Origin of the sequence: Actinocorallia herbida, assembly GCF_003751225.1 — a bacterium.
In the GTDB taxonomy this organism is placed as follows: Bacteria; Actinomycetota; Actinomycetes; order Streptosporangiales; family Streptosporangiaceae; genus Actinocorallia; species Actinocorallia herbida.
The window spans coordinates 5,102,036-5,216,431 of record NZ_RJKE01000001.1 but is presented as its reverse complement, the minus strand read 5'-3'; the positions used below and the strand labels follow the sequence as shown (position 1 = coordinate 5,216,431).

Annotated in this window: 95 protein-coding genes and 3 pseudogenes (2 of these 98 only partly in view); 47 read left to right on the top strand and 51 right to left on the bottom strand. The window is 72.2% G+C overall.

All coding sequences use genetic code 11. From position 1 onward, the window contains the following. From EDD29_RS23720 to EDD29_RS23705, 4 genes are all read left to right on the top strand, one after another. Positions 1-8,475 carry the 3' portion of a non-ribosomal peptide synthetase gene (locus tag EDD29_RS23720; protein WP_123666523.1) on the top strand. It extends 7,155 nt beyond the left edge of the window, so 8,475 of the gene's 15,630 nt are visible here — the last part of the coding sequence; its start codon lies beyond the left edge, outside the window; the stop codon is at positions 8,473-8,475. Beyond that, a complete protein-coding gene (locus EDD29_RS23715; RefSeq protein ID WP_170201535.1) occupies positions 8,472-12,275 on the top strand; it encodes a non-ribosomal peptide synthetase in 3,804 nt (1,267 codons plus the stop codon). Before EDD29_RS23720 ends, EDD29_RS23715 begins: the two co-directional genes overlap by 4 nt. 5 nt (positions 12,276-12,280) lie before the next feature. Next, on the top strand, positions 12,281-13,303 hold the full coding sequence (locus tag EDD29_RS23710; protein ID WP_246053435.1) for an ABC transporter substrate-binding protein: 1,023 nt from the start codon (positions 12,281-12,283) through the stop codon (positions 13,301-13,303). A gap of 62 nt (positions 13,304-13,365) precedes the next feature. After that, on the top strand, positions 13,366-14,298 hold the full coding sequence (locus EDD29_RS23705; protein ID WP_123666520.1) for a TauD/TfdA family dioxygenase: 933 nt from the start codon (positions 13,366-13,368) through the stop codon (positions 14,296-14,298). A 64-nt stretch (positions 14,299-14,362) separates the two neighbouring features. Here the strand turns inward: EDD29_RS23705 and EDD29_RS23700 are convergent, their stop codons facing one another. Further along, entirely contained in the window at positions 14,363-14,542 is a 180-nt protein-coding gene (locus EDD29_RS23700; protein WP_123666519.1) for a hypothetical protein, read from the bottom strand. Between the two features lie 614 nt (positions 14,543-15,156). On the opposite strand from EDD29_RS23700, the gene EDD29_RS23695 reads away from it, so the two are divergent. Next, the gene (locus tag EDD29_RS23695) at positions 15,157-15,816 is read left to right on the top strand and encodes a tetratricopeptide repeat protein (RefSeq protein WP_148086064.1); all 660 of its coding nucleotides are present in this window, start codon (positions 15,157-15,159) and stop codon (positions 15,814-15,816) included. Here the strand turns inward: EDD29_RS23695 and EDD29_RS23690 are convergent. Continuing rightward, positions 15,813-17,579: an ABC transporter ATP-binding protein gene (locus tag EDD29_RS23690; RefSeq protein WP_123666517.1), complete on the bottom strand. Its 1,767-nt coding sequence runs from the start codon at positions 17,577-17,579 to the stop codon at positions 15,813-15,815. The genes EDD29_RS23695 and EDD29_RS23690 overlap by 4 nt on opposite strands. Further along, the gene (locus tag EDD29_RS23685) at positions 17,576-19,255 is read right to left on the bottom strand and encodes an ABC transporter ATP-binding protein (RefSeq protein ID WP_170201534.1); all 1,680 of its coding nucleotides are present in this window, start codon (positions 19,253-19,255) and stop codon (positions 17,576-17,578) included. Before EDD29_RS23685 ends, EDD29_RS23690 begins: the two co-directional genes overlap by 4 nt. A 101-nt stretch (positions 19,256-19,356) precedes the next feature. Between EDD29_RS23685 and EDD29_RS23680 the strand changes: the two genes are divergently transcribed. The 5 genes from EDD29_RS23680 to EDD29_RS23665 all read left to right on the top strand — a co-directional run bounded on the left by EDD29_RS23680 (position 19,357) and on the right by EDD29_RS23665 (position 23,364). Further along, positions 19,357-20,409, top strand: a complete 1,053-nt coding sequence (locus EDD29_RS23680) for a FecCD family ABC transporter permease (protein ID WP_211359863.1) — start codon at positions 19,357-19,359, stop codon at positions 20,407-20,409. Beyond that, positions 20,406-21,476 (top strand): FecCD family ABC transporter permease, encoded by a 1,071-nt coding sequence (locus EDD29_RS23675; protein ID WP_246052965.1) that lies wholly within the window; start codon positions 20,406-20,408, stop codon positions 21,474-21,476. Before EDD29_RS23680 ends, EDD29_RS23675 begins: the two co-directional genes overlap by 4 nt. An 11-nt stretch (positions 21,477-21,487) precedes the next feature. Next, entirely contained in the window at positions 21,488-22,321 is an 834-nt protein-coding gene (locus tag EDD29_RS23670) for an ABC transporter ATP-binding protein (protein WP_211360330.1), read from the top strand. A gap of 103 nt (positions 22,322-22,424) precedes the next feature. Then, complete coding sequence (locus tag EDD29_RS45620) at positions 22,425-22,562, top strand: hypothetical protein (protein ID WP_170201533.1); 138 nt, start codon at positions 22,425-22,427, stop codon at positions 22,560-22,562. A gap of 73 nt (positions 22,563-22,635) precedes the next feature. Continuing rightward, the gene (locus EDD29_RS23665; RefSeq protein ID WP_123666514.1) at positions 22,636-23,364 is read left to right on the top strand and encodes a response regulator transcription factor; all 729 of its coding nucleotides are present in this window, start codon (positions 22,636-22,638) and stop codon (positions 23,362-23,364) included. Here the strand turns inward: EDD29_RS23665 and EDD29_RS45615 are convergent. Further along, positions 23,342-23,482, bottom strand: a complete 141-nt coding sequence (locus EDD29_RS45615; protein ID WP_170201532.1) for a hypothetical protein — start codon at positions 23,480-23,482, stop codon at positions 23,342-23,344. The genes EDD29_RS23665 and EDD29_RS45615 overlap by 23 nt on opposite strands. A gap of 44 nt (positions 23,483-23,526) precedes the next feature. Beyond that, a complete protein-coding gene (locus tag EDD29_RS23660) occupies positions 23,527-24,450 on the bottom strand; it encodes a M56 family metallopeptidase (RefSeq protein WP_123666513.1) in 924 nt (307 codons plus the stop codon). Between the two features lie 47 nt (positions 24,451-24,497). On the opposite strand from EDD29_RS23660, the gene EDD29_RS23655 reads away from it, so the two are divergent. Beyond that, entirely contained in the window at positions 24,498-24,887 is a 390-nt protein-coding gene (locus tag EDD29_RS23655; RefSeq protein ID WP_281280927.1) for a BlaI/MecI/CopY family transcriptional regulator, read from the top strand. 954 nt (positions 24,888-25,841) lie between these two features. On the opposite strand, the gene EDD29_RS23650 is transcribed toward EDD29_RS23655, so the two are convergent. From EDD29_RS23650 to EDD29_RS47080, 10 genes are all read right to left on the bottom strand, one after another. Continuing rightward, positions 25,842-26,654 (bottom strand): hypothetical protein, encoded by an 813-nt coding sequence (locus EDD29_RS23650; RefSeq protein WP_123666511.1) that lies wholly within the window; start codon positions 26,652-26,654, stop codon positions 25,842-25,844. A 313-nt stretch (positions 26,655-26,967) separates the two neighbouring features. Next, positions 26,968-28,848, bottom strand: a complete 1,881-nt coding sequence (locus EDD29_RS23645) for a sulfatase-like hydrolase/transferase (RefSeq protein ID WP_246052963.1) — start codon at positions 28,846-28,848, stop codon at positions 26,968-26,970. A 99-nt stretch (positions 28,849-28,947) separates the two neighbouring features. Beyond that, positions 28,948-29,958: an Lrp/AsnC family transcriptional regulator gene (locus tag EDD29_RS23640; RefSeq protein WP_123666510.1), complete on the bottom strand. Its 1,011-nt coding sequence runs from the start codon at positions 29,956-29,958 to the stop codon at positions 28,948-28,950. Further along, positions 29,955-31,553 carry an MFS transporter gene (locus tag EDD29_RS23635; protein ID WP_123666509.1) on the bottom strand — a complete coding sequence of 533 codons (1,599 nt, stop codon included), beginning with the start codon at positions 31,551-31,553 and terminating at the stop codon, positions 29,955-29,957. The genes EDD29_RS23640 and EDD29_RS23635 overlap by 4 nt, the downstream gene beginning before the upstream one ends. Before the next feature lie 203 nt (positions 31,554-31,756). Beyond that, complete coding sequence (locus EDD29_RS46415) at positions 31,757-33,304, bottom strand: sugar ABC transporter ATP-binding protein (RefSeq protein WP_211359862.1); 1,548 nt, start codon at positions 33,302-33,304, stop codon at positions 31,757-31,759. Continuing rightward, positions 33,289-34,440 carry a sugar ABC transporter substrate-binding protein gene (locus EDD29_RS46410; protein ID WP_211359861.1) on the bottom strand — a complete coding sequence of 384 codons (1,152 nt, stop codon included), beginning with the start codon at positions 34,438-34,440 and terminating at the stop codon, positions 33,289-33,291. The genes EDD29_RS46415 and EDD29_RS46410 overlap by 16 nt, the downstream gene beginning before the upstream one ends. Positions 34,441-34,467: 27 nt before the next feature. Then, entirely contained in the window at positions 34,468-35,457 is a 990-nt protein-coding gene (locus EDD29_RS23625) for an ABC transporter permease (protein WP_123666508.1), read from the bottom strand. A gap of 273 nt (positions 35,458-35,730) precedes the next feature. Further along, positions 35,731-36,870: an FAD-dependent monooxygenase gene (locus EDD29_RS23620; protein ID WP_123666507.1), complete on the bottom strand. Its 1,140-nt coding sequence runs from the start codon at positions 36,868-36,870 to the stop codon at positions 35,731-35,733. A 693-nt stretch (positions 36,871-37,563) separates the two neighbouring features. Then, positions 37,564-38,115: a DUF1697 domain-containing protein gene (locus EDD29_RS23615; protein ID WP_123666506.1), complete on the bottom strand. Its 552-nt coding sequence runs from the start codon at positions 38,113-38,115 to the stop codon at positions 37,564-37,566. Between the two features lie 165 nt (positions 38,116-38,280). Then, positions 38,281-38,457 (bottom strand): hypothetical protein, encoded by a 177-nt coding sequence (locus EDD29_RS47080; RefSeq protein WP_246052961.1) that lies wholly within the window; start codon positions 38,455-38,457, stop codon positions 38,281-38,283. On the opposite strand from EDD29_RS47080, the pseudogene EDD29_RS23605 reads away from it, so the two are divergent. Together EDD29_RS23605 and erm are read left to right on the top strand one after the other, a co-directional pair. Further along, a pseudogene (locus EDD29_RS23605) lies at positions 38,395-38,613 on the top strand (MmyB family transcriptional regulator); the annotation flags it as partial. The gene EDD29_RS47080 and the pseudogene EDD29_RS23605 overlap by 63 nt on opposite strands. A 415-nt stretch (positions 38,614-39,028) precedes the next feature. Then, complete coding sequence (gene erm, locus EDD29_RS23600; protein ID WP_425454984.1) at positions 39,029-39,742, top strand: 23S ribosomal RNA methyltransferase Erm; 714 nt, start codon at positions 39,029-39,031, stop codon at positions 39,740-39,742. Positions 39,743-39,935: 193 nt separating this feature from the next. Here erm and EDD29_RS23595 read toward each other — a convergent pair whose 3' ends face one another. The 5 genes from EDD29_RS23595 to EDD29_RS23575 all read right to left on the bottom strand — a co-directional run bounded on the left by EDD29_RS23595 (position 39,936) and on the right by EDD29_RS23575 (position 45,307). Next, a complete protein-coding gene (locus tag EDD29_RS23595) occupies positions 39,936-41,744 on the bottom strand; it encodes a bifunctional sugar phosphate isomerase/epimerase/4-hydroxyphenylpyruvate dioxygenase family protein (RefSeq protein ID WP_123666504.1) in 1,809 nt (602 codons plus the stop codon). Between the two features lie 60 nt (positions 41,745-41,804). After that, positions 41,805-42,467 carry a TetR/AcrR family transcriptional regulator gene (locus EDD29_RS23590; protein WP_123666503.1) on the bottom strand — a complete coding sequence of 221 codons (663 nt, stop codon included), beginning with the start codon at positions 42,465-42,467 and terminating at the stop codon, positions 41,805-41,807. Positions 42,468-42,523: 56 nt separating this feature from the next. After that, on the bottom strand, positions 42,524-43,315 hold the full coding sequence (locus EDD29_RS23585; RefSeq protein ID WP_246052956.1) for a citryl-CoA lyase: 792 nt from the start codon (positions 43,313-43,315) through the stop codon (positions 42,524-42,526). Then, on the bottom strand, positions 43,312-44,469 hold the full coding sequence (locus EDD29_RS23580) for a CaiB/BaiF CoA transferase family protein (RefSeq protein ID WP_123666502.1): 1,158 nt from the start codon (positions 44,467-44,469) through the stop codon (positions 43,312-43,314). Before EDD29_RS23580 ends, EDD29_RS23585 begins: the two co-directional genes overlap by 4 nt. Positions 44,470-44,542: 73 nt before the next feature. Beyond that, positions 44,543-45,307 (bottom strand): IclR family transcriptional regulator, encoded by a 765-nt coding sequence (locus EDD29_RS23575; RefSeq protein ID WP_211359860.1) that lies wholly within the window; start codon positions 45,305-45,307, stop codon positions 44,543-44,545. Between the two features lie 320 nt (positions 45,308-45,627). Between EDD29_RS23575 and EDD29_RS23570 the strand changes: the two genes are divergently transcribed. The 8 genes from EDD29_RS23570 to EDD29_RS23535 all read left to right on the top strand — a co-directional run bounded on the left by EDD29_RS23570 (position 45,628) and on the right by EDD29_RS23535 (position 55,345). Next, positions 45,628-47,106 carry an aldehyde dehydrogenase family protein gene (locus tag EDD29_RS23570; RefSeq protein ID WP_123666500.1) on the top strand — a complete coding sequence of 493 codons (1,479 nt, stop codon included), beginning with the start codon at positions 45,628-45,630 and terminating at the stop codon, positions 47,104-47,106. After that, positions 47,106-48,086 (top strand): zinc-dependent alcohol dehydrogenase, encoded by a 981-nt coding sequence (locus EDD29_RS23565; RefSeq protein ID WP_123666499.1) that lies wholly within the window; start codon positions 47,106-47,108, stop codon positions 48,084-48,086. Before EDD29_RS23570 ends, EDD29_RS23565 begins: the two co-directional genes overlap by 1 nt. Further along, positions 48,083-49,837 carry a thiamine pyrophosphate-binding protein gene (locus EDD29_RS23560; RefSeq protein WP_123666498.1) on the top strand — a complete coding sequence of 585 codons (1,755 nt, stop codon included), beginning with the start codon at positions 48,083-48,085 and terminating at the stop codon, positions 49,835-49,837. The genes EDD29_RS23565 and EDD29_RS23560 overlap by 4 nt, the downstream gene beginning before the upstream one ends. A gap of 40 nt (positions 49,838-49,877) precedes the next feature. After that, a complete protein-coding gene (locus EDD29_RS23555; protein WP_123666497.1) occupies positions 49,878-51,020 on the top strand; it encodes an ABC transporter substrate-binding protein in 1,143 nt (380 codons plus the stop codon). A gap of 62 nt (positions 51,021-51,082) precedes the next feature. Continuing rightward, on the top strand, positions 51,083-51,952 hold the full coding sequence (locus EDD29_RS23550) for a branched-chain amino acid ABC transporter permease (protein ID WP_123666496.1): 870 nt from the start codon (positions 51,083-51,085) through the stop codon (positions 51,950-51,952). Beyond that, positions 51,949-53,766 (top strand): branched-chain amino acid ABC transporter ATP-binding protein/permease, encoded by a 1,818-nt coding sequence (locus EDD29_RS23545; protein ID WP_123666495.1) that lies wholly within the window; start codon positions 51,949-51,951, stop codon positions 53,764-53,766. Before EDD29_RS23550 ends, EDD29_RS23545 begins: the two co-directional genes overlap by 4 nt. Further along, on the top strand, positions 53,766-54,485 hold the full coding sequence (locus EDD29_RS23540; RefSeq protein ID WP_123666494.1) for an ABC transporter ATP-binding protein: 720 nt from the start codon (positions 53,766-53,768) through the stop codon (positions 54,483-54,485). Before EDD29_RS23545 ends, EDD29_RS23540 begins: the two co-directional genes overlap by 1 nt. Beyond that, the gene (locus tag EDD29_RS23535) at positions 54,482-55,345 is read left to right on the top strand and encodes a DMT family transporter (protein ID WP_170201530.1); all 864 of its coding nucleotides are present in this window, start codon (positions 54,482-54,484) and stop codon (positions 55,343-55,345) included. Before EDD29_RS23540 ends, EDD29_RS23535 begins: the two co-directional genes overlap by 4 nt. A 58-nt stretch (positions 55,346-55,403) precedes the next feature. On the opposite strand, the gene EDD29_RS23530 is transcribed toward EDD29_RS23535, so the two are convergent. Continuing rightward, on the bottom strand, positions 55,404-56,387 hold the full coding sequence (locus EDD29_RS23530; protein WP_211359859.1) for a ThuA domain-containing protein: 984 nt from the start codon (positions 56,385-56,387) through the stop codon (positions 55,404-55,406). A 245-nt stretch (positions 56,388-56,632) separates the two neighbouring features. Between EDD29_RS23530 and EDD29_RS23525 the strand changes: the two genes are divergently transcribed. The 6 genes from EDD29_RS23525 to pqqE are packed head-to-tail and all read left to right on the top strand — an operon-like array spanning position 56,633 to position 61,850. Continuing rightward, positions 56,633-58,786 (top strand): outer membrane protein assembly factor BamB family protein, encoded by a 2,154-nt coding sequence (locus tag EDD29_RS23525; RefSeq protein ID WP_123666492.1) that lies wholly within the window; start codon positions 56,633-56,635, stop codon positions 58,784-58,786. Positions 58,787-58,802: 16 nt separating this feature from the next. Beyond that, positions 58,803-58,934: a pyrroloquinoline quinone precursor peptide PqqA gene (gene pqqA, locus EDD29_RS23520; RefSeq protein WP_123666491.1), complete on the top strand. Its 132-nt coding sequence runs from the start codon at positions 58,803-58,805 to the stop codon at positions 58,932-58,934. A 1-nt stretch (position 58,935) separates the two neighbouring features. Further along, on the top strand, positions 58,936-59,817 hold the full coding sequence (gene pqqB / locus EDD29_RS23515; protein ID WP_123666490.1) for a pyrroloquinoline quinone biosynthesis protein PqqB: 882 nt from the start codon (positions 58,936-58,938) through the stop codon (positions 59,815-59,817). Continuing rightward, positions 59,814-60,500: a pyrroloquinoline-quinone synthase PqqC gene (pqqC, locus tag EDD29_RS23510; protein WP_123666489.1), complete on the top strand. Its 687-nt coding sequence runs from the start codon at positions 59,814-59,816 to the stop codon at positions 60,498-60,500. The genes pqqB and pqqC overlap by 4 nt, the downstream gene beginning before the upstream one ends. Continuing rightward, positions 60,490-60,750: a pyrroloquinoline quinone biosynthesis peptide chaperone PqqD gene (gene pqqD / locus EDD29_RS23505; RefSeq protein WP_123666488.1), complete on the top strand. Its 261-nt coding sequence runs from the start codon at positions 60,490-60,492 to the stop codon at positions 60,748-60,750. The genes pqqC and pqqD overlap by 11 nt, the downstream gene beginning before the upstream one ends. Further along, the gene (pqqE, locus tag EDD29_RS23500; protein ID WP_123666487.1) at positions 60,738-61,850 is read left to right on the top strand and encodes a pyrroloquinoline quinone biosynthesis protein PqqE; all 1,113 of its coding nucleotides are present in this window, start codon (positions 60,738-60,740) and stop codon (positions 61,848-61,850) included. The genes pqqD and pqqE overlap by 13 nt, the downstream gene beginning before the upstream one ends. Positions 61,851-62,001: 151 nt before the next feature. Here the strand turns inward: pqqE and EDD29_RS23495 are convergent, their stop codons facing one another. The 5 genes from EDD29_RS23495 to EDD29_RS23475 all read right to left on the bottom strand — a co-directional run bounded on the left by EDD29_RS23495 (position 62,002) and on the right by EDD29_RS23475 (position 66,065). Then, a complete protein-coding gene (locus tag EDD29_RS23495; protein WP_148086063.1) occupies positions 62,002-62,550 on the bottom strand; it encodes a hypothetical protein in 549 nt (182 codons plus the stop codon). 280 nt (positions 62,551-62,830) lie between these two features. Next, complete coding sequence (locus tag EDD29_RS23490) at positions 62,831-63,223, bottom strand: hypothetical protein (RefSeq protein WP_211359858.1); 393 nt, start codon at positions 63,221-63,223, stop codon at positions 62,831-62,833. 192 nt (positions 63,224-63,415) lie between these two features. Continuing rightward, entirely contained in the window at positions 63,416-64,075 is a 660-nt protein-coding gene (locus EDD29_RS23485) for a response regulator (protein WP_123666485.1), read from the bottom strand. Continuing rightward, positions 64,072-65,235, bottom strand: coding sequence for a sensor histidine kinase (locus EDD29_RS23480; protein ID WP_123666484.1), 1,164 nt, complete (start codon positions 65,233-65,235; stop codon positions 64,072-64,074). The genes EDD29_RS23485 and EDD29_RS23480 overlap by 4 nt, the downstream gene beginning before the upstream one ends. After that, entirely contained in the window at positions 65,232-66,065 is an 834-nt protein-coding gene (locus EDD29_RS23475) for a CPBP family intramembrane glutamic endopeptidase (RefSeq protein WP_123666483.1), read from the bottom strand. The genes EDD29_RS23480 and EDD29_RS23475 overlap by 4 nt, the downstream gene beginning before the upstream one ends. Before the next feature lie 325 nt (positions 66,066-66,390). Here EDD29_RS23475 and EDD29_RS23470 point away from each other — a divergent pair, with 325 nt between their 5' ends. After that, positions 66,391-66,672, top strand: coding sequence for a DUF3099 domain-containing protein (locus tag EDD29_RS23470; RefSeq protein WP_281280926.1), 282 nt, complete (start codon positions 66,391-66,393; stop codon positions 66,670-66,672). Between the two features lie 58 nt (positions 66,673-66,730). On the opposite strand, the gene EDD29_RS23465 is transcribed toward EDD29_RS23470, so the two are convergent. Continuing rightward, the gene (locus EDD29_RS23465; protein ID WP_123666481.1) at positions 66,731-67,924 is read right to left on the bottom strand and encodes a cytochrome P450 family protein; all 1,194 of its coding nucleotides are present in this window, start codon (positions 67,922-67,924) and stop codon (positions 66,731-66,733) included. A gap of 262 nt (positions 67,925-68,186) precedes the next feature. On the opposite strand from EDD29_RS23465, the gene EDD29_RS23460 reads away from it, so the two are divergent. After that, a complete protein-coding gene (locus tag EDD29_RS23460; RefSeq protein ID WP_123666480.1) occupies positions 68,187-69,362 on the top strand; it encodes a hypothetical protein in 1,176 nt (391 codons plus the stop codon). A gap of 141 nt (positions 69,363-69,503) precedes the next feature. Here EDD29_RS23460 and EDD29_RS23455 read toward each other — a convergent pair whose 3' ends face one another. Next, a complete protein-coding gene (locus tag EDD29_RS23455) occupies positions 69,504-70,331 on the bottom strand; it encodes a hypothetical protein (protein WP_123666479.1) in 828 nt (275 codons plus the stop codon). Positions 70,332-70,470: 139 nt separating this feature from the next. On the opposite strand from EDD29_RS23455, the gene EDD29_RS23450 reads away from it, so the two are divergent. Beyond that, entirely contained in the window at positions 70,471-70,815 is a 345-nt protein-coding gene (locus EDD29_RS23450) for a hypothetical protein (RefSeq protein ID WP_123666478.1), read from the top strand. 531 nt (positions 70,816-71,346) lie between these two features. On the opposite strand, the gene EDD29_RS23445 is transcribed toward EDD29_RS23450, so the two are convergent. Then, a complete protein-coding gene (locus EDD29_RS23445) occupies positions 71,347-71,703 on the bottom strand; it encodes a DUF2255 family protein (RefSeq protein ID WP_123666477.1) in 357 nt (118 codons plus the stop codon). After that, positions 71,700-72,578 (bottom strand): helix-turn-helix domain-containing protein, encoded by an 879-nt coding sequence (locus EDD29_RS23440; RefSeq protein WP_123666476.1) that lies wholly within the window; start codon positions 72,576-72,578, stop codon positions 71,700-71,702. Before EDD29_RS23440 ends, EDD29_RS23445 begins: the two co-directional genes overlap by 4 nt. Positions 72,579-72,766: 188 nt before the next feature. Here EDD29_RS23440 and EDD29_RS23435 point away from each other — a divergent pair, with 188 nt between their 5' ends. Beyond that, complete coding sequence (locus EDD29_RS23435) at positions 72,767-73,690, top strand: alpha/beta hydrolase (RefSeq protein WP_123666475.1); 924 nt, start codon at positions 72,767-72,769, stop codon at positions 73,688-73,690. Between the two features lie 61 nt (positions 73,691-73,751). On the opposite strand, the gene EDD29_RS23430 is transcribed toward EDD29_RS23435, so the two are convergent. Both EDD29_RS23430 and EDD29_RS23425 read right to left on the bottom strand, forming a co-directional pair. Further along, positions 73,752-74,354 (bottom strand): DUF6461 domain-containing protein, encoded by a 603-nt coding sequence (locus EDD29_RS23430; RefSeq protein ID WP_123666474.1) that lies wholly within the window; start codon positions 74,352-74,354, stop codon positions 73,752-73,754. A 152-nt stretch (positions 74,355-74,506) separates the two neighbouring features. Next, the gene (locus tag EDD29_RS23425; RefSeq protein WP_123666473.1) at positions 74,507-76,081 is read right to left on the bottom strand and encodes an acyl-CoA carboxylase subunit beta; all 1,575 of its coding nucleotides are present in this window, start codon (positions 76,079-76,081) and stop codon (positions 74,507-74,509) included. A gap of 280 nt (positions 76,082-76,361) precedes the next feature. Between EDD29_RS23425 and EDD29_RS23420 the strand changes: the two genes are divergently transcribed. The 4 genes from EDD29_RS23420 (at position 76,362) to EDD29_RS23405 (ending at position 79,614) form a co-directional block, all read left to right on the top strand. Beyond that, positions 76,362-77,108 carry a hypothetical protein gene (locus EDD29_RS23420; RefSeq protein ID WP_123666472.1) on the top strand — a complete coding sequence of 249 codons (747 nt, stop codon included), beginning with the start codon at positions 76,362-76,364 and terminating at the stop codon, positions 77,106-77,108. Between the two features lie 299 nt (positions 77,109-77,407). Beyond that, positions 77,408-78,451, top strand: a complete 1,044-nt coding sequence (locus EDD29_RS23415) for a DUF2776 family protein (protein WP_211359857.1) — start codon at positions 77,408-77,410, stop codon at positions 78,449-78,451. A 165-nt stretch (positions 78,452-78,616) separates the two neighbouring features. Next, the gene (locus EDD29_RS23410) at positions 78,617-79,042 is read left to right on the top strand and encodes a DUF4259 domain-containing protein (RefSeq protein ID WP_170201529.1); all 426 of its coding nucleotides are present in this window, start codon (positions 78,617-78,619) and stop codon (positions 79,040-79,042) included. Continuing rightward, positions 79,039-79,614: a hypothetical protein gene (locus EDD29_RS23405; protein ID WP_123666469.1), complete on the top strand. Its 576-nt coding sequence runs from the start codon at positions 79,039-79,041 to the stop codon at positions 79,612-79,614. Before EDD29_RS23410 ends, EDD29_RS23405 begins: the two co-directional genes overlap by 4 nt. A 273-nt stretch (positions 79,615-79,887) precedes the next feature. Here the strand turns inward: EDD29_RS23405 and EDD29_RS23400 are convergent, their stop codons facing one another. Further along, the gene (locus tag EDD29_RS23400; protein WP_123666468.1) at positions 79,888-80,160 is read right to left on the bottom strand and encodes a hypothetical protein; all 273 of its coding nucleotides are present in this window, start codon (positions 80,158-80,160) and stop codon (positions 79,888-79,890) included. Positions 80,161-80,416: 256 nt separating this feature from the next. On the opposite strand from EDD29_RS23400, the gene EDD29_RS23395 reads away from it, so the two are divergent. Then, a complete protein-coding gene (locus EDD29_RS23395) occupies positions 80,417-81,724 on the top strand; it encodes a UDP-glucose dehydrogenase family protein (RefSeq protein WP_123666467.1) in 1,308 nt (435 codons plus the stop codon). 423 nt (positions 81,725-82,147) lie between these two features. Here EDD29_RS23395 and EDD29_RS45610 read toward each other — a convergent pair whose 3' ends face one another. Next, a complete protein-coding gene (locus tag EDD29_RS45610; protein WP_170201528.1) occupies positions 82,148-82,285 on the bottom strand; it encodes a hypothetical protein in 138 nt (45 codons plus the stop codon). A gap of 289 nt (positions 82,286-82,574) precedes the next feature. Here EDD29_RS45610 and EDD29_RS23390 point away from each other — a divergent pair, with 289 nt between their 5' ends. After that, positions 82,575-83,249 (top strand): PCRF domain-containing protein, encoded by a 675-nt coding sequence (locus EDD29_RS23390; RefSeq protein WP_123666466.1) that lies wholly within the window; start codon positions 82,575-82,577, stop codon positions 83,247-83,249. 326 nt (positions 83,250-83,575) lie between these two features. Beyond that, positions 83,576-84,265 carry a hypothetical protein gene (locus tag EDD29_RS23385; protein ID WP_123666465.1) on the top strand — a complete coding sequence of 230 codons (690 nt, stop codon included), beginning with the start codon at positions 83,576-83,578 and terminating at the stop codon, positions 84,263-84,265. 2 nt (positions 84,266-84,267) lie between these two features. Here the strand turns inward: EDD29_RS23385 and EDD29_RS45605 are convergent, their stop codons facing one another. From EDD29_RS45605 to EDD29_RS23365, 4 genes are all read right to left on the bottom strand, one after another. Beyond that, complete coding sequence (locus EDD29_RS45605) at positions 84,268-84,516, bottom strand: hypothetical protein (protein ID WP_170201527.1); 249 nt, start codon at positions 84,514-84,516, stop codon at positions 84,268-84,270. A 176-nt stretch (positions 84,517-84,692) separates the two neighbouring features. Continuing rightward, on the bottom strand, positions 84,693-85,367 hold the full coding sequence (locus EDD29_RS23375) for a hypothetical protein (protein WP_123666464.1): 675 nt from the start codon (positions 85,365-85,367) through the stop codon (positions 84,693-84,695). A 107-nt stretch (positions 85,368-85,474) separates the two neighbouring features. Further along, on the bottom strand, positions 85,475-86,014 hold the full coding sequence (locus EDD29_RS23370; RefSeq protein WP_123666463.1) for a TetR/AcrR family transcriptional regulator: 540 nt from the start codon (positions 86,012-86,014) through the stop codon (positions 85,475-85,477). Positions 86,015-86,155: 141 nt separating this feature from the next. Further along, positions 86,156-86,668 (bottom strand): MarR family winged helix-turn-helix transcriptional regulator, encoded by a 513-nt coding sequence (locus EDD29_RS23365; RefSeq protein ID WP_246052954.1) that lies wholly within the window; start codon positions 86,666-86,668, stop codon positions 86,156-86,158. Between the two features lie 99 nt (positions 86,669-86,767). Between EDD29_RS23365 and EDD29_RS23360 the strand changes: the two genes are divergently transcribed. After that, entirely contained in the window at positions 86,768-89,038 is a 2,271-nt protein-coding gene (locus tag EDD29_RS23360; protein ID WP_123666461.1) for an LLM class flavin-dependent oxidoreductase, read from the top strand. A gap of 232 nt (positions 89,039-89,270) precedes the next feature. After that, complete coding sequence (locus tag EDD29_RS23355; protein WP_123666460.1) at positions 89,271-90,242, top strand: tetratricopeptide repeat protein; 972 nt, start codon at positions 89,271-89,273, stop codon at positions 90,240-90,242. Here the strand turns inward: EDD29_RS23355 and EDD29_RS45600 are convergent. The 7 genes from EDD29_RS45600 to EDD29_RS23325 form a co-directional block, all read right to left on the bottom strand. Next, positions 90,239-90,394 carry a hypothetical protein gene (locus EDD29_RS45600; RefSeq protein WP_170201526.1) on the bottom strand — a complete coding sequence of 52 codons (156 nt, stop codon included), beginning with the start codon at positions 90,392-90,394 and terminating at the stop codon, positions 90,239-90,241. The two genes, EDD29_RS23355 and EDD29_RS45600, sit on opposite strands and share 4 nt — an antisense overlap. 8 nt (positions 90,395-90,402) lie before the next feature. Beyond that, the gene (locus tag EDD29_RS23350) at positions 90,403-90,798 is read right to left on the bottom strand and encodes a DUF6069 family protein (RefSeq protein WP_123666459.1); all 396 of its coding nucleotides are present in this window, start codon (positions 90,796-90,798) and stop codon (positions 90,403-90,405) included. A 176-nt stretch (positions 90,799-90,974) separates the two neighbouring features. Continuing rightward, a complete protein-coding gene (locus EDD29_RS23345) occupies positions 90,975-92,111 on the bottom strand; it encodes an alpha/beta hydrolase (protein WP_246052953.1) in 1,137 nt (378 codons plus the stop codon). Between the two features lie 400 nt (positions 92,112-92,511). After that, on the bottom strand, positions 92,512-93,342 hold the full coding sequence (locus EDD29_RS23340; protein WP_123666457.1) for an SAM-dependent methyltransferase: 831 nt from the start codon (positions 93,340-93,342) through the stop codon (positions 92,512-92,514). A gap of 327 nt (positions 93,343-93,669) precedes the next feature. After that, positions 93,670-94,548 carry a GNAT family N-acetyltransferase gene (locus tag EDD29_RS23335; RefSeq protein ID WP_211359856.1) on the bottom strand — a complete coding sequence of 293 codons (879 nt, stop codon included), beginning with the start codon at positions 94,546-94,548 and terminating at the stop codon, positions 93,670-93,672. 61 nt (positions 94,549-94,609) lie between these two features. Further along, a complete protein-coding gene (locus EDD29_RS23330; RefSeq protein ID WP_123670638.1) occupies positions 94,610-94,945 on the bottom strand; it encodes a hypothetical protein in 336 nt (111 codons plus the stop codon). Positions 94,946-95,028: 83 nt separating this feature from the next. Then, positions 95,029-95,844, bottom strand: coding sequence for a short-chain dehydrogenase/reductase (locus EDD29_RS23325; protein WP_123666456.1), 816 nt, complete (start codon positions 95,842-95,844; stop codon positions 95,029-95,031). A gap of 162 nt (positions 95,845-96,006) precedes the next feature. Here EDD29_RS23325 and EDD29_RS23320 point away from each other — a divergent pair, with 162 nt between their 5' ends. Both EDD29_RS23320 and EDD29_RS23315 read left to right on the top strand, forming a co-directional pair. After that, positions 96,007-96,579: a hypothetical protein gene (locus tag EDD29_RS23320; protein ID WP_123666455.1), complete on the top strand. Its 573-nt coding sequence runs from the start codon at positions 96,007-96,009 to the stop codon at positions 96,577-96,579. Beyond that, positions 96,572-96,898 carry a transcriptional regulator gene (locus tag EDD29_RS23315; protein ID WP_246052952.1) on the top strand — a complete coding sequence of 109 codons (327 nt, stop codon included), beginning with the start codon at positions 96,572-96,574 and terminating at the stop codon, positions 96,896-96,898. Before EDD29_RS23320 ends, EDD29_RS23315 begins: the two co-directional genes overlap by 8 nt. A gap of 29 nt (positions 96,899-96,927) precedes the next feature. Here the strand turns inward: EDD29_RS23315 and EDD29_RS23310 are convergent, their stop codons facing one another. Continuing rightward, on the bottom strand, positions 96,928-98,139 hold the full coding sequence (locus EDD29_RS23310; RefSeq protein ID WP_123666453.1) for a cytochrome P450: 1,212 nt from the start codon (positions 98,137-98,139) through the stop codon (positions 96,928-96,930). A gap of 174 nt (positions 98,140-98,313) precedes the next feature. Here EDD29_RS23310 and EDD29_RS23305 point away from each other — a divergent pair, with 174 nt between their 5' ends. Further along, positions 98,314-99,099 carry a VOC family protein gene (locus EDD29_RS23305; RefSeq protein ID WP_170201525.1) on the top strand — a complete coding sequence of 262 codons (786 nt, stop codon included), beginning with the start codon at positions 98,314-98,316 and terminating at the stop codon, positions 99,097-99,099. Between the two features lie 35 nt (positions 99,100-99,134). Here EDD29_RS23305 and EDD29_RS23300 read toward each other — a convergent pair whose 3' ends face one another. Continuing rightward, a complete protein-coding gene (locus EDD29_RS23300) occupies positions 99,135-99,911 on the bottom strand; it encodes a thioesterase family protein (RefSeq protein WP_123666451.1) in 777 nt (258 codons plus the stop codon). Positions 99,912-100,083: 172 nt separating this feature from the next. Further along, positions 100,084-100,434 (bottom strand): annotated as a pseudogene (locus tag EDD29_RS48160) (ATP-binding protein); the annotation flags it as partial. A gap of 114 nt (positions 100,435-100,548) precedes the next feature. On the opposite strand from EDD29_RS48160, the pseudogene EDD29_RS48155 reads away from it, so the two are divergent. The 4 genes and pseudogenes from EDD29_RS48155 to EDD29_RS23275 all read left to right on the top strand — a co-directional run. Continuing rightward, positions 100,549-101,148 (top strand): annotated as a pseudogene (locus tag EDD29_RS48155) (Scr1 family TA system antitoxin-like transcriptional regulator); the annotation flags it as partial. A gap of 220 nt (positions 101,149-101,368) precedes the next feature. Then, the gene (locus EDD29_RS23285; RefSeq protein WP_123666449.1) at positions 101,369-101,560 is read left to right on the top strand and encodes a DUF397 domain-containing protein; all 192 of its coding nucleotides are present in this window, start codon (positions 101,369-101,371) and stop codon (positions 101,558-101,560) included. Positions 101,561-101,685: 125 nt separating this feature from the next. Next, complete coding sequence (locus EDD29_RS23280) at positions 101,686-104,307, top strand: ATP/GTP-binding protein (protein ID WP_123666448.1); 2,622 nt, start codon at positions 101,686-101,688, stop codon at positions 104,305-104,307. 5 nt (positions 104,308-104,312) lie between these two features. Then, positions 104,313-105,236 carry a phosphotransferase gene (locus EDD29_RS23275; protein WP_170201524.1) on the top strand — a complete coding sequence of 308 codons (924 nt, stop codon included), beginning with the start codon at positions 104,313-104,315 and terminating at the stop codon, positions 105,234-105,236. A gap of 9 nt (positions 105,237-105,245) precedes the next feature. Here the strand turns inward: EDD29_RS23275 and EDD29_RS23270 are convergent, their stop codons facing one another. From EDD29_RS23270 to EDD29_RS23260, 3 genes are all read right to left on the bottom strand, one after another. Continuing rightward, complete coding sequence (locus EDD29_RS23270) at positions 105,246-106,697, bottom strand: T3SS effector HopA1 family protein (protein ID WP_123666446.1); 1,452 nt, start codon at positions 106,695-106,697, stop codon at positions 105,246-105,248. 72 nt (positions 106,698-106,769) lie between these two features. Next, complete coding sequence (locus tag EDD29_RS23265; RefSeq protein ID WP_123666445.1) at positions 106,770-108,257, bottom strand: T3SS effector HopA1 family protein; 1,488 nt, start codon at positions 108,255-108,257, stop codon at positions 106,770-106,772. A 33-nt stretch (positions 108,258-108,290) separates the two neighbouring features. Beyond that, positions 108,291-114,396, bottom strand: partial view of a Tc toxin subunit A-related protein gene (locus tag EDD29_RS23260; protein ID WP_148086061.1) — the 3' end only. 6,734 nt of this gene lie beyond the right edge of the window; only the last 6,106 of its 12,840 coding nucleotides appear in the window; its start codon lies off the right edge, out of view; it ends in the stop codon at positions 108,291-108,293.

The following is a 114,396-nucleotide window of genomic DNA, read 5'->3' as shown; positions in this document are numbered from 1 at the left end:
GGCCGCACCGACGACCAGGTGAAGATCCGCGGCTTCCGGATCGAGCCGGGCGAGGTCGAAGCGGCCCTCGTCGCGCTGCCCGGGGTCGCCCAGGCCGTCGTCCTCGTGCGCGCGGACGACGGGACCGACCGGCTGACCGGCTACGTCACACCGGCCGAAGGCACCACGCTCGACGCCGCCGCGCTGCGTGCGGCGCTGCGCGACAGGCTGCCCGGCCACCTCGTGCCCGAGGCCGTCGTCGTGCTCGACGCCTTCCCCGTCTCCCCGCACGGCAAGCTCGACCGGCGCGCCCTGCCCGCCCCCGCGCGCGAGGCGGCCGCGGGGCGAAAGCCCGGCACCGAGACCGAGCGGCTCGTCGCCCGCCTGTTCGCCGACGTCCTGGGCGTCGCCGAGGTCGGCGCCGACGACTCCTTCTTCGCCCTCGGCGGGCACTCACTGCTCGCCACCCGCCTCATCTCCCGGGTCCGGGCCGAGCGCGGCGGCGCGGTGTCGATCCGCGCGGTCTTCGACGCGCCGACCGTCGCCGGGCTCGCCGCGCACCTCGACGCGTCGGCGGCCGACACGGCACGCCCCGCCCTGGTCCGGGCCGCCCGCCCGGCCGCGCTGCCGCCGTCGGCCGCGCAGCGAAGGCTCTGGTTCCTAGACCGCCTCGAAGGGCCGTCCTCTACCTACAACCTGCCCTTCGCGATGCGCCTGACGGGCCCGCTGGACACCGCCGCTCTGCGCGGTGCCTTCACCGAGGTGACCGCCCGGCACGAAAGCCTGCGGACGGTCTTCCCCGATGCGGGGGGAGTGCCCGTCCAGCTCGTCCGGACCGACGCGGAGGTGCCCTTCGCCATCGCCGACGCCACCGAGGAGGGGCTGTCCGAAGCGGTGCGGGCCTTCTGCGCCGCGCCCTTCGCGCTGGAGACCGACCTCCCGATCCGGGTGCTGCTCCTGCGCCTGGCCGCCGCGGACCATGTCCTGGCGTTCGTCGTCCACCACATCGCGGGCGACGAGGGCTCGACCGGACCGCTGCTGCGCGACCTCTCCGCCGCTTACGCCGCGCGTCTTTCCGGCGGCGGCACGCGGCCCGCCGGCCTGCCCGTCCAGTACGCCGACTACACGCTCTGGCAGGAGGCGCTGCTGGGCACGCCCGAGCGGCCCGCGCCGCTCGCCGAGCGCCAGCTCGCGCACTGGAAGGCGGCGCTCGCCGACCTGCCCGAGGCGATCGAGCTGCCCGCCGACCGGCCCCGCCCGATCGTCCCCGCCGCGGGCGGCGGGCGCGTGCGCGCCGAGATCCCGGCCGGGACGCTCGCGGCGCTGCGCCCGCTGCTCGCCGAGACCGGCGCGAGCGAGCTGATGCTCGTGCACGCCGCGGTCGCGGTGCTGCTGCACAAGCTGGGCGCGGGCACCGACATCCCGCTCGGCGCCCTGGTGTCCGGCAGGTCCGAGCCCGCGCTGGAGCCGCTCGTCGGCTTCTTCGTCAACACGGTGGTGCTGCGGATCGACCTCTCCGGCGACCCGACGCCGCGCGAGGTGCTGCGCCGCGTCCGCGCTGCGGCCCTGGACGCCTACGCGCACGCCGACGTGCCCTTCGACGCCGTCGTGGAGGCGGTGAACCCGCCGCGCGCGGCGGGCCGCCACCCGCTGTTCCAGACGCTGGTGGACTACTGGAACCCGGCGGGCGACGACCCCGGCCTCACCGGGCTCGACGTCGCCCCGCTGGCGCCGCCCGCGCCCGCGACCGCCAAGTTCGACCTCGGCCTCAGCTTCACCGCCGACCGGGAGACCGGCGCCCTCCTCGGCTCCGCCGAGTACGACGCCGACCTCTTCGACGAGGCGACCGTCGCCGGGCTGCTCGACCGGCTCGCCCGCGTCCTCGCCGGGATGGCCGCGCTGCCCGATCGCCCGCTGTCCGCCCTGGACACGCTCTCCGACGACGAGCGCCACACCCTCCTCGACGTCTGGGGCGGCACCGACCTGCCCGCCTCCGGGACCATCCCCGAGCTGTGGAACGGCCAGGTGCGCGCCGCGTACTCCGCGACGGCCCTGGTCGGCCAGGACGGAGCGGTCTCCTTCGGCGCGGCCGACGTGCGCGCCGACCGGCTCGCCGGCCACCTCGCCGCCCTCGGCGCGGGCCCGGAGGAACGGGTGGCCGTCGCGCTGCCCCGCTCCGCCGCCGCGGTCACCGCGATGCTCGCGGTCTGGAAGACCGGGGCCGCCACGGTCCCGCTCGACCCGTCCCACCCGGCCGAGCGCCTCGCCGCGATCCTCGCCGAGGCGAGGCCGCGCCTCGTCCTCACCACCCGCGCGCTGGCCGGCTCCTTCGCGCCGGGCACCGCCCTGGTCTTCGCCGACGAACCGGCCTCCTGGACCGGCGGCGCGACCCCGGCGGGCCCCGTCGGATCGGACGCGGCGGCCTACGTCGTGTTCACCTCCGGCTCCACCGGACGGCCCAAGGGCGTCGTCGCCGCGCACGGCGGCGTCGCCAACCTCGTGGCGGCCCACCGCTCAGCGGTGATGGACCCGGCCACGGGCGCCGCGGGCCGCCGGCTGCGGGTGCTGAACCTGCTGTCGTTCGCCTTCGACGGGTCGGTCGACCCCCTGGCGTGGCTGCTGGCCGGGCACGAGATGCACGTCCTGCCCGACGCCCTCATGGGAGACGCCGCGGGCATCGTCGGCTACGTCCGGGAGCACCGGATCGACTTCCTCGACGTGCCGCCCTCCCTGCTCGACCCGCTGCTGGCCGAAGGACTCCTCACCGGGGAGCACCGGCCGTCGGTCGTGGCGACGGGCGCGGAGGCCGTCGGACCCGCCCTGTGGCGGGACCTCGCGGCGGTCGACGGCGTGACGGCGCTGAACTTCTACGGCCCGACCGAGTGCACGGTCGACGCGACGTGGACGCCGATCCTGCCGGGCGAGGCACCGCACATCGGCGGCCCGGTCGCGGGACTGTCCGTCCGCGTCCTGGACGCCGGGCTCGCGCCGGTGCCCGCGGGGGTCCCGGGCGAGCTGTACGTGTCGGGCGCCGGCCTGGCCCGCGGGTACCTGGACCGGCCGGGGGAGACGGCGGCCCGGTTCGTCGCCGACCCCTTCGGCACGGGCGGACGCCTGTACCGGACCGGCGACCTCGTCCGCTGGACCGCCGCCGGGACCCTGGAATTCCTCGGCCGCGGCGACGACCAGGTGAAGATCCGCGGCTTCCGGATCGAACCCGGTGAGGTCGAAGCCGCTCTCACCGCGCTGCCCGAGGTGGCGCAGGCCGCGGTCGTCGCCCGCACGGATGGCGCGGTGACCCGCCTCGTCGGCTACGTGACCCCGGCGGCGGGCGCGGCCGTCGATCCGGCGGACGTCCGCGCGCGGCTCCGCACGACCCTCCCCGGGCACCTCGTGCCCGCCGCGGTCGTCGTGCTCGGCGCCTTCCCGCGCTCCCCGCACGGCAAACTCGACCGGGCCGCGCTGCCCGTCCCGGAGTTCACCGGCGGCGGCGCGGTCGTCCGGACCGCCTCCGAGCGGCTCGTCGCGCGGCTGTTCGGCGCGGTCCTCGACGTCACGGGCGCGGGCCCCGACGACTCGTTCTTCGACCTCGGCGGTCACTCGCTCCTCGCCACCAGGCTCCTGGCGCTGCTGCGGGCCGAGACCGGGAGGTCCCTGCCCGTCCGCACGGTGTTCGACGATCCGACGGTCGCGGGTCTCGCCGCCGCGCTCGACCGGGCGGCCCCGGAGGACACGGGGGCGGTGCTCGCGTCCCGCCCGCGTCCCGCCCGGCTGCCGCTGTCCCCGGCGCAGGCCAGGCTGTGGTTCCTGCACCGGCTGGAAGGGCCGTCCGGCACCTACAACGTGCCGTTCGCGGCGCGGCTGCGCGGCCCGCTCGACACCGCCGCGCTCACCGCGGCGCTCGCCGACGTCGTGGCCCGCCACGAGACCCTGCGCACGGTCTTCCCCGACGACGACGGCACCCCGTACCAGCGCATCCTGCCCCCGGGTCCGGTGGCCGTGCCCGTCCTCGAGGCCGCCGAGGCCGACCTGGACGGGCTCGTCGCCGAGATCGCGGCCCGGCCGTTCGACCTGGAGCACGCCCCGCCGCTGCGGGCCGGACTCCTGCGGCGCGCCGCCGACGACCACGTGCTGGTCCTCGTCGTCCACCACATCGCGGGCGACGACTGGTCCACCGGGCCCCTGCTGGCCGACCTGTCGGCCGCCTACCGGGCCCGGTCCGCGGGCGCCGCCCCCGGCTGGGACCCGCTGCCCGTCCAGTACGCCGACTACACGCTCTGGCAGGACGAGGTCCTGGGCCGCGCCGACGACCCGGGCAGCGCGCTCGCCGGGCACCTCGCCCACTGGAAGGCGGCCCTGGCCGGGCTCCCCGAGGAGCTGGCCCTGCCCACCGACCGGACGAAGCGCGGCGGCCCCGGCGGGCTCGTCTCCTTCCCGGTCCCCGCCGTGACCGTCGCGGGGCTGCGCGCTCTGGCCAGGTCGGCGGGGGCGAGCGAGTTCATGGTCGTCCAGGCCGCCGTGGGCACGCTGCTGCACCGGCTCGGCGCGGGCACCGACCTCCCGCTCGGCGCCCTGTCTGCGGGCCGGGACGACGCGGCGCTGCACGATCTCGTCGGCTTCTTCGTCAACACCGTCGTGCTGCGCACCGACGTGTCCGGCGATCCGACCGCGCGCGCACTGCTCGGCCGGGTCCGGGAGACGGCGCTCGACGCCTACGCGCACGCCGCCGCCCCGTTCGACCGGGTCGTGGAGGCGGTCAACCCGCCGCGCGCGGCGGGCCGCCACCCGCTGTTCCAGGCGATGGTGGACTTCCGCACCGACGGCCCCCGCCACCCCGGCCTGCCCGGCATCGACGTCGAGGTCCTGTCCGGCGGCGGCACGGAGGCCGGCGCGAAGTTCGACCTCGCGGTCAACTTCGGTCCGCTGCCCGACGGGTCCTACGACGGGACGATCGAGTACGACTCCGGTCTTTTCGACAAGGAGAGCGTCGAAGTCCTCGCCGCGAGGCTCGGCAGGATCCTCACCGCCTTCGCCGAGGACCCCGACACCCGGCTGTCCCGGATCGACGTGCTCGACCCGGCCGAGCGGCGCCGGCTCGTCACCGAATGGAACGCCACCGCCGCGCCCGTTCCCGAGGTGACGGTGCCCGGCCTGTTCGCCGCGCAGGCCGCCCGCACGCCCGGCGCCCCCGCCGTCGTCGACGGCGACCGGGTCCTGTCCTACGCCGACCTGGACCGGCGTGCCGACGAGGTGGCCGCCGCCCTGCTCACGCTGGGGACCGGGGCCGAGGACATCGTGGGCGTCCACCTCGACCGCTCGGCCGACCTCGTCGCGGTCCTGCTCGGGATCCAGCGGACGGGCGCCGCGTTCGTCCCGCTGGAGCCCGCCTGGCCCGACCGGCGCTACGCCGACGTGCACGCCACGGCCCGGCTCCGCGCGGTCGTCAGCCTGACCGGCGACGGCCTGCCCGAAGGCGTTCCCGTCCTGCGCACCGGCGACATCGGCCCGGCCGACCGCCCCGTCGTGCCCGCGCCCCTGCACGGGGACGGGCTCGCGTACGTCATCTACACCTCGGGCTCCACCGGGACGCCGAAGGGCGCGATGATCTGCCACCGGGCGATCGCGGCCCGGCTGCTGTGGCAGGAGACGATGCTCGGGTTCGGCCCCGGCGACGCCGCCCTGTTCAAGGCGCCGCTCGGTTTCGACATCTCCGTCAACGAGATCTTCCTGCCGCTGGTCACCGGCGCGACCGTGGTCGTCGCCGAGCCCGGTGGGGAACGCGACGTGGAGTACCTGCTGGACCTCATCGTCCGGCACCGGGTGAGCTTCACCTACCTCGTCGCCTCGATGCTGGACATGCTGCTCCAGCTCGACGGGATCACCGCCGCCGTGCCGACCCTCAAGCACGTGTGGTGCGGCGGCGAGGCCCTCACGCCCGACCTCTTCGCGCGGTTCCGGCGGACCCTCGACGCCGTCATGTACCACGGGTACGGCCCGGCGGAGGCGACGATCGGCGTCAGCCACCAGTTCTACCGCGACGGCGAGGAACGTCACGGCATCAGCATCGGGCGGCCCAACCCGAACACCCGCATCCACGTGCTGGACGCGGCGCTCGAGCCGGTGCCGGTCGGCGTCCAGGGCGAGCTGTACACGGGCGGCCTGCCGCTCGGCCGCGGCTACGTCGGCGATCCCGGGCAGACCGCGGCGAAGTTCGTCGCCGACCCGTGGACGCCCGGCGCCCGCCTCTACCGGACCGGAGACCTGGCCCGCTGGGCGCCCGATGGGACCCTGGAGTTCCTCGGACGGGCCGACCACCAGGTGAAGATCCGCGGCATGCGGGTCGAGCTCCAGGAGATCGAGGCCGCGCTAGGCGAGCACCCGGCGGTCCGCCAAGCGGTCGTGGTCGTGCACCGCAACGCCGCGGGGGCCGACCGGCTCATCGGCCACACCGTCACCCGCGCGGGCTCGGCCTTCGACGCCGCGGAGCTGCGGGCCTGGGCGCTCGCCCGGCTGCCCGAGCACATGGTCCCCGACGTGTTCACCCACCTGCCGGTGTTCCCGCTGATGCCGTCGGGCAAGGTGGACCGCAGGGCGCTGCCCGAGCCGGAGACCGAGACGACGTCGCGAGCGGCCGGCACGCAGACCGAGGAACTGGTCTGCGGAATCGTCGCCGACCTGCTCGCGCTGGAGACGGCAGGACCGGACGACGCGTTCTTCGCCCTCGGCGGCGACAGCATCGTCTCGATCAGGCTGGTCTCCCGGCTGCGCGCGGCGGGCCTCACCGCCTCCCCGCGCGACGTGTTCGAGCACCGCACCCTCGGCGACCTCGCCGCGGCCCTGGAGGCCCGGCCCCGGCGCGACAAGACGCCGGCGCCGACCGCGCACGCCGCCACCGGCCCCGTGCCCCTCACCCCGCTCATGCGGGAGGTCCTGGCCCGCGACGGCCTGCGCCCCCGCTTCACCCAGACGACGGTGCTGGAGGCGCCGGACGTTCTCGACCCGTCCGCCCTCGCCAGTGCACTGGGCACACTGCTCGCCCGGCACGACGTGCTGAGGGCGGTGGTGACGCCCGACGGCGACGGCTGGAGCCTGCGCATCCCCGTGAACGAGGCGGACCCGGCCGGGTCCGCCGGTGGCAGGGCAAATGACGGCTCCGGGGCCGGGGCGGGACCGGCCGTGACCGCCGATGCCACGCTGACGGCCTGCGCCGCGACCGATGATCCCGGACCCGCCGAGCCGGGAGGCCGGTCCGGTGGTCCGGCGGCCCTGCTGCGGCGGGTCGAAGCCGGGCCGTGGGGCGCCCCCGAGGCGCAGGCGCTGGTGGTGCGGGAGATGGCCGGCGCCGCCGAGCGGCTGGATCCAGGCCGCGGGGTGCTGCTCCAGGCCGTCTGGTTCGACGGCGGCGGCCACGGCGGCAGGCTCGGCCTCGTCGTCCACCACCTCGCGGTCGACGCGGTGTCGTGGGGCGTGCTCGTGCCAGACCTCGCCGCCGCCTACGCCGCGGCCCTGGCCGGGACCGAGGCGGATCTCGGCCCTGCCGGGACCCCGTTCCGGCACTGGGCGCTCGGCCTCGTCGAAGCCGCCGCGCAGCCCGCCCGAGTCGCCGAACTGCCGGTGTGGAAGGCCATGACCGAAGCCGAAGGGGCCCCGCTGGGTGCCCGCCCGCTCGATCCCGCCGTGGACGTGGGGGAGACCCTCGACACCGTGCGCGTCGCGGTCCCGGTGGAGACCGCCCGCGCGGTCCTCGCCGAGGTGCCCGAGGCGTTCTACGCGGGGATCGACGACGTGCTGCTGGCCGCCGTCGGCGTCGCGGTCGCCGCGCGCACCGGCCACTCGTCCGTACGGGTTTCCCTGGAGGGGCACGGGCGTGAGGAGGAGGCCGTCGCCGGGGCCGAGGTGTCCCGGACCGTCGGCTGGTTCACCTCCAAGTACCCGGTGGCCCTCGACCTCGGCGGCATCGACGCCCAGGACGTCCTCGCGGGAGGCCCCGATGCGGGCCGCGCCGTCAAGGCCGTCAAGGAGAGCCTGCGGTCGGTGCCCGACCGGGGCCTCGGCTACGGGCTGCTGCGCCACCTGAACCCGGTGACCGCGCCCGAACTCGCCGACGCCCCCGAGCCGCCGATCCTGTTCAACTACCTCGGCAGGTTCGGCGGCGGGGCGCCGGACGGACCGTGGACCGAGGCCGCGGAGTTCGCGGCGCTCACGGGTGTCGACGACCCGGCGGCCCCGGCCGCCGCGGCCCTGGAGGTGACGGTCCTGGCCGAGGACACCGCGGCCGGACCCGTCCTACGGGCCTCGTGGACCTACCCGTCCGGGCTGTTCGCCCGGTGGGAGGTCGAGGCGCTCGCCGAGGACTGGACCGCCGCGCTCGACGGCCTCGCCGCGCACGTCTCCGGCGACGGCCCCGTCGGCGGCCACACCCCCTCCGACATGGCCCTGGTCTCCCTCGACCAGGACCTCCTCGACTCCTTCGACGAAAGGTGGCGCACCTCGTGAGCAGGTCCAACGTCGAGGAGGTCCTGCCCCTCGCCCCGCTCCAGGAGGGCCTGCTCTTCCACGCCCTCGCCGACGCCTCCGACCCCTACACCGTCCAGACCGTCCTCGACCTCGCGGGCCCGCTCGACCGCGCCCGGCTGCGCCGCGCGGCCGACGCCCTGATCGCGCGGCACGCGGGCCTGCGCGCCGCGTTCGTGGCAGGGCCGACCGGCGCGGTCCAGGTGGTGCTGCGCCGCGCCGCCGCCCCCTGGGACGAGTGCGACGACCCGGCAGAGGCGGCGGAGCGGATCGCGGCCGAGCGGGCCCGCCCGTTCACCATGGACGAGCCGCCGCTGATCCGTTTCCTGCTGGCGAGGACGGGCGACGGCACCCACCGGCTGGCGATCACCAGCCACCACATCCTGCTGGACGGGTGGTCCGGCCCGCTGCTGCTGCGCGACCTGTTCGCGCTGTACGCGGGGGAGAACCCGCCCCGCCCCCGCCCGCACCGCGACCACCTGGCCTGGCTGAAGTCCCGCGACCGGGCCGCCTCCCTGGACGCCTGGCGGGTCGCGCTCGACGGGCTCGCCGAGCCGACCCTGCTCGTCCCCGGAGCGGACGGCGTGGACCGGCCGCCCGGCAGCGCGGCCGAGGCGGTGCCGGTTCCCCTGGACCCGCGGACCGCCGCGGCCGTGGGCGAGCTGGCACGCGCCCGGGGCGTCACCGTCGCGACGGTCGTCCAGGCGGCCTGGGCGCTCGCGCTCACCCGGCTGACCGGCCGCGCCGACGTGGTGTTCGGCACGACGGTATCGGGCCGCCCAGCCGACCTGCCGGGAGCCGACACCATGCTCGGCCTGTTCATCAACACGGTGCCGGTGCGCATCGCGCTCGACCCGTGGGAGAGCGCCGCCGACCTCCTCGACCGGGTCCGCCGGGAACAGGCGGCCACCGTCGAGCACCAGTACCTCGGACTCGCCGACGTCCAGGCCCTCACCGGCCTGGACCGGCTGTTCGACACGCTGCTCGTCATCGAGTCCTACCCGGTCGACGAGGCCGAGATCGCCCGCGTCCGCTCTCTGGCGGGCGTCGCGGTGACCGCCGTGGACACCCGAGACGCCACCCACTACCCGCTCAGCGTCGTCGCCGTCCCCGGCGACGTCCTCACCCTCGCCCTGGAGCACCGGCCCGACCTCCTCCCGCCCGAGCGCGCAGCGGAGACCGCGGCGGTCCTGGCCGACGTGCTCGCGGAGATGACCGCGGACCCCTCGGCCCCGGTCGGCGGCATCGCCCGGCCGCAGTGGCCCGCGCTGCCCGACGCGCGGCCCGCGGGCGCGGACCGGACGGCGCCGGAGCTGTGGCGGCGCAGGGTCGCGGCCGGTCCCGAGGCGCGGGCGCTGTCCGGGACCTCGGCCACTTTGACCTTCGCGGAGGCCGACGCGCGGGCGGAGCGGCTGGCGCGGAACCTGGCCGCGCGCGGCGCGGGCCCGGAGACACGCGTCGCGGTGGCGATGCCCCGGACGCCCGACGCGCTCGTGGCGATGCTCGCGGTGTGGAAGGCGGGGGCCGTCGCGGTGCCCGTCGATCCGGCCCAGCCGGCGGGACGCGTCGGGTACGTCCTCGCCGAGGCGCGACCCGCACTCGTCCTCACCACGCGGAGCCTGGCCGAAGGCCCGCTCGCCGGTGTGCTGGGCCTGCTTCCCGCGGTGCGGGTGGACGACCCGGCCTCCTGGACGGCGGTCGGGATCCCGGCCGGGCCCGCCGGGCCGCAGGCCGCCGCCTACGTCATGTTCACGTCCGGCTCGACCGGGCGGCCCAAAGGCGTCGTAGTGCCGCACAGCGCTCTGGCGAACCTCGCGGAGGCGCACCGGGCCGCACTCGTCGAGCCCCTGGAGGCACGGCTCGGCCGGCCGCCCCGGGTGCTGCACCTGACGTCCTTCGCGTTCGACGCGTCCCTCGACCCGCTGGCCTGGCTGCTGGCCGGGGCCGAGGTCCGCGTCCTGCCGGACGCGCTCATGGGCGACGCGGCGGGCATCACCGCCGAAGCCGCCGCGCACGGGATCGACTTCCTGGAGACCACACCGTCCGTCGCGGACCTGCTGCTGGCCGAAGGCCTCCTGGACGGCCCGTCCCGGCCGTCGGCCGTCGCCGTCGGCGCGGAGCCCGTCCCGCCCGACCTCTGGCGACGCCTGAGCGCGCTGGACGGCGGCGCGGTGAACCTCTACGGGCCGACCGAGGCCACGGTCGACGCGACCTGGACCCCGATCCACGCGGACGCCGCGCCGCACCTCGGCGGGCCGGTCGCGGGCGTCGCGGTGCGTGTCCTCGACGGCTTCCTGCGCCCCGTGCCCGACGGGGTGCCGGGCGAGCTCTACATCGCGGGCGCCGGGCTGGCCCGCGGCTACCTGGACCGTCCGGGGGAGACCGCCGCGCGCTTCGTCGCCGATCCGGCGGGCTCCGGAGCGCGCCTGTACCGCACCGGAGACGTCGTGCGGCGGACCCCGGACGGCGTCCTGGAATACCTGGGCCGCGCCGACGACCAGGTGAAGATCCGCGGCCACCGGGTGGAGCCTGGCGAGGCGCGGGCCGCGCTCGCCGCGCTGCCCGGAATCGGCCGCGCCGCGGTCGTGGCGCGCACCGACGGCGGAATCACCCGCCTCGTCGGCTACTTCACCGCGATGCCCGGGGAGGCACCGGACCCGGAAAGCCTTCTCGCCGCCTTGCGGACGCGCCTGCCCGACCACCTCGTCCCGTCCGCGCTCGTCCCGCTGGACGCGCTGCCGGTGACGCCGAACGGCAAGCTCGACCGCGCGGCCCTGCCCGCGCCCGAGTTCGCCGCAGCCCCGGCCCGCGAACCGCGAAGCCCGACGGAGAAGGCGCTCTGCGCGATCTTCGCCGACCTGCTCGGGCTGCCCTCCGTAGGCCCGGACGACGGTTTCTTCGCGCTCGGCGGCCACTCGCTCCTCGCGGCCCGCCTCGCCGCCCGGGTCCGCCGCGAGCTCGGCGCGGCCCTGCCCGTCCGTGCGGTGTTCCACGCCCCCACCCCGGCCGCGCTCGCCGCGGTCGTCGACGGGCAGGTTCCGGCGGATCCGGCCGCGGCGCTGGACACGGTGCTTCCGCTGCAGCACGGCAAGGGCGTACCGCTGTTCTGCGTCCACCCGGCGCTCGGCCTCGGCTGGCCGTACGCGGGCCTGCTCCCGCACCTCGGCCCCGACCGGCCCGTCTACGCGCTCCAGGCGGCCGAGGCCGTCGGCCCGCAGACCCTGCACGGCGTCGCCGCCCGCTATGCCGAGGCGATCGCCGCCGAGGTCCCGTCCGGCCCGGTGCATCTGCTCGGCTGGTCGCTCGGCGCACCCATCGCCCACGCCGTCGCCCGAGCACTCGCCCGCGCCGGACGCGACGTGCCCGTCCTGATCCTCCTCGACGGCTACCCAGGGCTCGGCGAGCCCGAACACACCGACCCCGGGGACTTCGCCACCGAACTGCGCGGCAGGCTCGGCGGCCTCCTCACGGGACTCACCGACGAGCGGGTGCGCGCCGTGGCGGACGGCCTCCTGGCCACCGCCGCGATCGACACCTCGCAGGTCGAGGGCGTCTTCCCCGGCACCGCGGTGCTGATCCAGGCGCTCCCCGACGACCCCGCGCACCCCGTGGACGCGGAGGCGTGGTCCCCCCACGTCACCGGGGACCCGCGCATCCACCGCGTGGACTTCTCCCACGCGGACCTCCTGACCCCGGCGGCGCTGCACGCCGTCGGCCCCCTGGTCGCCGCCGCGCTGCGGTCCGGCGACCCCCTCTCCCCTGAGACGAAAGGCACCACGTGAGCACCATGACCGGCCGCCCCGGCGGCTCCCGACTGACCCGCAGATCCTTCCTCCTCACGCTGTCGGCCGCGGCCCTCACCGCGGCCTGCGGCGGCGGGGAGGACACCCCCGGCGCGGCGCCGTCGAACGCGTCCGCCGGATTCCCGGTCACCATCCCGGGCAAGGAGGGCCAGACGGTCCTCAAGGCCGCGCCGAGCCGGGTCGTCACCGTCGGCTTCATGCGCGACATCGACGAGGCGGTCTCCCTGGGCGTCGTGCCCGTCGCGGTCACCCCCGCGACGAACTTCCCGTCGGGCCTGCCGCCGTGGGTCGAGGCGAAGCTGGGCGGCAAGGCCCCCGAGCAGCTCAGCTACGAGGACAGCCTCCCGTTCGAGAAGATCGCGTCGCTCGCCCCGGATTTGATCCTCGCGACCGACAGCTACAGCCTCTCCGACGACTTCGCCGACCTCACCGCGATCGCTCCGACGCTCTCCTACGAGCAGGACGTCTCCGCCGACAGCTGGCAGACCCGCGTCGCCCGCGTCGGCCAGGCCCTCGGCAAGAGCGACGCCGCCGCCCAGCTCGTCAAGGACGTCAGCGGGAAGATCACCAAGATCAAGGAGGACAACAAGGCCCTGTTCGCGGGCAAGACCTTCACCTTCAGCCTCCTGAACGCCGAAGGCGCCCTCGCCACCGTCACCACCCCCGACGACGCGTCGGCGAAGTTCCTCTCCGAGCTGGGCCTCACCCTGTCGGACAAGGTGACGAGCCTGCCGCAGTCCGGCCCGGCCGGGCGCGCGGTCGTCTCGCAGGAGCGCACCGACGTGCTCGACGCCGACATCGTGCTGTTCTCCTTCCGCAGCGACGAGGAGCGCAAGAAGGTCGAGGGCGACAAGCTCTTCCAGGGCCTGTCCGCGATCAAGCGCGGCGCCTACGTCCCGCTCGACGTCGGCACCGCCCTGTCCATGGCGTTCCCCTCGACGCTCAGCATCCCCTACGCGCTCGACAAGATCGCGCCTCAGCTCGTGGCCGCCGCCGGCAAGGCCTGACCGCACCCGAACACCGCCGCCCGCCCCGCACGACGGGGCGGGCGGCCCGGAGGATTCGACCCATGACCTTCACCACCACGCTTCCCCTGGTCATAGAGGGGACAGGGCCCGTCACCGAGCCGCTGCGCGAGCACCGCGCGAAGCTGCGGGCCGACCTCGTCGAGCACGGCGCGCTGCTGCTGCGCGGCTTCGACGTCGGCGGCGCCGACGGCCTGGAGGCCGCCGTCCGCACCCTGTCGGGCGAGCCGCTCACCTACACCGAGCAGTCCTCGCCGCGCAGCGTCATCAAGGGCAACGTCTACACCTCGACCTCGTACCCGCAGCAGGCCGAGATCCCGCTGCACACCGAGATGTCCTACCAGGCCGTCTGGCCGCTCACCCTCTTCTTCCACTGCGTCGAGCCGCCGCACACCCAGGGCGCGACGCCGCTGTCGGACGTCCGCCGCGTCTACGATCTGATCGACCCGGACGTCCGCGCGGAGTTCGAGGCCCGCCGCTGGCGCGTCGTGCGCACCTACGGCGACGACGTCGGCCTGCGCTGGCGCACCGCGTTCGGCGCGGAGACCCGCGCCGAGGTCGAGGCGCAGTGCGCCCGCGGCGGCCTCACCGCCGAGTGGATCGGCGACGATGGCCTGCGCACCACGGCCGTCCGCGACGCCGTCCACCGCCACCCGGTGACGGGCGCCCCGGTGTGGTTCAACCACATCGTCATCTTCCACGAGAGCAGCCTGGACCCCGACCTCCGCGAGGCCCTCCACGACGCCTACGGCCCCGACGGCTTCCCCAACAACACCTTCTACGGCGACGGCGCCCCCATCCCCGACGACGTCGTCGCCCACCTGCGCCAGTGCTACCGCACCGCCTCCACCCGCTTCGACTACCACCGCGACGACCTCCTCGTCGTCGACAACATGTCCGTGGCCCACGGCCGCGAGCCCTTCACCGGCCCGCGCAAGATCGCCGTGGCCATGGCGGAACCCTCAGGGGAGGGCTGAGCCGGGCCCCGCGTCCGTCCCATGCATGCGCGGACGGACGCGGGGCCCGCTCTGCGGCCCGGCGTCAGGTGCCCGGTGGCTCTTGGAGGACGGCGTAGACCCATTTGCCGGTCGCGGTGCTCTCCAGGCCGTGCGTCACGGAGAGGGACATCACGAGGGGAAGGCCCCAGCCGCCGAAGTCGTGGTCGTCGGGGAGGGCGTCGAGGGCGGCCAGGGTGAGGGAGGCGGGGCGGGCGTCGGGCATGGGTTCATAGTGTGCGCCTTGGCGGTGTCTGGACGGATGCGCGGTGGTCGGACCGATGTTCGGTCCGCGCCGTTCCGGGCCGCGAGCGGGCCGTGAAATCCGTTCAAACCCGAGAAGACGGATAGTGAGAGTCTTGGTACCGTCCGCGCTGGAATTAAGGGATCTGGCTCAAGCCGTCCAGGCCGTCATGAAGGAACGCGGGTGGACACGGACCCGGCTGGGTGAAGCCCTGGGGCGCACGCCGTCGTGGGCGTCGCTGGTGGCCAGTGGGAAGAACGATATGGGGTTCGGCCGCCTTTCCCGGATGCTCGGGCACGTAGGCTACGAACTGGTCATAGGACGCAAACCGGATGAGGCCGAAGTGGAGCGACGCGCGTTCCTCGCGAGCATGGCGACCGTGACCTTTGTCCCTGATGCCAACGGGAACCCCTATCGCGATCCCGATTATGTCGGCCTCATCTCCGATCGGCTCCAGGGATCCTTCTGGGGCTCTGGTGGGCTCACTTCGAGCAGTGACGCAGTGAGGCATCTTCGCCGCCTCCATGGGGCCGTTGCCGGAACGAAGGACATGCGACTCATGAGGGCTGCGTCCTCACTCGCGCGACATGCGGCCTTTGTTCAATTACGACGCGCGGAAGATGCCGGAGGCCCAGAAGGCCGCGCACCTGTCCGTCGTTTACGCTCAGGCCTGTGGCGACCACGAAGGGCAGGCCAACGCGCTCAACTGCCTGTCGACGTTCTACGGCTATGCGCAAGACGGAGAGCGCGCGAGGGTGTACGCCGGTCGTGCGCTGACGGTTCCCGAGCTTTCCCGGGAGCAGGAGGCGCGCGCCTACAGTCGGCTGGGCAGGTCGCTGGGACTGCTCAACGAGAAGCGCCAGGCGATGACCCATCTCGACAAGGCCCGCGAAGTCGGTGAGGATCTGCCGGAGTTCCGGCGGGCCGATCTCGTCGGGAGCGTGGGCGTGGCGCTGTACGAGCAGGGAGACTTCGCCGCGGCGCGGAGTGCACTCGACGAATCCGTCCGCCTGGCGTCGTCCTCTTCGCCGTTCGTCTGGGCCAACTATCTCGCGCGGCTGGTGCAGACGGCTCTGAGGGCGTCCGAACCGGATCTGGCCGTGGAACTCATGGAGACGTTGGGGCGCATCGCTCCGCTGGTCTCCTCCGCGCGTTTGGACACCTATCTCGCCGAGATAGCCGAGCTCTCGCATCCCTTCAGGGGCATGCCCGAGATCGAGCTGATGCGCGAACGGCTGCGAGTCCTCCTCACCTAGGCCGGGTGGACCCGGTGCGCCGCCCATGCTTCCCACAGGCGCGCGTAGCGGCCACCGAAAGCGACGAGTTCGTCGTGGGTGCCGCGTTCGATGATCTCGCCGGAGTCGAGGACGAGGATCAGGTCGGCGTTGCGGGCCTGGGTGAGGCGGTGGGCGACGGTGACCGAGGTGCGGCCGGACAGGACGCGGGCGGCGGCGGTCTCCAGGGCGCGCGAGCCGCTGCTGCCCGCCTCGGCGGTGGCCTCGTCGAGGATCGCGATGGCGGGGTCGGCGAGGACGAGCCGGGCCAGGGCGAGGTGCTGGGCTCGGGCGGCGTCGACGCCGTGGGAGCCTTCGCCGACCTCGGTGTCCAGCCCGCCGGGAAGGGCCTTGGCCCAGGCCGAGAGCCCGGCGGTCTCCAGGGCCGCCCAGAGCTCCTCGTCGGTGGCGTCGGGCGCGGCGAGGCGGAGGTCTTCGGCGAGGGTCCCGGCGAAGACGTGGACCTCCTGGGTGACGAGCGCGACGGTCGCCCGGAGCCGGACCGGGTCGAGATCCGTGGTGGCCGCGCCACCGAGCAGGACGGTTCCGGAGCCGGGCCGGTGCACCCCGGCGATGAGCTTGGCGAGGGTGGTCTTGCCGCCGCCGCTCGCGCCGACGAGCGCCACCGAGCCGCCTTCCGGGATGGTGAAGGAGACGTCCCGGAGCACATCGTGGCCTTCGACGTAGGCGTAGCGCAGCCCGTGGACCTCGATCGACCCTCCGGCGGATTCCGCCGGGAGGTCCGCGGGCTCGCCGCCGGGCAGATCCGTGACGCCGACGAGCCGGGCGAGGCTCGCGGTGGCCGACTGGAGCACGTCCAGCAGGAACAGCACCGAGTTGACGGGGTTGAAGAGGCCCGCGAAGTAAAGCGCCGCGGCGAGGGCCGCGCCGACCTTCACCGCGCCCGAGTCCACGAGGGCGAAGCCGGTCACCAGCACGGCGGACAGGCCGAGGAGTTCGGCGGCGTTGAGCCTGCCGAAGAACCGGGTCTGGAGCAGGGTCACGGTGACGACCGCGCCGATGCTCCGGTCGATCCGCGCGCCGACGAGTCCGACGTGCGCGTCGGCGACGCCGAAGGCCCGGACGGTTCCGGCACCGCTGAGGGAGTCCAGAAGCTGCTGCTGCTCCCCGCCCGCCGCCGCCCTGCGCTCGGCGTAGATCGGGGCGGAGCGCCGCAGGTACCAGCCTGCGGTGAGCGCCTGGATGGGCACGGCGAGGAGGGCGGCGAGCGCGAACCGCCAGTCGAGCGCGGTCAGGCCGAGGAAGGTCAGCGCGAGGACCAGGGCGGACTGGGCGAAGTCGGGCACCGCGGTGCGCACGGCCTCGCCGACCATGGCGATGTCCTCGGTGATCCGCGAGGTGAGGTCACCGGACCCGCCCTGCTCGATCCGTTCCAGCGGCAGCGCGAGCGCCCGTGCGACGAAGTCCTCGCGGATCGCGGCGAGGACCTGCTCGCCGAGCCGGGCGACCGCCCACAGCCCGGCGAACGCGAGCACGCCCTGCCCGATCGCGGCTGCGGCGAGCAGCGCGACGGGTCCGGCCATCGCGTCCGCGGCGCCGGCGAGGGCGAGGTCGGTGATCCGGCCGAGCACCGGCGCGACGACGAGGCTGAGGGCGGCGGCGCCGACCAGGCAGACCGCCGCGAGGAGCACCGGGCCGCGGTGCGGGCGGAGCAGGCCGAGGACGACGGCGCGGGTCCGGGCGCCGTCGGCGATCGGGAGGAGCACCGGGGATGCCTGACTCATGTGAGGACCAGTTCGCGGTAGTCGGGTCGGGTGTCGAGGAGCTCGCCGTGCGGTGCCGAGGCCGCCACCGTGCCGCCGCGGAGAAGGACGACGCGATCGGCCGCGGCGAGGAGCGCGGGGCTCGACGTGATGAGGATCGTGGTGCGGCCCGCGCGCAGGGACCTGAGCCCGTCGCCGATGCCGGCCTCGGTGACGGTGTCGACCGCGTTCGTCGGGTCGTGGAGGACGAGCACGGGAGGGTCGGCGTGCAGGGCGCGGGCGAGCGCGACGCGCTGGCGCTGCCCGCCGGACAGGGAGCCGCCGCGCTCTGAGACACGGGTGGCGAGGCCGTCGGGCAGCGCGGAGGCCACTTCGTCGGCGCGGGCGGCCCGGACCGCGGCGGTCGGGTCGCCGCCGCGTCCGGCGTCGATGTTGGCGGCGACGGTGCCCTCGAACAGAGCGGCCTCGTGCGGGACGGCGAGGATCGCGCTGCGCAGGGCCTCTGGTGCGAGGTCGGCGAGTGGGACGCCGTCGAGGAGGATCCGGCCCTTCTCGGGGTCGGTCTCGCGGCCGAGGTAGCGGACGAGCGAGCTCGCCGCCTCCGGGTCGTTGCAGTACACCGCGACGGTCTCGCCCGCCGCGACGGTGAACTCCGCCCCGTGCAGCCCGCCGCCCGCGAGCCCGCGCACACCGATCTCGCCCCTGACCGGCGAGGCCGGAACGCCGTGGCCTTCCGGCGTGGCGTGTGCGGCGTGCAGGACACCGGCGATCCGCCCGGCGGACGCGCGGCCCGCGGCGAGCGCCGCGGTGATGTCCCCGAACACGCTGAGCGGCCCGACGAGGAACTGGGCGAGACCCACGGCGGACGCCAACTCGCCGACGCTGATCGTTCCCTGGGCGGCCATCCGTCCGCCCACGAGGGCGATGAGCGCGAGGAACAGTCCGTTGATCGCGACGACGGCGCCGGAGTAGACGGCCTCGACGCGGGTCGTGGCGAGGCTGGCGCCGAGGGAGTCGCGGCTGACGGCCCGGTACCTGGCCAGGCCCGCGCGCTCGGCGCCCAGCCCCTTGAGCACGCGCACTCCGCGCACGAGGTCGACCGCGACGGCCGCGGCCCACGCCGCGCGCTCCTGCTGCTCGACGGTCCGCCGCTCCAGGGGCGCACTCAGCCGGTTCACCAGGAACAGAAGCGGCGGTGTCCCCAGCAGGATGAGCAGTCCCAGCGGAACCGACGCCAGGAGGAGCCAGACCGCCGCCACGAGCATCCCGGCGATGGCGGCGACGAGGTGCGGGATGCGGAAGTTCATCATCGTCGTGCGCCGGACGTCGGCGGTGGCGATGCTGACCAGCGCGCCCGGCAGCAGGTCGGCGCGCGCGGTGCCGCGGGGGTGCAGGGCCCGCGCGGTGACGGCGAGGCGCAGGCCGCGGTCGGCGCGCACGCCCGCCTGGGTGCCGACGCGCATGCCGAACCGCCACGCCAGCGACAGGACGGTGAAGTCGACGGCCAGGACGGCGAGCCAGAACAGCAGTGCGCCGACGTCGCCGGTGTAGGTCGCCTTGTCGATGACGACGCCGATCAGCACGGGGACGAGCGCCTCGCCGCCCTGGTGCGCGGCGAACAGGGCCGAGGCGGCGAGGATGCGCCACCGCTGCCCGCCCATCGACCGCCTGAGGACCGCGGAGCCCGAAGCACTCACGCGGGACACCATCGGGTCACGCTCTGCCTCCCGAAGCGTTCCTGAACTATTGTTAGCCTAACCTTAGTTGCTACAGGACTGTAGAAGAAAGCGGGTGGGCAGTGGCAGGTGGTACCACGGTGCTCGACGCCCGCGCGGACTCCGCGCCTCCTCGCTCCTCGCGTACCGCACTGCTCGCCTCGGGCCTGCTCGTCGGGGCTCTGCTCCTTGTCGTGCTGTGCGCGGTGAGCCTCGCCGTAGGCGCCCGCGACATCCCGTTGCACACCGTGTGGGAGGCGCTGCAGCGCGACGACGGGAGCGAGGCCGCCCACATCGTGCGGGAACTCCGGCTGCCGCGGACGGTCCTGGCCGTCATCGTCGGCGCCGCCCTCGGCCTCGGCGGCGCGCTGATGCAGGCGCTCACCCGCAACCCGCTCGCCGATCCCGGCCTGCTCGGCGTCGAGATGGGCGCGGCGATGGCCGTCGTCGTCGCGATCTCCCTGCTCGGCATCACCCAGGCGTGGGTCTACGTCTGGTTCGCGCTCGCGGGCTCGGCCGTCACCTCTGTCGTGGTGTACGTGCTCGGCGCCAGCGGCCGGGCCGTCAACCCCGAGCGGATGGTCCTGGCGGGCTCGGCCGTCACCGCGGCGCTGAGCGCGTTCGTCGCGGCGCTGCTGCTGGTCGACGGCCAGGCCTTCGACCGGTACCGCTTCTGGGTCGTCGGCTCGCTCGCCAGGCGGGAGCTCTCGCTGGTGTGGGAGGTGGGCCCGCTCCTCGCCGTCGGCGCCTTCATCGCGTTCTCGCTCGGTCGGGGTCTCAACGCACTGGCGCTCGGTGAGGAGACCGGCAAGGCCCTCGGGGTCCGGTCCGGCACCGTCCGCTGGGCGGGGGCGCTCGCGATCACCCTGCTGTGCGGCGGCGCCACCGCCATCGCCGGGCCCATCGGGTTCATCGGGCTCGCCGTGCCGCACATGGCCCGGCTGGTCACCGGCCCCGACAACCGCTGGGTGCTGCCGTACTCCGCGGTGCTCGCCGCGGCCCTCATCGTCGCCGCCGACACCGTCGGCCGCATCGTCGCCGCACCCACGGAAGTGGAGGTCGGGATCGTCATGGCGTTCCTCGGCGCGCCCGTCTTCATCGCGCTCTGCCGCCGCCGCAGGATCGCGCAGCTGTGACCGGCCGCACGGTGCACGACACCGATCTCCGCATCCCGGGCTGGACCTTCCGCGCGGCCTCGGGAAGGGTCTCGGCCAGGGTCGCCCCGCGCTCGTTCGCCACGGGCTGCGTGCTGCTCGCCGCCTTGCTCGCGGCCTCCGTCGTCGCGCTCATGACCGGCGACTATCCGGCGACGCCCGGCGAGATAGTGCGGACGCTGGTGGGGGACGGGCCGCCCGGCCTCGAGGTCGTCCTCGGACGGTTCCGGCTGCCCCGGCTGCTCGTCGCGATCGGCGTCGGGATCGGCCTCGGGGCCGCGGGGGCGATCTTCCAGAGCCTCGCGCGCAACCCGCTCGGGAGTCCGGAGGTCATCGGCTTCACCACCGGCGCGAGCACCGGGGCGCTCCTGGTGCTCCTGGTGCTCCCGGCCACCGCGCTCGGTGCTCCGGCGGGCGCGGTCCTGGGCGGCCTGGTGACCGCGGCCATCGTCTACTCCCTGGCCTTCAAACGCGGAGTGCAGGGCGACCGCCTCGTCCTCGTCGGCATCGGCGTGAACGCGGTGCTCTTCGCCGCCAACGGGTTCCTGATGAGCCGTGCCTCCCTTGAGGAGGCGCAGGACGCCCGTGTGTGGCTCATCGGCAGCGTCAACGGCCGCAGCTGGGAGTCCGTCGGGCCGCTGTGGGCGATGCTGCCGGTGCTCCTCGCCGCGGCGCTGGCGTTGAGCCGCAAGACCGCGGTCATGGAGATGGGCGACGAGGCGGCCATCGCGCTCGGCGTCCCGGTCGAACGCGTCAGGCTGGGCCTCGTGGTGTGCGGCGTCGGGCTCACCGGCGCGGCCGTCGCCGCGGCCGGCCCGGTCGTGTTCGTGGCGCTCGCCGCGCCGCAGATCGCGCGGCGGCTCGCCAGGTGCGGCGCGCCGCCGCTGCTGCTGGCGGCGCTCACCGGCGCGCTGCTGATGGTCCTGGCCGACCTCGCGGCCCAGCGCCTTTTCGCGCCGACCCAGCTGCCCGTCGGCGTCGCCACCGGCGCGGTCGGCGGGATCTATCTCATGTGGTTGCTCAGCCGGGAATGGCGCAAGGGAGGATGACCGTGACGACGATGAAGGAAGCCGCGCCCATCACGGCCCGGCTGCGGGCCGACGGCGTGACGCTCGCCTATGACGAGCGGGTCGTGGCCCGGGAACTGGGCCTGGACATCCCCGACGGGTCGTTCACCGTGATCATCGGGCCGAACGCGTGCGGTAAGTCCACCCTGCTCAAGGCGCTCGCCCGCATCACCCGCCCGGCGGCGGGCTCGGTGCTGCTCGACGGCGCCGCGATCACGTCGATGCCCACCCGCAAGGTCGCCCGGCAGGTCGGGCTGCTGCCGCAGAGCTCGACGGCGCCGACCGGCATCCTCGTCGCCGACCTCGTCGCGCGCGGCCGCTACCCGCACCAGCGGATGCTGCGCCAGTGGTCGGTGGAGGACGAGCGCTGCACGCGGGAGGCGATGAGCCGGACCGGCGTGGACGGCCTCGCCGACCGCCACGTGGACGAGCTGTCCGGCGGGCAGCGCCAGCGGGTGTGGCTGGCGATGGTCCTCGCCCAGCGGACCCCGATCGTGCTGCTGGACGAGCCGACGACGTTCCTCGACGTCGCGCACCAGATCGAGGTGCTCGACCTGTGCGCCGATCTGCACGAGGAGGGCGGCAGCACGCTCGTCCTCGTGCTGCACGACATCAACCAGGCCTGCCGCTACGCCACGAATCTCGTGGTGATGAGCGACGGCGCCGTCGTGGCCCAGGGCGTCCCGGACGAGATCCTCACCGAGGACCTCGTCCGGGAGGTGTTCGGGCTGCCCTGCCGGGTGATCCCCGACCCCGAGACCGGCACCCCGATGGTCGTCCCGCGGGCCCGGGCGGGCCGGGCGGGCCGGGCGGCCCAGGTGAGGTGACCGCCCCCGACCAGGCGAAGCGCCCCGCCGGATCGGCGTTGGCCGGGCGCTAACCTTCCGCCGACTAGCTTGAGCGGGATCCCGACCGAACAGGATTTCGCGCATGCCCGTGCTCGCCGTCAACCCGCTCGACGCCCATGCGATGGTCGCCTCCTTCGGCGCCGGGGGAGTCGGGGCGATCCTCATGGTGCTGTCCGCGGCCCCGGTCGCGCTGGAGCTGCGCCGTGCGCGCCGGGCCTGATCACGGTGGTCGGCCCCCTGTCGGATGACCGGCCGCGCGTCTGCGCGCCGGGACACCGGAATAACATGAGGTCATGGCGCGGCTACTCGTAGTGGAGGACGACGAGACCATCGGTGAGGTGCTCGAGTCCAGGCTCCGGGCCCAGGACCATGCCGTGGTGTGGGAGCGGACGGGTCGGGGCGCGCTGCGTGCGGCCGGAGCCGACTTCTTCGATCTGGTGCTGTTGGACCTTGGTCTGCCGGACGTCGACGGTGTCGAGGTGTGTCGTCGGCTGCGCGGGATTCAGCCGGGTTGTGTGCTGGTCATGCTGACGGCGCGGCAGGACGAGATGGACGTCGTGCTCGGTCTGGAGGCGGGGGCGGACGATTACCTGACCAAGCCGTTCGGGTTCGCCGCCCTGCTCGCGCGGATCCGCGCGCACCTGCGGCGCGGGGTGCCGGATCCGCCGGCGTCCGCGCGGATCTCCGTCGGCGACCTCGTGGTGGACACCGCGGCCCGCCGCTGCACGGTCCTCGGCCGCGAACTCGACCTGCGGCCCAAGGAGTTCGATCTGCTGGCCCGGCTGGCCGTCGACGCGGGCACGGCGCTGACCAGGGAGCAGCTCATGGACGACGTGTGGGACGTGAACTGGCACGGTTCCACCAAGACCCTGGACGTCCATGTGGCGGCGCTGCGCGGCAAGCTCGCGGCGGCCGCCGAGCGATGGGACGCCGTACTGCCCGGGATCGTCACCCTGCGCGGTCACGGCTACCGGCTGGAGGGCCCGGGGGACCGGCCCGTCACAGCTCCCGCAGGATCGTGACCGAGGGCCTGCGGGCCGGCCGCACGGTCGCCGCCGAGACGGCGGCCAGGTAGGGCCAGGGCACCGCCAGTGCGGCCGGTGCCTGCTCGGGATCGACGGTGAGGCCGCCGTGTCCCACCGGACGCCGAGGTCCTCAGCAGCCGTTGACGGTCCGATGCCGCCTCACCGAACCTGCGTCCCCGCCTGGAACGCCGAGTCCAGTAGCTGGTGGAGATCAATGGCGGCCTCGCCCGTCCAGACGATCGAACTCGCCGCGAACGCGAGTGGGAACAGCCCTGCCCAGGGCGGTAGCGGCCGGCGGTCGGGGGAGAGCAGGGACCTGACGCGGCGGGGCACCGCCCCCGGGCGCGCCAGGTAGAGACCGGCGGCGGGCGCCGTCGCGTGCGAGGCCAGAGCCGCGGTCGCGATGGCGTTCGCCACGGTTCGGCGGCTGCCGATCTCGGCCGCGGCCCGCTCGTCGGCATCGCGCTCCACGAGGTAGCCGACACGGCGCGCGACCCACAGCAGCGCGGGATGGACGGCCCCGGCGAGGTCGGCGAGCAGTACCAGCCGGTGGTGCCCGGCCTCCAGATGCGCCTGCTCGTGCGCCAGCAGTGCCGCGTACTGGGTGTCGGTGAGCCTGTCGCGCATTCCGCTGGTGACCACGATCCGGCCTGGGCTGCCCGGCACCGCGAAGGCGTCGGGCGAAGGCTCCTCCAGGAGGACGATGTGCTGCTCGTCCGGGAGCGCCGCGAGCGTTCGTGCGACGGAGCGCCCGTAACGGTGCCGGTGCCAGGTCCGCCAGGCCGCGATGGCACACCCTGGGAGCAGTGCCACCGAAAGCCATGAGACCCACGGGACATGCGCGGTGTCGGCGAGGACGGTGTCGTGCGACCAGCCGAACCGGGCGCCGACAGAGGGAAGCTCCGCGAGGGCCTTCGCGGCGAAGAGCACAAGGTTGATCACCGAAGAGAACGCGGCTCCCACGGCCGACCAGGCGAGCACCGCGGCCCCGGTTCCGGGCCGTAGCCTTCCCGAGACCAGGACGCCACCGGTCACCACGAGCACCGGAGCGATCAGCACAGACCAGGCGAAATGATCGAACACGCAGCCAGTGTGCCATCATGCCGGGGATGCGCCGATAGAGTGTAAAGGTGAGTAGCCTCTCGTCACCCGGCCCTGACCAGGGAAGTGGTCGGCGACCGTCGGGCCAGCTCGAACGACAGATCATGACGATGCTCACCGAGGCGGACCGCGGTCTCACGCCGCGAGAGGTGCGCGACCGCCTACCGGAACTCGCCTACAGCACCGTCGTCACCATCCTCACCCGCCTGCACGAAAAGGGCGTCGTCGCCCGCCGCCGCGACGGCCGCGCCTACCGGTACGTGGCGACCTCCGACACGGCGGGCCTCGTAGCCGGCCGCATGAACCGCCTCCTGTCCGACGAATCCGACCACGCCTCGGTCCTCCGGCGCTTCGTCGGCTCCCTCGACCGCCAGGACGAACAACTCCTCCGCGACCTCCTCCGCGAATCCGAAGACTGACCCCCGGGCGCTGCTCCCCGCGCCGTCATGCGGGGGAGGTCGCACTGGTTCTGGGCTCATTCGCCATGAGGCGGTGCGCCCCTCCGCGAACAGATCAATCGGCGAAGCCGTTGAAGGTCCCTTCCAGGGCGTCGGCGAGGTGATGTCGCGTTCGCCGGAAGCGGCAGATGATGGAGAGGCTGCCGCGGCCCGTTCTTCGCGAGAGTGGAGCAGGCCGGTCGTGGACGGATGCGCATGAGGATGCCGGGTGGAACGCATGCGTTGCTGTTTCTCGGGAGGCGGGTGAGGGGGTCGGCGGCGGAGTCTCTTGGGGAGACTCCGCCGCTTTGGTCGCAGGGCCCGGGTTCAGGGCATCGTGCCGTTGGACCCGGGCCCTGCCGGGATGCCGGTGCGCTACAGGCGCGTACCGGTGGTCAGTGCCGCGAAAGCCGCACCGCCGCCCACCCGGGCGATGCCGACGCCGGCACGAACCAGCCAGACCGTCTGCCGGATCCAGGTGACACCCGCTCGCATCTTGCTCAACCCCCCATGTGAGAACCCCTACAAGGCGACGCGACGCAGCGCTTCATCGATCCGCCATGACTGCTTCTCGGTCCCCGCACTGGTCGCGTCGCCACTAAGGGAAGCAGATTTTATGCTTGCTCGAACCGACATTGCCCAGATGTCATATGCGAGTTGTCAGTGCCCTTCCTGCATAGAGATTCCCACCTCGCTTACGAAAGAAGGTGCTTCAGTATGAATCGACCGGTTTCCCGCCTGGTTCGTGCGGAGGAAGCCCGGCGAATCGGCGAGTCGGCGCGGAAGAAGAGGGAGGTCTTTCAGGTAGCGAATGGCGGCTTGGGGGATCGGGTCCGAGGGGCTTCGAATGATGATTCGCCGCACCATCGGTCGGCGCTCGCCGTTTCGTCGGGGTCCGCGCGCCGAGCCGCCTGCCGGGCGGTCCTCGGGGGGGGGTCAGAAGGCCCGGGTGTTCGGGGTGGTGGGGAGGACTTCCAGGGAGGGGGCGGTGAGGAGGGCGTCGATGAGTGAGGCGGGGCCTGCGACGTGGGTGGAGTCGAGGTCGATTTCGGTGGCTACGCACCAGGACCGGTCGCGGGGCCAGCAGAAGTTGGGGGACTGCTCGAAGAGGAAGCCGCCGGCGTCGGTGGAGCCGATGAGGGAAGCGGCTCGGAGGGGGCCGGTGAGCAGGAGGAACTCGCGGCCCGGCATGTGGACGAGGGGGGCGTCCGAGGCGTTGGCGAGGTAGTCGGCGGGCGGGGTGGGGCGGGACGGCTCTGGTGGTCTGCGGGCGAGACCGATGGCGGTCATGACCGTGCTCTGGGACGGGTCCAGCCATCCGTAGCCGTTCCAGACGCAGAACCAGCACTCGTCGGGGGTGCTCGTGTGATCGGCCAGGATGGCGCAGAGGGTCGCCAATTCGGGTTCGGGGAGGCTCCCGTCGCGGGGGACCCCGGTGAAGGGGCGAGGTGCGGAGCGCGCGCGGCGCCGCTTCGACGAGGGGCGCGGGCCGGCGCCGCGGAGGGGCTTCGACAAGCTGCCGAACTGCGTCTCCGGGGTCAGGTCGTGGCCTGACCAGCGGGCGACCTCGCTCCACCGGACGCGTCTGCCGGAACCTTCGGCCGGGTGAAGGATACGGGCATAGGCCGCATACCCTCGGGGCAGGAGTGACGCGACGGTGTACTCCGCGTGGTCGAGCGCTTCCACGAGCCAGTCGGCGGCCCGCACGTCCTGGGCGATGACGGGGAACCGGTGACCGGGATCCGACATCCATGCTCCTCTCCCGGCGGGATCCGCGGCGCGACGTGCGAGAACACGCGCCGCGGCACTCCGCACGGTAGCACTGACCCGCCCGGCCGCCTGTCCGAATTAATGGCCTGCGCGGAGCGGGCCCGGCAGGAGACACATGAGTCGCGGTGACCGCACCCACGATCCGGGCGTCGGCCGGGTGGGCGGCGAGTGCCGCCGCGCCCTTGGGGGCAAGGCCCGCGCGGTTCACGGAGACCGCGGTGGGGAGCCTGCCGAACGGGCCGTCGGGGGCGTGGTGGTTCGGCACGCCCCCGACTGGCTCGGGGCCGGGTGGTCAGGCGGTGCCGGGGCCGGTGTAGAGGTTGAGGGTCGGTGTGTAGGTGCCGGACAGGAGGTGGGCCAGGTAGCGGGACGATCTGGACAGGTATTCGTCGGGGCTCTCGGCGGCCGTTCTCACCGCCGGGAGGGCGGGCTCCGCCGCGTCCCCCAGGTAGGTGAGGGCGTTGACGGCCTGGAGGCGCACTCTGGGGTCCGGGTGGGTGGCGAGGGTTTCGGTGAGGGAGGCGACGGCGGTGTCCGGGTCTCCGGCGTTCGCGAGGGCCTCCGCCAGGACGACGCGGACCTGCGGTGAGGTCTCCGCCCGCAGTCGCTCGTCGAGTGCGCGCCGGGCGGGCCGGGCTTCGGCCGCGAGGACGAGCAGGCCGGTGGCGGCCCAGTAGCGGATCGCCTCGTTGCCGTCGTCGAGCAGTTCGGTGAAGCGGCGGAGGTTCCCGCGCTTCCGGCTGATCGCCAGGTCCGCGACCGCCCGGACCTTGCGCAGCGGGTAGGCGCCCGGCGCGCGGCTCGCGTCGTAACCCTCCAGCGGGGAGCCCTCGGGGATGAAGCCGTTGTCGTTGACGCGCTCGATGTGCTCGTCGAGGGCCTTGGCGAGGCGGCGCAGCCGTGCCCTGTGCCGAGGTTCCGCGGCGAGGTTCCGCACCTCGTCGGGGTCGGCGTGCAGGTCGTAGAGCTCCTCGGCGGGCTTGGCGCGCCAGAAGCGTTCCTGGACCTCGGTGAGCGCCCCGTCCAGGTGGGCCTGCTCCCAGACCTGGTAGCCGCGCTGCTGCCACGCGTAGGCCTGGTGCTGCCCGACGATCCGGTGCGGCGCGTAGTTGCGGATGTAGCGGTAGCGCTCGTCGCGCACGGTCCTGACCATGTCGTACCGCTCGTCCATGCGGTTGCGCATGCCGAACGCGTACTCCGGACGGCGGCGCGAGGTCAGCGTCGTGCCGTGCAGGTGCCGGGGCACCGGCAGACCGGCGAGGGTGAGGACGGTGGGCGGGAGATCGATCGAGCTGACGGGGGCCGTGACGACGGAGCCGGCGCGGGCGGGTGCCAGGTGTGCCCACTTCTTCGGGTACCGCACGATGAGGCCGGTCCGCAGCCCGCTGTCGTAGCAGTATCGCTTGCTGCGGGGCAGCACTCCGCCGTTGTCGGAGTAGTAGAAGACGATGGTGTCCTCGGCGAGTCCGGCGGTCTCGAGTTCGGTGAGACGGGCGGCCACCTGGGCGTCCATCTTCTCCATCAGGTCGTAGTAGCGGGCGCGGTCCGCGCGGAGTTCCGGGAGGTCGGGCAGGTAGGCGGGGAGCCGGACGGCCGCGGGGTCGGTCGTTCCGGCCGGGGCGTTGAAGATCGCCGACTCGTGGGTGGTCATGAAGTTGAAGACGGCGAAGAACGGTGCGTCCGTCGGCCGGTTGCGCCAGTGCGCCGAGCCGCTGGAGGCGTCCCAGGTCCGGGCCAGGTCGATCGGGGCGTTGTAGTCGGTCTTGCTGTTGTTGGTGCAGTAGTAACCGGCCTCCCGGAGGTATTCGGGGAAGCCGCGCAGGAAGTTCGGAATGTTGCCGCCGGCCCGCATGTGCTCGCCGGGTCCGCAGCTTTCGGCGTGCATGCCGGTGATGATCGAGAAGCGCGTCGGCGCGCACACGGGCGCGCTGGAGAAGGAGTTCTCGTATCGCACTCCCTCGCGGGCCAGCGCGTCGATCGCGGGAGTCCGCGCCAGCTTGTCGCCGTAGGCGCCGATGTAGGGATTGTTGTCCTCGCTGACCAGCCACAGGATGTTCGGCCGCCCGGTCGGCGCCGCCTGCGCGGCGGTTCCGGTGGGCAGGCCTGCCGCGAGCAGTCCACCGGCGCCCGCGGCCAGCACGCCCCGCCGGGACGGCCCATCATAGATAGTCACTTAAACCTCCCAAAATTATATGAAATAGCGGAAGGGTATCGACGGTGGATGATCATGTCCAGTTCGCACGCCCCGGCCGACTCCGCGCGCCCGGGGGGTTCAGGGGCGGTCGTAGGTGAGGAACTTGAGGCGGCGCAGAGTGATCGTGGTCTCGGCGGTCTGGATGCCGGGGAGGGGGGCGAGGCGGTCGGTGAGGTAGCGGTAGAGGTCGGGGGTGGTGCGGGTGAGGAGGGAGACGGCCACGTTGGTGCGGCCGGTGACCGCGGCGGCGAAGCGGACTTCGGGATGGGTGGCGAGTGCGGCGCCGACCTCGGCGAGGGCGCGCGGGGAGACCGTCAGCCAGCACATGGCCTCGACGGCCTGGCCGAGATACTCGCGGTCGTACTGGACGGCGAAGTACAGGACGCCGGAGGAGCGCAGTCGGTCGAGGTGGCGTTTGACGACGGTCTCGGACTGCCCGGTGACGGTCTGGAGCTCCGTCAGCGGGGTGCGGCCGTCGGTGCGCAGCGCCGTGAGCATGGCCTCGTCGACGAGATCGAGGACGAAGGGTCCGGAAAGGGCGGCGGGCGACGGTGTGCGGAGGGCGGCCTCCTCGGCCGGGTCGAGGGCGCTCACCTTGCGCAGCCAGCCGGACGGCCCGCCGTAGTAGGAACTGAGGATGCAGTGCGCGGAGACCGAGGTGATGCGGGGGGTGCGCTGGAGCTGTCGGAGCAGGAGCTCGTCCCGGTCCCGGTGGCTGCGCGGCTTCATCGCGCACATGATCTCGGTGCCGCCCGACGCCAGGTCGATGAACTCGGTGTCGGGCCGCTGGGCGAGGGCGGCGCCGAGTTTCTCGGCGATGTCGGGGGTGCAGCCCAGCCGCAGGATCCAGTTGTCGCGGCCGAGCCTGCCGTCGTCGGTCATGCCGATGACGCGGAGCCCGGCCATGGCGCGCAGCCGCCGGAACCGGCGGGCGATCGTCTGGTCGGACACGTCCAGGACGCGGGCGATGCGGCTGAACGGGGCACGCCCGTCGAGTTCGAGGGCTTGCAGCAGCTTGAGGTCGAGCGCGTCGAGCTCCCGGGACGCGAGGTCCCGGGAGCCCGGTCCCGACGGGGTACGCGCCGTCATCGGAGGGCGTCTCCGGCCGTCACGGGCGTGGCGCGGTCCTCCTGCGGCGCGCCACCGGTGTGCGCGGCGGGCCTGCGCGTTCGCAGCAGGACGCAGGAGGCCACGGCGGCCAGCGCGAGCGAGACCGCCGAGACGTTCAGGCACAGCCGCATGCCGTCGAGGAACGCCTCGCCGACCGCGCCCAGCGCCCGCCCGGTGTGCGCGCCGAGGTCGAGCCCGGCGACCGCGCCCAGACCTTCGGCGCCGGCGGTCTGCGTGATCTGACGGGCCTGTCCGCCGGTCACGCCCGCTTCGGCGAGCCGCGAGGGCAGCGTCTCGGTGACGCGCATGGTCAGCAGCGCGCCGAGCAGCGCGGGTCCGAGCGCGCCGCCGACCTGCCGGAAGGCGTTGTTGCCCGCGGCGGCCATCCCGGCCCGGTGGTGCGGGACCGCGGCGACGGCGGTGCCGGTGATGCAGGGGAACGCCAGGCCGAGGCCCAGGCCGAGCAGGCACAGCCGCCAGGCGACGGACGGGAAGGAGGTGTCGGCGCTCAGGAAGGTCAGGCTCCACATCGCCACGGCGGCGATGAGCAGCCCGGCGGTGATGAGCGACCGGGGTGAGAACCGCCGCATGAGGTGCCCCATGGCGAAGCCGAGCGCCATGCACACGACGTTGACCAGCACCATGCGGGCGCTGGACTCCAGGGTGCTGAGCCGCTGGACGACACCGAAGTAGAGGCTGAGGACGAAGAAGAAGCCGATGAGACCGAGGAAGCTGATCAAGGCCGCGACGGTGGAGGCGACGAACGCCGGCACGCGGAACAGCGACGGCTCGAGCATGGGCGAGGAGCTGCGCCGCTCCACGATCACGAAGGCCGCACCGCTCACGACGGCGAGGATGAGCGCCGCGACGGTCCTGGGGTGGGTGAACGACGAGGCGCCACCCTCGATGACACCGTAGATCAGCGCGGTGATCGCCACGGCGGCCGTCGCCTGCCCGGCCCAGTCGAGCTTCCGGCCGCCGGCCGCCCGGGACTCCTCCAGGAGCCGCGCCGCGAGCACCATGGTCACCAGCGCGACGGGGATCGGGAGGACGAAGATGTACCGCCAGGAGAAGTGTTCGAGGATCACTCCGGCGATCAGCGGGGGCACGGCCATGGCGGCCATCATGCAGGTGGTCCACAGGCCGATGTACTTACCGCGTTCCCGGTGGTTCGGGACCGCCTGGCTGATGAGCGCGAGCGTCACCGGCAGCAGCGCCGCGGCTCCCGCGCCCGCGAGAGCCTGACCGGCCCAGAGCATCTGGACGGATCGGGCGCACAGGGCGAGGAGGGCTCCGGCGGCGCACAGCGCCAGGCCGACCTGATAGACCTTCTTCCGGCCGTGGACGTCGCCGAAGACGCCGGCGGTGAGGATCAGGGCGGCGACCGGCAGCACGAACGCGTCGGAGACCCAGGTGAGCTCCGCGGTCGTGGCGTGCAGCGCCCGCTGGATCGCCGGAAGGCTCACCACGACGGTGACGACCGGCAGATAGGCGACGAACACGCCGGCGCACGCGAGCGCGATCGTGGCCGCCCGGGTGCGGGCCGTCCCGGGGTTCGGGCTGGGCGAGGTCACGGAGTTCCTTTCGGAGTGGCAGGTCACGCTCTGCGTGCCGATACCCCACCCTCAGCGATTTCCGCCCCTTGGGCCAGTCAGAACCCCCTCCGGCGCAAAAAACCGACATCTATGGCGCGATACCCAGGAAATCCATCACTCCCTTTCGCGCGCGACACCCCGGAGTCCGGGACTCCAGAAGACTCCCGGACTCCTGAACGGCTCTAGCCGCCCGCCACCGGCGGCCTGCGCGGGCCGAAGGTCGATTCCACGATCTCGGCGGCGCCGGGCGGCCCGTTGAGCTCATCGACGATGACGCCGCCGTCGAAGATCAGCACCCTGTCGCACAGCAGTGCCAGCTCCGCCGGGTCGGCCGAGGCGACGAGCACGGCGCACCCTTCGGCCGCCGCCCGGTGGATCGCGACCGCGATGTCCTGCCGGGCGCCGACGTCGACGGCGTGCGTGGGCTCGTGGACCAGGAGCAGCCGCGGCTTCCCGGCCAGCCACTTGGCGAGCTGCACCTTCTGCTGGTTGCCGCCGCTGAGGCTGCCGACGGGCAGGCCGGGGTGCGGCGGCCGGACACCGAGGAGCTCGATCATCTCCAGGGCCTCTCGCCGCTGCCAGTCGTGCCCGGTCCACCAGGGCCTGCGGTCGCCGACGCGCGGGAGCGTGAGGTTCTCCAGCACCGACAGCTCCAGCGCCAGGCCTTCGGTCTCGCGCCGTTCCGGGACGAGCGCGACACCCGCCCGGAGGAGTTCCCGGTGCCGGGACCGGCCGAGGGGGATCCGCCGGCCGCCTATCCGCAGTTCGCCGTGTGCCTGACGGGCTCCGGCCAGCAGGTAGGGGACCTCCTCGAAGCCGGAGCCGATGACCCCGGTGACGCCGACGACCTCGCCTGCGGCCACGGAGATCGACAGGTCGCCGAGCCCGCCGCCCGCCTTGACGTGGGCGGTGACGCCGCCGTCCCGTCCGGCCCGGTCCGCGCGGCCGCCGGGCAGCGGGCGCAGCTCGTATCCGAGCATCGCCCGTACCAGATCGGCCTCGGTGAGCCCCGACGTGTCCAGGCCCGCCTCCACGACGCGCCCGTCCCGCAGGACGGTCACCCGGTCGGCCTGCTCGATGACCTCCTCGATCCGGTGGTTGATCATCAGCGCGGACGCGCCGAGGGCCAGTACCGTCCGGACGAGGTCGTAGAAGTGGGCGAGGGAGTCGCGGGTGAGGGCCCGGGTGGACTCGTCGAAGACGATGAGCCCGCCCCCGTCGGGGAGGTCCTGCAGGGCGCGGGCGATGGCGACGGTCGCCCGGTCCTGTTCGCTGAGCCCGCCGGCCTTGGCGTCAAGGTCGACGCGGCAGCCGAGCCGGTCCAGCGCGGCGGCCGCCGACGCCCGTTCCCGTGACCAGAGGATCCGGCGGGACCAGCGGGACGCGCCGAACCTCCCGAGCCGCATGTTCTCCACGACCGAGTGGTCGTCGAGGAGACCGAGGCTCTGGTGGACGACCGACACGCCTCGCGCCCGCGCGGCCAGCGGGCTGACGGGCAGCGTCAGCGGCTCGCCGTCAACGGTGATCTCACCGCCGGGGTCGGGCGCGTGGTAGCCGGTCAGCACCTTCACCAGCGTGGACTTCCCGCACCCGTTCTGCCCGACGAGCCCGTGCAGTTCCCCGGCGCGGACGTCCAGGACGATGTCGTCGAGCGCGCGGTGGGATCCGAACGTCTTGGAGATGCCGCGCACCCGCAGCCTCGGGTGCGCGGTGCTCAGTTCCCGGCCCACAGCGCCTTGAACTCTTCCTCGTAGGAGGGGGTGCCGAACCACTCGCCGGAGGACTGCGCCTCGGCGGTCAGCCGGATGCCGTCGATGTTGGCCGACGTGAACAGCCGGACCGGCGTCCGGTACTCCTGTGGCTTCTCGCCGAGCATCATCCGCATCGCCTGGTCGAGCGAAGCCCAGCCCTGGTAGGGGAAGTCGAGGGCGAGAGCGGCCTTGACGGGACCGTCGCCCTTGAGGACGCCGAGGCCGGAGATGGTCGCGCCGGACACGGCGACCTTCATCGCGGAGCTCCGGCCCGCCTGCTGGACGGCGTCGAGGGACGGCTGGAGGAAGTCCTCGAACTCCACCTGCAGGTAGGTCGCGTTCGGGTTCTGCAGGAGCGCCGCGCTGGTCGTCGGGGTGATCCGCTGGAAGTTCGCGGCGGACACCTCGTTGATCGTCACCTTGCAGCCGGCGCAGACCTCCTCGTACTTCGGCATCGCGTAGTCCTTGACGTAGGAGATGGCCGACGGGGAGTCCTGCAGCATCGAGATGACGACCTGCGCCTTGCCGCCGGAGTCCGCGGCGATCCACTCGGCGAGGACCTCCTGCTGGGTGACGGCGCCCGGAAGGTAGGCGACCTTCGTGGTGTCCCCGGTGCCCTCGGGCCTGATCTGGTCGGTGATGAGGACCGGGACGTTCGCGGCGACGGCCTTGTCCAGGGAGTTCTGCGCCATCCCGTAGGGGAAGGAGTCGCCGATGATCGCGCCGGCCCGGGCGCCGACCGCCTGGTCGACGCAGGCGGAGATCTGTGACGGGTTCGCGCCGCCGTTGCAGACCTGCACCTTCATGCCGACGAGCGCGGCCGCCTCGCTGAGGTTCTGCGCGGTGACGGAGAACGCCGGGACCTGCTGGCTGAGCGGGACATAGTAGATCGTCTTGCCCTTGAGGGAAGACGTGTCGATCTTCGCGTCGGGGACGGAGAACTCCCCAGTCGTCTTCATCGCGGTCTCGACCGCGGCGGACGTGGCGCCGCCGGCACCGCCGGAGGTGTCGGTGCCGGACTCGCCGTCCGAGCCGCACGCCGCCGTCGCTCCCGCCAGAAGGAGGGCGCTCAGCGCCGCACCGATCCGCCGGCCGTACCCGTGAGCCTGTTCCATGGCCGATCTGCCTTTCGTGCTGCGTTTTCAGCGGCGGCGCGCGAGCACCGTCGAGAGGGAGACGGCGACGACGAGGACGCCGCCGTAGAACACGTCCGAGACCCATCCGGGGACGCCCATCAGCTGGAGGCCGAGGATGCCGGTGGCCAGGAAATAGATGCCGATGAAGGTGCCGACGGGGTTGAAGCGCCCAGGCTGGATGACCGCGGTGCCCAGGAAGGTCGCGGCGAACGTCGGCAGCAGGTAGGTGGCCGAGACGGTCGGGTTGAATCCGCCCAGGCCCGCGACCGCGATGACGCCGCCGAGCCCGCACAGCAGGCCGGACGCGACGAACGAGCCGAAACGCACCCGGTTCACGCCGATGCCCGCGAGCCGGGCGACCTCGCGGTTGGCGCCGACGAACCGCAGGTGCCTGCCGAGCGGCGTCCAGCCGAGGACGTAGGTGAACACGGAGACGAGGACGAGGCCGTAGAAGAACGAGACGGGAAGGCCGGCGACCTTCGTCAGGGCGAGCTCGGCGAACTCCGGGTCCAGGCCGCTCACCTGGTTCATGTCGGACATCCACAGGGCGAGGCCGCCGACGAGGGTGCCCATGCCGAGCGTCACCACGATGGTGTTCACGCCGACGAAGACGACGAGCGCCCCGTTCACGGCCCCGACCAGGACGGTCGCGGCGATCGCGACCAGGCAGGAGAGCCAGATGTGCCAGCCGTGCAGCACCGTCAGGACGGGGACGATCGTGGCGGCGAGGCCGAGCAGCGGAGCCACCGACAGGTCGACGAACTCGCCGACGATGATCGTGCACAGCAGCGCCATGGTGAGGAAGACCAGGGGCTGCTGCGAGCCGAAGATCGTCTGGAACGTGGGGACGGTGAGGAACAGCTCGGGTTTGAGCAGCCCGTAAAGGATGCACAGCGCGAACCACACCCCGATCACCGCGAAGCGGGACGGAATCCCGCGGGTCGGTGCGGTGGAGGACCGGGCCGCGGGCGCGGTCTCGGTGAGCGGATCAGCCATGGCGCGACCGCCGGAGCGCCCGGGGCCGGCGCGCGGGGCGGCGCGGGGACCGCGAGGGGATTGCCATCAACAGCCTTTCATCGGTCCGCGCGGGCCGCTCGGCCGGGCGCGAAGGCCGCGGCACGGCGAAGCGCCGCGGAAGGGGTGGAGGATGGGCCGTTCGCCCGGCCGGGCCGTCGGAGGGAGGGTGTTCCTCCGGCAGGCCCCTCTGGGGGACTCCGGTGCGAAGGCCTGCTGGTCGACGCGCCACCGCTGTCGCGGTGACGGGCGAAATCAGATGGGCTTGACCATTTCGCGCAGGACGTGCTCGGTGGCGGCGACGTGGTCGAATCCGGCCATGGAGGAGGGGTCCATCTCCCACTTGCCGATGTTCACGCAGGTCTCCACGACGAGCTTGCAGCGCTCGTAGCGGCGTTCGGTGTAGGCCGCGAACGCCTTCTCGTGGTCGCCCTGGCCGGCGGCGAGGCACTCGGCCAGCACGATGCCGTCCTCGATCGCCTGGGCGGCGCCCTGGCCGAGGTGCGGGGTGACGGCGTGGACGGCGTCGCCGATGAGGACGATCCGGCCGCGGTGCCAGGGCGCCGGGGCGATCAGCCACTCCTCCGGCCGGAACACGACCTGGGAGGCGTCGTCGCAGAAGTTGTCGCGGACCCAGCCGGTCAGGCCGCCGAAGCCTTCCAAGTGCTCGCGCAGCAGGTCGCCCAGCTCCGACGACTCCAGCCAGGTGCCTTCGGTGAAGTCGGTGTTGTAGAAGAAGTAGGCGAGGTCCTGCCCGATCGGGACGAAGCCGGCCATGCCGTTCGGGCCGGTCTGGAGGATGATCCGGTCGATCTCGGGCAGGCGGGGGACGTTGACGCGGTAGGCGCCCTGGCCGAGGAAGGTCGGCTTCATCTCGCCGAGGACGTAGGGGCGGACCTTGGAGTAGACGCCGTCGGCGCCCACCACGTGGTCGACCGTGTTCTCGGTGCCGTCGTCGTAGGTCACCGCGACGCCGTCGGGGCCGTCGACGAGCTCGGTGAAGGTCTTGCTGTACTCGATGGTGACGCCGACCTCGGCGGCCTTGTCCGTCAGGATCCGGTGCAGCTGGGGGCGGGTGATGCCGTTGAGGGGCGGCAGGTCGGAGCCCTCAACCCGGGCGCCCGGCATGTCGCGCAGGAAGTTCCCCTCGACGTCGACGACCTTGCCCCAGGCCGGTGCCGGGTAGCCGGCCTCCATGCACGGCAGGGCGCAGCCGATCGCGTCGAGCGCGCGGAGCGCGTTCATGGGCTGGATGATGCCGACGCCGAACACCGACGAGTGGAGGTCCTCCTGGATCTCCACCACGTTGACCTCGTAGCCGACGTTCCGCAGCGCGATGGCCGTGGAGAGCCCACCGATGCCGCCGCCGACGATGAGGACGCTGCCTCGACTCACTTTCGATCACCCACGTCTCGTCAGACGGCCCCGCCGAACACGGAGCCGTTGTATGACGTGAATGTAAACAGACCATACCCACGGGTGTGTAGTGGGTCACAGTGCAATCTAAAACTGCACTGATCCGCGCCAGTGAATTCCCCTCGTGGCTTGAATCCGAGCCTCCGGGTGTGCTATTTGACCGGTCGGCCACTTCGCTGTCACCGGTCTTCGTAGAGCGATGGCGAGACACACATCCGCAGGTCGGTGGCATGATCGCGATCATCTTCCGGATTTCGTCGCGGGTGTGTGAATTGCGCTCTGATCTCCCGGGCACCGTTATCGACATGGCCCCCGACAAGCATCGTAACAACAGAGAACGGCACCTGTGCGAGGCTTTTTCGGTTATTCGCCGGATCGCATGTGGCAGATTCGCGGCAGGACACCGGGCCATGTCGGGAATCCGCGGCGCGAGGCGACGCGCAGAGATCGCTCAGGCCGCGGCGCCCCCGGCGTTCAAAAGGGTGCGATCACGATGTCTCGGCGGGGCCGGTCACCGGAGGCGCGTGCGGCCCGGCGGACCAGGGGCGCTCGGGAAGCATCCCGCTCAGTGGCGCACGCGCCTTCGCCCGAGCCTCGGCGTTGCCCTCCCGGGCGGATCGGCATCTGCGGCGTCTGGGATCTCTCGCCGGGCCGGTGCGGGAGAGCGCGTGGTCAGGGGCGGGTCAGGTCGATGAGCTTTTTGACGGTGTTCCAGTTGCGGGAGGTGGTGATGAGGCCCTTGAGGAGGGTCGGGCGGGCCAGGCGGACGGCGAGCGCGGAGCTGCCCAGGCCGTCGGGGGCGTAGAGGTAGAGGGCGCGGTCGCCGAGGCGGAAGTCCTCGGGGAGATAGTCGGCGCGGTCGATTTCGGCGAAGCGGTCGGGCTCCGGGCTCGTCGCGAAGAAGGTGACGTGGAGCTGGCGGCCTTCCAGCTCGGCGGCGGGAAAGGGGCACGCCTCGCCGATCGCGCGCAGGTAGGCGTGGTCGCGGACGATCACGTCGAAGGTGCGGCCGAAGCGCTCTTCCAGCGCCTGGGCGAGGCCGGCCGCGAGTGATTCCTCGTCACCGTTCTCGGCGGTGAACACCGCCTGCCCGCTCTGAAGGTAGGTCTGCACGTCCTTGTGGCCGAGGCCCTCCATCAGGCTGCGCAGGTCGGCCATCGGGACCCTCCTGCCGCCGCCCGCGCCCACGTTGATCCCGCGCAACAGCGCCGCATACTTCGTCATCTGGCCAGCCTATGCCGCCGGGCCCCGCGAGGGCCGTCGCCTCGGACACCCGGACGGAGTTCGGTTCGGCGGGTCATTCGCCGGGTGGGTGATCGGTGGAGACGGCGAGGTCGGCTTGGGCTTCGAAGGCGGTGATGCGCTCGCGCAGGGTGTCGATCGTGGAGGTCAGGGCCTGGGAGCCCAGGACGAGGCGGAGGGGGGCGGGGTGGTGTCGACGCCGTCGATGATGCGCTCGCCGCGGGCGAGGTCTTCCGGCAGCGCTGGGCCGACCACAACGTCCGCCACCACCGCACCGGCGTCAAGAAGATCCACCACCCCGCCGTCGGCGACCTCGAACTCCACTTCGAGGCCATGACCCTCACCTCAGACCCGGACCTCACCCTCCTCCTCTACACCGCGGCCCCCGACACCCCTAGCGCCGACGGCCTCCGCCTCCTCGCCACCTGGGTCGCCACCCGCGACCAGGAGACCACGGCCCCCGACGGCCGGACGCCCTGACCAGGGTCCGGTCGGCGAAGCCCCGGTCAGGACTCTCGTGGGGGCGCCGACGACGGGGACCCGGCAGGCGGAGGCGGCCGTGGGATGCCGGGCCGCACGGGTGCCTCAGGAAGCCGTGCGAGGAGCCGGCGACGGGCGCTCGGGCCGGAAAATGTGTTGCGGGCGGGTTCTGGCGGTCCTACGGTGGCGCCCATGATCGATGCAATGGCTTACCTGCGCATGCGCGGAGAGCGGGCCCTGGCTCGCTAGCTTCATGGGCGCGAGCCCAGGGCCCTTCGAGAGCACATTCGTCTCGAGGACCCGAGAGGGCTTTGCCGTGGCGCAGGACTTCGCGCATGGAAATTTTTCGCACACCCAGAAGAAGGCAAGGAACGGCGGGGGCGGTCGCACGCCGGTCGACCGGGCGCGGCGGAGGATGTCGCAGAACTTCCTCATCGACCCGGAGGCCGTCGCGCGGCTGATCAGGGCGGCGCGGCCGAGTGGGCTCGTGCTGGAGCCGGGAACCGGCGATGGCGCGGTCACCACCGCGCTGGTCGAGGCCGGTGCCGAGGTCGTCGGCTACGAGCTCGATCCGCTGCTCGCGGCGCGGCTCAGAGCGCGGACCGGACTGAACATCGTCCGGGGCGACTTCACCAGGGCGCGTCCGCCGGGTGGGCCGTTCGCCGTCGTGGGGAACATCCCGTACTCGGCGACGTCCGCGATCGTCGACTGGTGCCTGAAGGCGCCGTCCCTGACGTCGGCGACGCTGGTGACCCAGCTGGAGTACGCCCGCAAGCGCGGCGGTGACTACGGCCGGTGGAGCCGGCGCACCGTGGAGACCTGGCCGTACTTCACCTGGACCCTGCACGAAAGGATCGCCAGAGAGAGCTTCCGTCCCATCCCGTCCGTCGACTCGGCGATCCTCCGGATCGAGCGCCGCCCCGTGCCGCTGGTGCGCGACGGCGATGCCTGGCGGCGCCTGGTCGAACGGGGCTTCTCCGGCGTCGGCGGCTCCCTGTTCGCCTCGATCGGCCGGAGCCACCCCGGTGCCGAATCCGCGTTCGCGCACGCGGGCATCGCCCGCGACACGGTCGTGGCGTTCGTCCACCCGGATCAGTGGATCGCCCTGCACTCCGCTCTGCACGCCTGACCCTTCCTGGCAGGGCCCGCTCGGATGCGGGGCGTGCCGGGCAGGTAGGCGGGCACTTCGCCGCCGGCGGGCTCGGTCTGCTCGTCGGCGGTGAAGAAGGGGCCGCTCTCGTGGGTCGTCATGGCGTGGCGGTCGGACGGGAACGCGGTGCCCGCCGGACGCCTCCGCCAGCGCGCGAACGGTCCGGGCCGGGTCAGAGGTGTTGGGCGGCGCGGCGGATGGGGGCGTTGGGGGCGCCGTAGCCGGTGTAGGAGCCGACGCGCTGGACGACTTCGAAGAAGAGGGAGCGGCCTGCGGTGGTGGTGTAGAGGTGGAAGAACTCGGCTTCGCCCGATCGGTCGTAGAGGATGCCGTGGTCGCGCATGGTGGTGAGGGTCGAGGCGGGGAGGTCGGTGCGGGCGGCGAGGTCTTCGTAGTAGTTGCCGGGGATGGGCAGGAGCGGGACGTCGGCGGTGCGGAGGTGCGCGGCGGCGGCGAAGATGTCGGTGCAGGAGAAGGCGACGTGCTGGAGGCGGGGCGCCGCGTCATCGAGGAGGACGGGCACGTTGAAGATGAGGCGGAGGTGGTCGTCGGCGATGGCGCGGCTGCGGACGAGGCCGTGGGGGGAGGCGATCTCCTCGTTCGAGCGGAGGGCCAGGCCGAACGCCGCGCGGTAGAACAGCACGGTCTCGTCGTAGTGGTCGGCGTGGGGGGACAGGGCGATGTGGTCGATGGCGTCGAGGACGGGGGCGCCGGAGCCGTCGCGCAGGGGGGCGAAGTCGGCGAGCCATCCGTCGTCGGCGGCGGTGCGGCAGAAGTAGAGGTTGGAGCCGTCGGGCGCGATCAGCGCGGGCAGGCGGGACTCCCCGGCTCCGATGGCGCGCGGTGCGGGCGGCGCCAGCAGGGCGTCGGCCCGCGCGGCGGCGGAGCGCGGGTCGGCGGTCTCCACGCCGATGACGGAGACGAAGGCGTCTCCCCGCTCCCGGTCCGTGCCGTTGAAGTGCGCCCGGTTGACGACGAGGCGGGCGTCGCCCTGCTGCCACAGCTGGACCGGCTTGGTGCGGTGGACGCCCCGCAAGGTGAATCCGAGCCCGGCGAGCATGCCGCGGACCTGGGTCTCGGAGCGGGTGTCGACGGTGATCTCGGCGAAGGCGAATCCCTGCGATGGGGAGACCGGCGGTAGCGGGTCGAGGCCGACGCGCTCGGGGAGCCGGTGGCGGACGGCGTCGCCGAGGACGATGAGGGAGCGCATCGCGTCGACGGCGGTGCGCTCGGCGTCGGTGCGGCGGAAGACGTCGTTGAAGACCTCGAGGGAGAGCGGCCCTTCGTAGCCCGCGGCCAGGACGTGCTCGGTGAAGCCCGTGAGGTCGAAGACGCCCTGGCCGGGGAAGCAGCGGTAGTGCCTGCTGAAGTGGAGGGGTTCCATGTCGAGGTCGGGGGCGTCGGCGAGCTGGAGGAAGAACAGCTTCTCGGCGGGGATCTCGCGGATTCCGGCGGGGTCGTCGCCGAGGGTGAGGATGTGGAAGCTGTCGAGGCAGACGCCCAGGGAGGGATGGTCGGCGGCCTCGACGATCCGCCAGGAGTGCCGGTAGTCGCTGACGTGGCGGCCCCAGGCGAGGGCTTCGTAGGCGATGCGTACGCCGTGCTCGGACGCCCGCTCCGCCAGGGTCCGCAGCTGCTCGGCCGCGAGGAGGTCGTCGTCGACGGCCTGGGCGGACACCGTGGAGCAGACGAGCAGCATCGGGGCGCCGAGCTGCTCCATCACCGCGAACTTCTGCTCGGCCCGGCGCAGGACACGGGCGAAGGCGTCGGCGGGCAGGGCCTCGGCGTCGCGGAAGGGCTGGTAGAGCTCGATGCGCAGGCCGAGATCCTCGGCCAGGAGCCGGATGTCCTTCGGGCTGAGGGGGCTGGCCAGGAGATCGTTCTCGAAGAGCTCGATCCCGTCGAAGCCCGCCGCGGACGCCGCGCTCAGCTTCTCGGTCAGTGAACCGCTCAGGGAGACGGTGGCTATGGACTTGCGCAAGGCGGACCTCCACCTGAATAACTAACCAGTTCGTACATTAAGGGCCCGGAAAGCCGCCGTCTACTCGTCGACGTTGCGGCCGCCGCCCGTCAGGTAGGCCACGACCATCTCCCCGATCATGCGCCGGTAGCGGTCCCGGTCGGCCTCGGCGGTCAGGTCCCGGTCGAAGAGGGCCTGGAAGGTGTGCTGGTTGGCGACGGCGAAGACGCAGAACGCGCTGATCATCATGTGCACGTCGACGGCGTCGGCGTCGGTCGTGAAGTCGCCGGAGGCGGTGCCCGCGGCGAGGATGCGGGAGATCAGGTCGATCGCCGGGGCGCCGAGGTTGGCGAGCACCTCCGAGGTGCGCAGGTGCTCGGCGAGGTGGATGTTCTCGATGCTGACGAGCCGGATGAAGTCGGGGTGGCCGTGGTGGTGGTCGTAGGTGAGCTCCGCGAGGCGCCGGATGGCCTCGACGGGCGCGAGGTGCGCCACGTCGATGCCGGCCTCGGCGGAGCGCACCTCGGTGTAGGCGCGCTCCAGCACCGCGACGAACAACTGCTCCTTGCCGCCGAAGTAGTAGTAGATCATCCGCTTGGTGGTGCGGGTGAGCGCGGCGATCTCGTCGACGCGGGCGCCGTCGTATCCCAGCCGGGCGAACTCCCGCGCCGCCACGTCGAGGATCTCGGCCCTGGTCCGAGCGGGATCCCGCTGCCGACCGGGGGCTGGGTGTACGGCGGTCATGTGGCTCCCGAGAGGAGAGAATCCGGTTCGGCCCACAGTGTATGCGCGGACCTTTCTCAGCCTAGGCGGGCGGGGACGATCGAGCGGGGCACGGGTCCCTTGTTGCGCCGGCCGCTGCCGCTCTCCTCCCAGGCGTGGGCGAGGATGCCGATGCTGCGGCTGAGGACGAACAGCCCGCGGGCGAGCGGTGCGGCGAACCCGAGTTCGGCGTAGATGATCGCGGTGGCGCCGTCGATGTTCATCGGCACGGGTCGGCTTCGCGCGGAGCGCAGATGCTCCTCCACCGCGAGTCCCGCCCGCAGGTGGTCGCCGGGGACGACGCCATCGCGCACGGCCTGCTCGGCGAGCGAGACGAGGGGGTCGCGACGCGGGTCGCGCGGATGGAACCGGTGCCCGAAGCCGGGGACGTACTTGGGTCCGGCCGCCACCGCCGTGGCGGCGGCCTCGGCGATCTCCAGGCCGTCGCGCTCCAGGCGGAGGACCTCGTCCAGCAGTCGAACGCACTGCTCTCCGGCTCCGCCGTGCGCGTCGCCCAGGACGTTGACTCCGCTGGCCATCGCGTTGTTGAGGCCGACCCCGCAGGTGGCGGCCATCCGGGCGATCGCGATGGACGGCGCCTGCGGCCCGTGGTCGACGCCCGCGACGAGCGCGGCCTGGAGCAGGGCGGACCGGGCGGCGTCGGGGAGTTCGCCGCGGAGCATGAGCCAGATCATGGACGTCAGGTCGACGGTGCCGATCAGCTCCTGGACCGGCCGTCCGCGCAGCTCGACGATCCCGGGTTCCATGTGGGAGACGGCGGTCGCCCACCAGGCGCCGACCTCTCCGGTGGGGTCCACTATCGCGTTCACGACGCCTCCTTCCAGATCGGCTCACCGGTGTGCTGTCCCAGCAGGGGAGGGGACTGCGAGGGCCGCAGCGGCCGCCCGTCGTGCAGCACGCCCCCTCCGCTCACCCGCAGCACGCGCGCGGAGCCGTCGGGGAAGGGCAGCTCGGTGATGAAGCCCCGGTGTTCGAGCTGTTCCAGCCGCAGGGCCTGCGGGACGGTGACGATCCGGGCCGCGGGGATCCCGGCGGCGACGAGGGTCTCCTCCCATGCCAGCGCCGTCCGCTCCGCGAGGGCCGCGTTGAGCAGGTCGTTGAGCTCCTCGCGATGCTCCTTGCGCGCCTCGCGTTCGGCGAAGCGGGGGTCCTCCAGGAGGTCGGGGCGGCCGACCAGCGCGCAGAGCCGCTCGAACTGCTCCTGCCGGTTGGCCGCGATGTTGAGCGGCCCGTCCGCGGCCCGGAACGTTCCCGAGGGCGCCGCGGTGGCGTTCTGGTCGCCCATCGGCTCCGGCTCCACCCCGCTGACCAGGTAGTTCGAGACGGTCCAGCCCATGGCCGAGATCGCCGACTCCAGCATCGACACGTCGAGGAACACGCCTTCGCCGGTGGTGTCACGGCCGGCCAGGGCGGCGCAGATGTGCAGGGCCGCGGTGAGACCGCCGATCGTGTCGCACACCGGGAACCCGACGCGGAGCGGGGCGGTCTCGGGCGTGCCGGTGACCGACATCATGCCGGACAGGCCCTGGACCACCTGGTCGTAGGCCGGGGCCTGGCTCATCGGGCCGGTCTGGCCGAACCCGGAGATGGCGCAGTACACGAGCCTCGGGTTGAGCTCGCGCAGGCGCTCCCAGCCGTAGCCGAGGCGGGCCAGGACGCCGGCGCGGAAGTTCTCCAGGAGCACGTCGGCCTGGCCGACCATCTCCTCGAAGGACCGGCGTCCGGCGTCGGACTTCAGGTCGAGTTCGACCGACTTCTTGCCCGCGTTCTGGGCGAGGAAGGACGCGCCCAGGCGGGATCGGTTGAGCTCCGGGTCGGGGCCGAGCTGCCGGGCGAGGTCGCCCTGCCCGGGCACCTCGACCTTGACCACGTCGGCGCCGAGCAGCATCAGCTGGTAGCTGCAGTACGGTCCGGCCAGCACATTGGTCAGGTCGAGGACGCGTATGCCTCCGAGAGGTGACATGAGAACACCACTTTTCCTCTAGCTAAACAAGACAATCCACCTGCGGAAGGACGCGGAGCGTGCGCCGCGTCGGTCAGCCGGTGCTCAGGGGGTGGTCGAAGCCGCGCTCGGAGATCTGCGCGGCGACGTCGCGGAGGTCGGCGGCGAACCGGGCCACGGGCTCCGCGCCGAACCGGACAGTGGGACCGCTCAGGGAGAGCGCCGCCACGACGCCGCCGGACCGTCCGATGATCGGCACGGCGACGGCGGAAAGGCCCTCTTCGCGTTCGCCGTGGCTCTGCGCCCAGCCGTGGTGGGCCGTCTCGTCGATCCATGCGCGCAGGCGCTTGACGTGCGCGTCTCCGTACGGGGAGGTCCTGGCGATCCGCAGGAGGAGCGGGTCGGGGGCGTCGCGCAGGAGCACCTTGGAGGAGGCGCCGGACCACAGGGGGAGTTCGTCGCCCACGTGGACGACGTGCCGCAGGGGCTGGGGGCTCTCCTGCTGCGCGACGCAGACGCGGTAGATGTCGCGCTGCATGTAGAGGTTGACGGTCTCGCGCTGCCTGGCGCCGAGGTCGCGCATCTGCCGGCGCGTCTCGGGCGGGAGCTCCCAGCTGCTGCGGGCGAGGTGCGTCCACCGCCAGAGGCCGGGCCCGGCCATGTAGCCGTTCTGCGTGCCCCAGAGCAGTCCGTTCTGCTCCAGCGTCTGGACCAGGCGGATCACCGTGGTCTTGGCCAGCCCGGTCTCCTCGACGATGTCGCGGATCGACACCACGGGCCGCTCCTCCGTCAGCAGGGCGAGGATCTCCAGCGCCCGCTGGACGCTGCGCACTCCGCCATCGCCGCTCTCGGTACTCACAGGCTCGGTCTCCCCGATCTCAGACGCGACTCCGCGCGGCCCTCCGGCGGGGCCGCGGAACGGTCCGTACGTTACACGCAGTCCACAGGGCGGTCCAGTAGGTCCGTCAAGCGGAAGATTTGTGATCGATGCAGAAATGTTGCGCGGTCTCCCCTTCTCGACTGTGACCTGGGTAACTACAACTAACTCACTAGTTCGTACATTAGTCGGGAGGAAAGTTCGCCGATCGTGCCTCTTGTCAGCGCCCGCAGGCTCCTCGTACGTTACGTCCAGTCCGCGAGACGGTCTAGAAATACCGTTCTGCGGTACTAGGAGGTCTGATGCTCGAAGTTCTGCTGAGGTCGTCCATCGAGGACGACATGATGGTGGTACCGGCTTTCGTGGCCGGTGAGTGGCAAGTTGAAGGTCCGCCTGGTGACCGAATCGGTCCGTATCTGGGCCGGGTGGTCTCGCGTGCCCCGCAGGCGCAGCCGGCGGACCTGGAGCGGGTTCTCCGCTTCGCGAAGGAGAGCGCCCGCACCGTGGCCGCGCTGGCCCCCGCAAGCCGGGCGGCCGTTCTCGAACGGGCCTCCGCCGCGGTCCGCGCCGACCGGGACGCGCTGGCGCGCCTCCTCGCGCTGGAGCTCGGCAAGCCGGTCAAGGACGGGCGCGGGGAACTCGACCGGGTCGCCGACACCTTCGCCGTCTGCGCGGCCGAGGCGCGGAACATCGGCGGTGAGACGCTGCCCGTCGCCGGATGGGAGCGCGGCGTCGGCAACACCGCGCTCACCTTCCGCGCCCCGGTCGGGGTCGCGCTGGCCATCACCCCGTTCAACGCCCCGGCGAACCTGCTCGCGCACAAGCTCGGCGCCTCGTTCGCCGCGGGCAACACCACGATCGTCAAAGCGCCTCCGCAGGCGCCGGCGATCTCCGCGGCGCTCGTCGCGCTCCTGGTGGAGGCGGGGATGCCGCCGGAGGCGGTGCAGCTCGTCCACGGCGGGGGAGAGGTCGGCTCGGTCCTGTGCGCCGCCGACGAGGTCGCCGTCATCAGCTTCACCGGCAGTCCCCGGACCGGGGCCGCGGTCGCGCGCGCGGCCGGGGCCAAGCGCCTGGTGCTGGAACTGGGCGGGAACGCCGCGACGATCGTCTGCGAGGACGCCGACCTCGCGCACGCCGCGCGGACCTGCGCGCGGACCGGGTACAGCAACTCCGGCCAGAGCTGCATCTCGGTGCAGCGGGTCTACGTGCACGAGTCGCGCTACGCGGAGTTCCTCGACCTCTTCACCGAGAGGGTGCGGGAGCTGCGCGTCGGCGACCCGCTCGATCCGGCGACCGACGTCGGATCGATGGTCGACGAGGACGCGGCCGAGCGGGTCGTCGCGTGGAGCGCGAAGGCCGCGGCGGACGGCGCCCGGGTGCTGCTCGGGGGCACCCGGGACCGGGCCTCGGCGGCGCCCACCATCGTCGCGGGGCCCTCCCCGGACGCGCTGGTCGTCACGCACGAGATCTTCGGCGCGCTCGTCGCGGTCCTGCCGTACGCGGACTTCGACGAGGTCGTGGCGACCTGCAACGCTGGGAGGTACGGACTCCAGGCGGGGCTGTTCACCCGGGACATCGGGCGCATCATGTCCGCCTGGCGCGATCTCGAGGTCGGCGGGGTCATCGTGAACGGCTCCTCCAACTACCGGCTTGATCATGTGCCATTCGGCGGTGTCAAGGATTCGGGTTTCGGTCGCGAGTCCCCGCGCTGCATGATCGAGGACTACACGCAGGTCAAGACGCTGATGCTGCGCGGGACGTCCATCTGGGGTGAGAATTGATGCGGGCCGTAACCCTGGTCGCGCCCGGCCGCATCACCGTCGCGCAGGACTGGCCCGAGCCGGAACCCGGGCCGTCCGAGGTGCTGGTGGAGATCCGCGGCGTCGGCCTCTGCGGCTCGGACGCCTCGGTCGTCGCCGGCCACCGCGCGGTTCCCCGGCACCCCTGGGTCCTCGGGCACGAGGCCTACGGGGTGATCCGCGGCGTCGGCTCCGCGGTGTCGGACCGGCGGGAAGGGCAGGTCGTCGCCATCGAGCCCAACTACCCGTGCGGCTCCTGCCCCCGGTGCCTGTCCGGCGCGACGTCGGGCTGTGTCCGCAGGCGCATCGTCGGGATCTCCGAGCCGGGGCTGCTGGCCGAGCGCGTGGCGGTTCCCGCGGCCTTCGCCTGGCCGGTGCCCGACGACTGGCGGGCCGAGGACATCGTCTGCGTCGAACCGCTCAGCGTCGCCTTCAACGCGGTCGGCCTCGCCGGGATCACGCCGGGAGAACGCTGCCTGGTGCTGGGGGCGGGATCGCAGGGGCAGTTCGTCTGCCTCGCCGCCGCGCAGGCCGGCGCCCTCGTCCACGCGACGGACCCGCACGACGGGCGCCTCGCCCTCGCCCGGGAACTCGGCGCGCGGCCCGACGACGGCGAGGACTACTCCATCGTCATCGAGACCTCGGGTGCGCCCGCGGCCTTCGAACAGGCCGTGGAGCGGGCCGCTCACGGAGGCCGGGTCGTCGTCGTCGGGCAGAGCACCACGCCCGCGCGGATCCCGACGTTCCGGATCGTGCAGCGCCGGCTGACCATCCGCGGCTGCCTCATCTACGACCACCCCACCGGCTTCGCCCGCACCATCGCGGCGATGTCGGACTCCGACCTCGCCCCCGGCCGCGTCCTGCGCGCCCGCTTCGACGTCGCCGACGCGCCGCGCGCGTTCGCCGAATCCCCCGACATTCCCGGCAAGACCTGGATCAGCTTCGAGGAGAAGTCCGCATGACCCCCACGACCGCCACGGCCGCCGAGCTGCTCGTCGCCCAGCTCGAGTCCTACGGCGTCGAGTACGTCTTCGGCACCTGCGGGCACACCAACATCGCCCTGCTGGACGCGCTCGGCCGCAGCCCCATCGAGTTCGTGATCGCCCGCCACGAGCAGGCCGCCGCGCACGCCGCCGACGGCTACGCCCGCGCGTCCGGCAAACCGGGCGTGGTGCTCATGCACGTGGGCCCCGGCATGATGAACGGCGTCACCGGGGTGGCCACGGCCGCGCTCGACTCCGTCCCGCTCATCGCGATCGCCGGGGACATCCCGTCCTACTTCCACGGCAGGCACCCGCACCAGGAGGTCAACCTCCACGCCGACGCCGACCAGACCGCCATCTACCGGCCCTTCGTCAAGCGGGCCTGGCACGTGCACCGCGCCGAGGACCTGGCCCGGTTCACCGAGCGGGCCTTCTGGACGGCGACGTCCGGGCGTCCCGGCGCGGTCCTGCTGAACGTGCCGATGGACCTGTTCTCCCGGCCCGTGCCCGCCGCGTCCTACCCGCTGCCGATCGCGGAGGCGCTGCCCGCCCTGCCCGCCGACGCCGCCGCGCGGATCGCGGCCCGGCTCGCCGGAGCCGAACGGCCCCTCCTGTACATCGGAGGCGGACTGCGCGGGCGGACCGGGTCGCTGCTGGAGATCGCCGAGCACCTGGACATCCCGATCGTCCACTCGCTCATGGCCAAGGGGACGGTCCGCGAAGACCACCCGCTGCTGCTCGGCATGCCCGGCTTCTGGGGCCTGAAGACCACCAACGACTACGCGCGCCACGCCGACGTCGTGCTCGCTCTGGCCACCCGGTTCGCCGAGACCGACGCCAGCTCCTGGGACCCCTCCTACACCTGGGACTTCTCGGACTCCGCGCTGATCCAGATCGACATCGACCCCGCCGAGATCGGCCGCAACTACCCCGTCGAGCTGGGCGCGGTCGCCGACGTCGGGCTGGCCCTGGAAGCGATCGCCGCCGAGGTCAGGCGCACTCCCGCCGTGGCCCGGCCCGCACTGCGCGAGGAGATCCGCGCCTCCCGCGCCGAGCTGTTCGCCGACGCCCGCGAGCGCGGGCGCAGCGACCGGTTCCCGCTGCGTCCTGAGCGGATCCTCGCCGACCTGCGCGACGCCCTCCCCGCCGACGCCGTCCTCGTCACCGACGTCGGCTGGAACAAGAACGGCGTCGCCCAGTGCTACGCGCTGCCCGACGAAGGCCGCTTCATCACGCCCGGCGGCGCCTCCACCATGGGATTCGGCCCCGCGGCGGCCGTCGGCGTGCAGATCGCCCAGCCGGACCGCACCGTGGTCGCGCTCGTCGGCGACGGCGGCATGAGCGCCCAGCTGCCGGCCGTCCCCATGGCCGTCGAGCGCGGCGCCCCGGTCCTCTTCGTGGTGATGAACAACCGGGCCCACGGCACCATCGCCGATCTCCAGGCCGCCAACTACGGCGTCAGCTACGGCTGCGAGTTCACCGGCCCCGACGGGCGGCCCTACAGCCCCGACTTCGCCGCCTACGGACGCGCGTGCGGCGCCGACGGCTACACGGTCGGCGCGCCTGAGGACCTGCTCGCCGCGCTCGCCGAGGCCGTCCGCAACCGGAGGCCCGCGGTCCTGGACGTGCCGATGGTCAACGAGCCGGTGCCCACCCCCGGGCACTGGAACATCAAGGACATCTACCAGGGCGTCTTCCCCGAGGCGCACACCCCTGCCCCCACGACCTGACACCCCACCCGTTCACCCCCTCCACCCCCCGAGGTGATTCATGTCCAGACTGTCCACCCTCTTCGCCACCGCGCTCACGGCGGCGCTGACCCTGTCCGCCTGCGCGGCGCCGGGCGAGTCCGACGAAGCCAAGGACTCCGGCACCGGCCCCATCAAGATCGCCGTGGTCAACGCGCAGAGCGGCCAGCTCAGCTCGCTCGGCGCGTGGGAGCACAAGGGCGCCAAGCTCGCCGTCGATGAGTGGAACAAGGCGGGCGGCATCAACGGACGCCAGATCCAGCTCGACGTCTTCGACGACCAGGGCGACCCGACCGTCGGCACCAACCTCGCCCGCAAGATCGACAGCGAGGGCTACATCGCGATGATCGGCACCGCCGAGAGCGCCGTCACGCTCGCCATGGCGCCGATCCTGAAGACCGCGGAGATCCCCAACATCACCTCAGGCCAGTCGCCCGCGATGCCCGCGTTCGGCAGCCCGTTCCTGTTCCTCAACGGGCCCACGAGCACTACCTACGACAAGTCGCTCGCCGAGTACATCGTCGGCGCCAAGGGCCTGAAGAAGATCGCCCTGATCACCAACAACGGCTCCTACGGCAAGGGCGAGCACGACGCCTTCACCGCGGTGCTGAAGGAGAAGGGCGTCACCCCGGTCGCCGACCAGGTCGTCACCACCGACCAGAAGGACTTCAGCGCCGCGCTCACCGACGTCCGCGGCAAGAACCCCGACGTGATCTTCGTCGGCGCCGAGGAGGTCCAGTCCGGCCTCATCGTCAAGCAGGCCCGCGACCTCGGCCTCGACGTCCCGTTCGCCGGCGCCGCGCCCCAGGGCACCCCGGTCTTCGCCGACACCGCGGGCAAGGAGAACGTCGAGGGCACCATCGTCAGCACGCCCTACCTGTCGAACGACTTCAGCGACGCCTCCAAGAAGTTCGCGGCCGCCTACAAGGCCGCCTACAGCGAAGACGCCGAGATGCACGGCGCGAAGGCCTACGACGGCACCAACATCGTGCTCACCGCGCTGAAGAGCTCGAACGTCGCCACCGGCGCCGCGCTCGCCGACGCGATCCGCGCCACCGAGTACGAAGGCCTGCTCGGCTCCTTCGCCTTCGACGACACCGGCGTCGGCATCTTCGAGACCCAGATCGGCCTCATCGAGAACGGCGTCCTGGTCGCCGCGAGCTGACACCCCTCGGGCGCGGTCCGCCGGGCGATCCCCGGCGGCCCGCGCCGACAGCTAGGAGAACCATGCAAGACTTCCTGCAGACCCTGGTGGGAGGGCTCAGCCTCGGCGCGATCTACGCGCTGGTGGCCATGGGCTTCTCCCTCGTCTACCGCACGATGGGCCTGGTCAACTTCGCGCACGGCAGCGTCGTCATGATCGGCGCCTACGCGGCCTCCACCTTCTATCTGACGGTCAAGCTGCCCTTCTTCCCGGCGATGATCGTCGCCCTGGTCGTCACCGGGCTCATCGGACTCATCATCGAGCGGGTCCTGCGGCCGCTGGAGAACAAGGACTTCGACCTGATGCTGATCGGGACGATCGGCTTCGGCATCGTCCTGGAGGCACTGGCGACCATCATCTGGGGCGCCACCGGCCGGGCCGTGCCCAACCCGGTGCAGACCGGGCCGATCGAGCTGTTCGACGTCCGGATCCGCACCTACGACCTCGTCGTCCTCGGCATCACTGCGCTGGCCATGGTGCTGCTCGTCGTGTTCCTCCACCGCACCAAGCGCGGCGCCGCGATGCAGGCCGTGGCGATGGACCACGAGGCGGCCACCGCCGTCGGCATCCACGTGGGCCGCAGCAACGCCATGGCCTTCGGCATCGGGGCGGGCCTCGCGGCACTGGCCGGCAGCCTCGCGGGCCCGCTGCTCTACGTCGCCCCGACCATGGGCGGCTCCCTGGGCATCAAGGGGTTCGCCGCCGCGATGCTCGGCGGTTTCGGCAACATCCCCGGCGCGATCATCGGCGGGCTGGCGATCGGGATCCTCGACTCGTTCTCGGCCGGCACCTTCCAGGGCTACTCCGACCTGGTCACCTTCCTGATCTTCACCGCCGCGATCATGATCCGCCCGACCGGCATCTTCGGCGAGAGGACGGTGAACCGCGCATGACGCTCCGCGGACCCGGGAAGCTCCGCCTCGCCTCGCTGGCGGCCGGAGCGGTCGTCCTCTACGCGCTGCCGTACGCCCTCGGCAGCTACGCCATCCACGTCGTGGACGTCGCCATCATCTTCGCGCTGCTGGCCATCGGCCTCGGCCTGGTGATGGGCATCGCCGGACAGGTGAACCTCGCGCAGATCGCCTTCTTCGGCGTCAGCTCCTACGCCACCGCGCTGCTGACCACCCAGGCCGGGTACGGCTTCTGGGTGGCGGGCCTCCTCGCCATGGGCGCGGCGCTGCTCGCCGGACTGCTCGTCGGCCTTCCTGCGCTGCGCGTCCAGTCGCACTACCTCGGCATCGTCACCCTCGGGCTGGCACTGGCGTTCCTCAACTGGATCGTCAACACGCCCATGGCCGGAGGCGCGGACGGCATCTCCAACATCCCCGTCCCGCCGCTGTTCGGGGTGGACCTGGAGAGCGAGTACCTCTACTACTACCTCGAAGTCGTGGTGTTCGCGCTCGCGCTCGCCTTCGGCCTCTTCGTCGTCAGGACACCGCTCGGCCGCCGCATGCGCGCCATGCGCGACGACCCGCTGGCCGCCGGCGCCATCGGCGTGGAGATCCCGTACCTGCGGATGACGGCGTTCGTCCTCGCGAGCTTCTACGGCGGCCTCGCGGGCGTCCTGTACGCGGGCCTGATCCGCTACGTCGCCCCCGAGACGTTCAGCATCGCCAACATGTTCCTGCTGCTGGCGATGGTCATCGTGGGCGGAAGGCAGAGCCTGTGGGGCTGCGTCGTCGGCGCGATCGGCCTGGCGCTCATCCGCGAATGGCTCGTGGAGTTCTCCACCTACGCCCAGCTCGGCTACGGCGTCGTCGTGGTGCTCATGGTGGTGTTCGCGCCGACCGGCTTGGCCGGGATCCCGCGGCGCCTCGAGCAGATGCGGGACCGGCGGCGTGCGGGCGCGCGGGCCGCACTCGGCGACTTCGAGCCCTACCCCGCGGTCGCCGAGGGCGACGTTCGCGCGCCGTCCCTGGAGATCCGCGAGATCAGCAAGCACTTCCGCGGTGTGAAGGCGCTGAACGAGATCTCCTTCACCGTCGCGCCCGGCGCGATCCACGGCGTGGTCGGGCCCAACGGCTCGGGCAAGACGACCCTCTTCAACGTCATCAGCGGCCTGTACAAGGCGACGGCCGGGCAGGTGCTGGTGGACGGGCAGATCGTGTCCGGAGCCACCTCCTACCAGCTGTCCCATCTGGGCATCGCCCGGACCTTCCAGAACCTCCGGCTGTTCGGCGACATGACCGTCCGGGAGAACATCCTGGTCGCGCTGGACCGCACCCGGATCCGCTGGATCTGGAGGTACGCCCTGTGGCAGCCGGGTGTCTGGAAGCGGGACCGCGACCTGCGGGCGCGCGCCGACGCGCTGCTCACGAGGTTCGGCCTCACCGACTACGCCGACACCACGCCGGGCTCCCTTCCCTACGGCATCCAGCGGCGCATCGAGATCGCCCGCGCCATGGCGAGCGAGCCGCGGATCCTCCTGCTGGACGAGCCCGCCGCCGGACTGAACGGCGAGGAGGTCCGCCAGCTCTCCGAGATCGTCAGATCGATCCGCGACCGCGGTGTCACCGTCGTCGTCATCGAGCACAACATGGGCTTCGTCATGACGCTGTGCGCCCGCGTGACGGTCCTGGCGAGCGGCCGGATCATCGCGGACGGCACCCCGGCCGAGGTGGTCGCGACGCCCGCGGTCATCGAGGCCTACCTCGGCGACGAGTCGATGTCGCAGGAACCGATGACGCTCCCCACGGAGGTGCAGTGATGGGCGGCGGAGAGTTCACCGTCGAGGACCTGTCGGTCCACTACGGCGGTGTGTGCGCGGTCAAGTCGATCGGCTTCACCGTGCCCCCGGGCGAGTCGGTCGGCATCATCGGGGCGAACGGCGCGGGCAAGACCTCGACCCTTAAGGCGCTGATGGGCCTCGTGCCACGCAGCGGCGGCAAGGTCGTGTTCGACGGCAAGGACATGTCGTCGGTCCGCGCCAGGGACATGGTGCGACACCGCATCGGCTACGTCCCCGAGGGCCGGCACGTGTTCGGCGGCCTGCCCGTCGAGCGGAACCTCCTGCTCGGCGCCTACGTCCGGCCGTGGAGGGCGGCGGAGACGCGCAAGAGCCTGGAGGAGGTCTACGAGCTGTTCCCCGTACTGGGCGAGATGAGCGACCGGCTCGCCGGGGCGCTGTCCGGCGGCCAGCAGCAGATGCTGGCGATCGGGCGGGCGCTCATGTGCAGGCCGAGGCTCCTGCTGCTGGACGAGCCGTCCATGGGGCTGTCCCCCAAGCTGGTCGACGACATCCTCGCGGTGCTGCAGAAGCTGCGCGGACAGGGCATCGGCATGCTGCTGGTCGAGCAGAACGCGAAACTGACGTTCGAGGCGACGAGCGAGTGCCTGGTGATGGAGAACGGGGAGGTCGCGATGACCGGGACCTCCGCGGAGCTCCGCACCGACGTCCGGGTCCGCCGTATCTACCTCGGCTTGTGAAGGGCGGTTCCACTGGCGTCCTGGTCGGCTGCGGAGCCCTCTTCGGGTCCACCTTCGTCCTGATCCGCTTCGCGGTGCCGTCCTTCGGGCCGGTCGCCGTCACGGCGGTCAGGGCGCTGCTCGGCGGAGCCCTGCTGCTCGCCGTGGCGTGGAGACGTCACGATCTTCCGCGCCTCGGCGACTGGCGGGGCTTCGCCGTTCTCGGCCTGCTGTCGGCCGCGCTGCCCTTCAGCCTGCTGGCCCTGGCGTCGGTGACGCTCAACGCGGGAACGGTCTCGGTGCTCAACACCTCCTCGGTGCCCATCGCGCTGGTGATCGAGGCGGTCCGGCGAAGGCATGCGCCGGGCGCGCGCCAGATCGCCGGAGTGCTCCTCGCGACGGCGGGCGTGGTCGTGGTGATGAGCACGAAGAACCTGAGCCTGGACGGGCCCGGGGCCTTCGCCGGCGTCGTCGCGGCCGTCGCGGGTGCCGGGATCTTCGCCTACGGCGGTTTCTACGCGGCCGACCGCTTCGCCAAGACCGGGCCGGTCGCCCTCGCGGCGGGACAGCAGATCGCCGCCTTCGCCCTGCTCGCGCCCGCGGTGCTCGTCCTGCCGCCGGCCGGACCGTTCCCGCCCCTCGTCCTGGGTGCCGCGGTCCTGGTCGGCGTGCTGGGAAGCGGGGTCGCCTATCTCCTCTTCTACTGGCTGATCGACCGGGAAGGCCCAGCACGTGCGGCGAACGTCAACCTGCTCGTCCCCGGATTCGGCGTCGGCTGGGGTGCCGTGCTGCTCGGTGAGGACGTCACCCGGGTCGCCTTCGCGGGCATGGCCGTCACCCTGGCGGGCCTCGTGCTCGTGCTGCGGCGTCCCGAAGGGTGAGGGAAAAGCGAGCGCCCCGCCCTCCGGATCGGAGGGCGGGGCGGCTCGGGGGAGTGGACTAGCGGCAGAAGGGGTCCATGCCCGCGGCCGACCTGATGCCGCCGGCGATGAGCTTCTGGAGTTCCTCGGCGCCCTGGAAGGTGGCGTTGTCGGTGAACATCTTCGCGTCGTGGCCGAGGGTGGTGACCCAGGAGCGGCCGCCGTCGTAGTACTGGCACCAGGCGACGGGGTGGAAGTCGCCGTGGCCGGGGTGCCCGCCGCCGGTGGAGGGCCTGAGGGAGGACTCCTCCACGGTCGCCAGGAAGCGGACGTTCGTGGGGAACGGCACCAGGTTGTACCACTCGTCGGTGGTCGTCCAGGTGGCCGGAAGGCCCTTGGTCGAGGCGTCCCTGCGGCTGAGGGTGCGCACGGTGCCGGGCTGGGCGGGGCCGTGGTCGTAGAAGTTGGCGTTGCCCAGCAGGCCCTCGTAGTAGGGCCAGTTGTACTCGGTGCCGAAGGCGTTGTGGATGCCGACGAATCCGCCACCGCCGCGGATGTACTGGCGCAGCGAGGTCTGAGCGGCGTCGTCCAGGGTGTCGCGCGAGGTGCTGAAGAAGATGACCGCGTTGTACTGGAACAGTTTCGCGGGGGTGGAGAACTGGGTGATGTCCTCGGTGTGATCGACCTTGAAGCCGTTCTTCTCGCCGAGGGCCGCGATGCCCTTCTGGACGATGTTGGCGTCCGTCAGCGGGGGGTTCAGTCCCGGGCCGAGCGCGGGTCCGAGGTTGGCGTGCCGGGGGCCGGCCGTCCGGGTGAAGAGCAGGACCTTGTAGCCCTCGGCCGGGTCGAAGTTGCCCCAGTCGTGGTAGCAGTCCGGGTCCGTGCCGCGGCACACCCCGTAGTCGGGGTTCCCCAGGTTCTGCGCTCCCGTCTGCGGCTTCTTCGTCGGCTGCCCGCCGGCCGACGCCATGAGGCTCGTGCCGACGATCGTCGAGGCCAGCACGGCGGCGGTGCCGACGCTCGCCATCAGCGCGGTCTTCAGATGCGAGGAAGGTCTCCTCATCGCTTGCGCTCCTTCCAGCCCAGGGGTTGGTCCGCTAGATGGACCTGTTGTACCGGCTTGGGCCAGATGACGATCTCACGCGTCCTGCCGTTCATCAAGACCCAGTGGCTTTATCGGCGGATTCGTGTTCGGGTCTTGCGGGCCGACCGCGAGCGTCTTACGGTGGCGACCGTTGAACGGTTCGATTGAACCGTCTAGTGGTCCGCACTTCCCGCCCCTGAAATCCTCCGCGGATAGGAGCCCCCATGACGAGACCCCTGGGCAGACGCGCCTTCCTCACCGGCGCCGCGACCGCCGGCGGCGCGCTGGCGCTCACCACCCCCGCCGCGCCCGCACAGGCCGAAGGCGGCCCCTCCGTGCCGAAGCAGCCGCCCGGACTCGGCCGGACCGGGCGGGACTACCCGACCGTCGGCGGCGACCTGGGCAACCAGAACCACTCGGGGCTCCGCCAGATCACCCGGCAGAACGCGAAGCGCCTCGGCGGCGCCTGGCACGTCAACCTGGAGGGCGGGGACGCCTCCGCGGCGCAGCAGAGCACCATCGTCACCAAGGACGGCGTGCTCTACGTGCAGACCACCCAGCAGAACGTCTTCGCGGTCGACGGGAGGACCGGCGCGGTCAAGTGGAAGACCAATGTCGGCAGCCGCCGCACGAACATGCGCGGCGTCGCGGTCGCCGACGGCAAGGTGTTCACCGCCTCCGGCGCGAACATCGTCTACGCCCTCGACCAGGAGACCGGCGCCGTCGTCTGGCAGAAGCAGCTGCTGCTCGACGTCGAGGAGAGCGGCGACCCCGACGGCTGCGACCCCGCCAACGGACAGTGCGGCGGCAGCATCGGCACGCTGGCCGGCGCCATCGTGCACTGGGACGGGATGATCTACGTCGGCATGCAGGGCAGCACCATCGGCGCCCGCGGCCGCGCCTACGCCCTGCACGCCGACACCGGCGAGATCGCGTGGATCTTCTGGGGCGCCCCCGGCCCCGGCGAGTTCGGCAACGACACCTGGGAGGGCGAGTCCTGGAAGACCGGCGGCGCCGTCACCTGGATGCACCCGGCCGTCGACCCAGAGCTCGGGCTCGTCTACTGGACGTTCGGCAACCCCTACCCGCGGACCAACGGCTCCACCAGGGGCGGGACGAACCTCTTCGCCAACTGCCTGCTGGCGATCGACGCCAAGACCGGCGAGCGGCGCTGGCACTTCCAGTCGGTGCACCACGACATCTGGGACTACGACAACGTCATGGCCCCCGTGCTGGTCGACCTGCGCATCAAGGGCCGGACGCGCAAGGTCGTCGTCTACGGCAGCAAGGTCGGCATGTTCTACGTCCTGGACCGCCGGACGGGCGAGCCGGTCCACGGGATGAAGGAGAAGCCCGTCCCGCAGGACGCGCGGCAGAAGACCTGGCCGACCCAGCCCTTCCCCGGCGGCAGGCCGTTCGTCCACCAGCAGCCGGACTTCCACGACACCACCCGGCCCGTGCCGTACTACCCCACCGGCGGGATCTTCACCCCGTTCTGGGACGAGGCCACCATCCTGTACCCGGGCGCAGGGGGAGGCGCCGACTGGTCGCACCTCTCCTTCAGCCCCCACACCGGGCACCTGTACGTCGGATACGGGCTCATCAACTCCTCGTACTCCAACACCAACGGCGGCCGGGTGAACACCGCCCGCCCCTACGGCGAGTACTTCTCCGGCGGCATCGTCGCCGTCGACCCGCACACCAACGAGCCCGTCTGGCGCAAGGAGGGCGACTGGTCGCTCGCCCACGGCAACGGCATCCTCACCACCGCCGGACGCGTCATGTTCCAGGGCGGCCCGGACGGCGTCCTCACCGCGATGGACGACCGGAACGGTGAGGTCCTGTGGAGCTGGCAGACCGGCGCGGGCGTGCACACCAGCCCCGTCTCCTACGAGATCGACGGAGTCCAGTACATCGCCGTCCTCGCCGGAGGAAACGGCCTGCCCTACCCCGACATCCCCAAGGGCGACCACCTGTGGGCGTTCAGGCTCGGCGGCACCGTCGCGCCCGCCGCCGCGCCCGTGCCGCCCTCCAAGCGCAACCAGATCCGCGTCGCCGCCGTCACCGGGACCACCACGATCACCCTCGGCCGGCTGTGGGACAACGCGGCCCAGGCGCCCGGCGCCGTCGAGAACACCGTCTCGCAGAACGCCATGGCCCCCCAGCACCTGGAGATCCCCAAGGGCACGACGGTCACGTTCGTGAACCCGGCCGACAACGCCAACAGCCACGGCGCCGCGTCGTTCTTCGACCACGAGTTCGCCACGGGCAGGCTCGCCCCTGGCCAGACGTACACGCACACCTTCGACAAGGCGGGCGAGTACTTCTACAACGACCCGGTCTTCCCGCAGAGCACGGGCAAGATCGTCGTCCGGTAACCGAGAGAGGAACCCCATGGAATCCACGCACGGACACAGCTCGCGCGACCGCGAGCGCGGACAGAAGAGCGTCTGCTGGCGCAGCCCCGGCTACGAGGTGATCGAGACCTCGATGGAGGTCACCATGTACTTCGGCGGGAAGCTCTGACATGAGACTGCGGGTCCTGGGCACCGCCGCGGGCGGCGGAGTCCCCCAGTGGAACTGCGCCTGCGAGGGGTGCGGCTCCGCGCGGCGGTCCCGGGGCCTGCCGCGCCGCCACGCGTCCATCGCCGTCGAGACGGCGCCCGGCGCGTGGTTCCTGGTGAACGCGGCGCCCGACGTCACCGAACAGATCGAGGCGTTCCCCGAGCTGCGGCCCGGCCCCGGTGCACGGCGCACGCCGGTCGCCGGCGTCGTGCTCACGGACGCGGAACTCGACCACACCCTGGGCCTGTTCCGGCTGCGGGAGGCCGCACGCCTGCGCGTCCTGGCGCCGCCCGCCGTGCTCGCGGCGGTCACCGAAGGGCTGAGCGCCGACGCCGTCCTCGGGCCCTACGCCGGGATCACCTGGGACGCCCTTCCGGCGGGGGAGACCGTGCGCCTCGGCGACATCGAGGTCGCCGCCCTGCCCGTCTCCGACAAGAGGCCGCGCTACGCGGCGGGCCTGGCGCATCCCGGCCCTTGGTCCACCGCGCTGGAGATCACCGATGTCCGCTCGGGCAGACGCGCCGTCTACAGCCCGTGCGTCGCCGACTGGAGCGATCCCCTCCAGGCCGCGCTCGACCGCGCCGACGTCGTCTTCCTCGACGGCACCTTCTGGGACGACGACGAGCCGCGCCGAGCCGGATTCACCACGAAGACCGCCACCGAGATGGGGCACCTGCCGATCACGCGGACCTCCGCCCGGCTCGCCCGGCTCACCGCCCCGGTGCGCCTGTACACCCACCTGAACAACACCAACCCGCTGGTCGACCCCGCCGCGCCGCAGCACCGCGTCCTCGCGGACCTCGGCCTGGCCGTCGCCGCGGAAGGGGACGTGATCGAACCGTGAACACGGCACTGGCAGAAGGCACGCTGGAGCAGCGGCTGCACGAACTCGCCGCCGAGCGCTACCACCACCGGCACCCGTTCAACCTGCGCATGCACGACGGGCTCCTGACGCCCGCGCAGCTGCGGTGCTGGGTCCTCAACCGCTTCCACTACCAGCGGCACATCCCCATCAAGGACGCCCACATCCTCGCCAAACTCCAGGACCCGGCGCACCGCCGCGGCTGGATCCGGCGCATCCACGACCACGACGGCACCGGCGCCGACCCCGGCGGCCTCGAGCGCTGGCTCCGCCTGGGCGAAGCCGTGGGCCTGCACCGTGCCGAACTCCTGTCCGGAGAGGGAGTGCTCCCCGGCGTCAGGTTCGCCGTGGGCGCCTACGTGTCCTTCTGCCGGGACAAGAGCCCGCTGGAGGCCGTCGCCTCCTCTCTCACCGAGCTGTTCGCGCCCGACCTGATGGTCACCCGCATCGCCGCCTGGGAACGGCACTACCCGTGGATCGAGCCGGAAGGACTCCGCTACTTCCAGGGCCGCGTCGGCCAAGGGCGCCGCGACTCGAGGGAAGCGGTGGACCTCGTCCACCTGTGGACCGAGACGGAGGACGACCACCGCAGGGCCGTCGCCGCCTTCACCTTCAAATGCGACGTGCTCTGGTCGCTCCTGGACGCGGTGGACCATGCTCGCTGACCACCGCCCCGCCCTGGCCCGCTCGGTGCGCCTGCACCACGACAAGGTGCGCGACACCGATCTCCTGCTCATGCCCGAGCGCGCGGTCCGGCTCACCGGCGCCGGCGGCACGATCCTCCGGCTCTGCGACGGGCGGCGCACGACGGCCGAGATCGTCGCGGAACTGGTCCGGGACTTCCCGGGCGAACCCGTCGAAGCCGAGACGACGGCCTTCCTGGACCGGATGCGGGAGCAGGGATGGCTGATCTGAACCCGCCGTGGGCCCTGCTCGCCGAGCTCACCCACGCCTGCCCGCTGCACTGCCCCTACTGTTCCAACCCGCTCGAGCTCGTCCGGCGCGGCGCCGAACTGCGCGCCGAGGAATGGGGACGGGTGTTCCGGGAGGCCGCGGCGCTCGGCGTCGTCCAGGCCCACCTCTCGGGTGGCGAGCCGTTGCTGCGCCCCGACCTCGAAGAGATCGCCGCCGCCGCGCGCGACGCGGGCGTCTACACCCAGCTGGTGACGAGCGGTCTCGGCCTCACCTCCGCGCGGTTGGACGCGCTGGCCGCGAACGGCGTCGAGAGCGTCCAGCTGTCGGTCCAGGACGCCGCGCGGGCCGGATCGGACCTGATCGCCGGAACCCGCTCGTTCGACGCCAAGGTCGAGGCCGCGGCGGTCATCCGCGCGTCCGGGCTGCCGTTCGGCCTCAACGTGGTGCTGCACCGGCGCAACCTCGACCACGTCGCCGAACTCATCGACCTCGCCGTCGCCTGGGGAGCCGAGCGGATCGAACTGGCCAACACCCAGTTCTACGGCTGGGCGCTGCGCAACCGCGCGGCCCTCCTGCCCGACCGCGCCCAGCTCACCCGCGCCCAGGAGATCGTCCGGCGACGGGCGGAAGAACTCCGCGGCCGCCTGGAGATCTTCTGGGTGCTGCCCGACTACTTCGAGGGCACCCCGAAACCCTGCATGGGCGGATGGGGTTCGCGATCCCTCACCGTCGCCCCCGACGGCAAGGCCCTCCCCTGCCCCGCCGCCTACGCCCTCCCCGAGCCGAAGCCCCCGAACGTCCGGGACCACTCCCTGGACTGGATCTGGCGCCACTCCGAGATCTTCAACGCCTACCGCGGCACCGCCTGGATGCCGTCCCCCTGCCGGACCTGCCCGCAGCGCGAAACCGACTTCGGCGGCTGCCGCTGCCAGGCCCTCGCGCTCACCGGCGACGCCTCGCGCACCGACCCGGCCTGCTCCCTCTCCCCGGACCACCACCTGATCACCGACGCCCTGACCTCGGCACCGAGCACCGACTACACCTACAGATCCCCCGGCCGCCTCGCCCGCGTCGGAGGTGAACGAGACGATGCGCCCTGAGCGCCCGCGGGCGCGCCCACTCGTTCGCGGCGCGGGCTCGGCGGAGGTCAGCGGGTGGTGTGGGGCCTGCCGGAGGTCGACGATGGCGGCGGTGACGGCGGCGGTGAAGCCGGTGGTGGCCGCTGCCGACCTCGCCTCGGCCCTCGCGAGGTCAGGGGCAGACCAGGCCGCCGCCCACCTTGACGGTGCCGGAGGTTCCGTTCGTGCCCTGGAGTTCGCCGAAGAGTCCGGCGACCTTGTCCTTGGCGTTGACGACGGCGAGTTCCTCCTGGCCGTCCAGTCCGGTGGCGGTGAAGGAGGAGACGCCGCTCGGGGCCGAGACCCGCAGGAGCACGGTGACCGCCTCGTTCACGAGGTCGATCTTCAGTGTGTAGGTCGTGTCCGGGGCCTGCGCGGTGCCGGTCATGGAGATCCCGTTCTGGGTGACCGTGCAGGTGACGGCCAGCGCGGAGTCGGGAGCCTCGTAGTTCACCGCGCCGACGAGGTAGAGCGCGCTCCCGCCATCGGAGCCGCTCGCGGAGGGAAGGATGTCCCCGGGCGTGTCCGAGGCACCCGCAGACGCGGTGGGTTCGGCCGTGCCGGGGGCGGGCCGGACCGGCTCGGCGGGCAAGGACACGGTGCAGGACGCGGTCGTGAGCAGCAGGATCGCCGCCGCGAACCCCGCCCTCGGCACCCGGGCCGGTCTCATCGATTCGCTCATGCATCGGGCCTTCGCGTGGGTTCGGACCGGGTTCCCGGGCACGGCCAACGCTAAAGAACCGTTCCCCCGCTGACGAGAGCGGCCGGTCCCGTTCTCGTCCCGAGAACGAGGGGGTACCTGTCCTGCGGACGAGGGGCGCCTGTCCCTGAGACCGAGGACGATCATCGCGAAGAAGAACGGGGCCGGTGCCGGGCCGGCCCCGCCCTTCTCGAGGGCTGACGCCCTGCGCCATGGCAGGTCCGCCGACGGCGGCCCCGCACTCGGGCCCGAGGGACGGCGCTCAGCGGTCCCGGGTCCAGGCCCGCAGGCGTTCGCCGAGCACGACGTCGTGCGGGAGCCGTTCCAGCTCCCGCCCCTCCACGGGCACACCCTGTCGCTGAAGGACACGGGCGAGGTGGTTCCAGTGGTCGGCCGCCATCTGCGCGTAGGTCGTACCGTCGTACGGCTCGTCCGGGCCGACCACCGTCCGTGCGTCCAGCTCGATGTCCTCGACCGGGATCTGCGACAGGGCTTCCGGCGGGCCCGATGAGCTCCACCCGCGGTCGTCGAGCAGCACCAGGCTGCGGCCGTCCTCGAGAACGGCCTCCAGCCGAGCGTCGACCGACAACCGCCGGGCGTCGGTGGCGCTCTCGTCCAGCTCGACATGGGTGACCAGGCGGGTCACAGCGGACACGTCGCCCTCCTTCGGGCTCATCGGCCACCGGCCCGAGCCCTCGCGCTGAACGGCCACGCTATCGGAGAGCGCGAGGTGATCCGTCCGATCCGGCCCGCGAACGCGGCGACGGACGCGTCGGCAAGACGGCCCCGCGCTCGCCGTCCACCGGCTCGTCGGCGGCCCATCGCGGCGGCGCCCGCGCCGTGCGGCTCAGGTCGCCAGGCCCCGGCGGTAGGCGTAGACGACCGCTTGCACGCGGTCACGCAGGTCGAGCTTGGTGAGGATGCGCGACACGTACGTTTTGACGGTCTCGTGGCTGAGCACCAGGGTGGCGGCGATCTCGCTGTTGGACAGGCCGTCGGCGATGAGGCGCAGCACCTCGAGTTCGCGCGGGGTCAGCGGGATGCCGTCCGGCGTGTCCTCGGCGGGACGGATCCGCGCCGCGTACCTGCCGACGAGCTTCCGTGTCACCTCGGGGGCCAGGAGCGCGGCGCCCGCCGCGACGGTGCGGATGCCGTGCAGCAGCTGCGCGGGCGGGGCGTCCTTGAGCAGGAAACCGCTCGCCCCCGCACGCAGCGCCTCGTACACGTACTCGTCCAGGTTGAAGGTCGTCACCACGAGCACTTTGACGGGGCGCTGCACTCCTGCGCCGGCCAGCAGGCGGGTCGCCCCGATGCCGTCGAGCACCGGCATGCGCACGTCCATCACCACGATGTCCGGATCCAGCCGGCGGGCGAGGTCGACCGCGGCACGACCGTCCCCGCACTCGCCGACCACCTCGAGGTCGGGCTGCGCACCGATGATCGTGGCGAACCCGGTGCGGATCAGCGCCTGGTCGTCGCAGACCAGGACCCGGACCGGCGCGCTCACGACGGGCTCCCCGCCGGGATGCGAGCCCGCACGAGGAACCCGCCGCCCGCGTGCCGGTCGGCGCTGAACTCGCCGCCCAGGGTGCCGACCCGCGCGCGGAGCCCGGCGAGGCCCCGCCCGCTCCCAACGGACGAACCGGACGAACCGGCCCGCGAGCCGGAGCCGTCGGTGCTGACCTCCACGAGGATCTCCTTCTCGCCGTAGCGCACGAGGACCGCGGTACGGCTGCCATAGGCGTACTTGAGGGCGTTCGTCAGGGATTCCTGCACGACCCTATGGGCCACGAACTCGGCGCTGCCCGCAGATTCGGCGGGCCTGCCCTCCTGGGTGAACTCCACCGGCTGCCCGGCCTGGCGCGTCTGCTCCACCAGCGTGCGAAGCTCGCCGACGGACGGCGTCCGGACCGCGGCGTCATGGCCGGGGTCGAGCAGGTCCAGCAGATGCCGCAGGTCGGCGATGGCCCGTCGGCCGGTGCCGGTGACGGCGTTCAGGGTCTCGTCCAGCCGATCGGGCGCGGCGGTCAGATAGCGGGCCGCCTCGGCCTGGACGACCATCGCCGTCACGTGGTGGGTCACCACGTCGTGCAGCTCGCGGGCGATGCGGGTGCGTTCGGCGGCACGGGTGGCCTCGGCGATGTGGCGGCGGCGTTCGGCCTCGGTGGCCCGGGTGGAGCGCAGCCAGGCCCCGATGCCCCAGGCGCCGACCAGCGCCAGGTAGAACAGCGCGTACCCCTCCGGTCTCTCGGCCGCGCCGAGCCGGTCGAGCGCGACCACCAGCGGCGCGTACGCCGCGGAGAGGAGGATCGCGGTGCCGCGCCGGTGATGCTCCAGATGGGCGCCGGCGCTGATGAGCGCGATGGGCAGCGCGGTGCCCGCCAGCGCGTGGTAGGCGCGGAGCTGGTCGAGGACGAAACCGAGCGACACCAGGGCGAGGCAGACGGCGGGCCACCGGCGGCGCACGGCGAGCGGGAGGCACTGGAGCGCGACCGCCACGACGGCCAGCGCGTCGAAGGGGCGGGCGGGCAGCTCGCCGACCTCCGTTCCGGTGCCCTGGAACGCGGGCAGGAACGACGCGGCGGCCAGCAGCAGCGCGAACGGGGAATCCCGGACCGTGACGTCGCACCGCTGCCACAGATCCGGGATCCGACGGGGGTCGATCACCCGGCGAGCCTAGCGAGCGCGTCGACCCGGGCGCCGCGCCGGAGCGGGACCAGGTTGCCGCGACGGCGGGCCAGCCACAGGAACACGATGGTCAGCAGCAGGCCGAACCCGACCGCGTACGGGCTCGCCTCCGGCCCGAACGCACCGCCGGTGAGCAGGTCGCCGCCTGATGACACCCCGTTGAGCAGCCCCTCCGTGTCGCCGTTGCCGGAGACCTCGGTGCTGAAGATGCCGGCCGCGGCGAAGTTCCAGCCGAAGTGCAGGCCGATCGGCACCCACAGGGTGCGGGTGGCGGCGTAGGCGGCGGCGAGCATGCCGCCGGCCTCGATCGCGATCGCGATCGCGCCCCACAGGCTCGCGTGCTCATTCGCCAGGTGCGACAGGCCGAACAGCAGACCGGTCAGCGCCAGCGCCGCCCACGTGCCGGTGCGCTCCTCGATGAGCCGGAACAGGATGCCGCGAAAGATCAGCTCCTCCGTCACCGCGGCGGCGGCCATGAAGCCGAACAGCGCGGCCGCGCCCGCCACGGAGCCCAGGCCGTCGACCCGGTAGCCGCCGATGAAGGCGATGTTCACGATGACGGCCGCGAACATGCCGACCCCGATCAGCGCGCCCCGGCCGATGGCGCGAGCGGCGCCCTGCGGTGCGACCTCCACCGGCGCGCGTCGCTCGGACCACCGCACCACACGGGCGTACACGAACACGGCGAGCACCGCCGTCACGACGCCGAGGACCAGGACGAGGAACGGACTCCCCTGCACCGCGCCCACGATCGCACTGCCGACGAACGCGACCACCGCGACGGGCACGAGCTGTTTCAACAACCGCATGACGACTTCCTCACCTGGGGGGACCGCGCGACCGGAACAGCCGCGGCTACACCGGAAACGCTAGAGATCCGACGCCCGGAAAACGTCCCCGCACAGTGGACGACCGCGGGTAGCTCGCACGGGGGACAGCCGTACCGGGCGACCGGTCACACCACGGAGCGGACCGGGCCGCGCACAGATCGGGGGCGGGAGATCTCGGGCCATGCGCACGGCCGGACGACGAGCCCGTGCGGGCGGCAGGCCGCGACGAACCGGTCGGGCCGCACGGCGACGCCTCCGGGCGCAGCCGAGCACTTGAAGGGAGTTATTTGGCCTTTTCAGGTAGTTGGGGAGGGGTGGGTGTTCCTACCTTGAGAGCATGGAGACACGTAAGCGGAATTACCTGATCATGATGGCGGTGTGCCTGACGCTGCTCGTCATCGCCTGCGTCGTCGCGATCTTCTCGCCGGAGCTCGGCGTCGTCGTGGCGCTCGTCGCGTGCGTGTTCCCGCCGCTCGCGGCGATCTTGGGCAACGACGCGGAAGCCGACGATGCCAGACCCGAGTGGGACGACGACCTCGAGCGGTGGGCGCAGACCGAGATCGAGCGCCGGAAGGTGGACCACTGACGCCTCGAGCGTCACGCGGCCGGTCCATGACCCGTCCCGACGCAGGGCGGCCGGTGGATCAGCCGGGGGTGAAGCGGACGGGGAGTTCGCACAGGCCCCTGATGATCTGGCTGGGCTGGCGGGGGAGGTCGGCCGCGGGCCGGGTGAGTGCGAGGTCGGGCAGCCGGCGGAAGAGGGTCTCCAGCGCCACCGCGCCCTCCACCCGCGCCAGGGGCGCGCCGACACAGTAGTGGACGCCGTGCCCGAACCCGAGATGGGCGAGGTGGGGGCGGGTGAGGTCGAGGCGGTCGGGCGCGGTGTAGTGCTCGGCGTCGCGGTGGGCGGCGGCCAGCGCGAGGACGACGGGGTCGCCCGCCTCGATCCGGACGCCGCCGAGGGTGAGCGGTTCGGTGGCGAACCGCCAGGCGGCGAGCTCCATCGGCCCGTCGAAGCGCAGCACCTCCTCGACGGCGGCGACGACGAGGTCGGGCCGGCTCAGGAGGAGGCCGCGCTGGGCGTCGTCGAGGAGCAGGGCCAGCACGCCGTTGCCGATGAGCGCGACGGACCCCTCATGCCCCGCGAGCAGCAGCAGGAAGACCATCGATTCGAGCTCGACGCCCGTCAATGCCCCTTCGCGCTCGGCCGAGACGAGCCGGCTGACGGTGTCGTCGCCCGGTTTGCGCCGTTTGTCGGCGATGAGCGCGCGGAGGTACGGGCCGGGTTCGGGAACGTCGGGCGGGCCGGGGCGGACGGCGTTGGACGTCCACTGGCGGAAGATCCAGAGATCCGGGTCGGGGATCCCGAGGATCTCGCCGATGACGCCGATGGCCAGCGGGTAGGCGAAGTCCGCGATGAGATCGGCTTCGCCCCGGTGCGCGAAGGCGTCCACGAGGGAGTCGGCGAGCGCCTGGACGCGGGGCCGGGCCGCCTCCGCCCCGCGAAGGCCGAACGCGTCGGCGATGAGCCGCCGCAGCCGGGTGTGGACCGGCGGCTCGGTCGTCAGCAGATGCTCGCCGAGATCGGACTCGTCCTCCAGCGGACGCCCCCGGTCGGATTCGTGCCATGCCGCGAGGGCCCGTCCCGGCTCCCGGCTGAGCCGGGGATCGGTGAGCGCGGCGCGCACCTCGTCGTACCGGGTCACCGCCCAGCAGGCCAGGCCGTCGCGCAGGACGACCCGGCGCACCGGCCCCAGCTCACGCAACCGCGCGTACGCCGGATAAGGATCCGCCACGGATTCCCTACCGAGCAGCGCTTCCTTGACGTGAATTCGCATTCCCGCTCCCGTCGCTCGACATCCGCACATGGTGTGTTTCCGGTAAGGGTCGGCCGCTCAACCCTGCCAGACCGCCGCGGCTCCCGGAAGAACGCGCGGCCCCGGGCCAACGGCGGCGATGAGGATGGACGGGTCGGGGTCCGGGCCGTATCGGCCGGTCCCGGTAGTGCGCTACCTCTGGCGTTCGGCCTCGGACCTCGGCAGGTTTGGAGAGCCGATGCCCGATGGTCGGTCCCGGGTGCCAGGGCGGTAGGTTGGCCCGGTGGATCGAGAGGTTTTCGCCGCGCGGTTCGCCGTGTCGGCGCGGGCCGCTCGGGAGTTCGCGCAGTCGCTGGTATCCGAAGAGCTGCCGGAGACCTTGGTGTTCCGGGTTCGGCTCAACCAGTCTTACGACGGGCATGCCCCGAGGCCCGGCGAGTTGAGGTTCCCCGAGGACGGCACCGGCCGTCGGGCTGAGATGTTGCGCAGGTGCGACGCGGAGACCGTCGTGGCCGAGTTGTGGCGCGATCACCATGTTCCCGAATGGGTGAATGTCGCGGCGGTCGGTGAGACGGGAACGGCGACGGTGATCGATGTCGTGTGCTGCGGGCGCTTCACGAATGACGACTCGCGGCTTTATCACCTCGAAGAGGGAGCACCGCCCTTTCATGTGCTGGGTCCGGCCCTGCCGCCCGGGAATGATGGAACCCCGTTCAGCATTCACACGCGTGCCGAATGCCGGAACCGGTCCGAACTCGAGCATCTGGCGACCGTCTCCGACAGAGTGTGGTCGTTCGCCCTGATGCTCGACGAGTTCGACGGCCCTCTGCCGTCCGCGTTGCCGGACCTGCCGAACGTGGAGATCTTCGAACATCTGGCCTGTGCGCTCGGCGCTGATGCTTTGTCTGCTTTCCTCCGCTTCCCGAAGCTGCGAGTTCTGCGCCTGCACCTCAAAGAACCGAGCGGCTTCCACGCCGGTGCGGCCGGCGGACGGCTCGGCGCCCTCGCCGATCTGACGATCACGGGTCTCCCGCCGCGCCCGTGGGGTCAGGAACTGCTGACCGAGGTCGCCCCCCGGCTGGCGCAGGTGAATCTCAGCGCAAGGGAGACTCTCTGGCTGGACGCGGCGTTCTCATCGTCCCTGTCCGCCGTGAGCCTGACGGCGGCCGACGTCGCCGGTCCGGCAAGGCTGCCGGCCAAGCTCGACCGTCTGGCCGTCCGTCTCACCTCCGCCACCGATGAGGACCTGGGAAGGCTCCTCGACGGCGTCACGCACCTCGGATCGCTGAGCCTTCGCGGGACACCGGTCACCGATGCGATCATTCCGGTACTCGAGCGGTACGACTTCGCCCACCTCGACCTGGTCGACACCGACGTGACGGCCACGACCCTGGCCGGGTTCCACGCCGACCATCCCAAGACGAGTGTGCTCCCACGCCCCCGACCCGACGACCTGTGACGGAGCGGTCGCGGCTCCTGGCCTCGGCCGGTGACGGGTATCTTCACGTAGCCCGTGGCGCCGCGTTCCATGCTCTCCTCGCGAGCCCTCGGGAGGCCCCGAACTCACCGACGCGACCGGGTGACCTCCACGGACCGGGTCTCACCGCCGACGGAGGCGGCCGACGATTTCTGCGGCGACGTCCCTGCTCACCGCTTCGACGGCTTCATCGTCTTCGACGGTTGCCCGGACGTCGCCGAGTACCGCGGTGATCCGTGCTTGGATCACCGCGACGTCGTCAGGGGCGGCGAGGCGGGCCCAGGCGCGGAGGTTGCGCGGCGACAGCGAGGCCGGGACCAGGTCGGGGAGGAAGTAGCGCAGGAACGCGGCGCCGTCGGCCGGGTGACCGTAGCGCGGGGACAGCGGAACCATCGCGTCGTGAATCGCGCGGAGGTCCACCGCGTCCAGCCGGAGGGCGTCGTGGAGCACCCGAGCGATGTCGTCGCGGTCGAAGGGGAAGCGGACCAGGTCGAGAATGGTCCGGTGCACGGTGGTCACCGCGATGCCCTCGACGTTCGTGATGTCTTCCGGCGCGAGCCGGTCGACCTGGAGTCCGACGCCGCGTGGGGCGTGCCGGGCCTGCGGCGTGGTGAACATCGTCGCCATCGGGCTCAGGGTGCCGAGCCCGTGGAGGCGTGCGGCGGAATGGTGTGACAGCACCGCGTCTTCCGCCGGTGACCGTGGTCGCTCCCAGCAGAACCGCTCGGGGTCCAGCGCCAGCCAAGCCGCGTATGCGTAGGCGTAGGTGAAGCCGGTGAGATTGCCGGGGAGCTGGAAAACGTCGTCGATGAGTTCCCGCAGTAGCTTGGCCTCTTTGAGTCGGTCGATCGCGGCGGGGCCGGTGCCGAGACGGGCCATCTGGGCCCGGGTGACCAGGCCCAGCTGTCGTGCCGCGGCGACCGACAGCGCGTGGTAGAGCGTTTCCAGCATCGGACCTCGGACCTTTCATCGGCCGTCGGCCCTCGATCTGTCCGACGGTATTCGCCTGAGCCGATTTTCGGCGGGCGTAGGTTGGGAGGGCTTGCCGGCCGGAGGCAGGGATCGACATCGTGCATGAGGGAGAGCGACGATGAGCGGCATCGAACGTCGGCTTCTGCTGATTTTCCGCGGGAGCCCGACCCAGGCGCAACTCGACCGGCTACGGCAGGCGCTCGATCTGCACCCGCACGGTAGGTTGACCGACGCCGAGGACGCGCACTTCGGTGACCGCGATTTCGCCATCGCCGACGTGCCGGCCGTGATGGGCCTGTGGCGCAGCGATGACGATCTCTGGTCCATCTCCATCGACGCGGATTCCGAGGCGATCCTCGCGGAGAACGACATCGCCCGCTGGCACTCCGCGGTGGAGGTCGCCGCGGAGGACGCGGGATGGATTCTTCTCGAACGGCGGTCGTTTCCAGGAACGCGCCCCTGAGGGACATCCCGAGGCGGAGAGATCGAAGCCGGAGGTGAAGGACTCCCATCCGGGGGTGCGCGCCGCCCGCGAGCGCGACGACCTTCCGGTCGGGCGCGAAGGCGATGGCGGCCGCTTCCGCGACGCGCAGCACCCCGGCCGACCGGTGCCCTCCGTCGGTCCGCCAGACCCGGGCCCCGCCTTTCGCGACGGCGGCCACCAGCCGGGAGTCCGGGCCGAACGCCACCGACCGCACGGGCGAACCGAGACCGGTCAACGACGCCACGGCCGTCAGGTCGGGGCCGCGCAGCAGCCGGACCGGTTCCGTCCTCGCCCGCGGTGGCGAGTCTTCCTCGTCCTGCCCGTTCGCCACCACCTCGCCGACGGCGGCGCCCGTCTCCGTACAGGTGGGCGCTGACGACGATCCCGCCGGATCCACCGTGGCGGAAGGCCGCGATCTCCGTCGCCGCTTCCCGCCTCGTCGACCGCCCTGGCCAGGTGAGCCCTGCCCCGCTCGCCGAGGGGACTCCCGCAGCCCCCGGGCCCGGACGATCACGCAGGGGTGATCCGGATCGTCGCGGCGTGCGCGGCGGGGCTCGCGACGAGGGCGCCGGCCTCCTGGCCGTACCTGCTCCGGTAGGCGGCGTCGAGCTCGGCGGACGGCGCTGCGCCGCCCGTCTCCAGGAGGACATCACGGGTGACGGTCCCGACCCGGATCCGACCGCGTCCGTGCTCTCGCGCCGCCTGGTACCAGCGGGAGCGGACCCCTCGGAAGGCACGGACGTACAGGTCGCCGCGGACCAGGACCATGCCGACCTCCACCCCGGGACGGCCGTCGTCCCCGGCGGTCAGGACGAGGGACGTGGATTCGGTGAGGAGGGCGCGGTCCTCGGGCGTCCAGGCGGTCATCGCGGCAGGTCCTCCGTGCGGTCGGGGTCGGGGTGGCCGGCGGTCCAGGACGCGAGGATGCGCAGGGCGTCGTGGGAGGGGCCGCCGGGCTCCGCGGTGAGGACCATCAGGCGCTGCCCGGATCCGTCGGGGCTGGACCAGGTGTCGCAGTCGAGAGTGAGGTCGCCGACCAGGCGGTGCCGGTAGTGCTTGGTGCCGTAGGTGGCGCTGTTGACCCATTGCTCGGCCCACCAGGTGCGGAAGTCGGGGTCCTGGACGGACAGCTCGCCGACGAGCTGAGCGAGGTCGGGGTCATCGGGGTCGGCCGCCGCCTCCATGCGCAGCGCCGCGACGGCTTCCCGGGCGTCGTGGTCCCACTCCCGGTGCAGCCCCCGGACCACCGCGTCGGTGAAGATCAGCCGCAGGTAGTTGCGCCGGTGGGCGGGGATCGCGGCGAAGTCGGTGTAGAGGGCCGCGGCCGCGGGGTTCCAGGCCAGGATGTCCAGGCGCCTGCCGAGGACGAGCGCGGGCGTCTCGGTGAGCTGGTCGAGCAGACGGCGCATGGCCGGGCGCAGCCGCTGGGCGGGCCGGCGGCGGCGCGGCCGGGCGTCGGCCCGGCCGGCGAGCTCGTAGAGGTAGGTCTGCTGGTCCTCGTCGAGGCGCAGGGCGCGGGCCAGGGTGCTCAGCACGGGCGCGGACGCCCGGACGCGGCCCTGCTCCAGGCGGGTGTAGTAGTCCACGCTGATGGCCGCGAGTCGCGCGACCTCCTCACGGCGCAGTCCGGCGACCCTGCGGGCGGATTCCGTCTCGGGGAGGCCGCACTCGCGCGGGGTCAGCCGGGCCCGGCAGGCCTTGAGGAAGGCTCCCAGCGCCCGGGAGTCGGTGTCTGAGGTCATGCCTCAAGTCTCGCCGCACCGCGACGGTCGAAGCGCAGGTCTGCGGGGGCAGGTTCTTTCCCAGGCAGAAACCCGGCTCTCCCGCCCGCGCGCGGTCCGGCCGAAAGTGAAGGTGCGCCCGGCGGGGCGGCCTCCGGGCCCGCCGCCCGGGGCGCCGCACCGTAGCCCGACTTCTCAAGGAGCGCCTCATGGCCAGGACCACCGTCACCTTCGACAGCGCCGGCATCCCGATCACCGCCCACCTCCACACTCCCGACACTCCGGCGCGGAGCCCGCGGCCCGCCCTCGTCGTCGGCCACCCCGGCACCGGCGTGAAGGAGCAGACCTCCGGCACCTACGCCCGGCGGATGGCCGAGCGCGGATTCGTCGCCCTCGCCTTCGACGCCGCCTACCAGGGCGAGTCCGGCGGCCTGCCGCGGGGCCTGGAGGACCCCGCCCAGCGGGTGGAGGACTTCAAGGCCGCGGTCTCCTACCTGACCACGCTGCCCGAGGTCGACGCCGACCGGATCGGCCTGCTGGGCATCTGCGCCTCGGGCGGCTACTCGCTGGCCGCCACCGGCGGCGACCACCGCGTCAAGGCCGTCGCCACCGTGTCCACCGCCGAGCCCGCCCGCCAGTTCCGCCTGGGCGCCGACGGAACCCAGGATCCGGCCGTCTTCCAGACCCTGCTGGACGCCGCCGCGGCCGCCCGCACCGCCGCCGCGCGCGGCGAGGACCCCGGCGCGATGACCATGTTCCCGGAGAGCGCCGAGCAGGCGCGGGCCCTCGGCGGCGAGCACGGTGTCGAAGGCTTCGAGTACTACTGCACCCCCCGCGGCGCGCACGAGCGCTCCGCGAAGACCCTGGCCTGGGAGAGCATCGACCGGATGGCCCTCCACGACGCCTTCCTCGCCGTCCCGCTGATCGGCCCCCGCCCCATGCTCCAGATCATCGGCGAACGCGCCGTCACCGCCTGGATGGCCGTGGAGGCCCACCAGCGCGCCACCGGCCCCAAGGAGATCCACTGGATCAAGGGCGCCGGCCACGTCGACCTCTACGATCGCAAGGAGTACCTCGACCAGGCCGTAGACAAGCTCACCGGCTTCTTCACCGCCCACCTCGTCGCCGGCTGACGGGCGAGTCCGGGGAGGCCGCGGAACCGTGGCCTCCCGGCCGGGCCGCCGCGGGCGGCTTTCACGGACCGACCGTGCCGGTCAGGTAGGTCGCGCGGGCGATCAACCGGTCGGTGACGCGGATGCCGGTCAGGTGCTCGATGACGGCGTTGAGGTCGGCGTCGCCGTCGTCCTCGTCGTCGTCCTCGTCGGTCGTGTCCTCGCAGCTGAAACCGGCGGCGGTCAGGACGTCGAGGAGGCCGTCAGGGTCGCTGCCGCGGCGGACGCCGGGGTCGCCCGGGTCGAAGTCCAGGCGGAGATCGCCGTCCTCACGCCAGACGAACCGGGTGACCGCGTTGACGTTCTGGAAGTCCGCGACGAGGCGGGTTCCGGCCGACAGCGGCACGTTGTACTTCTCGGAGATCCCGATGATCCCGCAGGTCTCGAACCCGAGCGCCCACCCGTCGACCTCGGTGACGCCGATGCCCATGCGGGTGTGCGAATCCTGCCGGGTCTCCTCCCGGAGCGCGGAGACCCCGGTGACCCGCGGGCCCGGCCGGGCCCCGATCCGACGCAGGAACTCCTCGGCCGAGATGCCCCGCACGAGGGTCAGGCAATAGTCGTCCCAGAGCCCGTCCTCATCATCATCGTCCCAGGTCGCGTCGTCTTCGAAGGCGTCGTTCATCGGAGCAGCATGTCACCGGGCACCGGACCCGGCCGACCCGGGGGCGGGGTCGCGGGGGCGGAAGCGGCCGCACCCACGGACGGAGCGGTGCCGCGGTCCCGTGTCGCCCTGCGATCTCCAGGCGACCGTCACGTCTCCCGCGCACGGAACGGTCAGAGGGGGATGTTGCCGTGTTTGCGGGGGAGGGTGTGCACGCGCTTGTTCTGGAGGGCGGTGAAGGCTTCGGTGACGGCCAGGCGGGTTTCATGGGGGAGGATGACCTCGTCGACGTAGCCGCGTTCGGCGGAGACGTAGGGGTTGCAGAAGTCGCGGGTGTACTCGGCCAGGAGGCGGCTGCGCTCGGCGGCCGGGTCCTCGGCGGCCTTCACGGCGCGGTGGTGCAGGACGGTGACGGCGCTCTCGGCGCCCATGACGGCGATCTCGGCCGTCGGCCAGGCGAGGTTGATGTCGGTGCCGATGTGCTTGGAGCCCATCACCCCGTAGCCGCCCCCGTAGGCCTTGCGGGTGACGACGGTGACCATCGGGACGGTCGCCTCGCAGTAGGCGTAGATCAGCTTGGCGCCGCGGCGGATGATGCCGCCGCGCTCCTGGTCGAGGCTCGGGAGGAAGCCGGGCACGTCCACGACGTTGAGGATGGGGATGTTGAAGGCGTCGCAGGTGCGGATGAAGCGGGCGGCCTTCTCGCTGGCGTCGATGTCGAGGGCACCGGCCAGGTGCATGGGCTGGTTGGCCACCACGCCCACGCTGCGGCCGCCGATCCGCCCGAAGCCGCAGATCATGTTGGGTGCGAAGAGGGGCTGGACCTCGAGCAGCTCGCCCTCGTCCAGGAGGGTGTGGACGACCTTGAACATGTCGTAGGGCTGGTTGCGGCTGTCGGGGATCAGCGTGTCGAGGGCCAGGTCCGCCTCGGTGAACTCGGCCGGCTCGGTGGCGGCGTAGACGGGCGGTTCGTCCATGTTGTTCGACGGCAGGTGGCTCAGGAGCAGGCGCACGTACTCGAAGGCGGACTTCTCGTCTGGCGCCGCGTGGTGGGCGACGCCGGAGACCGTGCTGTGGTTGTGCGCGCCGCCGAGTTCCTCGCGGTCCACCTCGTGGCCGGTGACCGTCCTGAGCACCTCGGGCCCGGTGACGAACATGTGCGAGGTGCCGTCGACCATCACGATGAAGTCGGTGACCGCGGGGGCGTACACGGCGCCGCCGGCGCAGGGGCCGGCCATGAGGGAGATCTGCGGGATCACCCCCGACGCCTGAACGTGCCGCTTGACCAGCTCCGCGTAGTAGGCGAGGGAGACCACTCCCTCCTGGATGCGGGCGCCTCCGGAGTCGTTGATGCTGATGATCGGGCATCCCGTGCGCATGGCCAGGTCCATCACCTTGACGACCTTCTCGCCGTACACCTCGCCCAAGGCGCCTCCGAAGACGGTGAAGTCCTGGGAGAACACGCAGACCCGCCGGCCGTCGATGGTGCCGTACCCGGTGATCACGCCGTCGCCGAGGGGACGGTCCTCGGTCAGGCCGAGGGCGGGGCTGCGGTGGCGGGCCAGCGCGTCGAGCTCATGGAAGGATCCGGGATCGAGCAGGCCCTCGATCCGCTCGCGAGCCGTCAGCTTCCCCTTCTTGCGCTGACGCTCGACCGCGCGGGGGTCTTGCGGCTCCGCCAGGCGGGCCCTGCGCTGCCGCAATTCCTCCAGTTTCTCCGCCGTCGCTCCCGCGAAGTCACCAGACATTCCATCTCCCGCCGTCAGCCGATCCGCCGGACCTTACCGCTGATCGCTCCAGGAATGCCTAGAGCATTGTGATAAGAAACGATTGAGTTCTTCGACTATTTTGACGGGTTCTGTAGCTGTCCGGGGGTGGTTCGAGAGGTCAGGAGCGCCAGGCCCGCCCTCGTCCTCGTGCGCGCCGACACCGCCGTCCGTCCTCTCCAAGGACGACGCCGCCGTCGAGGTCGCCACGAGCTGACCGATGCGTCATGTCTCGGCGGATATCGGTGCCTACACTTGCCCGATGCGGATCTCTGATCTCCGGTCGCGTCCGGCCGACGAGTCGGCGAAGCGGATCGCGGAGGCGATCGAGGGCGCGGGCAGCGCCAGGACGCGGATCGCCGCGGTGCGGCGCGACCAGTCGGGCGCCAAGGTCGGATCGCACAGCTCGGGCATCGCGGACTTCCGCACCCACCTGGCCTCGATGCGCTCGGAGGAGACCGGCCTGGAGCAGCTGGCCGTCGGCCCGGACCTGCTGCACCGCCTCGCGCCGGAGGCGCGGGAGCAGGTCGGCAAGAGCTGGCTGCGCAGCCCGAACTGTCCCTACTACGCGGGCGAGCGGGCGGAACTCGTCGCGGCCTTCCGGCTGGGCGTGGCCGAGCCGAAGGACTTCTCCATCGAGGACGGCGAGCGCGAGCGCCTTCACCACCACGTCTTCGAGCTGAAGGCCCGCCGGAGCCACCGGGACCCGGTGATCGCACGCCTGTACGCGCACCTGCGCCACCACGGATGCCGGAGCCTCACCTACCACGTCTGGCTCACCGAGGACGGCAGGCTGGAGCACACGCGCGAGCACGTCGTGCTGCCCCTGCTCGCGCAGCGCCTCGACCACCCCCTCGCCTGGACCGTCGACCACTGGGACTTCGGCGTCGCCGTGGAGATAGAGGTCCCCGGACCAGACGAGATCTACAGCGTCCCCGACGATCCCGGCGACCCCGGCGAACACCGCTGGGCGGCCCTCTCCCCGAACCCCCAGGACCGCGCGCTTTAGCGGCGGGGGGCGCCCCCGGTCATCAGTCGCCCGGAGAACTCGACCTGACACGACCGCGGCCTGCGCCCGGACTGCCGTACTCGGGACCGGACCGGGATGCGCAGGGCGCGTGAGCGGTGCGGGCCGCCTCGACGAGCTCGCGGGTGCAGGGGTGCCGCGCCGCGGGCCTGCTCGACCCGATGAGAGCGGCGACGCCTGGCTCACGCCATCCTTCGCCGAAGATTGACCGTCGCGGCGTTCCGCGGGGGGAGAGCGGAGGCATGAACTGGTAGAAAGTGCCGCCGAATCACTCTGGAGCGATGATGAACCTGGGCATCAGCATCCTTTTCCGAGCGATTCCCTTGGTCATGGGAGCGGTGTGCCTCGCGTTCGGCCTCTACCTTCTCCGCGTCGACGACGCCGGCCACTTCGTCGCCGGGCACGTCGACATCGCGCTGGCCGGCATCTGCTACGCGCTGTTCACCACCGCCGCGACGATCATCCGGCAGCTGATCGACCGCTACCGCACCATCTGGCGGATCGTGCTCCCGGCCTCGGGCTACCTGGTGGCCCTGATCACGGTCATCTGGGGCATCTCGATAGCGGCCCGGGGCCACGCGCCGGAGGAGGATCTCGCCGGTCATGTCCTCATCGGCGTCGGCCTCATCTCCGCCTGCGTCAGCACCGTGGCCACCGCCTCCACCTACTTCACCTTCATCTCGCGCAACGCCGCCCGGGAGCCCGGCTCGGAGGCGCCCGACGAGGTGTATTCGGCGACGACGGGGCGGGTCCTCATCGCCATCCCGTTCCTGTGCGGCGCCATCGCGATCATCCTGGCGATCGTGCTGTGGACCCGAGGCGACACCGCGTCCTGGACGGCCGGCCACGTGGTGTTCGGCCTCGGCCTGATCTGCCTGAGCCTGGTCTCCCTGGTGGCCAGCATCGTCCGGCAGGTCCGCAACGGGTTCGGCGAGCCGGAGCGCTTCCGGTGGAGTCTCGTGGTCGTCGTTCTCGGCACCGTCAACATCCTGCTCGGCCTCGGTGTGCTGGTCTTCGCGAGTTCCCCGGCCCGCATCGCCCCCGGCTGCATCCTCATCGGCCTCGGCCTGATCTGCTACAGCATCCTGTCCAAGGTGCTGCTGCTGGCCCTGGTCTGGCGGCGCCAGGAGCCGCTGGCCAACCGCATCCCCATCCTGCCGATCCTCACCGCGCTCACCTGCCTGTTCTTCTCCGCGTTCCTCGCCGAGGCGGCGGACACCGACTCCGCCTTCTTCGTGGCCGCCCGCGTCATGGTCGGCCTCGGCGCCGTCTGCTTCACCCTCTTCTCGATCGTCTCCATCCTGGAGGCCGGCACCTCGACCTGAGGCCCCTCCGGCGCCGGACACGGCCGGCGCACACGTCGAGACGGGCGCCGCACCCGTGTCGAACACCTCGCCTTCATGATCGTCGGCTCGGCCGTCGCCGCGAGACGTCTTCGATCCCGACCGGTGCTCGGCCGAATGTCGGTACCCCGTCGTAGCGTGCGCGGCATGGACTTCCACGTGGCCGAGTACGAGCCGTTTCACAGCGATCTGGCCGCCGACGTCGTTGCGGAGCTGACCGAGTCGTCGGATGTGCACGGGGACATGCTGCGGGTGCTGGCGGGGTTCCTCGAGGAGGAGGATCTCCTCGATGCCGAGATCGTTGAGGAGGCGTTGGCGGTCGCGTGCCTGGTGGGCGCTCGGGTGCGGGGGGAGGCCGAGCATGAGGAGGCGCGGGAGTGGCTCGCCGCGGCTCGGGTGACGGTGACGCCGGAGCTCAAGGGCCTCGCGCACGCCGTCTTCGAGCGCGGGACGCGGGTAGGGGACAACGCTCTGTACGAAGTGTGGTCGGACGCCGGTGTTCTGGACGAGTGGCTCGCGGGGCTGGCCGGGTACCGGGCCGCGGTGGCGGGTCTCCGCTGCCGCCCGTCGTGATCCCGCCCCGTGACGAAGGGGACGGGGAGTGGGAGGACGACGATCCGTTCTCCGGCGCGGAGGTCGAGGCGGCGCTCGCCGAGGCCGGAGCCGCCGCGGACAGGGAGGCGGCGCTCGGCGCGCTGCTGCACGACCCCTGGCATCCGGCCGCGGCTGCCGCCGCCTGCCTGGTGTCCGCCCGGCACTCCGGCGTCGGGTTCTTCGCCGGGCAGGACGAGTGGCTGGCCGCCCATCGGCTGGAGCCGACCCCTGAGCTGATCGCGGCGGCCCGCCCCGTCCTGCGGCGGCTGGCCCCGCTCGACGACCTGTTCCGCCTGTCCCTGGCGAACCTCGACGGCGAGCGGTTCGCCCCCGTCCTGGGGGAGCTGCCCGGACCACCCGACGGAGAGAAGGCCGCCAAGTCGTACGTGAAGAACCTTCGCACCGGCGGGTTCCTCACCTCCTGCGGCAGTCCCCCGGAGCGCGCCGCGATCCTCTGGTGCACCGCACGCGCCGCCGAGCTCCTGGACCGTCCGGTCGAAGTGACCTTCCGGGGTCTGGCCGCGCACGTCTTCATCCCCGGCCTCCCCTGAAAGGTCCGTGGCCGGGGCGGGCTCGTTCGACCCTTGGGCGAGAGGCCGCGCACCGCCGGTCGACGCTCACCGGAGGTGTGTGAGGTCTGGTTCGTCCGCCGTGCCGGTGAAGTCGTCGGTCGTCCACGGCCTGGTCGCGGCCGTGGTCGTCATCCGGGCCGCCGCCCGCCGCCCGCCGCCCGCCCGGCTGATCACCGATCGTGCGGGCCGTGCCTCCCGCCCTGCGGTCCCTCGACCGCAGGGCGCCCGGAGGACGCCTTTTGAGTGCCGGTCCTAGTCCGCCGGGTCTCCGATGTCCAGCCGACCGACCTTCAGGTGGGCGATGTCGACGGTGCCGGCGGCCAGATGCCGCACCAGCGCCCGCTTCACCGAGAGCCGGCCGATGGCCAGCGCGCCGATCGCCAGGGCGCCGACCGCGGCGGACCCGAGCATCAACCCGCCCAGCGCGAGCGAGCCGATCGCGCTGGCGCCGACGGCCTTGGCGCCGACGGCGGAAGCCGATTTCCCCCCGCAGTGCGGGCATTCCGGGTCAGTCGTCTTGTCCATGAGGCATTCCTACCGCATGCCCGGAATCGGAAAGATAAGGCTCGCCGTCCGGCCCGACCCGACGGACGCGCCTTCGCGCCCGGGCCCCGGCGGACGGGCCGGGAGACCCGTGACCGAGCGGCGGGATGCGATCCGCAGAGGCCCCGTGACCCCGTCGGCCGCGGCGTGCTCGTCCACGTCCTGATCCGACGCGGCGCCGCCTGTCCCTAAGATGGCGTCCGCAGTTCGCCGGGATAGCACGGGGTAAGGGGACGCCATGGCTCAAGGACGACGGATCGCCATCTACGGGGCGGGATATATCGGCCTCGTCACCGGCGCCTGTTTCGCGAGCCTCGGGCACCATGTGACGGTCGTCGACATCCAGCAAGAGCGCATCGACATGCTCAACGCCGGACGTGTGCCGATCTACGAACCCGGCCTGGCGGAACTCCTCCGCGACCACGGCGACCGGCTCACCTTCACCGTCGACGGCCGCACCGCCGCCGCGCGCGCCGAGGTCGTCTACGTGTGCGTGGACACGCCGCCCACCGTCTCCGGCGACGCGGACCTCTCCCGCGTCTGGAACGTCGTGCGCGTCCTCGAAGGGGCCGAACGCCTCCAGGCCGTCGTCACCAAGTCGACCGTGCCCGTCGGCACCGGAGCCCGCATCCGCGCGGCCCTCGACGGGATGGGGCTCGTCGCGGTCGGGTACGGCTCGAACCCCGAGTTCACCGCGGAAGGCCGCGCCGTCGGAGACTTCATGAACCCCGACCGAGTGGTCGTCGGGGCGGCCGACGACGCGACGGCCCGGCTCATCGCCGAGATCCACCAGGGCGTCAACGGCCCGGTCGTGGTGATGGACGTCGAGTCCGCCGAACTGACCAAGCTCGCGGCGAACGCGCTTCTGGCCACGAAGATCTCCTTCGCGAACGAGATCGCGAACCTCGCCGAAGCCGTGGGCGGGGACGCCGCCAGCGTCCTGCAGGCCGTCGGCATGGACCACCGGCTTGGCGCCCACTTCCTGAACCCCGGGCTCGGCTACGGCGGGTCCTGCTTCCCGAAGGACACCACCGCGCTCAAGACGCTCGCCGGCAGCGCGGGCTACCACTTCCAGCTCCTGGCCGCCGTGATCGAAGTGAACTCCCTCCAGCAGCGCAGGCCGGTGATCCGCCTGAAAGAGGCGCTCGACGGCTTGTCCGGCCGGACCGTCGCCGTGCTCGGCATGACCTTCAAGCCCGGCACCGACGACATGCGGGAGGCGCCCAGCCGCGTCATCGTCGGGCGGCTGCTCGCGGAGGGCGCCACCGTCCGCTGCTGGGACCCCCTGGCCCCGGACGTGTCGGGCGCCGAACCGTGGTCGGCCACCACCCGGCACCACAGCCCGATCGAGGCGCTGCAGGGCGCGGACGCCGCGTTGGTCGCGACCGAATGGCCGGCGCTCCAACAGGTGCCCTGGCAAGAGGCCGCTGCGGCGATGGCCCGCCCGCTGCTGTTCGACGGCCGTAACGCGCTCGACCCGGCGGAGATGACGGCCGCGGGGTTCACCTACCTGAGCGTCGGCCGCGCAGACCTGCCGCCCCGGTAGCCGCAGCCCGAGTGGCCGCGGCTCCGCGCAGACCCACACCCGCTCGGCCATGCCCACCGCGTGTCCGGCAGCCCGTCCACGAACTCGGGCCCCCGCCCGCGACGCCGCCGGATTCTGACCGGTTTCCGCACATGCGGATGAAGCGGTCATTCGTGTTAAGTCTGTATGGACAGGGCGCCCAGGGATCCGTTTGGCGAAACTTGCCTGATCGCCTCTAGCGGGGCGTCGGGCATGGGTGGGTGCGAAGAGCGCGTCCGGGCTTGCTCACGACAAAGCGCACGGAACGGTAGAGGTCGGGACCACATCGGAGGAGCGACCGTGGAAAGGGATCAACGGTGCAACTCGACGGGCTCATCGGCTTCGCGATCGGTCTGCCGATCCGCTTCCTCATCTGAAGGTTCCCCGACCGGCTCGACAAGGACTTCAGCCGAGGGCGGTGACCGTCTGCTCCAAGAGATACGTGAACTCGGCGACCGCTGGCTCGGCCACGAAGACTGCTCCCGCGTGCTCGGGATTTGAGAGCAGGTGGTCTTCCCGCCAGAACTCCGCCGTGACCACCATGCGGTCCTCGTCCCGCCCGGCTAGAAGCCGCCGAGTGCGAACACGGGCCTTGTCCGGCGCGTCGGAGGAGGCGGAGGATCCGGGGCCGAGTGGGGGCCCCGCCGGGAAGGGGTCTGCTTTGCGCGGAGACGCGGAGATCACGCTGGAGAGGTGCCGACGGATGTACGGGGAGGCCGTGGTGGACGTCGTGGCCCGAGGACTGCGCGAAGAAGCGGCGCGGCTCGCTGGGGTCACGGCGGATCCCGCGTATTGAAGGGACGCGCGGGTCGCGGCGTACCGGCTTGAGCGGGTGGTCGCCTACCTGGCCGAACTCGACGGGATCGGTGAGGAGCTCACCCTGGTGGAGGGCCTGCACGCACCGGGTGACGCTGCGCTCGCCGTCGCGTGGGCGGACGAACTAGCCGTGCGGGTGGCCGGACTGCCGGAGCTGAGGCCCCGGGATCACGAGGAACGTGAGGCCTTCCTCGTCGTCCATCCCGCGGCGGGCGACCGCGTGGCGGACGCCATGGGTGCCGCACTTCTCTGGGCCCGGAGCGCCGAAGAGGCCGGGCGGCCGAGCGCCCTCTACGGAACCGGGACGAGCTGGTACGGGCCGGCTGCCGCGGTCCTGTGGATCGGCGGCGCGGGTGCCGTGGCCTGGCTGCACGATGAGGACGCGGCCCGGCGGACGGCCGGGCCCGCCCCCGTCGGACGACTCGAGGTGCTTCCCGTGGCCGTTGGCCACGATCACGTCCGGCTGCCCCCACAGGACGTCCGGACGGAGGACTTCCCGCAGAGCCGGGGCTGCGGAGCGCGCCTGCCCGACTGGGACCGCGCCGTCCGCCTCACCCACCTGCCGACCGCCCTCACCGCCTTCGCGGAGGGCCAAGGCTCGAAGACCCGCAACGCGGCGGCCGCCGGGACCCTGCTCCGGGCCCTGCTCCTCCGCCACGATGAGGGCGGACGCGCCATCCCGCCGCCCTGAGTCGCGCCTTCGACCGGGGCGCGGATTTCAGAGCCCGGGCCGCGGATCGCCGATCACGTCTACTGTGCCTCGGCCGGCTCCGGCTCCCCCGTCCCGCCGTCCACTTCGCCGTCCTGGAACGCCGCCCCTCCCACCCCTGGCTCTCCCGCGTCCACTACGGCGCCTGACCGATCGCACCCACCTCGTCGGCCATCGCGCACGGCACCGGACGGAGAGCGGTGGCGAGCCCGCACCGGTGAGGGGGGAACGGCCGATCCGAACCGTTTTGTGGTTTGCGGCGTCGTTCACGGGCGACAGGTCAGGTTCGGTGCGGAAGGTTGGGCGCGATGGGGTTTCATCTCGACTGTCTGCTCACGGTGGACCGCGCGGCGGTCGCCCTGTTCGAGCAGCTGGTGCCCGGCGGGCGGGAGTGGGTCGTCCCCGTGCGGGGTGAGGGCCTGCCCGATGGCTGGGTGATGCCGCACCCTTTGCTGCTCGAGGGCTTGGACGTCGCCGAAGACTGGGCCCTGGACGCGGCCGTGGGGGAGTGGCGGCGCGAGGCCGGCGTCCCCGCTGGGCCGGACCCCTTGGACGCCTTCGACGACACCGATCTGCGGTGCGCGTCCCTGCTCAGCCTCGCCGCCCCCGCGGGCGTGGTGTACCTCAAGGACGAGACCTTCGGCGGCGTGCTGTTCCATGAGCACGCCGCGGTCTTCACCGGGGGAAGGCTGCGCGCCGCCTACGGCATCGACTTCGGTGACCGGCACCGGCGCAGCCGGGCCTTCGAACTGCGGGACGGCGCGTACGCGGAGGCGAACCCCGGCGAGATCCTCCCCGTCACCCGATGCGCCTCGATCCTCGACCCGCGCTTCCGCGAGGTCTCCCTCTTCGACGGCTACCTCCCCAGGAACAGCCCTCCCCCGTTCCCCCAGCCCGCGGACGTCGAAACGCTCGCCCTCGACCCGGCCACGACCCGCAAATGGTCCCCGTACTTCCCTTTCCTCACCCGCCTGCCAGCCCGTTCAACATCTCGGTGAAATCACTGCGCTTCGTGCCGGCCGACGGACGCTTCGACCTGCCGCGCCTGCTTCGGGAGTTCACCGGCTTCCGGCGTGAGCACGGTGAGGTCCTGTTCCGCGGCACCGTCTACCACGAAGCCGCCTGCCACCTCGTGCTGATGGCCTACCTGCAACGCCTGGTCAACGGCGGGGGCTGCCTCGACCGGCTCGGCCTGGACACCGGCGTCCTCGTCGTCTTCGACCGGCGCCCCGAAGCTGCGCCCTGGCACGAGCGCAACCCTCGGCTCCGCCGCCACGCCCCGCGGCCGCAAGGTCACCGTGCTCCGAGCCTGAACCGTTCCCGATCGGGTTCGGGTGCTTCGCCGTGGAGGCGTGGTGGTGGGGAGCCGTCCGGCGCCACGGGGTGGGGTGGGCCGGACGGCCGGTTCGGGGTGGGAACCTGGGGTTACGGGCCGACGTACAGCTTCTGGTTGAACACGCCGGAGCCCGCGGTGACCTCGCCGCGGGCCTCGCCGTTGGCGTTGGCCACGGCGCCGCTCGGGCACAGGAGGCTGCTGCCGCTGAGCTTGTCGAGCGAGGCGTTCTGCATGGCGCCCTGGAGCTGGGTGCTCGCGGGGATCGGGCGGTTGGCGTTGGTGCCGTTGAAGACGTTGAACGTCAGCGACGTCACCGTCGTGCCGAAGCCGTAGTAGCAGGTCAGCAGGCCCATGACGGCCTTGACCTTGAAGTTGGGGTTGGCGGCCTTGGTGAAGGTGAGGGAGGCGTCGCGCCCGCCCGCGACCGGGGCGTAGGTGAGGGTGCCGGTGGCGGGCAGGCCCTGGAAGGTGACGGTGGCCGCGCCGAAGGGGCTGGTGCAGCCCGTCACGTTCGCGGTGGCCAGGGTGCCGGCGCCGGCGGAGGTGAGGGTGCCGCGCAGGTCCGCGCCGGTGCACGAGGCGGAGAAGCCCGAGGCGGTGACGGTCATGGGACCGACGTTGAGGATCTGGTAGTTGCCGGAGTAGGCGGCGCCGCCGGAGGTGTCCCGGCGGACGGTGGTGGTCGCGAGGGCGGCGGTCGCGGTCATCGCGACCACGGTGAGCGCCGCGACCGCGGTCGTGCCGACTTTGAGATGGGCCTTCATGGTTCCTCCTCGAAAGAGGCCCGTACTGCTGTAGCCCTGATTCAAAAACAGTCATGTTTTCGAGTCAACGTCACTCGGCTGGCCGCATGAGGTCGGTAGGTACTTACTTACGCCCCGGAGGTTCTGATCATCAAGACGTACATCAGATCGTCGACGAGATCGGGAAGGGCCTCGGTGTCGCCCCGCGCGACCCGCTCGAACACCACCGCGTACAGTCCGCCGATGGTCATCTCCGCGGTCAGGGCCGGGGTCCGGTAAGTCGGGATGTGCCGCCGGATCTCGGCCTCGGCGAGGTCGGTGTAGGTCTGGATGATGGCGTTCCGGCGCTCTCTCGCGGCAGGCCCGGCGGACAGGACCTCGACGATGCAGACCCGAGCGATGTCCGGCTCGTCGGCCAGAAAGCAGAGCAGTCCGCTGAGCGCGGCACGGAACCGGTCGCCGAGCCTGGCCTGTTCGGCGTAGGCGTCGACGACGTGCTTCATCAGGCGGCCGACGGCGTCGTCGTACGCGGCGAGGAACGCCTGCTCCTTGTTCTGGAAGTGCTCGTAGAAGGTGCGCCGGGACACCCCGGCCCGGGCGATGACGCCCTCCACCGTCATGCCCGGATACCCGGTCCGGGCCGTGACCTCGATGACCGCGGCCAGCATGCGCGCGCTGGTTGCGCAGGACGGTCTCCCGCGACATCCCGTGCCGTCCGGCGGGCAGCTTCATGGGATCGACCCTAGGCGACCGCGGCCTCCCGGTGACCTTCCCCCGGCGCGGTGACGGCCACCGCGGAACCGATGCGGTCAGCCTCGGGGCGGGCGGCCGGGCGGGTCCAGGACCTCCGTGCAGCGGTCCGCGCCGGGGGAGGCGGTGGAGGCGGCGCGCTCCATGAGGGCGAGCAGGAGGGCCTTCTCCTCGGGGGCGAGGCCGCGCAGGAGGTCGTCCTCGGTCCGGGCGACCTGCGCGTCGAGGTCGGCGAGGACGCCGCGGCCGTGGTCGGTGGGGACGACGCGGCGGGCGCGCCGGTCGTTCGGGTCGGGCTCGCGGCGCAGGAGGTCGCAGCCCTCGAACGCGTCGAGCAGGTAGGTCATGACGGTGCGGTCGATGCCGAGGCGCGCGGCGAGGGCGGCCTGGGTGGGCGGGGTCCCGTGCGTGGCGGCGGAGAGCACCTGGTAGCCGCGGACCCCTTGCGGAAGGTCGCGGGCGATCTCCTCGACCCGTGCGCGCCATTCCCGGAGCAGGACGGTGAGCGTCCATCCCAGCATGGACGGCCCGTGCGACGGCGCCTGCGGTTCTGGGCGTTCCCCGATGGTCACGAACCCAGCGTAGCCGGAAATACGCTGCCGCCTCGATGTGTTGCCAGGGATATAGTCTGCAACACAGATTATCTTTCAGATAGAAGAAGAGGGTTCGTCATGACGGACTACGGCCATGACCTCGTGTTCGGCGCGTTCCTCACCCCGCAGAACCGTGATGCGCAGAGCCCGGTCCGGCTCGCACAGTCCGCCGAGGCCGCGGGGCTGGACCTCGTGACCTTCCAGGACCACCCGTACCAGCCGGGTTTCCTGGACACCTGGACGCTGCTGTCCTGGGTCGCCGCGCGGACCGAGCGCGTCACGGTCTCCGGCAACGTGCTCAACCTGCCGCTCCGGCCGCCCGCGGTGCTGGCCCGCGCGGCCGCGTCACTCGACCTGCTGTCGCAGGGCAGGTTCGCGCTGGGCATCGGCGCGGGCGGATTCTGGGACGCCATCGAGGCCATGGGCGCGCAGCGCCTCACTCCGGGCGAGTCGGTCACGGCGCTGGAGGAGGGCCTGGAGATCATCCGCGGCATCTGGGACGCGGGGGAGCGCGGCATCCTGCGCGTCGACGGCGCGCACCACCGTGTCGACGGGGCCAAACGGGGTCCGGCGCCCGCGCACGACATCCCCGTCTGGCTGGGCGCCTACGGCCCGCGCATGCTGCGCCTGGTCGCCCGCAAGGCCGACGGCTGGCTGCCCAGCCTGTCGTACCTGAAGGACGGCGACCTGAAGCGGGGGAACGCGATCATCGACGAGGCGGCGGCCGAGGCCGGACGCGATCCGGCGCAGGTGCGCCGGCTCCTGAACGTCATGGGCGAGATCGGCCCGGCCTCCCAAGGACTCCTGCGCGGGCCCGCCGCGCAGTGGGTGGAGGAACTCACGGCCCTGGCCCTGGAGGACGGCATCGGCACCTTCATCCTCGCCTCCGACGATCCGGCGGCGCTCCAGACCTTCGGCGCGGAGATCGCCCCCGCCGTGCGCGAGAGCGTGGCGCGGGAACGGGACAGGGCAGGGACGGCGCCCGCCTCGTCCCGGCGCGGTTCCGCCGCGGTCGCGCTGCGCCGCCCGGGCATCGACTACGCGAAGGTGCCCGCGGACCTCGCCGCCGACGCCGTCGAGCCCGGCGACCGCGCCTATGGGTCGGTGCGGCACAACTACCTGCGGTCCGGGTCGCCCGGCCTGCTCCTGCGCCCGCGGTCGACGGGCCAGGTCGTCGGCGCGCTCGGCTACGCGCTGTCCCAGGACGTGCCGCTGGCGGTGCGCTCGGGCGGCCACGGCATCAGCGGCCGCTCCACCAACGACGGCGGCATCGTGCTGGACGTAGGCGCGCTGAACGCCGTCGAGGTCGTCGACCCGCGGACGCGGCGGGTGCGGCTCGGCGCGGGCGCCACGTGGGGAGAGGTCGCTGAGGCGCTGGCGCCGCGCGGGTGGGCGATCAGTTCGGGCGACTTCGGCGGGGTGGGCGTGGGCGGGCTCGCCACTACGGGCGGAATCGGCTTTCTCGGCCGACGGTTCGGGCTGACCATCGACCACGTCGTCGCGGCCGAGGTGGTGGCCGCCGACGGGCGCGTCCTGCGCGCTTCCGCGCAGGAGAACCCCGACCTGTTCTGGGGCCTGCGCGGCGCCGGCGGAAACCTCGGCGTGGTGACGTGGGTCGAGATCGAGGCGATGGAGCTCGGCGACGTCGTCTTCTCCCAGATGACCCTCGACGCGCGCGACACCTCCGGGCTCCTCCAGCGCTGGGGGGCCGCCGTCGAGGCCGCGCCGCGCGAGCTGACGAGCTTCCTGATCCTCTCCCCGGCGCGCAGGGGCCGCAATCCCGTCGCCCAGCTCATGACCGTGTACGCCGGCGACGACACGGCCGCCGCGGTGAGGGAACTGGAGCTGCTCGCCGCGGCGGGCCCGCTGCTCGACCATCGGGGATACGTCCTGCCCTACTCCGGTGTGGTGCGGCCCGAGGAACGGCACCACACCGGCGGCGGCGATCCCGCGGTGCGCTCCGGCCTCGTCACCCATCTCGACGAGGACGTCAGCCGCGCCTTCGCGATGGCGGCGCACTCCGGGACGCCCTACTTCCTCCAGATCCGCGCCACCGGCGGCGCCGCGCACGACCTCGCCCCGGACGCCACCGCCTACCCCCACCGCCACCAGAACTTCGCACTCACCGCCATGGCGGCCTCCCAGTCCTCCCTGAACGCCCTGTGGGACGCCGAAGTCGCCCCGCACACCGACGGCCTCTACCTGTCCTTCGACACCGACACCCGCCCCGAGCGCCTGCGCGACGCCTTCGGCGATGCGGGCCTCACCCGCCTCCGCCACCTCAAGCGCGCCTACGACCCCGCCAACGTCTTCCGAGCCAACTTCCCGATCAGCCCAGCGGACTCCTGACGACCGTTCGCGCAGGCGAGATGTCGTGCACGGCGTCCCTGGAACGACCACGGGCCCTTCGGGCGGCTGCCTGGTGGAGCCCCGAGGGGCGGCTGAGGGCGATGACGGAATGGAGCTGAGGCCCGGCCTCGTCGGACCGGCCCCGGACGATGACCTTCAGGCGGGGCACCGTCCGTGAATAGGATCTCAGGGTCCGTTCCGCCCCGCCCGCCCATGCCCGCGGAGGATCCGTATGCGCGATCAGACGGCCTGCGGCGTCCGGCCCGGCCCCGCCGAGCTCGCCGAACTGTACGAACGCTTCGGCGTCACCCCCTCGGAGGTGGCGTGCGCCCTGGAAGCCGGGGCCGTGCTGAACACCGGCAGTCCCCATCCGGTCGGGATGTTGAACGCCGTCGCGAAGATCGCCGACGCCGTCGGGAAGGAGGGCGCGCCGCACCGGGCAAGGGACCTCCTTCAGACCCTGCTGCCCGAAAAGATCCGCCGGCTGGGGCCGCGGAGCACGTGGACGCTGACCACCCGCGGCAACCTCGCCTACTGGACGGGCGAGTCGGGCGACGGAGCGCGGGCCCGCGACCTGTTCGCCGCCCTGCTCCCCGACCAGACCGGCGTGCTGGGCCCCGACCACCCCGACACCTTGACCAGCCGAAGCGCCCTCGCCCTCTGGACCGCCGAGACCGGCGACATCTCCGAAGCCCTCGCCCTGTTCCACGCCCTGCTGCCCGACCAGACCCGGATCCTGGGCCCCGACGACCCCGACGTGCTGGACACCAGGTCGTCCATCGCGGGCTGGACCGGCGAACTCCACGGCCCGGCTCCCGCCCTGGAACTCCTGCACGACCTGCTCGCCGATCAGATCCGGACGCAGGGCCCCGGCCATCCCACCACCCTGCTCACCCGCACCCACCTCCTCTACTGGACCGCGCAGACCGAGGACCCCCGCGCCGTCCTGGCGCTGCTCGAACCCCTCCTCGCCGACCGGATCGTCTTCCTGGGCCCCGACCACCCCGAGGTCCTGGACACCCGCGCCGAACAGGCCCATTGGACCGCCCTCTCCGGAGACGTCCCCCGAGCCGCCGACCTATGGCGAACCCTCCTGCCCCTCTGGGAGCACGTCCACGGTCCCGACCACCCCGCCCTCACCGACATTCGCGACTCCATCACCGCCCTGACCACCGGACGCGCCTCCGGTGACGCCGTCCCCTAGACCCCGCTCCGCAGAACCACACGGCCGGGTGCCGGCACGGCATATCCGAAGGCTTTGTCGTCGTCCTGGGTGGCGAGGGTGAAGTCCTCGTGCCGGTGCTCGGTGACGCCGATCGTCGCCGGGTCCTGGAGGCCGCCCACCTCGAAGTCCACGGTGCGGGTCAGGTGGGCAGGCGGCGGGCGAGGGACGGGATCACGATCGCGGCGGCGACGAGGTGCGTCGCCATCAGCAGGAGCTTCGTGGGCGTGGACGCGTCGGCGATGACGTCGGGGACCAGGGACAGCGCGGTGAGGACGATCGTGGTGCGGACGAAGGCCGTGCGGGGGCGGCGGACCCAGCGGGCCAGGGCCAGGGCCAGCAGCAGGCCCACCACGGAGAAGACGGCGGTCAGCGTGGCGAACCCGGGCACCGGGATCGGTTCGCCGCCGACTTCGAGGCTGATCCCGGCGAACTCGCCCGCCGCGGCGACGGCCGAGGTCGCCGCGGCGGCGATCGCGGCGGCGACCAGGCCGTGGGTGATCAGTGGCTTGACGGGAGCGGTGGCGGTGTCGGACATCGTGGGCCTCCGGTGTTCGGCGACCGGCCGTTGCCGGTCTCTCACCCTGAGGTCGAACGGGACCGGCGCGATTCGACACCCCCGAGCAACGGAATCAGAAAACCCTCCCGAGAGACGGCCTCCAGGACGGTCCTGCGTGGTCCGCCGAGGTGGCCGGGGCGTCGGGATCGGGATTGCTAAGGCTTGAGCGTTCGCTCCCGTGATCTCACCCAGGCGGTGAAGCCCTCGATCGCGTCGACGAGTGCCTCGAAACGGACCGAGTGGTACAGGTCGAAGGCATGGTTCCCGCCGCGCAGCTCGGCGTAGACGACGGGGGAGGCCGAGGTCCGGCGCAGCCGGTCGGCGAAGCGCCGGGCGTCGGCCACGGGCACCTGCGGGTCGAGATCGCCGTGGGCGACGAGGAACGGCGGCGCGTCCGGAGTGATGAGGTCCAGCGGCGAGGACTCGGGGCCCTGGCCGAAGTAGACGCCGTACCAGCCGTTCATGTAGATGGCGCCGGTCACGGAGGTGTCGGCGTCCTCGAAGCCCGGCTGGAAGGCGGGGTCGTTCTGGGTGAGCGCGGCCAGCGCCGCCATGTGCCCGCCGGCCGAACTGCCCGCGACGAAAAGGGTCGAGGCGTCGGCGCCGTACTCGGCGGCGTGCTCGCGCACCCAGGCGATGACCTTCTTGAGGTCGATCAGGTGGTCCGGGTGCTGGGCCTCGGGCCGCAGCCGGTAGTTGGCGCTGACGCACACCCATCCCTGGGAGGCGAGGTGGTAGAGCAGGGGCAGCGACTGGCTGTTCTTGTGGCCGCCGGAGTAGCCGCCTCCGTGCAGGTGGATCATCACGGGCGCGCCGGACGGGCGCGAGCGGTGGTGGTAGAGGTCGAGCAGGTTGCGACGGCCCGCGTCGCCGTAGGCGAGATCGGCCACGCGCCGGACGTCAAGGCGGCGCTTGACGATGGGCAGGAACAGGATCCGGGCCAGGGGAAGGCGGCGGCGCAGACCTCGGGCCAGGTCGGCGTCGATGGCGGCGCGCCAGTCCGCGCCCAGCCCTTCGGCCATGGCGCGCTCGATCCTGGCCCGCTCACCGATCGCGCGGTAGGCGATGACCGCGAGCCCGATCGAGGTCGCCGCGGCCAGGGCGACGATCGCCCAGCCGCCCGCCGAGTCGATGTCGCCGTCGGCGATCGCCAGCACCGTCGGGAGCAGCAGCATCCAGAAGAAGGCCGCGAACGGCAGTTCGTTGGCGGCCAGGCCGAAGTAGTAGGTCGGACGGCCGAGCGGCCGTTCGAACGGCACCGGCCGTAGCGCGAACCACGTGCCGATCGCCACGATCCCCACAGTGAACAGATACCCGAAGGGCACAGAAACCTCCAAAGACGGCAGTGGCCTGCCCTGACTGCGGAGACTTCCGCATCTCCGACATTTTGCACGTTCCAGCCTCCCCGTCCCACCTGAGGATCCGCCGCCGCACGGCCGCCGACTTCGCATAAGGGCTCACGCGCTCCCCGCGACGCCATCACCGACCCCTCGACCTGAACAAACCATCACAAAAGCTATGAAAACGCCCATCCGCCATGAAGCGCGCCGAGTGGGCGGATGCTCTGGTCCGCCTGAATCACCCGGTGCCGGCCGTTGTCGGCGCGGCGAGGAAGCGCCCTTCGGTGGGCCGTCGGCCGAACTCGAAGGAAGCGGACGGGATCAGGTGAAGAGTCGGGTACGGGGTCCCGACTCAGGGTTTGCGGGCTATGGCGCCCAGGGGCTGGACGGGTGCGGCGGGGGTGAGGGCGGGGAGTTCGGGGCGCCATCGGGGGCAGGGGACGAGGCCGGGGGGCAGGAGGTCGAGGGTGGCGAAGAAGGGGAGGATGCGGTCGGGGCCGCGGAGTTCGTAGGGGTCGGAGCCGCCTTCGTCGTATTCGGATTGGGCGGTGCCGAGGGTCTCGGGGATGGTGTCGGTGCCGTCGGCGATGACGAGGAAGCTTCCGGGGGAGAGGCGGGCCAGGAGCCGCCGGATGATGTCCTGGGCCTGGGCGTCGTCGGGGACGTGGCCGAGGATCTCCATGAGCATGAGGGCGACGGGCCGGTCGAGGTCGAGGGTCTCGGCGGCGCGCTCGAGGATCGTCTCGGGGTCGTGGAGGTCGGCCTCGACGTAGGCGGTGACGCCGTCGGGCCGGCCGGTGAGCAGGGCGTGCGCGTGGGTGAGCACGAGGGGGTCGTTGTCGACGTAGACGATCTTCGCCTCGGGCGCGCAGCGCTGGGCCACCTCATGGGTGTTGTCGACGGTGGGCAGGCCGGTGCCGATGTCGAGGAACTGCCGGACGCCCTCCTCCTCGGCGAGGTACCGGACGGCGCGGGCGAGGAACCGGCGGGAGAGCCGGGCTATGTCGACGATGCCGGGGAAGACCGCGACGTAGGCGTCGCCGGCCGTGCGGTCGACGGGGAAGTTGTCCTTGCCGCCCAGCCAGTAGTTCCAGATCCGGGCCGAGTGCGGCACCGAGGTATCGATGCCGCCGTAGAGGTCCTTTTCGGTAGTGGAGAAGAACTCTGCTGATTCATCCGCCATGTCGCGACCCATCCTGTTTTGTATAAGCGCCGGCACCTGGCATTCTGCCTGAAAATCACCAACCCGGCCAGGCGCTACAAACAGCTGAGGTGCCGCGCGGTCGGCCTCCTTCTCGCATTAGCGGGTCGTGAATGAAGCCCTTGGCCGCGGCAGGCGGTCGGTGGTATCGGTGGCCATCCCGAAAGGTCTAATTAGGTATTATGGACCTCAGGGATTTATGTATATGTCTGCTTTCCTGGGACTTCTCGAAGGCTCTGGCGACGGCTGGTCTGGAGGAGCCCGCCGGGCCCTATTGCAAGGAGAATCCCGATGGCCGACTCAGGGCGGTCAGGGGGTGAGGCGGTGGGTGCGGGTACGGGCGTAGGGGCGGAAACCGAGGTGGCGGTAGAGGGCCTGGGGGACGGGGTAGGCGGCGTCGCCGCGGGGTCCGACGACGGCGCGTTCGGCGCCCGCGTCACGCAGGGCGTGCAGCGCGGCGAGGCAGACGGCGCGTGAGACGCCGCGGCGCCGGAAGTCCGGATCGGTGCCGACGGGCTCGATCAGGCCGACCCGCAGGACGTCGTCGTACCAGATCAGGCAGGAGCCGGCGAACCGCCCGTCGGGCGCCTCGGCGATCCAGTCCAGGTCGGCGCGGTAAGGCCAGGCGGACATGAGCACCCGGTAGGAGCCCTCGGTGACGCGGACGGAGTTCCACGACGCCCGGTGCACGGCGACCCGCCGGTCCAGGTCCGCTTCGCCGCGGACGGCGCGGGCGGTGAACCCCTCGGGGAGGACGGGCTCGGGAAGACCGTCCAGGTCCCGCTCGTGCAGGGCGAAGAACGGGGCGTCGTCGTCGGCGGGCAGGTAGCCGCGGCGGAGCAGGGCGGCGCGCACCTCGTGCTCGGAGTCGAGCGGGCTGATCTCGCGCGGACCGCCGTCCGCGAGGTCGTCGAACCAGTCGAGGACCTCCTCGATGAGCCCTGGACGCCCCGGATCGACCTGCATCCGCAGATCGTCGGGGAACTGCGCCCACCCCCAGGCGACGACGTGCCCGCCGGACTCCCACAGCGCGATCGGCCAGTCGGCGTCCTCGACCGGGAACATGAACCGCCCCCAGGCCAGATCGCCGACATGGTGCGGACTCGCCCGCGACCAGACCCGCTGCGTCAGCCCCTGCATGGCCCGCAGATCCTGCGGGCCCTCGTATCGGCGCAGGGTGACCGTCATGTCACCTCATCCTTCAAGGCGGCCGGTCGGAGTCCGGACGCGGTGGCGGCGATCTCGCGGATCACTCCGGGTGGGCGACCGCGTCCTTCTGGAGTTCGGCGGCGGCCAGGAGGCTCAGGGTGGGCTCGGCCTTGCGGAGGGCCTTCACCGCGGCGACCGAGGCGAGGTCGCCGGTGAAACCGGTGGAGGCCAGGCGGGCGCGGACCCAGCGGGCTCGGACCTGGGCGTCGGTCTGGGCGGCGACGTTCTCGGCGAGTGCCACGGCGCGCTCCAGTCCGGGGCGGTCCTGCGCCGAGGCGTCGGCCAGCGCCGTCCGCAGCGCCGCCACGATCACCTCGGCGTCCCGCAGCGGTAGGACGAAGGTGTGCTCGGTGTTCGGTTCCGTTGTGAAGCGCATGACGATCATGATGTCCGTCGCTTTCCCCGGCTGGCAAGCCTGTCAGGGCTTGGCGTCCTATGCGCAGAAGGCACTCGAACGGCTCAGCGGGGGGCTGGGCCGTGGATGAGCCTGGTCAGCGGAGGGAAGGCCGCGGCCAGGCGGTCGGCCCAGGAGAGGGGGACGCGGAGGGCGAGGAGGGCGGGGACCCACCAGGGGGCGTGGACGGAGCGGGAGCGGCGGCGGACGCCTGTGACGATGGCTCGGGCGGCGCGGGACGGGGCGATGGGGGCGCCGATGACCTTGGGCATCTTGGCGCTGCCGTCGGCGAGGTCGGGACGGGTGATGAGGCCGCGGACCAGCGGGGTGTCGACGGCGCCGAAGTAGGCGAGGCCGACGGAGGTGCCCGTCCGCGCGAGCTCGATGCGCAGGGCGCGGCCGAAGGACTCGACCGCGGCCTTGGTCGCGCCGTAGGCAGCGAGGGTGGGGCAGGGTATGGCGGCGGCCAGCGAACAGGTCAGGAGGATGTGGCCGCGCCGTTCCATGACGTGCGGCAGCGCCGCGCGGACCGTGCGCCAGACGCCCAGGAGGTTGATCTCCACGACGCGTTCGAACGCCTCGGGCTCGATCGCGGCGACGGTGGCGCGAGGACCGCTGATGCCGGCGTTGGCGATCAGGACGTCGATGCCGCCGAACCGGTCGATGATCCGCCGCATCACCTCGGCCAAGGACGCCGGGTCGGTCACGTCCACCTCGTAGGGCTCCGCCCGGTCGCCGAGTTCCGCGGCCAGCGCGGCGAGCCGTGTGGAGTCGCGGTCCAGCAGGGCCACCGAGGCGCCTTCCCGGACCAGCCGCCGCGCGGTCTCGCCGCCGATACCGCCGGACGCGCCGGTGAGCACCACCACTGGGGATGTCGTCATGGCCCGGGAGCGTACCGATGTCCATCGGTGATTGAAACGGTGATTGACCGGAGCTGGCCGTTCGGCGTTCGACCCGACTCGACCGCATCGGAGCCGTGCGGTGGTTGACGGAGCGGGGACCTGGAGTTAGGTTTGTCGCACAAACTAGTCTGGGGGTGCTCGATGGAGCGACGGAACCTGGAGTCGGCGGCGGCGAACTACTCCTATCTGAGGGGGCTGCACTCGATCCCGGTCGGCGTGCTGTTCGTCCTGTCCGCGCTGGGAAACCTGGAGTGGGGGCCGCTGGGCCGCGTCTGGGTGTTCCCGGCGGGGGTGGCCCTGGCGGCGACGGCCTATCTGGGCATCAGCCGGTTCTACCGGCAGAACTACGGACGGGTCTCACCGTCCGCCCGCGCACAGGTGCGCGCCGGCGTCGCCGGTGCCGCCGTGGGGGTGATCGTGGTCGGCGCGGTGCTGCTGGACTGGAACCTCGACCTGCCGGTGAGCCTCACCGCGATAGCGTTCGCGCTGGTCCTGCTGGCGCACTACGCCGTCGGGATGGGGCTGCGGCCGCACCACAAGGTGGTCTGCGCTGCGCTCGGGGTGGCCGGGGCCCTGCCGTTCTGGGGCGACGCCGACCATCGGATCAACCTCGGGCTGCTGCTCGCCGGCGTGGCGATCGCGGTGAGCGGGATCTTCGATCATGCCGCGCTGCGGCGCGAGTTCGGTCCCGCCGGGGGGCTGGACCGTGGGTGACGACGACGATCTGGTGCTGGACCGGCTGATCCACGAACCCGGCCGACTGGCGATCCTGACCGTGCTCTCCTCGGTGCAGGACGCCGACTTCATCTTCCTGCAGCGCGCGACACGGCTGACGAAGGGAAACCTGTCCAGCCACCTGAGCAGGCTGGAGGAAGCCGGCCTGGTGACGATCGAGAAGCGATTCGTGCGCAAGAAGCCCAACACGAACCTCGCGCTGACCGCGCTCGGCCGTGAACGCATCGCCCGGCATTGGGAACAACTGGACCGGCTCCGCGACACCACCCGATTCACCCGGGAACCCGCCGAGGACTGAGGCACCGGCCTGGAGCGCGCACGGGAGCGTCAGGTCGTCGTGACGGGGAGGGCGCGGGGGCGGTAGGTGAGGCCGTCGGTCCAGGGGATGTCTTCGGGGGGGACGGCCAGGTGGAGGGTGGGGCGATGGAGGGCCAGGGCGCGGAAGGCCTCGGTGAGTTCGATGCGGGCCAGGGCGGCGGCGAGGCAGCGGTGGTTGCCGTAGCCGAAGGCCACGTGCGGGTGCGGCGGGTGGTCGGCGAAGCGGCGCAGGTCGAAGGAGGCCGGGTCGGGGAAGGCGGCCGGGTCGTGGTTGGCGGCGTTGAGGTCCGGCATGACGACCGTGCCCGCGGGGAGGGGGGCGCTGGGGAAGTCGGTGTCGCGGGTGACGCGGCGCATGAAGGCGCTGGCCGGAGGGCCGTCGTAGCGGAGGATCTCCTCGACGGCGGTCTGGGCGAGGGACGGGTCGGCCACGAGGTCCGCCCACTGGGCCGGGTGGACGAGGAGGCGGAAGGCGCCGCGGGCGATCATCGAGGTGGTGGTCTCGTGGCCCGCGGTGATGAGGGAGAAGACGGTGTTGACGAGTTCGCCCTCGGTCAGCCGGTCACCCTCGTCCCTGGCCGCGATGAGGTGGTCGATGAGGTCCTTGCCCGGCGCCGCGCGGTGCTCGGCGACGAGTTCGGCCGCGTAGGCCATGAACTCGGTGTAGCCGCGGTGGCGGTCCTGCTCGTTGAGGTTCGAGGTGCTGAGGAACATGTCGGTCCAGGTGCGGAACTGGCCGTACATCTCGATCGGGACGCCGAGCAGCGCGCAGATCACGAGCCCGGGCAGCTGTACCGCGTACGCCTCGACCAGGTCGAACTCCGGGTCCAGCCCGTCGAGGAGGTCGTCGGCTATCTTCGCGACGCGCTCGCGCCACGGCTCGACGGCCCGCGGGGTGAAGGTGCCCTGGAGGATCCGCCGGAAGCGGGTGTGCTCGGGCGGGTCCTGGTTGACGAGTGAGTCGGGGTCGTCGTCGATGCCGATGCCGGTGACGAACCTGGGCAGTCCGGGCAGGCGCAGGTTGCGGCTGCACGCGGGCGAGGCCAGCAGTGCCCGGACGTCCTCGTAGCGGACGGCCAGCGGCACCCGGTCGCCGCTCGGCATCGCGGCGGGTGCGAGCGGTCCGTGCTCCCGGCGCCGGTCCCACTCCGGCGGCGGGGTCCCCAGCGGCCCGGGCACGATTCTCGGCCAGTCCCGCTCGGCGTCGAACACTTCGGTCATCGCAGCGCCTCCCGTAGTGAAACCACCCTCACGGAACGTACGAAAACGCGGCGCGACGGTCAACGGCCATGGTCGGCCGGGGTCGGCGCGGAGGAGAGCCGGGCGCGGAACGAGCCGGGTAAAGGTCTGCCCTGGGGGAGTTCGCCGATGCGGGCGGCCGGTGACGATGAAGGTATGCCGCGAGATGACGGGGTAGTGCCGGGACAGCCCTGCTGGGTGGAGCTCGCCGCCGGGGATCCCGGTGAGGCGGCGAGCTTCTACGGCGAGCTCTTCGGGTGGCGGATGGAGTACGAGGAGTTCGAGGGCTACGGCCGCTTCATGCATGAGGGCAAGAGCGCGGCCGGCCTCTGGCCTGAGGCGACGTCGGGCGCCGCGGCGAACTGGACCGTCTACTTCACCGTCGAGGACGTCCGGACGAGCGCGGACCTGGTGCGGGAGGCGGGCGGGCAGATCGTCGTGGAGCCGCGGTCGCTGAACGGGCATGGCACGCTCGCGGGCTGCCTCGACCCCGAGGACGTCTTCTTCATGCTGTGGAAGCCGGAGGACTGGGGCTGCACGCAGGCGGCCGGACGCCCCGGCTACTGGTCGTGGACCGAGCTGCTCACCCGGGACCCCGAACGGGCGCAGGGCTTCTACCCGCGCGTCTTCGGCTGGGGCCGGGTCCGGGAGAGCGACCGGGTGCACTGGACGGTCGGCGGACGGGTCGTCGCGAGCATGAAGCCGATCCCGCCGGAGACCGGCGCCGAGACCCTGTCGGCCTGGCTCGTGCATTTCGCGGTCGCCGACGTGCGGGAGGCGGCGGACCGCGCCGAGGCGCTGGGCGCGGTCCGCATCAAGGAGCTCGACGACCCGCTCTACGGACTGGCGATCACCCTCGCCGACCCGCAGGACGCCCAGTTCGTCCTGATCCCGGTCCCCCCGCCGGAGACCGCCGGCCGTTTTCCCATCGCCGCCCGCTGAGCTGGGACGGGCGCCCGATCTGCCCGTGCCGGGGTTCAGCGGGCGCGGATGAGGAGGGGCTGGGCGACCTCGGCGAGGAGGCCCTTGGGGTCGCGGAGGGTGGCTTCGGCGAGGCCGAGGCCGTCGTCGGAGAGGTGGGTGCGGCATTCCATGTGGACCCATTCGCCGGTCGGGGGGCGCAGGAGGGTGGCGGTCATGGTGGGCGGGATGGAGAGCCAGCGGTCGGGCGGGAGCGTCAGGGACAGGCCGTTGGCGGAGTCGGCGACGATGAGGGCGCGGGCGAGGCCGGTGAGGTCCTGCCCGGCGACGAGGGGGACGCGGACGCGGGTCCAGACGCCGGTGGTGCCGGGCGCGTCGGACTCGGTGAAGCGCCACTCGATGGCCTGGCCGTAGCCGAAGTCGGAGGAGGCGACGGTCTGGGGGCGGTCCGGGGCGGACGGGACCGGGGGAGGGGGAGCGGAGGGGGTCTCCACGGGAGGGGTGGGACCGGTGGCGATGTACCAGGCGCGGGCGGTGACGGCGGCGCGCCCGTCGATGACGAGGTCGGCCTGGGCGAGCCGGACGAGCCGCCCCGGCCGGAGCTCCGTCACCGCGACCCGTGCGGGCCGGCGCGGGATCGGCCCGAGGAAGTCGACGCTGATCCGGGCCATCCGCGTGCCCGCCGCCGCGGACCCGTCGAGGACGTGCGCGAGCAGCGCGGTCGGCGGCCCGCCGTGCTGCGCGTCGGGATCCCACAGGCTCTGCGTCGCCCTCGTGGGCTCGAATCCGCCATCGTCGGCGGGCAGGTAGAAGGCCTCGGGGAGCACGCTCATGCGCCGATCCTCCCAGCCCGCGCCCCGCTCCCGGAGGCCGCCCCCGGTGACGCTGAGGGGGCGATGCCGCTCGCTCCCGGCGTGGCCCGAAGCCCGGACCAGGGGTGGCGCAGCGGGCCCAGACCCATTTGCCGGCCGGGGGCGTCGGCCGGTGGCCGCAGGCGGTGGCGAGGGCCTGGACGAGGCGCAGACCCCAGCCTCCGCCGTGGTCCCGGCCCTCGGGACGGGTGGCGTCGAGGGCGTCCAGGGTGAGCGGGGCGGCGTGGCGGGAGCCGGGCAGGCGGGGGCTGGGGTCCCAGACCTGGAGGAACGCGCCGCCGGACTCGCGGGTGAGGTGGAGCCGCAGCTGCTCACCGGGAGCGGCTTCTGCGGCATTGGTAAGGATTTCGGATGAGACGAGAAGAACATCGTCCAGAATGCCCTCTAGGCCCCATTTGTTGAGCCTTTGGGAAATGAGGGTCCGGGCGAGCCCGGGGGCGGCGGGAGAGGCGAGGGTGGGCAGAGCGAGATCGTCGTGGCGCATGGTCCGATTCCGGTGTCGTCGCAGGTGGTCGGCGGTGTAGAACTGCGTTGACGATGGCAGGAGCCCGGTCCCCGGCCGGATGTTCTGCGCGAACGCGATACAACGGAGGCGTTGATGCCGGTCGTCCGCGAACCCCTCGACCCCCGCATTTCCCTATGGCACTGGCTTGCCTTCCAGCTCCGCCACCTACGCGAGAAGAACGAGCTCACCCTGGCCCAGGTGGGCACCCTCATCGGCGTGGCCCGCTCCACGGTCTCCAACATCGAGGCCGCCCGCCTGCGCATCGACGACCGCCAGGCCTTCCTGTTGGACCAGCACTTCCGCACGGGCTTTCTGCTCCAACTCCTCCTGCACTACGCCCGCCACGGCCACGATCCGGAGTGGATGAAGCAGTTCATCCGATACGAGTGCGAGGCGCAGGTCATCAAGGCGTACGCGGGAAACGTCATCCCCATCCCGTTTCAGACCGAGGGCTACATACGCGGGCTGTTGGGCGAAAGCCTGCGGGGCCCGGAGGGCGTCGAGGCAGAAGTCGAGCGCCGCCTGATGGCGCAGGCGACCACGCTCGACCGGGAGGACGCGCCCTGGGTCTGGGTCCTCATCGACGAGGCGGCCATCGAGATCCCGGCCGGAGAAGGGAAGGTCATGGTCGAGCAGTTGACCCATCTGCTCAAGGTCAATCGGGGGACGAAGACCTCGGTGCGCATAGTCCCCAAGTCGGCGGGGCATCATGCGGGCGCAGACGGGAGATTCCGCATCCTCAGCTGGAGTCGCGAGATATCGCTTATGCCGGTGCGAAGAACGGTGGACGGCTCATCGAGGAACCCTCCGAATCCCGCCAGCTCGGCACAGATTTCGACCGAATCGGCAGGATCGCCCTGTCGCAGGACGAGACCAACGCCCGGATCTGTCACCAATTGGAGGTCTTCTCATCATGAACGCGACGTGGCGCAAGAGTTCTTACAGCGGAGGCGTCGACGACGATTTGTGCGTGGAACTGGCCCCCTTCCCCTCGGCCGTCGCCGTCCGGGACTCCAAGAACCCGCACCTCGGTCACCTGACCCTGTCCCCCCGCCACTTCACCCACCTGCTCACCGGCATCAAGCACCACGACGCCCAGCCCTGACCGCATCCGGACCGCGGAGAACGAATTGACGATTCACCGCGTCCGAGTGCCGCACCGAAGTGCACAGTGGACCGTGAAAGCCTCCCTGGAAGGTGATCAGCCTGCCTCGCCCTGATCTGAACGCGTTGTTTCGGACGAACAACCGCGCGCTCACACCGGTCGACGTGTTCGCCAACCGGATCGAGGAATGGGAGGCGGTCCGCCGAAGCCTCGCCGCCGTCGTCGCACAGAGACGTGCCGCGGACTTCGACGTTGAGGACGTGCAGCACCCTCGCCACAACGTCCTGGCCCTGTACGGCGTCGGCGGAATCGGGAAGTCCACCCTTTCCCAGCGGATCGCTGAGCGCCTGTCCGGTGCCCCAGGTCCGGAGCACTGGACGGCCCTGGACGAACGGTTCGGCCGCGTCCTGCCGGTCCGGATCGACCTGTCCCACCAGGCGGGTGCGGGCTTCGAATCGGTGATGCTGGCCGTCCGGCTCGCCCTGGCCGAGATCGGGCGCCCGCTGGCCGCGTTCGACCTGGCGCTCGCCCGGTACTGGGAGCACCGCCATCCGGGTGAGCCCTTGGAGGACTACCTTCGGAGCCACACCTTCCTGAACCGGTACGACCGGGGAGGCAATCTCCGCGAGCAGATGGCGTCGACGGTCGGGGAGTTGGCCCAGCTCGTCGGGATCCCCGGCGCGGCCCTGGCGGGCCGGGCTCTGCACGCCGCCGTCCGGTCTCTGCGTGAGCGAGGCCGCAACGCCCGGGCGCTCTCCGGCTGCCGCCGGCTGCCCGACATCCTGGAGGCCGAGCCGACCGAGGAGACCCTCGCCTACGCCGCGCACCTCCTGGCGTGGGACCTCGCCCAGATCCCGGCCGCGGATTCCGTGACGCCGGTGGTGCTGCTCGACACGTTCGAGGACGTCGGTGACAGGGTGCACCGTGACTTGGAACGGCTGATCCAGCGCATGGTCTGGCTCATGCCGAACGTCCTGTTCATCGTCACCGGCCGCAACCGGTTGCGCTGGGACGACCAAGGCCTGGAAGGGCAGCTGGACTGGGTCGGGCCCGAGTGCTGGCCGAACCTGGTGCCCGGGGCGACCGCCGATCCGCGGCAGTATCGGGTCGGCTATCTGTCCCCGCAGGACGGCGAGGACTACCTGAGCAGGCGCCTGGTCGTCGATGAGCGGGCGCTCATCGGCGAGGAGATCCGGCGGGTCCTGGTGCGCCGCTCGGGCGGCCTGCCGCTCTACCTCGACCTGGCGGTGATGCGCTTCCTGGATCTGCACGAGCGGACGGGGAATGCTCCAGCCGTGGACGAGTTCGATGCCGAGTTTCCCGCCCTGCTGGCCAGGATCTTCCGCGACCTTTCCGATGAGGAACGCGACGTGCTGCGAGCCGTCAGCCTCTTCGATTCCTTCTCGGTCGACCTCGCCGCCGCGGCGGCCGGGCTGGACCGGGACTCGGCGGTCCTGCGGCTGACCGACCGCCCGTTCGTCGAGACCGCGCCAGGGGCGGTCTGGCCCTACCACCTGCACGAACTGGTGCGGACGGCGGTGCGCAGCGCCGACACGTCGAGCGAGGACCGCTGGAGCGAACGCGACTGGCGGCGCGCCGCCCAGCGCGCGTTCGACGCGCTCGGCGCGGAGTTCGAGCGGGGCGGGCGTGAGCCGAGCCGACGGGTGCTGCTCGGATGCCTGCGCCAGGGTCTGAGCCTGGCCCGCGACCACGACCTGGACCTCGGCTGGCTCGCCGACGCCGCCTATGCCTACGTCCAGGACTTCGTCTGGGAGCCGATCGAGTCAGGCTCTTCCACGAACCTCGACGCCCCGGCGACGGCCCTCGCCGCGTCCCTCTCGGCGATCGCCCAACGGCAGCGGCAGCACCGGAGTCTCACCGCTGAACGGCTGCGCGAGGTCCTCGCGGCAGGGACGCTTCCTGCCGGCCTGAGGGAACTGCCCATCTATTTCCTCGCCGAATGCGAGCGCGACCTCGGCAACCTCACGGTGTCTCTGGAGGGAATGCGCGCGGTGGCCGACGGCGGCGGACGGCTCGCCCCGGATGCGGCCCGCGGAATCCTCCATCTGACCCGGCGCCTCGGGCACTTTCCCGAGGCGATAGCCGCCGCGGAAGGACTCGGCGCCGAAGGGAAGAAGGAACGCACGGTCGGCGAGATCCTGTGGACCCAAGGCTCGATAGGCCCCGCCTGCGCCTCGTTCGCCCAGGCTCGCGACCTCGCCGTCGATAGGCGGCAGCACGGGGAGGCCGCCTTGTGCCAGGCATACCTGGCGTTCTCCGCGGCCTTCGCCGACCGGGCTCGGGCCATCGAGCAGATCGACCGGGCCGACCACATGCTGCGCGGCAGCCAGGCCCGCTTCGCCGAGCTCCAGGTCACGAACGCCCGCCTGCTCGCCGACGCCGGTCATGGGTCCGACCTGCTCGACCGGGCGACCGAGGCCGCGACCCTCGCGTCGCACAACGGGCTGTCGTCCTGCGTCGCCTACGCCAAGTTCGCCCTGTGCTTCCACGCGGCCGTCATCGGCGCGCCGGACCTTCTGCGGACCGGCCGCGAGTGGCTCGGGGAGTCGGTGCGCGGCGCGGAGTTCGCCTACCTGGTGGAACTCACCTACTTCATGACCGGCGAGCAGGCCCCCGCCGACCTGCCCCGAGCCCGTTGGATCGACGGCACTGAGGCGACACGCGCTCGCTGGACGGGACTCGTTCTCGACAGACGCCGCGAAATCAGCGGCCGCAGGGGAGAATGATCAAGGTGGCCACTTATACGACCGTCGCGGACCTCGACCTCGCGGGGATCTCCGCGCTCTACTCCTTGACCGGCCTGGCACTGGAGCCCCTCGCGGGCGGCGCCGCCAACTCCAGCTTCCGGGCCACCTCCGATCAGGGCACCCACGTCCTGACGATCCTAGACAACCACGACCACGCCAGCGCGCTCCGCCTGGCCGAGCACACCGAGGCCCTGTTCTCCCTCGGGCTGCCCACGGTCGAGATCGTGCGCAACGCCGCCGGTGATTCGGTCTCCCTGCTCGACGGCAAGCCGATCCTGCTCAAGAGCTGGATCCCCGGCCGCTCCGTGGATGAACTACCGCCCGACCTCCTGCCCGCCGCAGGAGCGCTCCTGGCCCGGCTCCACATGTTGCCGACCGACAGGGTTCCCCAACTCCCGGCCGGTACCCGTCGCCTGTCGCCCGCGCACGAGGCGGCCATCGTCGACTTTCCAGACCGCGAGTTCGCCGCCTGGCTGACCGCCCGGCTGGCGGCAGTCCGGGACCGAGAAGCGGGCCTGCCGCCCCGCGCCCAGGTCATCAGCCACGGCGACGTCTTCACCGACAATCTCGTCGTCCGCCCGACGGGTGACCTTGCCCTCCTGGACTGGGAGACCGTCTCACTCGACAGCGACCTCCTGGACCTGGGCATGACCCTGCTCGGCCTGGCCAATGCCGGCGGCCGACTCGATGCCGGCCGCGCCGCTCTGATCGTCGACGGTTACACGAAGACCCGACCGCTGACCCCGGCGGACCTTGCCGCCCTGCCCGACCACACCGAGCATGCGGCCCTCATCATCGCCTTCCACCGGTATCACCGGCACAACATCCGCTTCCCCAACCCCGCCAAGGCCGTCATCCATCGCGAGATGATCGCCTTCGTGGATTCCCTCGAAGGTGCCGGTCGGTGAGATGGGCGGTCAGGAGTGGGAGGGGCGGGGGCTGGGGCCGGTGGAGGGGCCCAGGTGGCGGTGGGGGGCGTAGGGGTCGATGTTCATTTTTTGGAGTTGGGTGGTGATGTGGGTGAGGAAGTGGTCGAAGGTCGGGATGTGGGGGTTGGCGCGGATGACGGCGGCGATGGCGGTGACGCGGCCTTGGGAGAAGCTGAGGGTCTGGAGTGGGCCGGGGGTGGTCGACGGGTCTTCGGCCCAGGCGATGCCGGGGGCGACGGGGGAGTAGAACGGGCCGAACGTGTCGAGTCCGGTGCCGGGCGGGATCGCCGCGCTGATCGTCGAGACGAGAGCGGCGCCCACGTGGTCTTCGCCGTCCCCGGAGTCGTGCGGGGCGTAGTAGACGACGATCTTGTCGAACTTGATGGGCTCGTTCAGGTCGGCGCTCGCGAGGAAGACCTTGTACAGGGTGAGCCAGGGCGATACTTCGGAGCTTCCGAACAGCCGGCTGAGCGCGGTCGCGACCTCGAGCGCGATCTGCTGGGACCGGACGTTGACGATGATCCGGCGCAGTGCGCCGGACAGACCCGGGGAACTCCGCTTGTTGGCGACCCGGATGTAGTCGCCGACGGACAGGGCCTCGGTGAGGGTGGTCGCCCATAGGCGGGGCTTGGCGGGTGGCGGGGAGTTCAGAAGGGCGTCCTGTTCTGGCGTCAGTTCCAGATCCACTTCTTTCTGCAGCTTGAGGAAGAACACGCTGCGCTCGTGCTCCGCCAACTCCTCCCGCCATTTTTCGAGGTCGGTCTCCGCCTTGATGACGAGCTGGGAGGTGACTATCCCCGTCTGCTCCGCGATGCTCAGGAATTCGCCGAACCTTGCGGGGCTGATCGGCTTGGCGGTGTAGAGCGACCTGTCCGCGGTCAACCGGCGGTAGATCGTGCTCGCCTCGTCGCGTCGGGTGCGGAAGCCGTTCTCGTAATAGTGGTCGTAGATCTCTTCCAGGGTGTGCGCGTTGGTCGCGCCGATCATCTCGCGAGCCGTCCGCACCACCCGTTCGGCGGCCTGCTCTTCCCGGGTGGGCAGCGGGATCTGGGGGAGCGCGGAGGGCAGCGGGAGGGGCGCCTCGACGGTGGGCGGGTTCGCCGGGGGCACGATTCTGGTGGGGGTCGGCGGGAGCGGCTTGGGCGGGCGGCGGGTTCCGCCGATGGCGGGCGGTTTCGGCGGGGCGCCGGTGCCGGTGCCGGGTGGGAGCCGGGGGAGTTGCGCGAACGGCGGGAGCGCCGGGAGCAGCGGGAATCGCGGCACGTCGAGGGCGGGATCACCGGGCGGGGCGCCCTCGTTCGCCGGAGCGGGGAGGCGGAGAGGCAGGGGCGCCGGGCCGTCGGGTCGTGTGTTGAGGTTGCGCGGTCTGCTCAGGACGGGTCGGTCCTGCTCGGTGTCGTCGGTCTTCTTGCGGGACTTCTTCCTGCTCTGCGGGAGCATGGATCCTCCTGGGCCGGGTCACGGGATCGGGGTGGGGGCGCTGTCACGTCGGCCCGAGTGGAGCCGGGGCGGTCAGGAGCGGGAGGGCCGGGGGCTGAGGTTCGGCGGGCCGCCGACGTGGCGATGGGGGTTGAAGGGGTCGACGCCCACGGCCCGCATCTCGGCGGCGACGAGCGCGATGAAGTCGTCGGCGGTCGGGACGGACTCGTTGCGCCGGACGACGGCGGCGACGGCACTGATGCGGCTCTGCGAGAAGCTGGAGTCCTGGAGGCCCGGGAAGGTGGACGGATCCTCGGCCCAGGCGATGCCGGGGGCGACCGGGGCGTAGAACGGGCCGAACTCGTCGACCGCCGTGCCGGGCGGTATCGCCGCGCTGATGGCCGACACGAGGATCCCGCCGACGAGGTCCTCGCCGTTCTCGCCGTCCTGCGGGAGGTAGTACACGACGATCTTGTCGAGTTTGATGTCCTCGGTGAGGGGGGCGGTCGAGAGGAAGACCTTGTACTCGCTGATCCAGAGCGCTGTTCCCGGGCGTTCGTACAGCGCGCTGAGAGCCGCCGCGACTGCGAGCGCGGCCTGCTGGGACACCACGTTGACGATGATCCGGCGCACCTTGCCGACCAGGTCGCCGTACCTCGTGGTGAAGTTCCGGTTGAAGACCCGGATGTAGTCGCCGCCGGCGAGGGCGGCTTCGATCGTGTCGACGGGCCGGACGGGCTTCTGCGGTGGCTCCGAATTCAGGTAGGCGAGGTCTTCGGGTGCCAGCGGCTGAAGCAGGTATCTCTTCTCCTCGATCACCGCGATATTGCGATCGTACTCGTCCTTCTTCGCCCGCCACAGCGCCAGGATGTTCTTCGTGTTCTGGACGATCTGGGATTCGACCTCTCCGGTCGTCTCCACTGCTCGCCGGAATTCTTCGAACCCGGCGTAGTCGATCGGTGTCGCGGTGTACGACGAACTGCCCGTGGTGAACCGGTCGTAGATGGCGTTGAAGTGGTTCTTCCGCTCGGCTTCGTTCGCGTCGTCGACCTGATTGCGTGTGCCGTTCGTGTAGTAGAACGCATAGATCTGCTGCAGGGCGGCCACGGTGGCCGCGATCCGCGTTCCCCGTCGCGCGGGCTCGCGCCGCTCCTGCTCGGCGGCCCGCTCTTCGGGTGCGGGCATCGGGATCTGCGGCGCCGTATCGCGCGTCACGGGTGATCTCGCGAGGAGGCGGGCGCGCGGGGCCGCGTCGGCGGTCGGCGGCGCGAGGGCGGGCGGGTTCACCGGAGGCGCGGTCGTGGGCGGGTCGGCCGGGGGCGGAAGGGCGGGCGGGAGCCCGGGGACGTCGCGTACGAGCCGGGCTCTCCTGATGGCGGGCGGACCCGCGACGTCCTGCGGCCCGTCGGGGACGGGTTCACCCGGCGGGGTGCCGTCATCCGCCGGAGCGGGGGGCCGGAGCGGCAGGGGCGCCGGGCCGTCGGGTCGTGTGTTGAGGTTGCGCGGCCTGCTCAGGACGGGTCGGTCCAGCTCGGTGCCGTCGGTCTTCTTGCGGGACTTCTTCCTGCTCTGCGGGAGCATGGATCCTCCTGGGCCGGGTCGGTCGGTGCGGGGTCAGCGGGCTCCGGCCCGGTAGGTGAGGATGAGGCCGAGTCCGGCGAGGACGGTCCTGTCGCCTTCGACGACCAGCCTCCAGGTTCCGGCCGCGCCGCCGGGGGTGCCGAGCAGCCGGCCGTCGTCGAGGGGCAGGCGCCGGTCGCCGCCGACGAGGAACCGGGCCTCGCCCTGGTAGGCGTAGGAGTACCGGGCGCAGACGCCGGTGATCCGGCGGCCGACGATGCCGGGCAGGAGGTCCTCGGTGATCGGCAGGAGCAGTTCGGCCGAGTCGCCGGACAGGAAGGCGTTCCACGCCTCGGGGAAGGCCGTCGCGACGTCGACGTAGGCGGCCGACGGGTACGGCTTGAGCATGCCCTTGACCGCCGTGGCGAAGGACTCGCCGCCCTGTTCGGCCGTGTACTTGACGGTGACCGTGACGTCGAGCAGCCCGTAGGGGGCCTGCGGTGCTTCGAGCCGCCACCGGGACACCGCTCCGGTGCCCTCGAACGGCACGTACCGGTCGTCGTCGTAGCGCAGCTCGAACAGGCCGTTGTTGTCGCGTCCCTCCTCGAGGTCGGACAGCGCGATCTGCCGGCTCGGGCGCCAGTCGCCGCGCAGCGTCTCCGGCGGGGAGCCCTTCGGATCGAGCAGGTACCTGACGGCCTTCGCGTCGGGCTCCAGCACGGTCTTGGCGTCGAGCTGGGTGAGGGTCGCGTTGACCCCGACGGGCCCGTCCGCGGTCTCGAAGGTGACGCTGAGGGTCCTGATCCGGCGGCGGTAGTGGCCCGGGAAGTCGCGGTCGAAGAGCGACTCGTCGAGCGCGAACTCGCAGCGGCCCTCGTCGAGCAGGGCCAGCAGGGCGAGCGGGTCGAGCCGGAACAGGGACACCCGCTTGGTGATCTCCAGCCCGCGGGCGTCGCCGCTGAAGTGCGCCTGGCCGAGCCGCTCCAGGTCGAGGGAGAGGGCCTCGGCGGCGAGCAGCCCGGCCCGCCTGCCGTCCCAGTACGTCGGCTGGATGTGGGCGGGGCCGGTCGCGCCGTGCTCGAACCGGTGGGCCCGTTCGGCCTCCACCGCCATCTCGTACGCCAGGTGGTAGGTCTGGAAGTACAGGCCGGACAGCCGCCCGGCCATCCAGCCGTAGAGCTGGGCGCCGGTGAACTTGCCGGTGAGGAACGCGCCGACCTCGCCGGTGTGCGCGGCCTCACGCTCGTTGATCTCCAGTTCGCGCAGCGCGACGGCGACCTGGTGCTCGGCTCCCCTGACCTGGTGGCCGAGCTGCTCGACGTCGGCGCGGGAGACGGCGAGCTGGAGGCGCCACTCCTCGAGCTGCCGCTCCTGGTCGGCGCGGACGCCGAGCAGCTCGCCGAGGAGGCCGAACGCCTCACCGAACGACTCGGCGACCTCGGAGCCGATGTGGAGGGCGTCGCCGACCTGGTCGCCGCCGACGGACACGCCCATGATGAACGGGCCGATCAGCGACTGCGGCACGCCCGCGGCGATGGCCGCGCCGACCTTGAGGCCGCCCGAGGCGAAGTGGGAGGCGACCCCCAGCGACATCGTCGCGATCTGGGCCTGCTGGAGCGGTGACAGGCCGTCGGCGATGATCTTCTCGTAGTGGGCGACGCGGCCGGCCGCGCCGGCGAACGCGGCCTCGGCCTCGCGCAGGCCCGCGCGGGCGATCTCGACCTGGTGCGCCCTGACGTCGCGGGTCAGCGCCAGGATCGCGGCCTCCTGCCGGTTGTGCAGCAGTGCCAGCTCCTCGGCGTCGCGGCGCTCGAACACGCCGAGCAGATCCCCGGCGAGCTGCCTGAGCCGGTCGGCGAGGTCGGTGGCACGCCGGTGCAGGAACGGGAACTTGTAGGCCGGAACCGGCGCCTGAGCCGACTCGGCGACCTGCTCGACCGAAGCTCCCCGCGCGACGCCGCGCACGAGCGCCATGACGTCGGCGGGCGGTTCGAACAGCGGCACGGGACGGCTCACGCCGAGGATGTCGAGCGAGGCGCGGATCTTGCGGAGCCGGTCCTCGACCCGCGTCCGGTAGTCGAGGAGCGCCGCGTTGCCCGGCACGTGGAAGTACGGGTTCGCGACGCCCGCGTGGATCGCGCCGGACCCTTCGAGGAGCGCGCCCTGCGCGGTGAGATGGCCGACCGGGGCCGAACCGTCCCCGTCGAGCGCGTCGTAGGTCGACGCCGCGGAGAGCGCGCGCGGGCCGCGGTCGAAGGGGAGGTCTCCGAGCAGGTCGTAGGCGAACACGTACAGCATGCGCGCTTCGTCGATGCTCTCGGCGGTGTACTGCCGGAAGAGCAGGTCGCCCCAGTCGAGCAGGTTGTCGATGTAGGCCATGACGGTCGAGCGCCGGTAGGAGGACGGGCGGAGCGCGGCGATCGCGTGCGGGTCGAACGGGTCGTCGAGGTAGGTCCGCAGGAGGGCGTCGCGGTCGCCCATGAGCCGGTACCGGCGGCGCAGGCCGCCGATGATCTCCACGCGTTCCCGCAGCCGCCGCCCGGTCTCCGCAGCCGGGAGCGCGTCGAGGGCCGCCCGCACCTGGTCGAGCCCGCGGTCGGCGAGCCCCGCGAGGTAGGCGTCCTCGGCGGCGGTGAGGTCGCGGGCCTGGAGGAACGCCGGCGCGAGCGCGGCGACGGCGTCCAGGACCGGGGTGAGCCGGGCCTCTGCGGTCCGGGAGCCGAGCTCGCGCAGGTCGTCCCGGCAGCCGGCGACGAGGGCGGGGACATCGGCGGCGAGGAACGGCAGGAACCGCCAGTGCCGCCCCCGCTCGGTCGGGTCGAAGACGTGCGAGTACCAGCGCCGGGCCTCGTCGAACCGCTGGGCGGAGTTCAGCGCCTGCGCGATGAGCAGCGGCGCGTGGAAGAAGATCTCCCAGTAGTAGACGCCGTTGGCGCTGTCGAAGTCGAGATGCGAGCCGACGGGGACGCCCGCGGCGGCGACCTCGGGCCTGACCCGGACGGTGGTGGCGTCGGACTCTGCGGCGCTGAACCGCGGCAGCTCGTCGAGCTCCTGTGTGGAGGGGTCGAGGAGCGCGCCGACGCCGCCGGTGAGCAGGCGCCGGTTCAGCTCGGCCGCGGTGCTGGACGTGAGCCGGATGATCTCGGTGGGCAGCGTGGCGATCTCGTAGGGCCGCGGGACGTCCTCGGTCCTGGGGTAGGCGGCGTAGTTCGCGCCGAGGAAGAAGTACAGCGTGGTCTCGCCGTCGAGGACACCGTCGAGTGCCTGCGGGAAGCCCGCGGGCAGGCAGCGCCAGTTCTCGCCGATCGGCTGAAGGTCGAGGACCGCGTCCGGCTCCTGACCGTCCTGGAGCCTGCCGTAGCGGCCGCCGCTGAAAACGTACCTGACGCCGTCGCGCTGGAACACGGCGTCCACCGGCTGACCGGGCTTCCTGGGGTATCCGGCGTCGACGTGGTCGGGGATCGCGCCGCCGTCCAGGGTGTACCTGACGTACTCGCCGGAGCCGATGAGGAACAGCTTCCCGTCGGCCACGTACGCGGCCTCCACGGCACCGGTCCTGCTGAGCGCGGTCGGGACCCGGCCGAGGCCGCGGCTGGAGCGCGGGGGTTCGGTGGCCCCGGCCGTCTCGACCGTGTAGGTGCCCTGCGCGTTGTCGAACGCGTACACGGTGGTGCCGAGGGTGAAGGACGGCCCGGCGTGGCCCGTCTCGGGGACGCCGTCGGGGTTCCTGGTGAGCGGCTTGGGGTAGCCGCGCTCGGGCGTGTTGTCGGGCATCAGCCTGACGTACCGGTCGCCGAAGACGAGATGGGTGCGCCCGCCCCGGACGACGACGGCGTCGAGCCCGGTCCGGCCGGACACGCCCCAGGCGGTGATCGGGTGGATCGTGCCGAGCGCCCCGGACACCGCGAAGCCGTCCCTGGCGCGGGAGTGGAAGATCTCGATGCCGGACGGCAGGGAGAAGGCCGCGTCGACCTTCGGCCAGCGCGGCAGGTCCTCGGTGTTGTCCTCGATCCGCTTCGGATAGCCGGGGTCGAGCCGCCCGAAGCCGCTCCTCGGATGGCGGTAGTACTCCTCGCCGGAGAACAGGAAGACGTGGTCGCCGCGGACGAGCACGGCGTCGACCGTTCCGGTCCGGCCGAGCGCGGTCGCGACGAGCCCGAACCGCTCCCCGGTCGGCCTGCGCACCTGCTGGGACGCGAGCTTGCCGGGCGGCACCGCGACGTACCTGCCGCCGGCGTTGTCGAAGAAGTACGCCGTGCCGTCGGGGAGCCGGAAGGCGGCGTCGACGCGCTCCCAGGTGGTCGGGAGCCGGTCCTCGTTGCCCTTGAGCGGCAGGACGGGCGGGGCGTCGACGGGCCCGGCTACGGGCCGGCACAGGAAGCTGCCGCCCTTGTGGTCGACGCTCGACCAGGGGCCGTCGGTGGTGTCGGCGGGCGCGTTGAACCGGACGACCTGGGCGGGGTCGATCGGGGTCGCGCCGGGCTCGTCGAAGATCCTCGACAGGTCGGCGGCGCGGGCGGGCGGGGTCGTGCCCGCCGCGGGCATGCCGTACAGCTCGGGCGTGAGGGTGAACGCCGACGTCACGGCGGTGCCGCCCACGGCATAGGAGCACTGGACGACGATCGCGTCGTGGTCGGAGACGCCGGGGACGGTCCTGGAGGCCTGGACGTAGAGGCTCACCCCGGTGATCGGCCCGTTGCGGAGCCGGTCGGCGGCGAGCACCTGGGCGGGCACCCACTCCCCGTTGAGGTTGCGGAACGAGTAGAGGATCCTGACCCGGTACCGGGGCGGCGGCGCGGTGACCTTCTGCCCGGCCGCCTGGGGCGTCGTCACGATCGTGGTCTTGGCGAGGTCGTCCTCCGGGACCGCCTCGACGACGGGCCAGAACACGAACACCCGGCCGAAGGCGTGCACGGGGTCGACGCGCTCCGCGTCGATCTGGACGTCGACCTTCTGCCACGGCTCCCACGTGGACGACAGCCCGGCGCCGTCGCGGAACTCCGCGGCCCGGTGGTAGTAGCGGCGCGGCTCGGTGCGGGTCCGCCCGAACAGGACGAGCCTGCGGTGGCCGTCCGGTGCGCCGTCCTCGGGATAGACGTAGCCGCCGGCGATGGCGAGCCGGGACACCTCGGTGTACTCGTCGAGGTAGCGCTGGTAGGCGGCGCGGACGCCCTCCTGCGTGGTCTCGCCGCGCAGCAGATCCTCTTCGAGTGCCTGGAACGCGGGGGTCTTGCCCGCGCGCAGTTCGGGCCGGAGGTAGTTCTCCGGGTAGAGGAAGACCTTCCGGTTCGCCTCCCAGATCCGGTGGTTCTTCAGCCACTCCCACCAGGTCCTGATCCGGTCGCGGACCGCGTCGGGGTCTTCTCCGTCGCGCGGCAGGGCCGGTTCGAGGTCGAGCAGGTAGCGGTGCAGGAAGAGCTGGGCGGCGGCGATGGCCTCGCGGACCCGGGAGGTCGTGCCCTCCGGTCCCATGGACACGTCGAGGAGGTACCGCTCGAAGAGCTCGCGGGGACCGCCGTGCGCGGCCGTGACCGCGGCGACGAGGGCGTCGCGTTTGCGCGCGTTGAGGTCGCTTCGGAGCCGGGCCGCGGTCGCGGTCCACTCGGCCGGGGAACTCCTGCGCTCGATGAGGGCGGCCAGGGCGTCGGCCGCGGCGCCGGGATCGGGTGAGGGGCCGTAGAGCCGCGCCCAGACGGTCTCGTGGATCTCCGACGGGCCGGTCCCGAACGTGCGGGCGGCGGCGAACACCTCGTCGAGCCGCAGCAGGAACTCGATCTCGAAGGACGCCTCCTCGCGGGTGCGCGGGGTGAGCAGGCCGCTGTTGCGGCGGGCCCAGCGCAGCTCGGCGGGGTCCCAGCCGAGCAGCTCGGCGAGGTACGCGTAGGGGTCTTCGGCGCCGGTGACGAGGAACTCGGCGAGGCCGGCGGTCCGGGACCTGGCCAGGTAGACGAACCGCACGATGGTGTGGAGGTCGCCGAGCCGGTAGTCGGACGTGGCGGACCAGCGGTGCCGGAACTCCTGCGGGAAGTACCGGTCGGGCTCGTGCGGGTCGCCGGAGAAGCGGACGTACCGGTCACCGCTGGTGAGGTAGGCGCGGCCGGCGAAGGTGAACGCGCCGTCGGGGCCCGCCTCGAACGCGGGTGGCAGATCGCCCCAGTCG

Excerpts from the sequence above, each read along its gene's own strand:
- EDD29_RS23710 (WP_246053435.1), top strand. The coding sequence starts at position 12,281 with ATGACCGGCCGCCCCGGCGGCTCCCGACTGACCCGCAGATCCTTCCTC.
- EDD29_RS23705 (WP_123666520.1), top strand. The coding sequence starts at position 13,366 with ATGACCTTCACCACCACGCTTCCCCTGGTCATAGAGGGGACAGGGCCC.
- EDD29_RS23700 (WP_123666519.1), bottom strand. The coding sequence starts at position 14,542 with ATGCCCGACGCCCGCCCCGCCTCCCTCACCCTGGCCGCCCTCGACGCC.
- EDD29_RS23690 (WP_123666517.1), bottom strand. The coding sequence starts at position 17,579 with ATGAGTCAGGCATCCCCGGTGCTCCTCCCGATCGCCGACGGCGCCCGG.
- EDD29_RS23670 (WP_211360330.1), top strand. The coding sequence starts at position 21,488 with ATGAAGGAAGCCGCGCCCATCACGGCCCGGCTGCGGGCCGACGGCGTG.
- EDD29_RS45620 (WP_170201533.1), top strand. The coding sequence starts at position 22,425 with ATGCCCGTGCTCGCCGTCAACCCGCTCGACGCCCATGCGATGGTCGCC.
- EDD29_RS23665 (WP_123666514.1), top strand. The coding sequence starts at position 22,636 with ATGGCGCGGCTACTCGTAGTGGAGGACGACGAGACCATCGGTGAGGTG.
- EDD29_RS23650 (WP_123666511.1), bottom strand. The coding sequence starts at position 26,654 with ATGTCGGATCCCGGTCACCGGTTCCCCGTCATCGCCCAGGACGTGCGG.
- EDD29_RS23640 (WP_123666510.1), bottom strand. The coding sequence starts at position 29,958 with ATGACGGCGCGTACCCCGTCGGGACCGGGCTCCCGGGACCTCGCGTCC.
- EDD29_RS46410 (WP_211359861.1), bottom strand. The coding sequence starts at position 34,440 with ATGGAACAGGCTCACGGGTACGGCCGGCGGATCGGTGCGGCGCTGAGC.
- EDD29_RS23625 (WP_123666508.1), bottom strand. The coding sequence starts at position 35,457 with ATGGCTGATCCGCTCACCGAGACCGCGCCCGCGGCCCGGTCCTCCACC.
- EDD29_RS23615 (WP_123666506.1), bottom strand. The coding sequence starts at position 38,115 with ATGACGAAGTATGCGGCGCTGTTGCGCGGGATCAACGTGGGCGCGGGC.
- erm (WP_425454984.1), top strand. The coding sequence starts at position 39,029 with ATGTCGCAGAACTTCCTCATCGACCCGGAGGCCGTCGCGCGGCTGATC.
- EDD29_RS23590 (WP_123666503.1), bottom strand. The coding sequence starts at position 42,467 with ATGACCGCCGTACACCCAGCCCCCGGTCGGCAGCGGGATCCCGCTCGG.
- EDD29_RS23580 (WP_123666502.1), bottom strand. The coding sequence starts at position 44,469 with ATGTCACCTCTCGGAGGCATACGCGTCCTCGACCTGACCAATGTGCTG.
- EDD29_RS23570 (WP_123666500.1), top strand. The coding sequence starts at position 45,628 with ATGCTCGAAGTTCTGCTGAGGTCGTCCATCGAGGACGACATGATGGTG.
- EDD29_RS23565 (WP_123666499.1), top strand. The coding sequence starts at position 47,106 with ATGCGGGCCGTAACCCTGGTCGCGCCCGGCCGCATCACCGTCGCGCAG.
- EDD29_RS23560 (WP_123666498.1), top strand. The coding sequence starts at position 48,083 with ATGACCCCCACGACCGCCACGGCCGCCGAGCTGCTCGTCGCCCAGCTC.
- EDD29_RS23555 (WP_123666497.1), top strand. The coding sequence starts at position 49,878 with ATGTCCAGACTGTCCACCCTCTTCGCCACCGCGCTCACGGCGGCGCTG.
- EDD29_RS23550 (WP_123666496.1), top strand. The coding sequence starts at position 51,083 with ATGCAAGACTTCCTGCAGACCCTGGTGGGAGGGCTCAGCCTCGGCGCG.
- EDD29_RS23545 (WP_123666495.1), top strand. The coding sequence starts at position 51,949 with ATGACGCTCCGCGGACCCGGGAAGCTCCGCCTCGCCTCGCTGGCGGCC.
- EDD29_RS23540 (WP_123666494.1), top strand. The coding sequence starts at position 53,766 with ATGGGCGGCGGAGAGTTCACCGTCGAGGACCTGTCGGTCCACTACGGC.
- EDD29_RS23530 (WP_211359859.1), bottom strand. The coding sequence starts at position 56,387 with ATGAGGAGACCTTCCTCGCATCTGAAGACCGCGCTGATGGCGAGCGTC.
- EDD29_RS23525 (WP_123666492.1), top strand. The coding sequence starts at position 56,633 with ATGACGAGACCCCTGGGCAGACGCGCCTTCCTCACCGGCGCCGCGACC.
- pqqA (WP_123666491.1), top strand. The coding sequence starts at position 58,803 with ATGGAATCCACGCACGGACACAGCTCGCGCGACCGCGAGCGCGGACAG.
- pqqB (WP_123666490.1), top strand. The coding sequence starts at position 58,936 with ATGAGACTGCGGGTCCTGGGCACCGCCGCGGGCGGCGGAGTCCCCCAG.
- pqqD (WP_123666488.1), top strand. The coding sequence starts at position 60,490 with ATGCTCGCTGACCACCGCCCCGCCCTGGCCCGCTCGGTGCGCCTGCAC.
- pqqE (WP_123666487.1), top strand. The coding sequence starts at position 60,738 with ATGGCTGATCTGAACCCGCCGTGGGCCCTGCTCGCCGAGCTCACCCAC.
- EDD29_RS23495 (WP_148086063.1), bottom strand. The coding sequence starts at position 62,550 with ATGAGCGAATCGATGAGACCGGCCCGGGTGCCGAGGGCGGGGTTCGCG.
- EDD29_RS23475 (WP_123666483.1), bottom strand. The coding sequence starts at position 66,065 with ATGCGGTTGTTGAAACAGCTCGTGCCCGTCGCGGTGGTCGCGTTCGTC.
- EDD29_RS23465 (WP_123666481.1), bottom strand. The coding sequence starts at position 67,924 with ATGCGAATTCACGTCAAGGAAGCGCTGCTCGGTAGGGAATCCGTGGCG.
- EDD29_RS23455 (WP_123666479.1), bottom strand. The coding sequence starts at position 70,331 with ATGCTGGAAACGCTCTACCACGCGCTGTCGGTCGCCGCGGCACGACAG.
- EDD29_RS23450 (WP_123666478.1), top strand. The coding sequence starts at position 70,471 with ATGAGCGGCATCGAACGTCGGCTTCTGCTGATTTTCCGCGGGAGCCCG.
- EDD29_RS23445 (WP_123666477.1), bottom strand. The coding sequence starts at position 71,703 with ATGACCGCCTGGACGCCCGAGGACCGCGCCCTCCTCACCGAATCCACG.
- EDD29_RS23440 (WP_123666476.1), bottom strand. The coding sequence starts at position 72,578 with ATGACCTCAGACACCGACTCCCGGGCGCTGGGAGCCTTCCTCAAGGCC.
- EDD29_RS23435 (WP_123666475.1), top strand. The coding sequence starts at position 72,767 with ATGGCCAGGACCACCGTCACCTTCGACAGCGCCGGCATCCCGATCACC.
- EDD29_RS23430 (WP_123666474.1), bottom strand. The coding sequence starts at position 74,354 with ATGAACGACGCCTTCGAAGACGACGCGACCTGGGACGATGATGATGAG.
- EDD29_RS23425 (WP_123666473.1), bottom strand. The coding sequence starts at position 76,081 with ATGTCTGGTGACTTCGCGGGAGCGACGGCGGAGAAACTGGAGGAATTG.
- EDD29_RS23420 (WP_123666472.1), top strand. The coding sequence starts at position 76,362 with ATGCGGATCTCTGATCTCCGGTCGCGTCCGGCCGACGAGTCGGCGAAG.
- EDD29_RS23415 (WP_211359857.1), top strand. The coding sequence starts at position 77,408 with ATGATGAACCTGGGCATCAGCATCCTTTTCCGAGCGATTCCCTTGGTC.
- EDD29_RS23410 (WP_170201529.1), top strand. The coding sequence starts at position 78,617 with ATGGACTTCCACGTGGCCGAGTACGAGCCGTTTCACAGCGATCTGGCC.
- EDD29_RS23400 (WP_123666468.1), bottom strand. The coding sequence starts at position 80,160 with ATGGACAAGACGACTGACCCGGAATGCCCGCACTGCGGGGGGAAATCG.
- EDD29_RS23395 (WP_123666467.1), top strand. The coding sequence starts at position 80,417 with ATGGCTCAAGGACGACGGATCGCCATCTACGGGGCGGGATATATCGGC.
- EDD29_RS45610 (WP_170201528.1), bottom strand. The coding sequence starts at position 82,285 with ATGGTGGTCACGGCGGAGTTCTGGCGGGAAGACCACCTGCTCTCAAAT.
- EDD29_RS23385 (WP_123666465.1), top strand. The coding sequence starts at position 83,576 with ATGGGGTTTCATCTCGACTGTCTGCTCACGGTGGACCGCGCGGCGGTC.
- EDD29_RS23375 (WP_123666464.1), bottom strand. The coding sequence starts at position 85,367 with ATGAAGGCCCATCTCAAAGTCGGCACGACCGCGGTCGCGGCGCTCACC.
- EDD29_RS23370 (WP_123666463.1), bottom strand. The coding sequence starts at position 86,014 with ATGCTGGCCGCGGTCATCGAGGTCACGGCCCGGACCGGGTATCCGGGC.
- EDD29_RS23360 (WP_123666461.1), top strand. The coding sequence starts at position 86,768 with ATGACGGACTACGGCCATGACCTCGTGTTCGGCGCGTTCCTCACCCCG.
- EDD29_RS23355 (WP_123666460.1), top strand. The coding sequence starts at position 89,271 with ATGCGCGATCAGACGGCCTGCGGCGTCCGGCCCGGCCCCGCCGAGCTC.
- EDD29_RS23350 (WP_123666459.1), bottom strand. The coding sequence starts at position 90,798 with ATGTCCGACACCGCCACCGCTCCCGTCAAGCCACTGATCACCCACGGC.
- EDD29_RS23340 (WP_123666457.1), bottom strand. The coding sequence starts at position 93,342 with ATGGCGGATGAATCAGCAGAGTTCTTCTCCACTACCGAAAAGGACCTC.
- EDD29_RS23335 (WP_211359856.1), bottom strand. The coding sequence starts at position 94,548 with ATGACGGTCACCCTGCGCCGATACGAGGGCCCGCAGGATCTGCGGGCC.
- EDD29_RS23330 (WP_123670638.1), bottom strand. The coding sequence starts at position 94,945 with ATGCGCTTCACAACGGAACCGAACACCGAGCACACCTTCGTCCTACCG.
- EDD29_RS23325 (WP_123666456.1), bottom strand. The coding sequence starts at position 95,844 with ATGACGACATCCCCAGTGGTGGTGCTCACCGGCGCGTCCGGCGGTATC.
- EDD29_RS23320 (WP_123666455.1), top strand. The coding sequence starts at position 96,007 with ATGGAGCGACGGAACCTGGAGTCGGCGGCGGCGAACTACTCCTATCTG.
- EDD29_RS23310 (WP_123666453.1), bottom strand. The coding sequence starts at position 98,139 with ATGACCGAAGTGTTCGACGCCGAGCGGGACTGGCCGAGAATCGTGCCC.
- EDD29_RS23305 (WP_170201525.1), top strand. The coding sequence starts at position 98,314 with ATGCCGCGAGATGACGGGGTAGTGCCGGGACAGCCCTGCTGGGTGGAG.
- EDD29_RS23300 (WP_123666451.1), bottom strand. The coding sequence starts at position 99,911 with ATGAGCGTGCTCCCCGAGGCCTTCTACCTGCCCGCCGACGATGGCGGA.
- EDD29_RS23285 (WP_123666449.1), top strand. The coding sequence starts at position 101,369 with ATGAACGCGACGTGGCGCAAGAGTTCTTACAGCGGAGGCGTCGACGAC.
- EDD29_RS23270 (WP_123666446.1), bottom strand. The coding sequence starts at position 106,697 with ATGCTCCCGCAGAGCAGGAAGAAGTCCCGCAAGAAGACCGACGACACC.
- EDD29_RS23265 (WP_123666445.1), bottom strand. The coding sequence starts at position 108,257 with ATGCTCCCGCAGAGCAGGAAGAAGTCCCGCAAGAAGACCGACGGCACC.